This is a genomic window from Streptomyces luteogriseus (assembly GCF_014205055.1).
Taxonomy (GTDB): Bacteria; Actinomycetota; Actinomycetes; order Streptomycetales; family Streptomycetaceae; genus Streptomyces; species Streptomyces luteogriseus.
The window spans coordinates 2,223,301-2,338,643 of the sequence record NZ_JACHMS010000001.1 but is presented as its reverse complement, the minus strand read 5'-3'; the positions used below and the strand labels follow the sequence as shown (position 1 = coordinate 2,338,643).

Below are 115,343 nucleotides of genomic sequence, written 5' to 3'. Positions count from 1 at the left end.
CTCCTCGGCGGTGAGATCTTCGCTCAGAGCGAGCCCAGCCGTGGTTCGACGTTCACGCTGTACCTGCCGCTGCACCCGAGCGAACTGCCGCCGCAGGGCTACCAGCAGCAGCTGCCCAGCCTGGAGGCCGGTGACCTGGTGGCGTCGACGTCCGACCCGTCCGAGCTGTCGGACGTGGAGGTCGAGACGCCGGCCGAGGTGACGTCGTACCGCGAGACGCAGAACGGGCCCGCCGCCCTGTTCCGGCGGCGTCGCAGGATGCCCGAGCTGCCGCCGCGCCCCGCGCAGCTGGAGCAGTGGACGCCGCCCGAGCAGCAGCCGGCGCCCCGGCCGACGCGCGGCATCCGCTTCGGCGGCGAGAAGGTCCTGATCGTCGACGACGACATCCGCAACGTCTTCGCCCTGACCAGCGTCCTCGAGCAGCACGGCCTGTCCGTGCTGTACGCCGAGAACGGCCGTGAGGGCATCGAGGTCCTGGAGCAGCACGACGACGTGGCGGTCGTGCTGATGGACATCATGATGCCCGAGATGGACGGGTACGCGACGACCACGGCGATTCGCAGGATGCCCCAGTTCGCCGGACTGCCGATCATCGCGCTGACCGCGAAGGCGATGAAGGGCGACCGCGAGAAGGCGATCGAGTCGGGTGCTTCCGACTACGTGACCAAGCCGGTCGACCCCGATCATCTGCTGACGGTGATGGATCAGTGGATGCGAGGGGAATGAGGGGAACGTTGGGCAGTTGCGCGACCATGACGGGAAGGTTCGGTGTTCACGCGGAGTTGCCGACGCGATGTGCGCATAGTCGTGTAGAAGTACAAGATCCGGGGAACCTTCTGGTCTCCTGCTGCGTTTCCGCTACGTGCACAGTGACATCCTGGTGACAGGGTGTGGCGACGGGCGGGGTGCGGCTACGATGACCGGCACAAGGACGGGCGGCGCAAGGGAGTCGTCCGCTGGGGCGGCACCCACCGGTGCTTCCACAGGTCCTGCGGACAGGGGAGGCCCCACGCCGGGGCGAGGAGGGCGGGCCATGGTGCAGAAGGCCAAGATCCTCCTGGTCGATGACCGGCCGGAGAATCTGCTGGCGCTGGAGGCGATCCTCTCTGCGCTCGATCAGACGCTGGTGCGGGCATCGTCCGGGGAGGAAGCGCTCAAAGCGCTGCTCACGGACGACTTCGCGGTCATCCTGCTGGATGTCCAGATGCCGGGCATGGACGGCTTCGAGACCGCCGCGCACATCAAGCGCCGCGAGCGGACCCGGGACATCCCGATCATCTTCCTCACGGCGATCAATCACGGCCCGCACCACACCTTCCGGGGGTACGCGGCGGGCGCGGTGGACTACATCTCCAAGCCGTTCGACCCGTGGGTGCTGCGCGCGAAGGTCTCCGTCTTCGTCGAGCTGTACATGAAGAACTGCCAGCTCCGGGAACAGGCGTCGCTGCTGCGGCTCCAGTTGGAGGGCAATGGCAAGGACGCGGGCGGTGAGGCCAAGGAGTCGGCCGGGCTGCTCGCCGAGCTCTCCGCACGGCTCGCGGCCGTCGAGGAGCAGGCCGAAGCGCTGACCAAGCAGCTCAACGACGAGTCGACGGACGCCGCCGCGGTGGCCACGGCGGCTCATCTGGAGCGCAAGCTCACGGGTTTGCGGCGGGCGCTGGACGCGCTGGAGCCGGGCACCGGGAGCACGTCCTCGGTGTCCTCGCAGAACTGACCCACCCACAGCCGGGATTGCCCGTCCGTGAGCGCGCGTCAGTTTCGTGCCTCTCCCGACGCGACACGAACGGGTGAAGCCGTAGACACGCGTGTCCCCTGTCGTCTCCACCGGTAACCTCACACCCATGGCCTCACGTCCCTCCGCAGCCAAGAAGCCGCCGCCCGCGAAGAAGGCGGCCGCGAAGGCTCCGGCGAAGAAGGCCGCCGCCAAGAAGGCTCCCGCGAAGAAGGCGCCCGCCCGGAAGGCCGCGGCCAAGAAGGTCGCGCCCAAACCGGCGCCCAGCCCCACCGGCGGTATCTACCGGCTGGTGCGTGCCGTTTGGCTCGGTGTGGCGCACGCGGTCGGCGCCGTGTTCCGCGGCATAGGGCAGGGCGCCAAGAACCTCGACCCGGCCCACCGCAAGGACGGTGTCGCCCTGCTGCTGCTCGCCATCGCGCTGATCGTCGCCGCGGGCACCTGGGCCGACCTCAAGGGCCCCGTGGGAGACCTCGTCGAGATCCTGGTGACCGGCGCCTTCGGCCGGCTCGACCTGCTCGTGCCGATACTGCTCGCCGTCATCGCCGTGCGGTTCATCCGCCACCCGGAGAAGCCCGAGGCCAACGGACGCATCGTCATCGGTCTGTCCGCGCTCGTCATCGGCGTGCTCGGCCAGGTCCACATCGCGTGCGGCTCACCCGCGCGCGGCGACGGCATGCAGGCCATACGGGACGCCGGCGGCCTCATCGGCTGGTCCATGGCGACCCCGCTGTCGTACGCCATGGGCGACATGCTCGCCGTGCCGCTGCTGGTGCTGCTGACGGTCTTCGGGCTGCTCGTCGTCACGGCCACGCCGGTCAACGCCATTCCGCAGCGGCTGCGGCTGCTCGGGGTGCGTCTCGGGATCCTCCGCGACCCGGCCGGGGACGAGTTCGGTTTCGACGAGGACGACGAGCGCTACGAGGAGCAGTGGCGCGAGGCGCTTCCCGCACGCCCGCGCGGCAGGCGTGCGCCGGCGCCCGAGGCGTACGACCCGGACAGTGCGGAGGAGGAGGCGCTCACCCGGCGCCGTGGCCGCCCCCGCCGCTCGGCGGTGCCGCAGCCCGACATGGACCGGCGCAGGGACGCCGTGGACGTCGCGGCGGCGGCAGCGGCGGCCCTCGACGGTGCCGTGCTGCACGGCATGCCGCCCTCCCCGATCGTCGCCGACCTCACCCAGGGCGTACGGGTGGGGGACCAGGAGGCGACCACCCCGACGCCGGTTCCGTCCGCCCGGCCCCAGCAGGAGAAGCTCAAGCAGGACAGGCCCGAGCAGGACAAGCCCGAACAACCGAAGCCGAGGCCCGGTGTCCGGGACCTCACCAAGTCCCCGCCCGCCGAACCCCGTGACCTGCCCCCGCGCGCGGAGCAGCTCCAGCTCTCCGGCGACATCACGTACTCCCTGCCGCCCCTCGACCTGCTGGAGCGCGGCGGCCCGGGCAAGTCCCGCAGCGCCGCCAACGACCTCATCGTCGAGTCGCTGACCACGGTCTTCACCGAGTTCAAGGTGGACGCCAGTGTCACCGGCTTCACCCGCGGGCCGACGGTCACGCGCTACGAGGTCGAGCTCGGCCCCGCTGTGAAGGTCGAGCGGATCACCGCGCTGACCAAGAACATCGCCTACGCCGTCGCCAGCCCGGACGTGCGGATCATCAGCCCGATCCCCGGCAAGTCCGCGGTCGGCATCGAGATCCCCAACACCGACCGGGAGATGGTCAACCTCGGCGACGTCCTGCGTCTCGCGGAGTCGGCCGAGGACGACGACCCGATGCTGGTCGCCTTCGGCAAGGACGTCGAGGGCGGCTACGTCATGCACTCGCTGGCGAAGATGCCGCACATGCTGGTCGCCGGCGCCACCGGCTCCGGCAAGTCGTCCTGCATCAACTGTCTGATCACCTCGGTCATGATGCGGGCGACCCCCGAGGACGTGCGGATGATCCTGGTCGACCCCAAGCGGGTCGAGCTGACCGCGTACGAGGGCATCCCGCACCTGATCACGCCGATCATCACCAACCCCAAGCGGGCCGCCGAGGCGCTCCAGTGGGTCGTGCGCGAGATGGACCTGCGTTATGACGACCTGGCTGCCTACGGCTACCGGCACATCGACGACTTCAACCGGGCCGTGCGCGAGGGCAAGGTCAAGCCGCCCGAGGGCAGCGAGCGCGAGCTCCAGCCGTACCCCTACCTGCTGGTCATCGTCGACGAGCTCGCCGACCTGATGATGGTCGCGCCGCGGGACGTCGAGGACGCGATCGTGCGCATCACGCAGCTCGCGCGCGCGGCCGGCATCCACCTGGTGCTTGCCACACAGCGGCCGTCGGTGGACGTCGTCACCGGTCTGATCAAGGCGAACGTCCCGTCGCGGCTGGCGTTCGCCACGTCCTCGCTGGCCGACTCGCGGGTCATCCTCGACCAGCCCGGCGCCGAGAAGCTCATCGGCAAGGGCGACGGGCTGTTCCTGCCCATGGGGGCCAACAAGCCCACCCGTATGCAGGGCGCCTTCGTCACCGAGGAGGAGATCGCTGGCGTCGTCCGGCACTGCAAGGACCAGATGACGCCGGTCTTCCGGGACGACGTCGTCGTGGGCACCAAGCAGAAGAAGGAGATCGACGAGGATATCGGCGACGACCTCGACCTGCTGTGCCAGGCGGCCGAGCTGGTCGTCTCCACGCAGTTCGGGTCGACGTCCATGCTCCAGCGCAAGCTGCGGGTCGGCTTCGCCAAGGCCGGCCGGCTCATGGACCTGATGGAGTCGCGGAACATCGTCGGACCGAGCGAGGGTTCGAAGGCTCGTGACGTTCTTGTGAAGCCTGACGAGCTGGATGGCGTGCTCGCCCTGATCCGGGGGGAGTCTGAAGAGTAGGGAAGCGGGACACGGCGATCGCTCGTCGGACGTTACGGCAACCGGGTGTCCGGATCGTGACGTTCCCGTGAGGGATCATCGGGCAACCGTTTCCCTTCGGCGTACGTCAAGTTGAGGGAAGCGACAACCAGCGACCCCACCATCGGAATGTCGGGCCATTCCGATGGCGTACAAAGTGACACCGCCCGGTTGCCCCACCCTTTTGGTACCCCCCTAGACTGAACCTCCAGCACAGGCGGCCACACGCTCGAAAGGCGCCCCCGTGTCCATCGGCAACTCCCCTGAAGACGAGCGTCCGTTCGAAAACGAGCACGTCGAAGCAGACCACGAGGAAGCCCGCCCCTCCATCGGCCATGTCCTGCGGCAGGCTCGTATCGCCGCCGGGCTGACCGTCGACGACGTCAGTAGCGCCACCCGGGTCCGCATGAACATCGTGCACGCCATCGAGGCGGACGACTTCTCCGCCTGCGGCGGGGACGTCTACGCCCGTGGGCACATCCGGACCCTGGCCAAGGCCGTCCATCTCGATCCCGAGCCGCTGCTCGCCCAGTACGGCGACGAGCACGGCGGGCGCCCGGCACCGACCCCGGCGGCTCCCCTCTTCGAGGCGGAGCGCATCCGTCCGGAGCGGCGGGGACCCAACTGGACCGCGGCCATGGTCGCCGCGATCGTCGCCGTGATCGGTTTCGTCGGGTTCACGATGTTCCAGGGCGACGACAGCGGCAACGAGGCGAACGTGGCCGAGGGCTCCACGCCCAGCGACTCCGCCTCCCCGACCACCAAGACCAAGAAGCCCGCCGACCCCAAGCCCGAAGCGTCCGACAGCGCCATCGCGGCCGCGCCGCAGGACAAGGTGACGGTCCGGGTGGCCGCCGCCGACGGCCGCAGCTGGATCGCCGCCAAGGACCACAACGGCCGGATGATCTTCGACGGCGTCCTCAAGCAGGGTGACACCAAGACCTTCCAGGACAGTTCGAAGGTCCACCTCGTTCTCGGAGACGCCGGCGCGATCGACCTCTTCGTCAACGGCAAGAAGATCGAGGAGAACTTCCAGCCGGGGGCCGTCGAACGCCTGACGTACACGAAGGGCGACCCCGAGGCCGGGTGACCGGACCGAAAAGTCCGGTTGATGCGGGGTTGGCCGGGAAATGGCCAACCCCGTCGACATGGGGTGTCAGCGGGACGAAGTAGTCTTGAGCCCATGCCTGAACGCCGTACCGTCGCACTCGTCACCCTTGGCTGCGCCCGTAACGAGGTGGACTCGGAGGAGCTCGCAGGCCGTTTGGAGGCGGACGGCTGGCAGCTCGTGGAGGACGCCGAGGAAGCGGATGTCGCCGTCGTGAACACCTGCGGCTTCGTCGAAGCCGCCAAGAAGGACTCCGTCGACGCCCTCCTGGAAGCCAACGACCTCAAGGGTCACGGCAGAACCCAGGCCGTCGTGGCGGTGGGCTGCATGGCCGAGCGGTACGGCAAGGAACTCGCCGAAGCCCTCCCCGAGGCCGACGGCGTGCTCGGCTTCGACGACTACTCGGACATCTCGGACCGGCTCCAGACCATCCTCAACGGCGGCATCCACGCCTCCCACACCCCGCGCGACCGGCGCAAGCTGCTGCCGATCAGCCCGGCGGAGCGCCAGGAGTCGGCGGCCGACGTCGCGCTGCCCGGGCACGGCCCGGCCGAGCCGGCCGTCGCGCCCGCGGATCTCCCGGAGGGCCTCGCTCCGGCCTCCGGGCCCCGCGCACCCCTGCGCCGGCGCCTCGACGGCTCCCCGGTCGCCTCCGTGAAGCTCGCCTCCGGCTGCGACCGCCGCTGCTCCTTCTGCGCCATCCCGTCCTTCCGCGGCTCTTTCATCTCCCGCCGCCCGAGCGACGTGCTGAACGAGACGCGCTGGCTGGCCGAGCAGGGCGTGAAGGAGATCATGCTGGTCTCCGAGAACAACACCTCCTACGGCAAGGACCTCGGCGACATCCGCCTGCTGGAGTCCCTGCTGCCCGAGCTCGCCGAGGTCGACGGCATCGAACGCGTGCGCGTCAGCTACCTCCAGCCCGCCGAGATGCGGCCCGGCCTCATCGACGTGCTCACCTCGACCCCGAAGATCGCGCCCTACTTCGACCTGTCCTTCCAGCACTCCGCGCCCGGCGTGCTGCGCGCGATGCGCCGCTTCGGCGACACCGACCGGTTCCTGGAGCTGCTCGACACCATCCGCAGCAAGGCGCCCGAGGCCGGTGTGCGGTCCAACTTCATCGTCGGCTTCCCCGGCGAGAGCGAGGCCGACCTCGCCGAGCTGGAGCGGTTCCTGAATGGCGCGCGGCTGGACGCCATCGGCGTCTTCGGCTACTCCGACGAGGAGGGCACCGAGGCGGCGACCTACGACGACAAGCTCGACGAGGACGTCGTCGCCGAGCGGCTGGCCCACATCTCGCGACTGGCCGAGGAACTCGTCTCGCAGCGGGCCGAGGACCGCGTCGGCCAGAGTGTGCGGGTCCTCGTCGAGTCCGTCGACGAGGAGGGCGTGTACGGCCGTGCGGAGCACCAGGCGCCCGAGACGGACGGCCAGGTGCTGCTCACGAGCGGCGCGGGCCTGCGGGTCGGCCGTATGGTCGAGGCGAAGGTGGTCGGCACGGAAGGTGTCGACCTCGTGGCCGAGCCGCTGCAGGGCTCGCTCGCGTCGCCTGCGTGGAGTGAGGAGGCGGGCAGATGACCGGTGTCCCGGCATCCGCGGCGGGAGGCTCCTCCGGCGCGAGGAGGGCGGCGGCGTCCGCGTCCACCGCGGTCCCAGGGAAGGTTGCGGGGGCGGCGGCCGCGCGGTCGGCCGATGGGGCAGCGCCCGGTACGGGGCCCGGCGCATCGTCCGGCGTGCGGCACGGCGGGACCGCCGGGGCGGCTGCCGCCGGTGAGACTGTCCCCGGCGAGGACGCCGGACTGGACGCCCAGGACGACGGGAAGGCCCCGCGGGGCGCGAAGATCGCTGCCGCCGCCGTCAATCAGGCCAGCGTCTGGAACATCGCCAACCTCCTGACCATGCTCCGGCTGCTCCTCGTGCCGGCCTTCGTCGCACTGATGCTCGCCGACGGCGGCTACGACCCGGCCTGGCGCTCACTGGCCTGGGCGGCCTTCGCCATCGCCATGATCACCGACCTGTTCGACGGTCACCTGGCGCGCACGTACAACCTGGTCACGGACTTCGGGAAGATCGCCGACCCCATCGCCGACAAGGCGATCATGGGGGCGGCGCTGATCTGTCTGTCCGCGCTCGGCGACCTGCCCTGGTGGGTGACCGGCATCATCCTCGGCCGGGAACTCGGCATCACCCTGCTGCGTTTTCTGGTCATCCGGTACGGCGTCATCCCCGCCAGCCGCGGAGGCAAGCTGAAGACCCTCACCCAGGGCGTGGCCGTGGGCATGTACGTGCTGGCGCTGACGGGGTGGCTGGCCACCCTGAGGTGGTGGGTGATGGCCGCGGCGGTCGTGCTGACCGTGGTGACCGGTCTCGACTATGTGAAACAGGCCATTGTGCTGCGCCGGCAGGGAATCGCCGAGCGCAAGGCCGCGTTGGAGGAGAAGGAAGCGTGAGTTCCACGGCCACCGACGTGGTGCGACTACTCACGGTGAAGGGCGAGACGCTCGCCGTCGCGGAGTCGCTGACCGGTGGCCTCGTGGCGGCGGAGGTCACATCCGTCCCCGGGGCGTCCAAGGTCTTCCGGGGCTCGGTGACCGCCTACGCCACCGACCTGAAGCACGACCTGCTCGGTGTCGACGCCACCCTGCTGGCGGCGCGGGGAGCCGTGGATCCGCAGGTCGCGGCCGAGATGGCCGTCGGCGTGCGCAAGGCGCTCGGCACCGACTGGGGCATCGCCACCACCGGTGTCGCCGGCCCCGATCCGCAGGACGGGCAGGCGGTCGGCACGGTCTTCGTCGCCGTGGACGGCCCCGTGGGAGCCGATTCCGGTTCTGCCGGCGGCGGAAAAGTGGCGGCTCTGCGGTTGAACGGCGACCGCGCGGAAATTCGTAGAGAGAGTGTACGGAGCGTACTCGCACTGCTCCTGAAGGAGCTTGCGGGCGAACAGACTGGGAATGAGCGGGCACAGGATACGGAACGGAACGGGGGGTTTTGATGTTTGCAGCCCTGAGTGAACACGACATCGCTCCCCGCACGGCCGCGGCGCAAGGCGGTACGGTGGGGCGTAATGGATGCGGCTACGCGGTCCGAGGAGGGAGCCACCGATGATTCTGCTCCGTCGCCTGCTGGGTGACGTGCTGCGTCGGCAGCGCCAGCGCCAGGGCCGTACTCTGCGCGAAGTCTCCTCGTCCGCCCGAGTCTCACTCGGCTATCTCTCCGAGGTGGAGCGGGGGCAGAAGGAGGCTTCCTCCGAGCTGCTCTCCGCCATCTGCGACGCGCTGGACGTACGGATGTCCGAGCTCATGCGGGAAGTGAGCGACGAGCTCGCCCTCGCCGAGCTGGCCCAGTCTGCTGCGGCCACCCCCAGCGAGCCTGTACCCACGGCGGTTCGCCCGATGCTGGGCTCCGTCTCGGTGACCGGTGTGCCACCGGAACGGGTGACCATCAAGGCGCCTGCCGAAGCAGTGGACGTCGTCGCCGCGTGAGGCTCTGCCCTCACACGGCATGACAGAGGCCCCGGCCGGGCCTCTCCGGGAGATCCGGAGGGGTGCCGCCCGGGGTTTTCGCTTGCCCGGGGGGGGCGGCTGACGTCGTCGTGCCGCCTCACGTAGGTCGTGTCCCATGTGTGTGCGTTTGCCGGTGCGGCGTGCGGCGGTCATCGTTGAGGGGATGGGGGGCAGTCCTCGGAGGTGCGGATGTACGTCGTGAAGAGCCCGTTGTCGGACGCGAACCTGAAGACCGTGTCCGAAGCGCTGCAAGGTGCCCTTGTCGATCTGGTGGATCTCGCCCTCGTGGCGAAGCAGATCCACTGGAACGTGGTGGGGCCGCGCTTCCGTTCCGTGCATCTCCAGCTCGACGAGGTCGTCGACACCGCGCGGACGTACTCCGACACCGTGGCCGAGCGCGCCGCGGCTCTCGGGATCTCCCCTGACGGGCGGGCCGCCACCGTGGCCGTCGGCAGCGGGATCGGGGTGACCCCCGAAGGGTGGGTCGACGACACCACCGCCGTGGGCGCGCTCGTCGAAGCACTCGGTGCGGTGATCGCACGGATGCGGGAGCGGGTCGAGTCGACCGGTGAGCCGGACCCGGTGAGCCAGGACATCTTCATCGGGATCACGGCGGACCTGGAGAAGCACCACTGGATGTTCCAGGCCGAGAACGGGTGACGGAAGAGGGCGCTGGCCGTTTCCCGATCCAGGACCCCGGCGCGTGTGACTGGCCGGGCGGGGGTTTACCCACCGCTCGGCGCGCACGGCTGCGCTGCGTGGGCGTCGGCTGGAGGAGGCGGTCATGGCGGGGATAGCGCGCTGGGGGGTGCGTGGGGCCGTGCTCGGGATGGGAGCGCTGTGGTGGTGGGCCGTGCTGCGGCTCCTGACCGTACCCGGGGCGGGGGCCCTGGAGGCCGCGGTCGCGGCCGGGGGCTGGGGATTGAGCGTGCTGCCCGTGCACTGCGTGCCCAAGGGGCAGGCGCGGGGTGTTGTGGGAGCGGGGCGGTGGTGGAGGGTCTGGGGGGCCGGGGTGCGGCGGGGCGGTGTCACCACGGCATCGCCACGCCCCCGTTCGGGCGGAGGATCTGGCCCGTGGTGAAGGCCGAGGCGTCGCACGCCAGGTGAAGAACGGCGTGGGCGACGTCCTCGGGCTCGCCCACACGGCCCAGCGGTGACATGCGGGCCATGACGGACTCCGTGCGCTCCTGCGCCTCGCTGTCGTGGCGGTCGGTCATGGGCGTGCGGATCCAGCCCGGGGCGATCGCGTTGACGCGGATGCCGTACCGTCCGACCTCCGTCGCGAGGGTCTTCGTCAGCTGGACCACCGCCGCCTTGGCCGCGCCGTAGCAGAGCAGTCCGGGGGCGCCCGTGTCGACGGCGCCCGAGGCCATCGTGACGATGCTGCCCCGGGTGCCGCGGGCGATCATCAGGCGGGCTGCCTCCTGGCAGGCGTACAGGACTCCCTTGAAGTTGATGTTCAGTACCCGGTCGAGGTCCTCGTCCCGGGTCTCCAGCACCGGGCTGCTGTGCATGATCCCGGCGACCGCGGCCAGGGCGTCCAGGTGCGCGCAGGAGCTGAGAGCCTTCCTCAGCCCGGCCCGGTCGGTGACGTCGAGGGTGTGGGTGCGGGCGGTGCCGCCGCTGTCCTTGATCAGGTTCGCCGTCTCATGCAGGCCCTCGGCGTCACGGTCCGCGCAGTGCACGGTCGCGCCCGCCTCGGCGAGCAGAAGCGCCGAGGCGCGCCCGATGCCGCTCGCGGCGCCGGTGACGAACACGGTGCGGCCACTGAGGTCGTACGCCGTGACGGGCATACAGGGACCGTACGAGCGTTTCTGATGGGTCGTCAATTGGTGCGGCTGCGCCGGGTCGGGGCGGGGGCGGGGCCGGGCTGGCAGGTGGGGCACCAGTAGGTGGGGCGTTCGCGGGATCCGTCGCCCTGGTCGGCGACGCGGATCGAGGTGCGGCAGCGCAGACAGGGGCGAGGGGCGCGGCCGTAGACGAAGAGGTCCTGGCCGCGGCGGCCCGTGGTGCTGCGGATGGGGCGGTCGCGGTTGGCTTCCAGCAGCTTCTTGGCGAGCGTCGGCAGCTTCGCGGCCCGGTCGGGGGGCAGGGCGCCGGCCGGGAGCCAGGGGGTGACACCGAGGAGGAAGCAGAGCTCGCTCTTGTAGACATTGCCGATGCCGGCGAGGTTGCGCTGGTCGAGCAGGGCCTCGCCGAGTTCGCGGGCGGGGTCCTGGAGGACGTTGGCGACGGCACGCTCGGGGTCCCAGTCCGGGCCGAGGAGGTCGGGGCCGAGGTGGCCGACCGCGCGGTGCTCGTCGGTGGTGCGCAGCAGCTCCAGGACGGGCAGGCGGTAGCCGACGGCCGTGCGGTCCGGGTTGCCGAGGATCGCGCGGATCTGGTGGCCGGGACCGCCGCTCCAGCGCTGGCCGTTGCCGTACACCTTCCAGGACCCGTCCATCCGCAGGTGGGAATGGAGTGTCAGGCCGCCCTCGACGCGGGTGAGGAGGTGTTTGCCGCGCGGGGTGACGTCCAGGACCGTACGCCCCGTGAGGTCGGCCGTGGCGAAGCGGGGCACCCTGAGGTCGCTGCGGGTCAGCACCTTGCCCGCGAGTGCGTCGTGCAACCGCCTCGCGGCCTGCCAGACCGTGTCACCTTCGGGCATGCGTCAAGGGTGGCACGGTGGACGCGTGCTCGGTCGGAGTGGCCGCGGGCGGGGACGTCATGCGCGCAGGCGGAGTCCGCGGGGCGTCGCGATGAAGCCCGCTCCTTCCAGGAGGGTGCCGATGGGGGACGTCAGGGCTTGTGCGCCGTTGACGCGCTCCACCGTGACCGTGCCGAGCGAGCCCGCGCGGGCGGCCGCGGCGAGGGCTTCGGCGGCGCTGCCCAGGCGGGGGTCGGCGGTGGGGTCGCCGTCCGGGTCGGCGGGCCAGGCCAGCAGGGTCTTGCCGCCCCGCTCCATGTAGAGCGTCAGCTCACCGTCGACGAGCACCACGAGCGAGCCGGCCTTGCGGCCCGGCTTGTGCCCGGCGCCGGTCGGGGGCTCGGGCCAGGCCAGGGCGGCGCCGTACGCGTTCGCAGGGTCGGCGGCGGCGAGGACCACGGCCTTGGATGCGCCGTCGGGGCGGGTGCTACGGCCCGCGAAGCCCTGGTCGTACGCCGCGCGCCCGCCGTTCTGCCAGGGCGGGGCGGCCCGAGGGCGATCGCGGGGCGAGGCCCACTCGCCCGGGGACGGATCGGGGGTGACAAAGGAGGCGTCCAGGCCGGGGAAGCCATCGGGGCCGGGGTCGTCGGTGTGGTCGTGGGAGGGGGCGGAGTCGTCCGGTCCGGCGAAGTCATGGGCCGGGAACGGGTCGGGCTCGGAACCGGGCGGCGGGCCGGGCAGGGCCTCGCCGCGGTCGCGGGCGTTGGACACCGCGCGCAGGCGGTCCACCGCGCCGTCCATCGCGAACTGCGCGGCGCCGAGACCCTCCACCACATAGCCACGGCGGGCCTGGCCGCTCTCCTCGAAGACCGACAGGACGCGATACGTCGCCGAGAAGCCGCCCTCGACGCCCTCCGCCGAGACCGCGCCCCTGGTGACGACGCCGTGCCGGTCGAGGAGGGTGCGGGCGAGGGCGTGGGCCCGCACGGTGGCGTCCGGTTCGTGGGCCGGGAGCAGGGACCAGCGGCCCGCGACCGTCGGAGGGCCGGAGCGGGACGCGGTGCGGGCCGCGGCCGTCAGGGAGCCGTAGCGGCCGCGCGGCATCGAGCGCTTGGCGCGGTGGGCCGTGGAGCCCGCGGTGCGGCCCGAGCCGAGCAGGGAGCGCAGGGGGGTGAGCGTGTCGTTCGTCAGGCGCCCGGACCAGGCCAGGTCCCAGAGGGCGTCGGCCAGTTGGGGGTCGGTGGCCTCGGGATGGGTGGTGGCGCGGACCTGGTCGGCGATCTGGCGGAAGAACAGGCCGTAGCCGCCGGAGAGGGTGTCCAGGACGGACTGGTGCAGGGCGGTCAGCTCCAGGGGGTGTGGGGGCGGCAGGAGCAAGGGGGCCGCGTCCGCCAGGTAGAGCGAGATCCAGCCGTCCTTGCCGGGGAGTGAGCCCGCCCCGGCCCAGACCACCTCACCGGCGGCGGTGAGCTCGTCCAGCATCGCCGGGGTGTAGTTCGCGACCCGGGAGGGCAGCACCAGCTTCTCCAGGGCGGAGGCCGGCACGGACGCGCCCTGTACCTGCTCGATGGCGCGGACCAGACCGTCGATGCCGCGCAGGGAGTGCCCCTTGCCGATGTGCTGCCACTGGGGGAGGAACTGGGCGAGCGCGGCCGGGGGCACCGGCTCCAGTTCGTGTCGCAGAGCGGCCAGGGAGCGGCGGCGCAACCGGCGCAGTACGGCGGCGTCGCACCACTCCTGGCCGATCCCGGCCGGGTGGAACTCGCCCTGGACGACCCGGCCCGCCGCCGAGAGCCGCTGGAGGGCGCCCTCGGTGACGGCCACGCCCAGACCGAAACGGGCCGCTGCCGTGGCCGAGGTGAACGGCCCGTGGGTGCGCGCGTAGCGCGCGAGGAGATCGCCGAGCGGGTCCTTGACGGGCTCCGTGAAGGCCTCCGGGACGCCGACCGGCAGCGCGGTGCCCAGGGCGTCACGCAGACGGCCCGCGTCCTCGATCGCCGCCCAGTGGTCCCTGCCCGCGATCCGGACCCGGATGGCCCGGCGGGTGCCCGCCAGCTCCTGGGCCCACTGCGGTTCGGCGCCCCGCTCGGCCAGTTCCGCGTCGGTGAGCGGGCCGAGGAGACGGAGGAGGTCCGCGACCCCCTCGGCATCCTTGACGCGGCGGTCCTCGGTGCGCCACTGGAGCTCCTGCTCCAGCTCGGTCAGCACCTCCGCGTCGAGCAGCTCACGCAGCTCGGCCTGGCCCAGCAGCTCGGCCAGCAGCCGCGAGTCCAGCGACAGGGCGGCGGCACGGCGCTCGGCCAGCGGGGAGTCACCCTCGTACAGGAACTGGGCGACGTAGCCGAAGAGGAGGGAGCGCGCGAAGGGGGAGGGCTCGGGCGTGGTGACCTCGACCAGGCGGACCCTGCGGGACTCCAGGTCGCCCATCAGCTCGACGAGCCCGGGGACGTCGAAGACGTCCTGGAGGCACTCGCGGACCGCCTCCAGGACGATCGGGAACGAGCCGAACTCACTGGCCACCTGCAGCAGCTGCGAGGCACGCTGACGCTGCTGCCACAGCGGAGTGCGCTTGCCCGGGTTGCGGCGCGGCAGCAGCAGCGCGCGGGCGGCGCACTCGCGGAACCGGGAGGCGAACAGGGCGGAACTGCCCACCTGGTCGGTGACGACCTGATCGACCTCGCCCTTGTCGAAGACGACGTCCGCCGCGCCCACGGGGGCCTGCTCGGCGTCGTACTCCCGGCCCGTCTTCACCGGCTCCTGGTCCAGCAGGTCCAGACCCATGAGATCGGCGTCCGGCAGGCGCAGCACGATGCCGTCGTCGGCGTGCATGACCTGGGCGTCCATGCCGTACCGCTCGGAGAGCTTGGCGCCGAGCGCGAGCGCCCAGGGGGCGTGCACCTGGGCGCCGAAGGGGGAGTGCACCACCACGCGCCAGTCGCCGAGCTCGTCGCGGAAGCGCTCCACGACGATCGTCCGGTCGTCCGGGATGTGGCCGCAGGCCTCGCGCTGCTCGTCCAGGTAGGAGAGCACGTTGTCCGCGGCCCACGCGTCCAGGCCGGCGGCGAGGAGCCGGAGACGGGCGTCGTCCTTGGGCAGCGATCCGACCTCGCGCAGGAACGCGCCCACCGCCCGGCCCAGTTCCAGCGGCCGGCCCAGCTGGTCGCCCTTCCAGAAGGGCAGCCGGCCCGGCACGCCCGGGGCCGGGGAGACCAGGACGCGGTCGCGGGTGATGTCCTCGATGCGCCAAGAGCTGGTGCCGAGCGTGAAGACGTCGCCGACGCGGGACTCGTAGACCATCTCCTCGTCGAGCTCGCCGACCCGGCCACCGCCCTTCTTGGGGTCGGCGCCCGCCAGGAAGACGCCGAAGAGGCCGCGGTCGGGGATCGTGCCACCGGAGGTGACGGCGAGGCGCTGCGCGCCGGGGCGGCCGGTGATCTCGCCGGTGACCCGGTCCCACACCACGCGCGGGCGCAGCTCCGCGAACGCGTCGGACGGGTAGCGGCCGGCCAGCATGTCGAGGACCGCGGTGAAGGCCGACTCGGGGAGCGAGGCGAAGGGGGCGGCCCGGCGGACGGCGGCGAGGAGGTCGTCGAACTGCCACGAGTCCAGGGCGGTCATGGCGACCACCTGCTGGGCCAGGACGTCCAGCGGGTTCGCGGGAACCCTGAGGGACTCGATGGAGCCGGTGCGCATGCGCTCGGTGACCACCGCCGCCTGCACCAGGTCGCCGCGGTACTTCGGGAAGACCACGCCGGTGGAGACCGCGCCCACCTGGTGCCCCGCCCGGCCCACCCGCTGCAGGCCGGAGGCGACGGAGGGCGGCGACTCGACCTGGACCACCAGGTCCACGGCGCCCATGTCGATGCCCAGCTCGAGGCTGGACGTGGCCACGACCGCGGGCAGGCGCCCCGCCTTGAGGTCCTCCTCGACCAGGGCCCGCTGCTCCTTGGACACCGAGCCGTGGTGGGCGCGGGCGATGACCTGGGGGGCGCCCTGGGCCGCTCCCGAACCGCCCATGAGCTCGGCGGGGGAGTGGTGCTCGTCGAGGGGCTCGCCCGTGGCCCGCTCGTACGCGATCTCGTTCAGGCGGTTGCAGAGGCGCTCCGCGAGGCGGCGGGAGTTCGCGAAGACGATCGTGGAGCGGTGGGACTGGACGAGGTCGGCGATCCGCTCCTCCACGTGCGGCCAGATGGACGGACGCTCCGCGCCCTCCTGACCGTCCGCCACCGGGGAGCCACCCAGCTCGCCCAGGTCCTCGACCGGGACGACCACGGACAGATCGAACTCCTTGCCCGACTCCGGCTGGACGATCTCCACCTTGCGGCGTGGCGAGAGGAACCGGGCGACCTCGTCGACCGGGCGGACCGTCGCGGAGAGGCCGATGCGGCGGGCCGGCTTCGGCAGGAGGTCGTCCAGCCGCTCCAGGGAGAGTGCGAGATGGGCGCCGCGCTTGGTGCCGGCAACCGCGTGCACCTCGTCGAGGATCACCGTGTCGATGCCGGTCAGGGCGTCGCGGGTGGCCGAGGTCAGCATCAGGAACAGCGACTCGGGGGTCGTGATCAGGATGTCCGGCGGGCGGGTGGACAGCGCGCGGCGCTCGGCGGCGGGGGTGTCGCCCGAGCGGATGCCCACCTTGATCTCGGGCTCGGGCAGGCCGAGGCGCACGGACTCCTGGCGGATGCCCGTCAGCGGGCTGCGCAGGTTGCGCTCGACGTCCACCGCCAGGGCCTTCAGCGGGGAGACGTACAGGACGCGGCAGCGCTTCCTGGGGTCGGCCGGGGGAGGCGTCGAGGCCAGCTGGTCGAGAGCGGCCAGGAAGGCGGCCAGGGTCTTGCCGGAGCCCGTGGGGGCGACGACCAGCACGTCCGAACCCTCGTGGATGGCCTGCCACGCACCGGCCTGGGCCGAGGTGGGCGCGGAGAAGGCACCCGTGAACCAGGCGCGGGTCGCGGGTGAGAAGCCGTCCAGGGCTCGGTGCGCATTGCTGGGCATGCGTCCATCGTGCACCTCGGCACTGACAACGGGGTTTCGCCGCCGCGCGGACAATGGTCGTATGAACGAGCACGCACGGCACTGGCAGTACGACGAGCTGCCAGGGGTGGATCTGCTGCGGGCCCGGTACGTCCGCAAGGCCTTCGTGCGGCATACGCACGAGAACTTCGTGATCGCCGCCATCGCCGACGGGGTGGAGGTCTTCCACCACAAAGGGGGCGACCAGTACGCGGGGCCCGGGGCCCTCGCTCTGGTGAATCCCGATACGCCGCACACCGGGCGGGCCGGCGTGCCCGAAGGGTGGCGGTACGGGGCCGTGTACCCGCCGGTCGACGTGGTGGCGGAGATCGCGGCCGAGACGACGACGCTGCGCGGGACGCCGGGGTTCGTCAGCCCGGTGATGGACGATCCCTATGCCGGGGGTCTGATCCACCAGGTGCTGCGGGCCGCCGACGAGGGCAACGCCCTGGCCGCGGACACACTGCTGCGGGTGGCGGTGACCAGACTGCTGCGCTTGAACGGCGGACCCGTGCCGCGGCGGGAGGTACGCCCCGCCGGAGCCCGGATCGCGGCACGCGCGCGTGGCGTACTGGAGGAGCGGATGACACGGCCGCCGACCCTGGAGCAGCTGGCGGCCGACCTCGGGACCAGCCCGTTCGCCTTGCTGCGGGCCTTCCGGAACGCCTACGGCATGCCGCCGCACGCCTGGCTCACGGACGCGCGCGTACGCAGGGCGCGACAGCTGCTGGACACCGGGACGACTCCCTCCGAGGCCGCCGTGACCGTCGGATTCACCGACCAGTCCCATCTCCACCGGCACTTCAGCCGGATGGTCGGCGTACCCCCGGGGGCGTACCAACGCGAGCGCAAGAACGTACAAGACCGGCGGTAGCCGGGGCTCGTAGCGTGCGGGGCGTGACAGATCGGACAGCTCTCGAGGACGCAGACACAGGTGAGAAGGCGGACCGGGCCGTCGTACGCGACGCCCTGGGTGTCGGGGTGGCCGTCGGGCTGTCCGGGTTCGCTTTCGGAGTGACATCGGCCGGCAGCGGACTCACGCTGCCGCAGACGTGCGCGCTCAGTCTTCTGGTGTTCACCGGCGCGTCCCAGTTCGCGCTGGTGGGGGCCCTCGCCGTCGGAGGCGGTCCGTTCACCGCCGCTGCCGGGGCCTTCTTCCTGGGCGCGCGGAACGCCTTCTACGGCCTGCGCTTGTCGCAGCTGCTGGTCCTCCCGCGCGCGGTGCGGCCGTTCGCCGCCCAGTGGGTGATCGACGAGACGGCCGTCGTCGCGCTCGCCCAGCCCACGCGCCGCGCCGCACGGCTCGGGTTCTTCGTGACCGGACTGACCCTGTACCTGCTGTGGAACCTCACCACGCTGCTCGGCGCCATGGGCGCCGAGGCCATCGGGGACACGGGCGCCTGGGGCCTGGACGCCGCCGGGCCCGCCGTCTTTCTGGCGCTGCTCGCGCCGATGCTCAAGACCGGCACCGAGCGGGCCGTCGCCGGACTCGCCGTGCTGCTGGGGCTCGGGCTGCTGCCCGTGCTGCCCGCCGGGGTGCCGGTGCTGCTGGCCGCCCTGGCGGCGCCGGCCGTGCTGTGGGCGGACGGCCGGCGCCGCCGCGGGGAACAGGAGGACGCGTGATGAACGCCTGGATCGCGATCGGGGCGACGGCCCTCGGCTGCTACGCCGTCAAACTGGCCGGACTCCTGGTGCCCGCGGGGGCCCTTGAGCGGCCCGTCATCAGGCGTCTCGCCGCCCTGCTGCCCGTCGCGCTGCTCGCGGCCCTCACGGCTCAGCAGACCTTCGCCGACGGCCGGACGCTGGTGCTGGACGCGCGGGCCGCCGGGCTTGCCGCCGCGGCCGTGGTGCTGCTGCTGCGCGCCCCGTTCCTGCTCGTCGTCGCCGCGGCCGTGGTGGTGACCGCGGGGGTGCGTGCCATGGGGGCGGGATGATCAGTCGATGGCCCTGCCGTGCGCACTGAGCACGCGCAAGGCCTCGATCGTCACGAGCGGGCGTGCCTCCAGGGCGGGGGCCGGGGCCCAGTGGCGCCACCGGACGGGCCAGCCGCCGTCCTCCTGCTGCTGGGCCGTGAGGTGGTCCAGGGAGCGGGACATCTCGTCATCCGTGAACCACGCGCGCGCGAGCGAGCGCGGTGTCCGCGCGTAGTCGTACGGGAAGTGGTGCTCCCCCGGGGCGTAGCCGGGAGACACCGGATACGCGTCCAGACGGTCGGGATCCAGGGCCGCGAGGCGGTGTTCGCGGACCAGGCGGCCGAGACGGCCGGCGGCCGCCTCCGCGCGCGGGCGGTCGGGGGCGGAGTCCAGGAAGGCGACGGCGGCCTCGATCTCGTACGGATGCGACTTCTCCAGGGACTCCACCGCCAGCCAGCAGAAGTCCGTGGCCCGGAAGAGCCAGGCGTGCCACACCTCGTTGCGGTGCAGCAGCCCCACCACCGGCCCGGTGGCCAGGAGGTCGCTGGGCGGGTCGTCCACCACCGTCACGAAGGGGGCCGTGGGGTAGTCGCGCTGGCTGGGGTGGATCGCAGGGAGGGCGCCGTCCGCGGTGGAGACGGACGTCAGGTAGCGGCACATGCGTTCCACGCGCTGGCCGGCACAGCGTCCGACCGCGTCCAGGACACGCAGCGCGTGCGCGGTGTGCAGTGGCTGGCTGACCGGGCCGCGCAGATCCGGCTCCAGCGCGTGGCCGTACCCGCCGTCCTCGTTGCGGTAGGCGTCCAGGGCGGTCTCCACCGGGTCGGCGGCGGCGCCCCGGAAGTGGTGGGCGAAGCGGCGCTGCTCGAGCACGCGCGCGTTGAGCCAGACGAAACGCTCCGCGCGCGTGACCAGACTGTGCGGCGGGGGCGTCGGGGGGAATTCGGTAGCTCCTGTTTCGGCCATGGGTCAGACCGTAGGGCGCGGAGCGGCGCCGGCAGGCGGTCCCGGCCCAGGCCCACCCCCAGGGGCGGGATACTGGGGTCATGCGGTTGACGGTCTTCTGGCAGCGGATGGCGGAGCACTTCGGTCCTGGCTACGCCGAGATGTTCGCGCGCGACCATGTGATGTCCGAGCTCGGCGGACGCACGGTGCACGAGGCCCTGGCGGCCGGCTGGGACGCCAAGGAGGTCTGGCAGGTGGTCTGCTCGGTGATGGACGTGCCCCGGGAGAGGCGCTGACCGTGCGGTTGAGTGGTTGAGCGGTTGAGACCGCCGGGCGACTGGGCCGGACGGCCTTGGCGACCACCTGCCTGATCAGCAGGCCGGTCTCCGATGTCGCTGCCCCGTCACGAAGATCGCAGCCGGGCAGACGGCTGTCGGTGGCGTGGGCGAGACTTGGACCGTGGCACTCACTGACGAGACCGGGCAGGCAGCCCGGCAGTCCTCCGCATCCGGTACGACGCCGCCCGTCCGACCCCCGGTCGGCGGGGCCGGTGACGGCCGCATGCCGCGCTGGCTGCCGCGCGCCCTGGTGCTCGCGCTCGCTCTCGTCGCCGCGTTCCAGCTGGGCAGCTGGGCCTTCCACCAGCTCACCGGCCTGCTGATCAACATCCTCATCGCGTTCTTCCTGGCGCTCGCCATAGAACCCGCGGTGAGCTGGATGGCCTCCCGCGGCATGCGCAGAGGGCTGGCCACGTTCATCGTCTTCATCGGCGTGATGATCGTGTCGGCCGGCTTCGTCACCCTGCTCGGTTCCGTCCTCGCGGACCAGATCATCAAGCTGATCGAGGGCTTCCCCGCATACCTCGACTCCGTCATCAACTGGATCAACACGCACTTCAAGACCGACCTGAAGCGCGTCGACATCCAGGAGGGCCTGCTCCGCTCCGACTGGCTGCGCAACTACGTCCAGAACAGCGCCACGGGCGTCCTGGACGTGTCCGCCCAGGTCATCGGAGGCCTCTTCCAGCTGCTCACGATCGCCCTGTTCTCGTTCTACTTCGCCGCGGACGGCCCGCGGCTGCGCCGCGCGATCTGCTCCGTCCTGCCGCCCGCCCGCCAGGCCGAGGTGCTGCGCGCGTGGGAGATCGCCGTGAACAAGACCGGCGGCTACATCTACTCCCGCGGCCTGATGGCACTGATCTCCGGCGTGGCGCACTTCGTCCTGCTGCAGGCCTTGGACGTGCCCTACGCGCCCGTGCTCGCTGTGTGGGTGGGCCTGGTGTCGCAGTTCATCCCCACCATCGGCACGTACCTCGCGGGCGCCCTGCCCATGCTGATCGCGTTCACGGTCGATCCCTGGTACGCGCTGTGGGTGCTGGTCTTCGTGGTGATCTACCAGCAGTTTGAGAACTACGTGCTGCAGCCCAAGCTGACCTCCAAGACCGTCGACATCCACCCCGCCGTCGCCTTCGGCGCGGTCATCGCCGGTACCGCCCTCCTCGGCGCCGTCGGCGCGCTGATCGCCATCCCCGCCATCGCCACGCTCCAGGCCTTCCTGGGGGCGTACGTGAAGCGCTACGACGTCACGGACGACCCTCGGGTGCACGGCCACCGCCGACGGGGAGAGGGATCGGGCCTGCTCACGCGTGCGAGGGCGTTGTGGGCGCGGAGGCCGGGGGCGGAGCGGCCCGGAGGCGGGAGTTCCGGGGCCGGGGAGAGCTCCTCTTGAGAGGCCGGAGCTGAGAGGCCCGGCCGCGGGGTCCGGCTGAGAGGCCCGCGCTGAGGAGCCCGGGCTGAGGAAGCCCGGGCTGAGGAGCCCGCGCTGAGAGGTCCGAGCCGTCGGGCTCTTACGGCGTCGCCACCTTCAGAAGGCTCGCCCGCTCTTCGGGTGGGATGAACCCGTCCGGCAGCGTCCGGTCCTCCAGCAGACCGCGCACGAGGTCGGCGTGCTCGGCGAAGACGGCCCGGCAGAGTGCTCGTTCCGGTCGGTCGCGGTCGCTGCCCAGGACCCGGATCGCCTGCTCACCGCCTCCGTCGACGGGATGCGAGAGCTCCGCGACGACCAGCAGGACCTCGACCAGCTCGGTCCGCACCGGCACCGCTGGATCGGCGGCGAGACGGAGCAGGAACGGCAGGGCCGCCGGCATGGCCGGTCCCAACCGGAAGACACCGTCCATCAGGACGTTGCAGAGCACCCGCTCGGCTTCGGAGGCCGCGGCCGGATCGAGCAGACCGCGCAAGAGGGCCGCGACGCCGGCGGGGCACCCGGGGAAGTCCGCCCAGGCGATGTCGTCGCAGCCACGGAGCGCCGGGTGATCCCGGCCGGACCGCGGCGGGTGCGGGAACTCCTGGAGGAACCGTGGGACGGCGGCTTCCTTGTCCGCCGCGGTGATCCGACACATCCGTCTCTCCCCCTGGGTGCGCGCAGCCGGGATCAGGGTAGGCGGGGACCGGGATCAGGGGAGGCGGGGCCCGCGTGGTGCGCTTGACACAAAAATCGAACATCCATTCTCATGGAGGCGCCGGCGAAGCTCAACGAAGGGCATTTCGACGTACTTTGGGTAGAGAAATGCCCGAGTTATCCACAGGCCGGACGTGCGTCGGGGCGCATTGTCAGTGGCAGGCGTTAGCGTCTTTGACGTGAAGCGATCGACTCAAGCAAATCGGGTGGAACCCATGGCAGGAACCGACCGCGAGAAGGCCCTGGATGCCGCTCTCGCACAGATTGAACGGCAATTCGGCAAGGGCGCGGTCATGCGCATGGGCGACCGGGTCAACGAGCCCATCGAGGTCATCCCGACCGGGTCCACCGCCCTCGACGTGGCCCTCGGAGTGGGCGGCCTGCCGCGCGGCCGCGTCGTCGAGGTCTACGGACCGGAGTCCTCCGGTAAGACCACCCTGACCCTGCACGCGGTGGCGAACGCGCAGAAGGCCGGCGGCCAGGTCGCCTTCGTCGACGCGGAGCACGCACTCGACCCCGAGTACGCGAAGAAGCTCGGCGTCGACATCGACAACCTCATCCTCTCCCAGCCGGACAACGGCGAGCAGGCTCTGGAGATCGTGGACATGCTGGTCCGCTCCGGCGCCCTCGACCTCATCGTCATCGACTCCGTCGCCGCGCTCGTCCCGCGTGCGGAGATCGAGGGCGAGATGGGCGACAGCCACGTCGGTCTGCAGGCCCGCCTGATGAGCCAGGCGCTGCGGAAGATCACCAGCGCGCTCAACCAGTCCAAGACCACCGCGATCTTCATCAACCAGCTCCGCGAGAAGATCGGCGTGATGTTCGGCTCCCCGGAGACCACGACCGGTGGCCGGGCGCTGAAGTTCTACGCCTCGGTGCGCATCGACATCCGCCGCATCGAGACCCTGAAGGACGGCACGGAGGCGGTCGGTAACCGCACCCGCTGCAAGGTCGTCAAGAACAAGGTCGCGCCGCCCTTCAAGCAGGCCGAGTTCGACATCCTCTACGGCCAGGGCATCAGTCGCGAGGGCGGCCTGATCGACATGGGCGTGGAGCACGGCTTCGTTCGCAAGGCCGGCGCCTGGTACACGTACGAGGGCGACCAGCTCGGCCAGGGCAAGGAGAACGCGCGCAACTTCCTGAAGGACAACCCCGACCTGGCCAACGAGATCGAGAAGAAGATCAAGGAGAAGCTCGGCGTCGGTGTGCGCCCCGAGGAGCCGGTCGCCGAGCCGGGCACGGACGCCGCGGTCTCCGCGCCGGCCGACGCCGCCCCGGCTGTCCCCGTCCCGGCACCGGCCAAGACCGCCAAGTCCAAGGCCGCCGCAGCCAAGAGCTGATCCGTGACACGGCGAACCGACTGGGCGGAGTATGAGTACGCCGCCTCCGGTGCCCCACGGGGGAGGGGCACCGGAGGCGACACGGGCTCAGCCGTGGACGGGGTGGAAGGCCCCGGGGACATGCCATACGAGAGCGACGGGCTCTACGAGCACGGCGACGACCCCGGGCCGCACGGGGGTGGCTCACCCAGAGGCGGCTCGCGTGACGGCGGGCCGCATGACGGAGGGCCGCGTGGCAGGCGCGGTCGTCGTCGGCGTGGCTTCGGCGAGGCGGCGGCTGATACCGAGGACGGAGGTGCCCTCTCCTCGTCGAGGGCCGAGCAGGAGGCACCTCCAGGGGACCCGGTCGAGCGGGCTCGGGCGATCTGCCTGCGCCTGCTCACCGGGACCCCGCGGACCCGCAAGCAACTCGCCGACGCCCTGCGCAAGCGGCAGATCCCGGACGACGCCGCCGAGGAGGTGCTGTCGCGGTTCGAAGAGGTCGGCCTCATCAACGACGGTGCCTTCGCGGACGCCTGGGTGGAGTCCCGCCACCACGGCAGAGGACTGGCCCGGCGCGCGCTCGCCCGGGAGCTGCGGACCAAGGGCGTCGACTCGACGCTGATCGACGAAGCCGTCTCCCAGCTCGACTCCGAGCAGGAAGAGGAGACCGCGCGTGAGCTTGTCGCGCGCAAGCTCCGTTCCACCCGCGGACTCGACCGCGACAAACGCCTCCGCCGCCTCGCCGGCATGCTCGCCCGCAAGGGCTACCCCGAGGGCATGGCCCTGAGGGTGGTCCGGCAAGCGCTGGAGGAGGAAGGGGAGGACACGGAGTTCCTCGGGGACGAGGGGTTCTGAAGGATGCGCAGGGCGTGGGGGTGAGAGCTCACTCCACCGGCAACCCCGCCCCGCGCCACGCTTGGAACCCCCCGACCAGATCCGTGGCCCGGTGCAGGCCCAGCTGGTGCAAGGACTGGGCCGCCAGGCTGGACGCGTAGCCCTCGTTGCAGATCACGATGATGCGCAGGGCGTGGCTCGTGGCCTCGGGGATGCGGTGGCTGCCCCGGGGGTCGAGGCGCCATTCCAGTTCGTTGCGCTCGACGACGTGGGCGCCGGGGATGAGGCCGTCCCGTTCGCGCAGGGCGGCGTAGCGGATGTCGACCAGGAGCGCGTCGCCGGCCCGGGCAGCCTCGTAGGCCTCCTGCGCTTCGATCCGCTCATAGCCCGCCCGGACGCGCTCCAGCAACTCGTCTATTCCGGTCGGGGGATGAGAGGCACTGCTCGGTGACTCGGGTGAGGTGCTCACTGCCAGTCCTCCGGTCGTTCGACCTGCTCGAGCCGCAGGACCGGACCGCTGCGGCTGTAGCGGCGGATCTGCGGCAGAGGCGGGTAGTAGGCGTGGACGGAGATCGCGTGCCGGTCGGACGACTCGTTGAGCACCTCGTGGACGTGGTGCCGGCCGAAGGCGCGGCCCTGGCCGGCCCGCAGCCGACGCTCCCGGTCCACGTCCCCGGCCAGCTCCAGGGTCTTCCAGCCGTCGGTGGGAAGCCGCGCGGCGAGGGAGTTCTCCTTGAGCTCACCCGACGCGGTCAGGAAGGCGCCGACCGAGTCGGCGTGGTCGTGCCAGCCCGTGCCCGTGCCGGGCGGCCAGCCGATCAGCCAGGCTTCGCTGCCGCCGGGCCCGTCCAGCCGCACCCAGGTGCGGCCCTCAGGGTCGAGTGGCAGGGAGTCGATCAGCTCGGTGTCGGCGGCGGTGCGCCGGACGAAGTCGTAGAGGTCGGCCTGGGTGGGAGCCGGACCGGCCGAGACCGAAGAGGTCACAGAAGGGGATACAGACACGGGTGCCGTCCTGAAGGTCCTGATGAGGGTTCGCGAGCAAGGCGCGGCAGCCGGCAGACAGAGCGCGGCGCGCGCAGAGGGAACGGGAATGCGAAGTCAGCAGGACGGGCGACACACGCAGCCCGCATAACGGAGGAGGTCCATATGGACCCTCCGCCACAGGCGCACACAGGTGTCGGTCACGCACCGGAGTACACCATGGCCGCCCGGGTGGGTCAACTCACTGTCACCATGCGGACGCACCGTGACAGTGAGCACATGGCTCCGGTGCCGACCTCAGCGCGAACCGGCCGAAGCACCGGCCTCCGCCTGCGCTTTCACCGGACCGCCGACCGTGGCTTCCGCCGCCGCGTACAGATCGGCGGGGCGCACCCCGCCCAGCGCGGTCACCAGGTGCCCGTCGGGGCGCACCAGCAGCACCGTGTGCGCGGCCGCGCCCGGATACCTCTCGGCGACGAGCAACTCGGCCGGGTGCGGGAGCGCCGTGACCGCAGCCGCGAGCTGCGGCATGATGCCCGCGCCGACCCAGTGCTTGCGCTCCCAGACACCCGTGCCCGGCGCGATCAGCACGACGAGCAGCGCGCCGCGGCCGAGCCGGTCCCGCAGCCGTACGAAGGTGCCGTCCTCCGCGGTGACCCGTACGTCGGTGACCGGGGTACCGAGCGGCGTGTCGACCGGCACCTCCCCCTCGAGGTGTTGGGGTGCGAGAGGCGAGTCGGCGTACGCCCCCGGCGCGCCGAGCTGACCCTGCCCCAAGTGACCCTCCGTGAGGAGAGCGTCGTGGCCCCGGGACGAGCCGGGGACGACGGCGCGCAGTCCTCCACCGCCGCGCAGCAGCGGCAGTGCCTGGTCGGCCGCGCGGAGCCGGGCGGCGACGACCGCCCGCCGTTCCGTCTGATAACTGTCGAGAAGAGCCTCGTGCGGCCCGTGGTGCCAGGCCAGGGCCAGTTTCCAGGCGAGGTTGTCGGCGTCTCGCAAGCCCTCGTCCAGGCCGTGCGTGCCCAGGGCGCCGAGCAGGTGGGCCGCGTCCCCGGCCAGAAACACCCGGTCGGCACGCCAGCGGCGCGCCAGCCGGTGGTGGACGGTGTGGACACCGGTGTCCAGCAGCTCGTAGGGCGGGGCCGTGCCGCCCGCCCAGCCGGCCAGGGTCTCCCGGATGCGGGTGAGCAGGAGCTCGGGGGTGACCAGGTCCTTGCCGGGCGGCAGGAGCCAGTCGAGGCGCCAGACGCCGTCCGGCAGCGGGCGTGCCGTGACCTCGCCGGCCGAGGGCCCGGACATGCGCCAGGGCGGCAGACGGTGCAGCAACGCCTCGTCGTGCCAGGGCAGTTCCGTACGGAGCGCGGCGACGGCGTGACGTTCCACTGCCGTACGGCCCGGGAATCGGATGTCCTGGATCTTGCGCACGGTCGAGCGGGGGCCGTCGCAGCCGACCAGGTAACTGCCTCGCCACCACGTGCCCTTGGGGCCGCGGGTGTGGGCCGTGACGCCCGCGGCCTCCTGTTCGAGGCCGTCGAGACGGCTTTCGACCGCGACCTTGACGAGCCGTTCGTCCGCGAGGGCCGCACGCAGGGCGCCGGTCAGCACGTGCTGGGCGATGTGCAGAGGGGCGGGTTCGGTGCCGTCGAAAACGATCTCGCGCATCACCTGCTTGCGCCGCATCGACCGCCATCCGGCCCAGCGGGCACCGGCCCGGGAAAGGGGCATTCCGGTCAGCCGTTCCACCAGGGCGGCGGTGTCCTCGCGCAGGACGACGGTGCGCGCCGCGCGAGGTTCGTCCTTGCCCGGGCCCTCGTCGAGGACGACGCAGGGGACTTCCTGACGTGCCAGCGCAAGGGCGAGCGTGAGCCCGACGGGCCCCGCTCCGACGATGATCACCGGGTCCACGGCGTGGCGCCCCCTGCCCGCGGTGGTGTCCTGAGAGACGTAGGTGAACAGGAAGTTGGAGCAGGGTGCACGATCACAGAACGTATGCAACCCATTGCCGGTGCTTGCGTCAAGTGACCAGGGGCTGGTGGCGATCATGGCACCGCAACAAGGGTAGCGGGGCGACACGCTCGTCACTTGAGGGCGTGTCAGCGTGGGGCGCCACCGGTCGGCTTCCGGCTCGGCACAACTGTGGCCCGCCGGATACCCGGCGGGCCACAGTAGGAGAGGTTGTCGGAGCGTCAGATGGAGCCGCCGGCACCGGTGCCGTAGGAGCCGCCCACCTCGGCCGCGTTCACGTCGTCGACCTTGTCGGCACCGAGAACAGCGCCCGTGCTCCGCTTGCTGCGGCGCAGCCTGCGTTCCAACCAGGAAGCGAAGGACGTGAGGATGAAGTTCAGCACGATGAAGATGACCGCCACCACGATGAAGCTGGGGACGACGTTCGCATAGTTGGCCGCGAGGGTGCTGCGCGTGTTGAGCAACTCGGTGAACCCGAGCATCACGCCGCCCAGCGCGGTGTCCTTCACGATGACGACCAGCTGGCTGACGATGGCGGGCAGCATCGCGGTGACGGCCTGCGGCAGCAGGATGCTCGACATCGTCTGGCTCTTACGCAGCCCGATCGCCATGGCGGCTTCCGACTGTCCCTTGGGCAGGGACAAGATGCCGGCTCGTACGATCTCGGCGAGGACCGAGGCGTTGTAGAGCACCAGGCCGGTGACCACCGCGTACAGGGGCCGTTCGTCGCTGGGGATGCCCGTGGAGCGGACGTAGAACTCGTTGGCGAACAGCATCAGGAGCAGCACCGGGATCGCCCGGAAGAACTCGACCACCGCGCCGGCCGGGATGCGCACCCAGCGATGGTCGGACATGCGTGCGATGCCGAGGACGGCGCCCAGCGGAAGGGCGATGACCATCGAGAGGGCGGCGGCCTTCAGGGTGTCGGCCAGGCCTGGCAGCAGGTACGTCGTCCAGGCCTCGGAGGTGGTGAAGGGCTTCCACAGAGCCCACTCCAGTTGGCCCTTGTCGTCAAGCGTTTGCCAGATCCACCACAGCAGGAGGGCGAGCAGGACGAAGAAGAGTACCGAGAAGAGCACGTTGCGCCGCTTGGCCCGGGGGCCGGGGGCGTCATAGAGGACGGACGTCATCGCTTCACCGCCAGTCGCTTGCTCAGCCAGCCGAGGAACAGGCCGGTGGGCAGGGTCAGTACCACGAAACCGAAGGCGAAGATCGCGCCGATGAGCACCGTCTGTGCCTCGTTCTCGATCATTTCCTTCATCAGGAGGGCAGCCTCCGCCACGCCGATCGCGGCCGCCACGGTGGTGTTCTTGGTCAGTGCGATGAGCACGTTGGCCAACGGCCCGATGACCGAGCGGAACGCCTGCGGCAAAACGATGAGCCGCAGGATCTGGCTGAAGCTCAGCCCGATGGCACGGGCTGCCTCCGCCTGGCCGACAGGCACTGTGTTGATGCCGGAGCGGATGGCCTCGCAGACGAAGGCGGCGGTGTAGGCGACGAGGCCGAGGACCGCCAGGCGGAACGCCTTGGCCTCGAAGTCGTCGGGTGCACCCATCGTCACGCCGAAGATGTTGGCGAGGCCGAGCGAGGTGAAGACGATGATGACGGTGAGGGGGATGTTCCGGACGATGTTCACATAGGCGGTGCCGAACCCGCGCATCAGCGGAACCGGGCTGACCCGCATGGCCGCCAGCAGGGTGCCCCAGATCAGGGATCCGATGGCCGAGAGGACGGTGAGCTGCACCGTGACCCAGAAGGCACCCAACAGGGTCGGGTCGTCATAGTCAGATAGAAAGTCGAACACGATCTCCCGCGCTTCCGGGTGTGTGGCTTGGGCAGCGGACGTGCCGCGCCGCCGCCGGAGAAGCTGGGGGCGGCGGCGCGCCTGCGGATCCCCGCTGTGATCGCGGGGATCCTGCGTCGGCGGAGTCCCGCGTTACTGGACGATCTGGCCGATCTTCGGGGCGGGCTCGTTCTTGTAGTTCGCCGGTCCGAAGTTGTCCTTGACGGCCTTCTCCCAGGCGCCGTCGCTGACCATCTTCTTCAGTGCATCGTTGATCTTGTTCACGGTCGCGGTGTCGCCCTTCTTCACACCGATGCCGTAGTTCTCGTTGCTCAGCTTGAGGCCGGTGAGCTTGAACTGCCCCTTGTACTGCTCCTGCGCCGCGAAGCCGGCGAGGATCGCGTCGTCCGTGGTCAGGGCGTCGAGCTGATCGCTCTGCAGACCCGCGATGCACTCCGAGTAGCCACCGAGCTGCTGGAGCTGGGCCTTCGGCGCGATCTCGTCCTTGACGTTCTGCGCCGAGGTGGAGCCGGTCACCGAGCACAGCTTCTTGCCGTTGAGGTCGGTGCCCTCCTTGATGTCCGAGTCCGCCTTCACCAGCAGGTCCTGGTGGGCCAGCAGGTACGGACCGGCGAAGTCGACCTTCTGCTTGCGCTCGTCGGTGATCGAGTACGTGGCCGCGATCATCTTCACGTCGCCGCGGGACAGCGCGTTCTCACGGTCGGCGCTCTTGGTCTCGACCCACTCGATCTGGTCGGGCTTGTAGCCCAGTTCCTTGGCAACGTACGTCGCCACGTCCACGTCGAAGCCGGAGAAGGAACCATCGGGCTCCTTCAGGCCCAGACCGGGCTGGTCGTACTTGATGCCGATCTTGATCGTCTTACCGCCGCCAGAACCGGAGCCGTTCGAGTCGCCGTCACCGTCACCACCGCAGGCGGTAGCGGTCAGAGCGAGGACGAGAGCGGTGGCGGCCGCGGCGGAGACCTTGCGGAGCTTCATTGGGAACATCCTTTGCCGTGAAGAGAAAACCGTCGTTGCGGGTGACGCGGATCGTCGCGGGCGCGACGCGCGCCTCAGTGGTGCAGGATCTTCGACAGGAAGTCCTTGGCACGGTCGCTGCGCGGATTGCTGAAGAACTGGTCGGGCGCAGCCTCCTCGACGATTCGGCCGTCCGCCATGAACACCACGCGGTTTGCGGCCGATCGTGCGAAACCCATCTCATGGGTGACGACGATCATGGTCATGCCGTCGCGGGCGAGCTGCTGCATGACCTCCAGCACCTCGTTGATCATCTCGGGGTCGAGCGCGGAGGTCGGCTCGTCGAAGAGCATCACCTTCGGCTCCATGGCCAGCGCCCGGGCGATCGCGACACGCTGCTGCTGGCCGCCGGAGAGCTGCGCCGGATACTTCTCGGCCTGCGCGCCCACACCGACCCGGTCGAGCAGGGCGCGGGCCCGCTCCTCGGCCGCCTTCTTGTCCTTCTTGCGGACCTTGATCTGGCCGAGCATCACGTTCTCGAGCACGGTCTTGTGCGCGAAGAGGTTGAAGGACTGGAAGACCATCCCGACGTCGGCGCGCAGCTTGGCCAGCGCCTTGCCCTCGGCGGGCAGCGGCTTGCCGTCGATGGTGATCGTGCCGGAGTCGGTCGTCTCCAGGCGGTTGATGGTGCGGCACAGGGTGGACTTGCCGGACCCGGAGGGCCCGATGACCACCACGACTTCACCGCGGGCGATCGTCAGGTCGATGTCCTGGAGTACGTGCAACGCGCCGAAGTGCTTGTTGACGCTCTTCAGGACGACCAGTTCTCCGGTCGCGGCCACATCTTCCTTGGCCACCGATACTTCGGTCATCGCTCTCAGGCTCCGTCCTCCTCGGTTTCGGAGGACAGTAGTAACCCTCTACGACCTGCGTCATTACATCTGAGGGGAATCTGAGCATCACGATCCGATAGCAATCGGACACGTGTCGTAGCACTTATGAGCAGGGCTCATATCGGCCGGGTAACGGAAGCGCTCCGCAACCGGAACCCTCTTGACGCCGTCCTCATCCATCAGCGTGACTGCACACGGTGCACGCGCGCGTGCACACTTCTCGTACACACCTAGATCGTACGGCCAGTGAACCGAAGGGGGACCGGATGAGACTGCTGCTCGTCGAGGACGACAACCACGTCGCCGCCGCCCTGTCGGCGGTTCTGGCGCGGCACGGGTTCGATGTCACGCACGCGCGCAGCGGTGAGGAGGCCCTCCAGGCCCTCGTTCCCGAGAGCGACTGCTTCGGCGTCGTCCTCCTCGACCTCGGCCTGCCCGACCAGGACGGATACGAGGTCTGCGGCAAGATCCGCAAACGCACCAGCACTCCGGTGATCATGGTGACCGCCCGCTCCGACGTGCGCTCCCGCATCCACGGCCTCAACCTCGGCGCCGACGACTACGTGGTGAAGCCCTACGACACCGGGGAACTGCTCGCCCGTATCCACGCCGTGAGCCGGCGCACCTCCCACGAGGACACCTCCAGCGGCATCGAGACCGAGCTGCGGCTCGGCCCGGTGCACATCGAGCTGCCCAACCGCCGGGTCAGCGTGGACGGCTCGGTGATCCAGCTGACCCGCAAGGAGTTCGACCTGCTGGCGCTGCTCGCGCAGCGGCCCGGAGTGGTCTTCCGCCGGGAGCAGATCATCAGTGAGGTGTGGCAGACGAGCTGGGAGGGGACAGGGCGGACCCTTGAGGTGCATGTGGCGTCCCTGCGCGCCAAGCTGCGCATGCCGGCCCTCATCGAGACCGTACGCGGAGTCGGTTACCGGCTCGTCGCGCCTGCCGCGTAGCGGGGTCGGGTGCGCACTCGTCTGCTCCCGCTGCTCATCATCCTGATGGCGGCCGTACTGCTCGCGCTCGGCGTTCCGCTCGCCGTGAGCCTCGCCGGCGCCCAGCAGCAGAAGGTCGTCGTCGACCGGATCGACGACACGGCGCGCTTCGCCGCCCTCGCCCAGTTCGTCACCGACTCGCCCGACGGAACCGAGGGCGCGTTCGAGAACGAACGCCTGGCCACCCTCAGCAGCGAGCTGACCAGCTACTACGACGTCTACGGCATCCGGTCCGGGGTCTTCTACCGTAGCGGCAGTGCCATGGCTCATGCCCCGGCCACATGGTCGCTGCCGAAGGAGGGCGAGGTCCGGGACGCGTTCGACGAGGCGCTGCTCAGCCGCCGCAGCCACGACCCGCAGCAGGTGTGGCCCTGGCAGCGACGCAACCTCGTGGTCGCCTCGCCGGTCATCCGGGACGGTGACGTCGTCGCGGTCGTCGTCACCGACTCGCCCACCGGGCAGCTGCGCTCCCGCACGCTGCACGGCTGGCTGGTCATCGGCGCGGGCGAGTTCGCCGCGATGCTGCTGGCCGTCGGTGCCGCCCTGCGGCTGACCGGCTGGGTGCTCAAGCCCGTACGGGTGCTGGACGCCACCACCCACGACATCGCCACCGGGCGGCTCAAGTCCCGGGTGGCCGCCGCCGGCGGGCCGCCGGAACTCCAGCGTCTGGCCCGGTCGTTCAACGAGATGGCGGACAACGTGGAGGACGTGCTGGAGCAGCAGCGCGCCTTCGTCGCCGACGCCTCGCACCAATTGCGCAACCCCCTCGCGGCGCTGCTGCTGCGCATCGAGCTGCTCTCCTTCGAGCTGCCCGAGGGCAACAAGGAGATCGCCTCGGTCCAGGCCGAGGGCAAGCGCCTCGCGCAGGTCCTGGACGACCTGCTCGACCTGGCGCTGGCCGAGCACACCGAGGCGGATCTGAAGATCACGGACATCGGCGAGCTCGCCGCGGAGCGCGTCGCCGCTTGGGCCCCGACCGCCGAGGCCAAGGGCGTGCGCCTGGTGGGGGACTGCCCGCCGACCACCGCGTGGGCCGACCCGATCGCACTGTCCAGCGCGCTGGACGCGGTCATCGACAACGCCGTGAAGTTCACGCCCGGGGACCAGACCGTCGAGGTGACCGTCGCCTCCCACGGCGACACCTCCACCGTCGTCGTCACGGACCACGGCCCGGGCCTCACCGACGAGGAGCTGGCCCGCGTCGGCGACCGTTTCTGGCGCAGCGGCCGGCATCAGAACATCAAGGGCTCGGGCCTCGGGCTGTCCATCTCGCGGGTGCTGCTCGCGGCGGGCGGCGGTTCGATCGCCTACGACCGTCACGAGCCGCACGGGCTGAAGGTCACGGTGGCGGTGCCGAGGTCGGCACCGGCGGCTTGACGCCGGCCGACCACGAGAAGGCCTGGGCGCTAAGGCTTGACCGACTGGTAGTAGCGCTGGGCGCCGGCGTGCAGCTGCAGCGGGTCGGTGTAGATCGCCGTGCGGACGTCGACCAGCTGGGCGGAGTGGACGGTCGCGCCGATGAGGTCCCGGCTGTCGAGCACCGTGCGGGTCAGCCACTCGGTGAGCCGCGGGTCCATGTCGCTGCGTGTGAGCAGCACGTTGGACACCGCCAGGGTCGGCACCGCGTGACCGCGCTGGATCGTGGGGTAGGCCGACTCCGGCATCTTGGTGGCGCGGTAGTAGCGCGTGGCGCCGCCCTGGTCGTGCAGCTCGGCCACGAGCGAGGCGTCGATCGGCACGAACCGGAAGGCCGAGGCCGACTTCTTGGCCGGCCGGCTGAGCCCGTCCGTGGGCAGCCCGCCCGACCAGAAGAACGCGTCGAGGCCGTGCCCCAGCCGCTTGGGCCCGGTGTCGATGCCGTCCGAGGACGGCTGGATGTCCGTCTCCGGGTCGATGCCGGCCGCCCGCAGCACCCCGTTGGCTATCAGCCGCACACCGGAGTTGGGCAGCCCTATGGCCACGCGCTTGCCCCGCAGGTCGGCGACGGAGCGGATGTCCGAGTCCGGCGGCACGACGAGCTGGACGTAGTCGTCGTACAGGCGGGCGAGGCCGCGCAGCCGGTCGGCGCCCGGGGCGTTGTCCAGCTTGTACGTGGCGATCGCGTCGGCCGCGGCGATGGCGAAGTCGGCCTTGCCGGTCGCCACATCGGCGACGTTCTCCTGTGAGCCGGCGCTGGTCAGCAGCCGCACCTTCAGATCGGGCATGTCCTTGTCGATCTCGGTGCGCAGGAGTTCGCCGTACTCGTGGTAGACCCCGGCGCGGGTGCCCGTGCTGAACGTGATGGTCCCGCTCGGCGGCTCATCGGCCCAGGGGCGCAGCCACCACAGCAGCAGGCCGAGGACCACGAGGGCGGCGGTGCCGCCCTGCAGGGCCCCGCGCCTGCCGATACGGGGGAGCGTTCTGGACATGCGGGCGATCCTGCCAGCCGGGGTGCCCCTCTGACCAGGGCAGGGGTCACAGGGTGCGGGCGGGGGAGTTTCAGTGGCCGCCACTACAGTCGCCCCATGAGCTCTTCGCCCGCCGACCTGGTCCGTGAATTCCACCGTGCTTTCGGCCTGGACGCCCGCAGCACGCCGACGGAGGTCTCCCCGGAACTCGCCGCTCACCGGGGCGAGCTCCTCGCGGAGGAGGCCGCCGAGGTGGCCGAGGTGTCGGTGCGGGGCCCGCTCGACCGGCTCGCCCACGAGCTGGCGGACGTGGTCTACGTCGCCTACGGCACCGCCCTGGTGCACGGCATCGACCTGGACGCGGTCCTCGCCGAGGTCCACCGCTCCAACATGACGAAGATCGGCCCCGACGGCTCGGTCTCCCGCCGCGGGGACGGCAAGGTCCTCAAGGGGGAGCACTACGAGGCGCCGGACGTGCCCGGAGTGCTGCGCAGACAGGGGTGGGCACCGGGCGGGGGTGCCTGACCCGGGTCGTCCCGGCGATCACGCTCGGGGTCATGAGGACCCCCGGCCGCCCGGCTCACCCCTCCTCAGTCGGCGACCGGGGCCTCGGTCTCGGTCGCCCGGGGCGCCGGCTCCGGGCGGCTGGGCTCGCGCCGCCGCCCCCACCAGGTCGCCACCGGCTCGGTGTAGCGCGCGGTGAGCGGGCCCAGCACCACCAGGATCAGGACGTAGGCCGTGGCCAGGGGGCCGAGGGACGGTTCGATACCGGCCGAGACCGCCAGGCCTGCGATGACGATCGAGAACTCGCCGCGGGCCACCAGCGCGCCACCCGCACGCCAGCGTCCCTTGACGGAGATCCCGGCCCGCCGGGCCGCCCAGTACCCGGTGGCGATCTTCGTCAGCGCGGTGACGACGGCCAGCCCGAGAGCGGGCAGCAGGACGGGCGGGATGCTCGACGGGTCGGTGTGCAGCCCGAAGAAGACGAAGAACACCGCCGCGAACAGGTCACGCAGGGGACTCAGCAGGGTGTGCGCACCCTCCGCCACCTCCCCCGACAGTGCGATGCCCACCAGGAAGGCCCCGACCGCCGCCGACACCTGGAGCTGCTGGGCGACGCCTGCGACCAGGATCGTCAGACCCAGCACGACCAGCAGCAGCTTCTCCGGGTCGTCGCTGGAGACGAACCGCGAGATGACCCTGCCGTAGCGCACGGCAAGGAAGAGCACGAGCCCGGCCGCGCCCAGCGCGATCGCCAGGGTCACGCTCCCGGCCATCAGGCCGACGCCGGCCACCAGCGCCGTGACGATGGGCAGGTACACCGCCATCGCCAGGTCCTCCAGCACCAGCACGCTGAGGATCACCGGGGTCTCCCGGTTGCCGACCCGGCCCAGGTCGCCCAGCACCTTCGCGATCACACCGGAGGACGAGATCCAGGTGACACCGGCCAGCACGACGGCGGCCACCGGACCCCAGCCGAGCAGCAACGCCACGGCCGCCCCGGGCAGCGCGTTGAGGGCGCAGTCGACCAGACCGGACGGGTAGTGGGTCTTGAGGTTGGAGACCAGATCGCTCGCCGTGTACTCCAGGCCGAGCATCAGCAGCAGCAGGATGACGCCGATCTCCGCGCCCGTGGCGACGAACTCCTCGCTCGCGCCGAACGGCAGCAGACCGCCCTCACCGAAGGCCAGACCGGCCAGGAGGTACAGGGGTATCGGGGAGAGCCGGAAGCGGCCGGCGAACCGGCCGAGCAGGCCGAGGCCGAGAATGATGGAACCGAACTCGATGAGCAGAACCGCGGAGTGCAACGGCTCACTCCCGCCCGAGTATGGTCGCCGCCGCGTCGACGCCCTCACGGGTGCCCACGACGATCAGCGTGTCACCGCCCGCCAGCCGGAAGTCAGGGGCGGGCGACGGGATGGCCTCGGCCCGGCGCAGCACGGCCACCACCGAGGCGCCCGTCTCCGTCCGCATCCGCATGTCGCCCAGCACCCGCCCGTTCCAGCGCGACGTCGCGGCCACCTCGATCCGCTCGGCGACCAGCCCCAGGTCCGTGGTGTAGAGCAGGCTCGGGCTGTGGTGGGACGGCTTCAGCGCGTCGATCAGCGACCCGGCTTCCGAGCTGGTCAGCTTCAGGGACTGGGCGCAGGAGTCGGGGTCGTCGGAGCGGTAGACGTTCACCGTGCGCGTGCCGTCGCGGTGCGCCACCACCGACAAATGGCGGTGCTCCCGGGTCTCCAGGTCGTACTGGACCCCGATACCCGGGAGTGGCGTCGCCTTCAGGCGCGGAGCTGACACGTTGCTTCCCCTTGTTCCATCAGTTCGTCTGGTCGGTCTTGTTTGTTCTGCTGTGGTGGTCTGATGAGCGGCGTCGATCACCGGACGGGTCAAGTCCGCATGGTCCCATCCGGCCGTACGGTGACGACATGGGTGTCGTGACGGATATACGCAGCGGCCGGTCGCCGGAGAGGGTGGACGGGGCGGTGCACTGCGCGAAGGCCGGAAGGAGCGGATCCAGGAGCGTGTCGTTGTTCTGGCGGATCTTCTCGCTCAACGCCGTCGGCCTGGTCGTGGCCACGGCGCTGCTGCTCGGCCCGGTCACGGTGTCCACCCCCGTCCTCGTGGGCGAGGCCCTCGTCCTGCTCGGCGGCCTGGTGCTGCTGCTCGCCGGCAACGCGCTCGTGCTGCGGTTCGGCCTGGTGCCCCTGCAACGCCTGGACCGGGCCATGGCCACCGCGGACCTGCTGCGTCCTGGCTCCCGGCCGGTGGTCGCGGGGCCGGCGGAGACGGCCGGGCTGATCACGACGTACAACATGATGCTCGACCGGCTGGAGGCCGAGCGGGCCTCGGGCGCCGCCCGGGCGCTGTCCGCGCAGGAGAGCGAGCGGCACCGGATCGCCCGGGAGCTCCACGACGAGGTCGGGCAGACCCTGACCGCCGTTCTCCTCCAGCTCAAGCGCGTCGCGGATCTGGCACCGGAGGACCTTCGCGAGGAGGTGGGCCAGGCGCAGGAGGCCACGCGCGCCGGCCTGGACGAGATCCGCCGGATCGCCCGTCGGCTGCGCCCCGGTGTGCTGGAGGAACTCGGGCTGGCCAGCGCCCTGCGCTCGCTCGCCGGTGAGTTCACGACCCACGGGCTGACCGTGGGCCACCACGTCACCGGCGAGCTCCCCGCCCTGACCCCCGAAGCGGAACTCGTCGTCTACCGGGTCGCCCAGGAGGGCCTGACCAACACCGCCCGGCACGCCGCCGCCGACCGCGCCGAACTCCGCCTCCAGCCGGTCCCCGGCGGCGTCGAACTCCTCGTACGCGACAACGGCACGGGCCTCGGCGACGCCCCCGAAGGCGCAGGCCTCACCGGCATGCGCGAACGCGCGCTGCTCGTCGGTGCCGCCCTCACTCTCGGGAACGCGCCCGGCGGGGGCACCGACGTACGGCTGCGCGTACCGGTGGCCGTGCGCGTACCAGTGACCGAAGGACCCCGCTGATGCCCGCACCGATCCGCGTGCTGCTCGCCGACGACCACACCCTCGTGCGCCGGGGCGTGCGCCTCATCCTGGACGGGGAGCCCGACCTCACGGTCGTGGCCGAGGCCGGGGACGGCGCCGAGGCCGTCGCACGCGCGCGTGAGACCCCCGTCGACCTCGCCGTCCTGGACGTGGCCATGCCCCGCATGACCGGTCTCCAGGCCGCCCGGGAACTCTCCCGCCGGCTGCCCGACCTGCACATCCTGATCCTGACCATGTACGACAACGAGGAGTACTTCTTCGAGGCGCTCCGGGCCGGGGCCAGCGGCTACGTCCTGAAGTCCGTCGCCGACCGCGACCTGGTCGAGGCCTGCCGGGCGGCCGTCCGCGACGAGCCGTTCATCTACCCGGGTGCCGAACGGGCCCTCGTCCGCTCCTATCTGGAGCGGCTGCACCGCGGGGACGGCCTGCCGGAGAGGGCCATCACCGAACGCGAGGAGGAGATCCTCAAGCTGGTCGCCGAAGGCCACACCTCGAAGGAGATCGGCGAACTCCTCTTCATCAGCGCCAAGACCGTCGAACGCCACCGCGCCAACCTCCTCCAGAAGCTCGGCATGCGCGACCGCCTGGAGCTGACCCGGTACGCGATCAGGGCCGGACTCATCGAACCCTGAGCCCCGGGCGGTGGTTGTCCACAGGCGGCCGAGCCACGTTCGCCGACCGCCTACCCTTGTCCCCATGAGCAGCATCGACCGGAGCCAGTCAGTGGGCGGCACGCGCACATACGAGGTACGCACCTACGGGTGCCAGATGAACGTCCACGACTCCGAGCGATTGTCCGGACTGCTGGAGGACGCGGGCTACGTCCGCGCCCCCGAGGGCGCCGACGAGGCGGATGTCGTCGTCTTCAACACCTGCGCGGTGCGGGAGAACGCCGACAACAAGCTGTACGGCAACCTGGGACACCTGGCGCCGAAGAAGGCGAGCCGCCCCGGCATGCAGATCGCGGTCGGCGGCTGCCTCGCGCAGAAGGACCGCGACACCATCGTGAAGCGGGCGCCCTGGGTGGACGTCGTCTTCGGCACGCACAACATCGGCAAGCTGCCGGTCCTGCTGGAGCGCGCCCGCGTGCAGGAGGAGGCGCAGGTCGAGATCGCCGAGTCGCTGGAGGCGTTCCCCTCGACGCTGCCCACCCGCCGCGAGAGCGCCTACGCGGCCTGGGTCTCCATTTCCGTCGGCTGCAACAACACCTGCACCTTCTGCATCGTCCCGGCCCTGCGCGGCAAGGAGAAGGACCGCCGCCCCGGCGACATCCTCGCCGAGATCGAGGCCCTGGTCGCCGAGGGCGTCTCCGAGATCACGCTGCTGGGGCAGAACGTCAACGCCTACGGCTCCGACATCGGCGACCGCGAGGCCTTCAGCAAGCTGCTGCGCGCCTGCGGGAAGATCGACGGCCTGGAGCGCGTCCGCTTCACCTCCCCGCACCCGCGGGACTTCACCGACGACGTCATCGCCGCCATGGCCGAGACGCCGAACGTGATGCCGCAGCTGCACATGCCGCTCCAGTCCGGTTCGGACCCGGTCCTGAAGGCGATGCGCCGCTCCTACCGTCAGGAGCGCTTCCTCGGCATCATCGAGAAGGTCCGCGCCGCCATCCCGCACGCCGCGATCAGCACGGACATCATCGTGGGCTTCCCCGGCGAGACCGAGGAGGACTTCGAGCAGACGCTGCACGTGGTGCGTGAGGCCCGCTTCGCCCAGGCCTTCACCTTCCAGTACTCAAAGCGCCCCGGCACCCCGGCCGCCGAGATGGACGGCCAGATCCCCAAGAAGGTCGTCCAGGAGCGCTACGAGCGGCTCGTCGCCCTCCAGGAGGAGATCTCCTGGGAGGAGAACAAGAAGCAGGTCGGCCGCACGCTGGAGCTGATGGTCGCCGAGGGCGAGGGCCGCAAGGACGGCACCACCCACCGCCTCTCCGGCCGCGCCCCCGACAGCCGCCTCGTCCACTTCACCAAGCCGGACAAGGAGGTCCGCCCCGGCGACGTGGTCACGGTCGAGATCACCTACGCCGCCCCGCACCACCTCCTCGCCGAGGGCCCCGTGCTGGACGTGCGCCGCACGCGCGCGGGGGACGCCTGGGAGAAGCGCAACGCGGCCGAGAAGGCCAAGCCCGTCGGCGTGATGCTGGGCCTGCCGAAGATCGGCGCCCCCGAGCCCCTGCCGGCCGTGGCGAGCGGGTGCGGCTGCGACTGAGCCGGGCGGCTGCCGCCCTGTGCGGTGGCAGCGGCTCCTGCTCCTGAGAGTTACCCTGCCGATCATGCTTGTCGCCGCCGCTGTCTGCCCCTGCCCGCCCCTGCTGGTCCCCGAGGTCGCCGCGGGCGCCGCCCCGGAACTGGACGCGGCACGGGCCGCCTGCGCGGACGCGCTGGGGGTGCTCGCCGCCGCTCGGCCCGGCCGGCTCGTGGTCGCCGGACCGGTGGACGGTGCCGGGGTCGAGACGCACCCACAGGGGACATCGGGGTCCTTCCGGGGCTTCGGCGTCGACCTCGACGTACGGCTGGGAGCGGCCGAGGGCGCGGACACGGAACGGCGGCTGCCGTATTCGCTGGCGGTGGCGGCCTGGCTGCTGGAGCGGACCGGGTGGTCCGACGCCCCGCTCGAGGGCCTCGGCGTGGGGGTGTCGTACCCGCCCGTGCTGTGCGCGCGGACGGGGAAGGAGATCGCCGCCCGGGACGAGCGGGTGGCCCTGCTGGTGATGGGTGACGCCAGCGCGTGCCGGACGCTCAAGGCCCCGGGCTATCTGGACGAACGGGCGGCACCCTTCGACGCGGAGGTCGCACGCGCGCTCGGCGCGGCGGACGTGGCGGCCCTCAGCACGCTGGACACAGGGCTGGCGCACGAGCTGAAGGTGTCCGGCCGGGCCCCCTGGCAGGTCCTGGCGGGCGCGGCCGACGGTGCGGCCCTCGGAGGCTCGCTGCTGTACGAGGACGCGCCGTACGGCGTGGGGTACGTCGTCGCCGCCTGGTCGTAGACCGGCGGCGCGGCGCGGCGCGGGACAAGGGCACGGAAACGGCGGACGGCCGGGAGCCACCGTGCTCCGCGGCCGTCCGCCGATGTGCCCTTCACCGTGCCGATGCGCGCTCGCAATTTGATGCGCCGCTGTGCGGTCAGGAGGTGGGCGGTGGTGCCTCCTCCGGAGGCGGAGTGCCGCCCGCGTCCCGCGGTGGAGCCGTCCGGCCGGTGCCGGGCGTCTTCGTGCCGTGTGCGCCGGGCGTCGTCGTGCCGCCCGTGTCCGATGCGGTGTCGCCATGGTGCGTGAGACGGCCCATGGCGCCCTTGGCCCGGCCCGTGCCCGACTGGATCCTGTCGCTGTACTTGCCCTTGGTCGTCTTGTCGACGGCCTGCGCGGCCTTGTCGAGGCCGTGATGGATCTTGCCCTCGTGCCGCTGTGCGAGGTCCGAGACCTTGCCCTTGGCCGGGCCCAGCTTGGCTTTCACGTTGTCCATGAAACCCATGGCTCACCTTCCCTGGCGCAGGGGGCGGTCAGGTACGGGCGCCCTCGCCGGCCTCGTTGTCTGCCGCCTTCTCGGTGGACTGCTGCTTGGGGATGTCGACACCCTCCGGCTCGGTGGACTTGGGGGCCTCGGTGGCGGCCTCGGCAGCCGTCTCGGCGGCTTCCTCCGCTCCCTCGGTGCCCTTCGCCTCCGCGGCCTCGGCCGTCTCCGTCTCGGGGTCGGCCTTCGCCGTGTCGGTCCGAGCCTCGGCCGCAGGCGTCTCCGCCGTGGCCTTCGACCGCCGGAGAAGTCGTGCAAAAACGCCCATATCCACTCCATACGTTACTCGTGCGGGCGAAATCCCGCGTTGCCCGGTGCGTCAATTTGCGCGGCCCGGGTCACCGCCTCTGTGATCCGGCGGCAGGAACCTCGCAACGGGCAACGACCCCGCGGTCGTCGCGTCACGTAACTCGTTCGAGACCCGGCGTCGAGGTTTGCGAGACTGGGGCGGTGAGCAGTGCACCCCCCGCCCCCCGCGTCATCGCCGTCGTCGGACCGACTGCGGCCGGAAAGTCCGATCTGGGCGTATTTCTGGCCCAGCGTCTCGGTGGTGAAGTCGTCAACGCCGACTCCATGCAGCTCTACCGAGGGATGGACATCGGCACCGCCAAGCTGACGCCCGAGGAGCGCGACGGCGTCCCCCACCACCTGCTGGACATCTGGGACGTGACCGTCACGGCCTCCGTCGCCGAGTACCAGCGCCTGGCCCGGGAGCGGATCGAGGCGCTGCTCGCCGAGGGCCGCTGGCCGATCCTGGTCGGCGGCTCCGGCCTGTATGTGCGCGGGGCCGTCGACAACCTGGAGTTCCCCGGCACCGACCCGGAGGTCCGCGCCCGCCTGGAGGAGGAACTCGCGCTGCGCGGTTCCGGCGCGCTGCACGCCCGCCTGGCCGCCGCCGACCCCGAGGCCGCCCGCGCGATCCTGCCGAGCAACGGCCGCCGGGTCGTCCGCGCGCTGGAGGTGATCGAGATCACCGGCAGGCCCTTCACGGCCAACCTCCCCGGCCACGACTCGGTGTACGACACCGTGCAGATCGGCGTCGACGTGGCCCGTCCCGAACTGGACGAGCGCATCGCGCGCCGGGTCGACCGGATGTGGGACGCCGGCCTCGTGGACGAGGTGCGCGCACTCCAGGCGCAGGGGTTGCGCGAAGGGCGTACGGCCTCGCGCGCGCTCGGCTACCAGCAGGTGCTCGCGGCGCTCGCCGGGGAGTGCACCCTCGAAGAAGCGCGGACCGAGACCGTGCGTGCCACCAAGCGCTTCGCGCGCCGCCAGGATTCATGGTTCAGGCGCGATCCGCGGGTGCACTGGTTGAGTGGAGCGGCGGCCGATCTGGCGGAACTTCCGCAGCTCGCGCTGTCCTTGGTCGAACGACCGGTTACAGCCTGATCACGTCATGGCATCGGGACGCCCAGGCCGTCATCCGGTTCTTCGGCGGCGTGCCATCATCGAGCTTCGATCGACCGAGTTGAGTCCTAGTTGGGAGGGCGCGTGGCGATGGAGGCCGGCCCTCGCGACACCGCACGAAGCACCGATCACATCACCGCCGAGCGGGATGAACCGGGGCGCGGGGACGACGGCGCGGCGGAGCAGGAGGCGGACCACCTCAGCTCCGACGGGCCCGACGAGACGCAGGGCGTGACGGACGACGGTCCCGAGCCCGGCGAGATGTTCGCCGACGAGGTCGAGGTCGAGCTGCGCCCGCAGCGCCGGCTCCGCATCTGGCAGCTGGCCCCCATCGTGAGCCTCGCAGCCCTCGGCTCCCTGATGTTCGCCTTCCCGCTCGCCTTCGACTTCGGCGACAGCGGGGCCGTCATCGCCATGCTGGGCCTGCTGATCTGCTCCTGCGCGGCCGGCTGGGGCATGATGGCCGCCCGCCGGGTCGGTTACACCTGGCCCGGCCTGCCGGCCCGCGGCTCCGGCCGCAGACCCGACTGGCGGGTCGTCCTCGCGTACGCCCTGGTCGTGGCCGTCGTGGTGGTCCTCGCCGTGTGGCGGGTGGCACGACTGCGGTAGGGGACGCGTGCCCCGTTACGATCGGGGCATGAGCACGCGGATCGCCTTCCTCAAGGGTCACGGCACCGAGAACGACTTCGTGATCGTCCCGGACCCCGAGAACGCCATCGACCTGCCCCCGGCCGCCGTCGCCGCCCTGTGCGACCGCCGCGCGGGCATCGGCGGTGACGGGCTGCTGCATGTCGTGCGATCCGCCGCGCATCCGGAGGCCGAGGGCATGGCGGCCGAGGCGGAGTGGTTCATGGACTACCGCAACGGCGACGGCTCGGTCGCGGAGATGTGCGGCAACGGCGTGCGGGTGTTCGCGCGCTACCTCCAGCGCGCCGGTCACGTGACCGAGGGAGACCTCGCGGTCGCCACGCGCGGGGGCGTGAAGACCGTGCACGTCGCCAAGGACGGTGACGTGACCGTGGGCATGGGCCGGGCGGTGCTCCCCGAGGGCGACGTCACGGTGCGTGTCGGCGAACGCAGCTGGACCGCGCGGAACGTCAACATGGGCAACCCGCACGCGGTCGCCTTCGTGGACGACCTCTCGCACGCCGGTGATCTGCTCTCCCCGCCGCCCATCAGCCCGGCCGCCGCGTACCCGGACGGTGTGAACGTGGAGTTCGTGGTGGACCGCGGCGCCGGGCACGTCGCGCTGCGGGTGCACGAACGCGGCTCCGGCGAGACCCGCTCGTGCGGCACGGGCGCGTGCGCGGTCGCCGTGGCCGCCGCCCGCCGCGACGGCGCCGACCCGACTGTCACGGGCGCCCCCGCGACCTACACCGTGGACGTCCCCGGCGGCACCCTGGTGATCACCGAGCGGCCCGACGGCGAGATCGAGATGACCGGTCCGGCCGTGATCGTGGCCGAGGGGGAGATCGACGCGGACTGGCTGGAAACCGCCACGTCCGCGTGAGCGGGGACCGATCGTCCTGAAACATCCGCGCCGCTTCGGCCACCCGACCCGAAACCACCGTTGATATCCGGCCACTTGGCGGGAATCGCATCGTGAGAGTGGTGGCGTAGGGGGGTACAAACCTCACATTCGTCCCTCGAATGGGTGATCAGTTTCACGCTGGGCGAGAGGCGGTCAGTCGGGCGTGGTGGGCTCGGTAGCATCAAGCACCGGCCCGGACGGGGGACCGAAGCCGCCCCCTGAGCCGTGTCCGCTCTGGGGCACCCCGTCCGCCGGTTGACGCAGCCGGAGGTGCCCATGAGTGCGGAGGCCACGAATTCCGTGACCCCAGGCCCGATGCCGGGCGCGGTGTCAGGACCGGTGACACCGACAGCCCCCCGCAGAAAGGCCCGCCCCCGGATCGACCTGCGCCGCCTCGGACGCGCGGCGCTGCTGGGCCCGGCCGCCCGCGGCCGGCTGCCCGACGCCATCAGCCATGTCGTCGAGGCCCACCGCGCCCACCACCCCGAGGCGGACCTCGAACCCCTGCGTCACGCCTACGTCCTGGCGGAGTCCTCGCACCGCGGCCAGATGCGCAAGAGCGGCGAGCCGTACATCACGCACCCGCTCGCGGTGACCCTGATCCTCGCCGAACTCGGCGCCGAGACCACGACGTTGACCGCGTCCCTGCTGCACGACACCGTCGAGGACACGGACGTGACGCTCGACCAGGTCCGCGACCAGTTCGGTGAGGAGGTCCGCTACCTCGTCGACGGCGTCACCAAACTGGAGAAGGTCGACTACGGCGCAGCCGCCGAGCCCGAGACCTTCCGCAAGATGCTCGTCGCCACCGGCAACGACGTGCGCGTCATGTCGATCAAGCTCGCCGACCGGCTGCACAACATGCGCACCCTCGGCGTCATGCGCCCCGAGAAGCAGGAGCGCATCGCCAAGGTGACACGTGACGTGCTCATCCCGCTCGCCGAACGGCTCGGCGTCCAGGCGCTCAAGACCGAACTGGAAGACCTGGTCTTCGCGATCCTGCACCCCGAGGAGTACGCCCACACCAGGGAGCTGATCGTCCGCAACGCGGCCCGCGCGGACGACCCGCTCGCCGAGGTCGCCGACGAGGTGCGCGGTGTGCTGCGCGAGGCGGACATCGCGTCCGAAGTCCTCATCCGGCCCCGCCACTTCGTCTCGGTGCACCGCGTCTCCCGCAAGCGCGGCCGGCTCCGCGGCTCCGATTTCGGCCGCGTCCTGGTCCTGGTGAACGAGGACGCCGACTGCTACGGCGTCCTGGGTGAACTGCACACCTGTATGAAGCCGGTGGTCTCGGAGTTCAAGGACTTCATCGCCGTACCGAAGTTCAACCTGTACCAGTCGCTGCACACCGCCGTGGCGCGCGAGGACGGCCAGGTCGTCGAGGTCCTGATCCGCACGCACCAGATGCACAAGGTCGCCGAGGCCGGTGTCGTCGCCCTCGGCAACCCGTACGCACCGGCCCCCGAGGACCCGGTCGACGGCGAGCGCGTCGACCCCACCCGCCCCGGCTGGCTCTCCCGGCTCCTCGACTGGCAGGAGGCGGCACCCGACCCCGACCACTTCTGGTCGGTGCTGCGCGAGGACCTCGCCCAGGACCGCGAGATCACCGTCTTCCGGCCCGACGGCAGGACGCTCGGCCTGCCCGAGGGAGCGACCTGCGTGGACGCCGCGTACGCGCAGTACGGCGAGGACGCGCACGCCTGTATCGGGGCCCGGGTGAACGGCCGCCTGGCGACGCTGAGCACCGTCCTGAGGGACGGCGACACCGTCCAGCTCCTCATGGGCCAGGACCCGGCCTCGGAACCCTCCCGCGAGTGGCTGGAGCATGCCCATACGCCCGCGGCCCGGATCGCCATCCAGCGGTGGCTGGCCGCCCATCCGGCGCAGGCGGAGTCCCAGCAGAGCGAGACGCGGATCGCCGAGGACCGGACGGCCCCGCGGCCCGTCGGCGCACCCGGCCCGGACACTGCCCCGGAGCAGCCCGCCGACCGCCCCGGTACCGGCCATGTCCTCACCGACCTGCCCGGCGCGACCGGCCGGCTCGCCCGCTGCTGCACGCCCGTACCGCCCGATGAGATCACCGGCTTCGCGGTACGCGGAGGAGCGGTCACCGTGCACCGCGTGGAGTGCGCCGCGGTGGCGCGCATGAAGGCCGGGGGGCGTGCGGAGGTCGGCGTGCGCTGGGGGGAGACCGCCGAGTGCCGGGTCACGCTGGTCGCCGAATCGTTCGTCCGTCCCCATCTGCTGGCCGACCTCACCGAGGCCATGGCCTCCGAGGGTGCCGAGATCGTGTCGGCGACCGTCGAGCCTCCGACCCAGCAGCAGGTGCGGCACACCTACACCGTGCAGCTCCCGGACGCCGGCCACCTGCCCGCCCTGATGCGCGCGATGCGCAATGTGGCAGGGGTGTACGACGTCAGCCGGGCCCAGCCGCAGCCGCAGGGGGGCTGACCGGACCCGGGCCCGCGCACGGCTTGCTGGTTCACCGGGTTCACCGGGTTCACCGGTCACCGGTCACCGGTCACCGGTCTCACCGGTCTCACCGGTCTCACCGGGACCCCGGTCACCGGGCTTACCGGGCGTGCCTGCGGGGATGCCGTCCGGAGCGGGCCCCGGTCCTGGCAGGGCCTCCCGGGTGGCCTGGACGGCACCCGGCGCAGGCCCCGGTCCCCGGTTCGGGTGGGACGAGAGCGCGCCGTCCCCGCTGCTCACTCCCGCGCTGATAGCCGTGAGGCATGCTCCTGACCCCCCACAGCCAGGCCACCACCCCCACCCGGCGGCGCCGGACCGCCGCCGCCCTGCTCACCTCGGCGATCTCCGTCTGCCTCGTCGCCGCGAGCGCCCCCGCCGTCCCGCTCGGCGTCGGCGACCGGCTCTTCCCGTACCTCGGCAACCCGGGCTACGACGTGGCGTCGTACGACCTCTCCTTCACCTATCCGGGCAACAACAGCGAACCACTGCGGGCCGTCACCACCATCGACGCCTGGACCACCGCCGACCTGGACCGCGTCAACCTGGACTTCGCCCACGGGACGGTCGAGTCGGTCGAGGTCGACGGCGACCCCGCCGAGTTCCGCACCGCGGGCGAAGACCTGGTGATCACACCCGAGGACTCCGTCTCGGACGGCAACTGGATGCGGATCACCGTGCGGCACACCAGTGATCCCGTGCCCGTCAAGGACCGCGAGGGCGGCTGGGTGCGCACCGCGGACGGCCTCGCCATGGCCAACCAGGCCGACGCCGCGCACCTGGTCTTCCCCTGCAACGACCACCCCTCCGACAAGGCGATGTTCACCATCCGGGTCACCGCACCCGACGGTCACACGGCCGTCGCCAACGGCCTGCCCGCCGGAGTGGAGAAGTCCGGCGGGTCCACGACCTGGACGTACCGCAGCCAGCACCCCATGGCCACCGAACTCACCCAGGTCTCCATCGGCCGCTCCACGGTGCTGCACCGCACCGGCCCGCACGGGCTGCCCGTACGGGACGTCGTCCCGACCGAGCACCGCAAGGCGCTGGAACCCTGGCTGGAGAAGACCCCCGGCCAGATCGCCTGGATGGAGGACAAGGTCGGCCGCTATCCGTTCGAGACGTACGGCCTGCTCATGGCCGACGCGTCCACCGGCTTCGAACTGGAGACCCAGACCCTCTCCCTCTTCGAACGGGAACTCTTCACCGATCCCGTCTACCCCCGGTGGTACGTCGAGGCGATCATGGTCCACGAGCTGGCCCACCAGTGGTTCGGCAACAGCGTCGGCCCTCGCACCTGGTCCGACCTGTGGCTCAACGAAGGGCACGCCACCTGGTACGAGGCGCTGTACGCCGAGGAGCAGGCCGACAAGCCGATGCGGGACCGGATGAAGGCCGCCTACGGAGCCTCCGACCGCTGGCGAGCCGCCGGCGGACCGCCCGCCGCCCCCAAGGCACCCGACCCCGGCCGCAAGACCAGCATCTTCCGCCCCAACGTCTACGACGGCGCCGCGCTCGTCCTGTACGCCCTGCGCCAGGAGATCGGCCACCCGGCCTTCGAACGCCTGGAACGCGCCTGGGTCGGCCGCCACCAGGACGACACCGCCACGACGGAGGACTTCGTCCGGCTAGCAGCCGAGATCTCCGGGCGCGACCTGGACGGGTTCTTCCAGGGCTGGCTGTACGGCGAGAAGACCCCGCCGATGCCGGGGCACCCGGACTGGAAGCCTGAGGCGGCCGCGAAGCCGAAGGCTCCCGGGGAGAAACCGAAGGCCCGTGAGGAGATGCGGGTGGCCCCCGAGGAGAAGCCGGTGGCCCCCGAGGGCAAGCCGGTGGCCGGTGAGGAGCGGGGCCGGCCGATGGTGACGGCCGCCCGGTAAACACGGTGACGAGACGCCCCGTGCCGTGCGACCATCTTCAGGTCGGCGCGGCACGGAACGCCGGGAATCTCCCGGACCGCCCGTGCGTTGCAGACAGTGAACGGTTTCCGACCTACGTAAGGATCCAATGACCTCCTCTTCTTCCTTTTCCCAGGACTCCAAGCGCTTCGCGCACAGCCACCCCGAGGGTCTTCGGGCCGATGCCCTGATGGAAGAGGACGTCGCCTGGAGCCACGAGATCGACGGAGAGCGGGACGGCGACCAGTTCGACCGCTCCGACCGCGCGGCCCTGCGCCGTGTGGTGGGCCTCTCCACCGAACTCGAGGACGTCACCGAGGTCGAGTACCGCCAGCTTCGCCTGGAGCGGGTCGTGCTCGTCGGCGTCTGGACCTCGGGAACCGTGAAGGACGCGGAGAACTCCCTCGCGGAGCTCGCCGCCCTCGCCGAGACGGCCGGCGCGCTGGTGCTCGACGGAGTCACCCAGCGCCGCGACAAGCCCGACGCGGCCACGTACATCGGCTCCGGCAAGGCCGAGGAGCTGCGCGACATCGTCGTCGAGACGGGCGCGGACACCGTCATCTGTGACGGTGAGCTCAGCCCCGGCCAGCTGATCCACCTCGAGGACGTCGTCAAGGTCAAGGTCATCGACCGGACGGCCCTGATCCTGGACATCTTCGCCCAGCACGCCAAGTCCCGGGAGGGCAAGGCGCAGGTCGCTCTCGCGCAGATGCAGTACATGCTGCCGCGACTGCGCGGCTGGGGTCAGTCGCTGTCCCGGCAGATGGGCGGCGGCAAGGGCGGCGGCCTCGCCACTCGTGGTCCCGGTGAGACCAAGATCGAGACGGACCGGCGCCGGATCCGCGAGAAGATGGCGAAGATGCGCCGGGAGATCGCGGAGATGAAGACCGGCCGCGAGATCAAGCGCCAGGAGCGCAAGCGCCACAAGGTGCCGTCCGTGGCCATCGCGGGCTACACCAACGCCGGCAAGTCCTCGCTGCTCAACCGCCTCACGGGCGCGGGCGTGCTGGTGGAGAACGCCCTGTTCGCGACCCTCGACCCGACCGTGCGCCGGGCCGAGACCCCGAGCGGACGGCTGTACACCCTGGCCGACACGGTCGGGTTCGTGCGCCATCTGCCCCACCACCTGGTCGAGGCGTTCCGCTCCACGATGGAGGAGGTCGGCGAGTCCGACCTGATCCTGCACGTGGTCGACGGTTCGCACCCGTTCCCGGAGGAGCAGCTGGCCGCCGTGCGCGAGGTCGTCCGGGATGTCGGCGCCAACGACGTGCCCGAGATCGTCGTGATCAACAAGGCGGACGCGGCCGACCCGCTGACGCTCCAGCGGCTGCTGCGCGTCGAGAAGCGGTCCATCGCCGTCTCGGCCCGCACCGGCCTGGGCATCGAGGAACTGCTCGCGCTCATCGACAACGAGCTGCCGCGTCCGTCGGTCGAGATCGAGGCGCTCGTGCCGTACACGCACGGCAAGCTGGTCGCCCGTGCCCACGACGAGGGCGAGGTGATCTCCGAGGAGCACACCCCGGAGGGCACCCTGCTCAAGGTGCGGGTACACGAGGAGCTGGCGGCGGAGCTCACGCCGTACGTTCCGGCTCCGGCGCTCTGAGCCCGGCCTGAGCGCGCGTCCCGTGCGACGCGACAAGGCCCGCCCCCCGTCACGGGGAGCGGGCCTTCATCATGTGCGGGTCACTGACCGCCGTACGTCTTGCTCATGTTCTGGTAGAGCGCCTCGGCGTCCCGGCCCAGCTGCGGACCGGCCAGCCAGGTGTTGTCGGCCGGGCCGATCGAGGTGTTGGAGACCAGCACCGACTTGCCGTTCAGGACCCGGAACCAGCCGCCACCGGACGAACCGCCCGTCATGTCGCAGCCGATGCGGTACATCGTCGGCAGAGACGCGCTGAGCGCGAACCGTCCGGGCACGTCGACGCACTTGAACATCTTCGAGCCGTTGTAGGGCGGGGCGGCCGGGTAGCCCCAGGCGCCCATCTTGCGGGCCTCGGCCGCGGACGGGGCGGAGAAGTCCACGTCCAGCGCGGCGCCGACCGTCTCCTCCAGGGACTTGGCGCCCTGCTCCGGCTTCACGTGCAGGACGGCGTAGTCGTACGCCGCTCCGTCGCCGCCGGTCTCCGAACCGCCCTGGATCCACTGGTTCGAGGTCGAGGCCCAGTTCGCCCACCAGTTGCCGTACGGGGCGATCTCGCTCTGGTTCGCGTTGCCCAGCTCCGCCGCGGACTTGCCGAGGTCGTTGTAGGCCGGGACGAAGACGATGTTGCGGTACCAGCCGCCGTCGCCGCCGGCGTGCACACAGTGGCCCGCCGTCCACACGAGGTTGGACTTGCCCGGGTGGTTCACGTCCTTGACGACCGTGCCGGAGCAGACGGCCGGGCCGTCGGGGGAGTCGAAGAAGACCTTGCCGACGGGGGCCGCGTTGCGGTGGTACGGCGTCTTCTCGGCCTGCGCCCGGACAGGAGCCGGGTCCGGGTCGCTGACACCCTGGCCGGCCGACGCGTCCTTCGTCGTGACCCTCTTGTCGGCCTCCTCGGCGGACTGCATCCGCTCCGGCTTCCAGAGTCCTTCGATCACCGGGTTGACGAAGTCCCTGGCGTCACTGAGCCACTTGTCCTTGTCCCAGTCCTTCCAGCCGCCTTCCTTCCAGCGGTCGACGTCGACCCCGTGCTCCTTGAGCTTGCCCGCGAGATCGGCCGGGATCTCGCCCTTGCCGGCGCCGTCCGCGGCGGCCTGGGAACCGGTGGTGTCGGGTTTGTCGCTCGCCGAGTCCTCGGAGCCGTTGCAGGCGGTCGCGGTGAGCGCCAGGGCGGCGACGATCCCGGTGGCGGCGAGGACGGTGCGCCGCCCGCGCCTCGATGCAGGCGTACGTGTGGAACGCATGGTGCTATGACCCCCGTTGGTGCCTATGAATGTGGTGCTGGTGCTGGTGCTGGTGCTGGTGCTGGTGCGTCGGTGCGGCGCCGCATGTGCATGTCATGGGTGCGGCGCCGGTGCTCCCGCGCGATTCCCCACTATGCCCGTGGAGTTGAGGGCGTACCGGGGTGGGGCGGTGAAGGTTCCGAGAGCCCCCGGGCCGGACCTCGTGAGGGTGCCCGAGGTGCGCCGCCCCACCGGCAGCGCGGTTCAGCAGGCCGTCACCGGCCGGCGAACTTCTTGCTGACCGAGTCGTACACGCCCTTGGCCACGCCTCCCAGACGCGGTCCGGCCAGCCAGCCCGACGTCACCGGGCCGATCGAAGTGTTGGACACCAGCGCCGGCTTGCCGTCGGCACCGGTCGCGACCCAGCCACCGCCGCTCGAACCGCCGGTCATGGTGCAGCCGATGCGGTACATCGTCGGATCCGACGTGGTGACCGACAGCCGCCCGGGCCGGTCCTGGCACCGGAACAGCTTCTGCCCGTCGTAGGGCGGCGCGGCCGGGTAGCCGATCGCCGTGACGCTCTTCACCTGCGGCACCGCGGGCGCCTTGAAGTCGACCGGCAGCGCCGAACCGACCATCTCCTCCAGCGACTTGCCGCCGCTGCCCTTCTCCGGCGTCACATGGATGACCGCGAAGTCGTACGGCGCGCCGTCACCGCCCGTCGAACCGCCCTGCTCGATCCACTGGTCCGAGGTCTGCGCCCAGTCGCCCCACCAGACGCCGTAGGGAGCGACGTCCTCGCGGGTGGCGTTCTCCAGTTCCGCCACCGGCTTGCCGTCGTCGTTGTACGACGGGACGAACGCGATGTTGCGGTACCAGCCGCCCTTCTTGCCCGCGTGCACGCAGTGCCCCGCCGTCCACACCAGGTTGGACTTGCCCGGGTGCGCCGGGTCCTTCACCACCGTCGCCGAGCAGACGGCCGAGCCCTCGGGGGAGTCGAAGAACACCTTCCCGGCCGTGGGAGCGTTGGCGTGGTAGGACGGCGGTACGGCCTGCGCCTCGACCGGTTCGGGCGTCGGGTCCGTCACGCCCTGGTCACCGGAGAGGTCGCTGTCGTCGACGCCCTGGTCGGGCTCCTCGGCCTCCCGCATGCGGTCCGGGTCCCAGAGCCCCTCGATGATCGGGTTGATGTACTCGTTGGCCTCACGCAGCCAGTCGTCCCGGTCCCAGTTCTTCCAGGCGCCGTTCTTCCACTTGTCGACGTCGATCCCGTGCTCGCGGAGCCGGTCCCTGATGTCGTCCGGGATCCTGAGCTTGCCGTCGTCGGAGGCGGTGGCCGATGCGGAGGCCTCCCCGTCCGCCGTGGCGTCGCCCGATTCGCAGGCGGTGGCGGTCAGCGCGAGCGCCGAGGCGAGGGCCACCGCGGCCAGCACGGGGGAGTTCCCGCGGCGCGCCCTCCCTCCCCGGCCGGTATGGGACGACGGTCGTGTGGGTCGCATGATCTGACTCCCCCTGGTACGGAACGAACGTGGACGAACCGGCACTTCGCCCCCGAATTCCCGCTGTCTCGCGGGAACTTCGGGGCGACTTCACGGCGTCCGGGAACGGCACCACACACTATGCGGTGGCTGTGGGGGCGATCCGACGGATCCGCAACAGTTCCGTCACGGAAAGGATCTTGAGGCAACCCGTAACCCCGTGAGTGATCCGGGGTTGGTAGCGGATGGGGGGCCTGCTGTCTGCCTGCGGTCCTCTGTGCCCGTGCCCAGTGGGAGGTCTTGGAAGCCGTGGCGGAATCCACCTATCGGGGTCGTGCGTCAGAGGAGGCCGCTGTGGGGTGTACGCAGGTGAAACCCGTCCCCGATGGGGCCGCCGACAACACCGCACCCGCCCCGCGCTCCGCACCCGCCCCGCGCTCCGCGCCCGAAGGAGTCCCGCGCCGCCAAGCCGCACGCGAATCCGCCGCCCGGACCTACGCCCGTGCCCTGCCGATCGTTCCGGTGCGGGCCCGGGGACTCACCATCGAGGGCGCGGACGGCCGCCGCTACCTGGACTGCCTCTCCGGCGCCGGCACACTCGCCCTCGGCCACAACCACCCGGTCGTCCTGGAGGCCATCCGCAGAGTCCTCGACTCCGGAGCGCCCCTGAACACCCTCGACCTGGCCACACCCGTCAAGGACGCCTTCCTCGACGAGCTGTTCCGAACCCTGCCGCCAGGTCTCGCCGAGCGGGCACGGGTGCGGTTCTGCGGACCGACCGGTAGCGAAGCCGTCGAGACCGCCTGGGCGCTGGCACGCGCGGCGACCGGACGGCGAGGTCTCCTGGCATTCACCGGCGTCGGCCGCGGAAGCCCCGCCGGAGTCCTCGACGACCCGTCCGCGAACAGCCACGACACACGGGTGGCCCGCCTGCCCTACCCGCAGGACTACCGCTGCCCCTTCGGCGTCGGGGGCGAGCACGGGGCCGACCTCGCCGCCCGCTGGACTGAATCCCTCCTCGACGACCCCGGGTCCGGGGCACCGCTGCCCGCCGCGATGCTCGTCGAGCCGGTCCAGGGCGAGGGCGGAGTGATCCCCGCGCCGGACACCTGGCTGCGGCGCATGCGACAGCTCACCGCCGACCGGTCCGTCCCGCTGATCGCCGACGAGATCCAGACCGGCGTCGGCCGTACCGGCGCCTTCTGGGCCGTGGAGCACAGCGGTGTGACCCCCGACGTGATGGTCCTCTCCAACGCCATCGGCGGCAGCCTGCCGCTGGCCCTCGTGGTCTACCGCGACGAACTCGGCACCTGGGAACCCGGCACCCCCGCCGACGCCTTCCCCGGCAACCAGCTGGCCATGGCCGCCGGCACCGCGACCCTCGCCCACGTCCGCGAGAACGCCCTCGCCGAGCGCGCGGCGACCCTGGGCACGCGTCTGCTGGGTCAACTCCAGCAGCTGGCCTCCGATTTCCCCTGTGTAGGGGATGTGCGGGGGAGGGGACTGATGATCGGGGTCGAGCTGGTGGATCCTGACAGGGAGGGAGAGTCCGGCTTCACGGGTACTCCCGGGGCCGCGGAGGGTGGTGTGGCGGCGTCGGTGATGCCGGGCAGCGGACGCCGGCCGCTCCCCGCCGCCCCCGAACTGGCTGCTGCGGTCCGGCAGGAGTGCCTGCGGCGCGGCCTCATCGTCGGACTCGGCGGCCGTCACGCGAGCGTCGTGCAACTGCTCCCTCCTCTGACCATCACCGACGAACAAGCGGCGGCCGTACTGGACCGCTTGGCCGACGCGGTCCGGGCAGCGGCCCGGAGCCGAGGGGGTGGCACGGCAGCCACACCATGAACGCGGCGAGCGCCTGCGGCGTGGGACTCCACGCCGTGCCTGGTCGTGGCCAGGTCTGCCTGCCCTGGCGCCTGCGCGCCAGCTGGCCGGGAGCCCCAAGCCCGGCGCGCCCGCCCGCTGCGCGACTCGCGTCCCTCTGGGCCGCACCGAGCCGAGCGGATCTCCACGGTCGGCCGCCCCCCCCGCCTGCATGATCCGGAACCACCCCATGAGGTACCTGTCGTGAACGCCATGCCCCACCCCGACGACCACTCACCGACGCCTGGACAGGGCACCGTCGACGCCTTGCCGTCGGGAACGTCGCCGAACCCGCGGGTCCCTCATCAGCGTCCGGTCGGGAAACCCGAACAGGGGCTGAGCGAACGCCTCGGCAGCGACCCCTTGGAGCATCCCGACCCGCCCACCGTCGCCCAGACCGCCGCCGTCGAGAACCTGCTCCGCTGCTGGGCCCGCGAGACCGACCAGCCCGCCCCGGCGGACGGTGTTCTGCGTATCCCCCTTCCCGTCAGCGGCACGGCTCTCCTCGCGCCGGTCCGCTACTGGTCCCCGACGGGCTGGCACCGCTTCGGCCCTCCGCGTCTCGCCGGGGCGCCCGACTACGCCCCACCGGCCGACGCCGTCACTATCGCCGCCCTTCTCACGAGGGAGACGTCCACAGCCGACTCCGGCACCAGGCCCGCCCACAACACCTCACCCACGAGCACCCCCAGCCCCGCCACCGCCGGCTTCAGCGACGGCGTCCGGCTGGTCTCGGAGGTTGCCGACTCCCTCCGACGGGTCACCGGCTTTGTCGCCGTCCGCCGGGAAGCGCCGGCCGACGGCCCCGACCTCTTCCTGTCCGCGGAACAGGCCCTCATCTTCGGGCACCCCCTGCACCCGAGCCCCAAAAGCCGCGATGGCCTCTCCGACGCCGAAACGCTGCAGTTCTCACCCGAGACGCACGGCTCCTTCCCTCTGCACTGGATGGCTGTCGCCCCCTCCGTCCTCGCCACCGACTCCTCCTGGACCGAACGCGGGCGCCCTGTCGCCGCGCCCCGGCTCACCGCCCGCCTCGCCGGGACCGCACCGGCGCTGCCGGACGGATACGCCCTGCTGCCGCTGCACCCCTGGCAGGCGCACGAGGTCCGCCATCGTGCGGAGGCCGCTGCCCTGCTGGACGCCGGGCTGCTCCGTGACCTCGGCACCCACGGCCCTCCCTGGCACCCCACCTCCTCCGTACGAACCGTCTACCGAACCCATGCCCCCGCGATGCTCAAGCTGTCGCTGGGTCTGCGCATCACCAACTCCCGTCGCGAGAACCTCCGCAAGGAACTCCACCGCGGCGTCGAGGTCCACCGGCTGCTCCGCAGCGGTCTCGCTCAGCAGTGGCGGGCCGCGCACCCGGGCTTCGACATCGTCCGGGACCCGGCCTGGCTCGCCGTCGACACCCCCGACGGCGTCCCGGTGCCCGGACTGGACGTGGTGATCCGCCACAACCCGTTCAGCCCCTCCGACGACGTCTCCTGCGTCGCAGGCCTCCTCGCGCCACGCCCGTGCTGCCACGCCTCGCCGGAGGGTGCCCCAGGGCGTACGGAGAAGCACGGCCCGGCCCTGCGGTCCCGGCTGGCCGACGTCGTCACCCGCCTCGCCCGCCGTACCGGCCGGCCCCGCGGTGCCGTCGCAGCCGAGTGGTTCCTTCGCTACCTCGCCCACGTGGTCCGTCCCGTCCTCTGGCTGGACGGTGAGGCCGGCATCGCCCTGGAAGCGCACCAGCAGAACACCCTGCTCCTGCTGGACCCCGAAGGCTGGCCCACGGGCGGTCGCTACCGCGACAACCAGGGCTACTACTTCCGCGAGTCCCGGCGCGCGGACCTCGACGCCCGGTTGCCCGGCATCGGAGAGCGGAGCGACACGTTCGTCCGTGACGAGGTCACCGACGAGCGGCTCGCGTACTACCTGGTGGTCAACAACGTGCTCGGCCTCATCGGCGCGTTCGGCTCCCAGGGGCTGGCCGACGAGAGGCTGCTGCTCGCCGCCTTCCGCCGCTTCCTGGGAGATGCCGCTTCCGGCCCGGCCCCGCTGCGCACCTCGTTGCCGGCCCGGGTGCTCGACTCACCCGTCCTGCGCTGCAAAGCCAACCTGCTGACGCGCCTGTACGGCCTCGACGAACTCGTCGGCCCGGTCGACACCCAGTCCGTCTACGTCACCATCGCCAACCCCCTGCACTCCTGAGCATTCAGATCGTCCCTGACCACGGCTGAACTGCCTCCTTCATCCCCTGAGGACATGACCCACCCCCCTGTCTGAGAGGAGCGTCCGGTGCCTCCCGCCGACCCGATCACCGAGACCCGTTTCGCCGTCCCTGCCATGGCCGGCCCGGCCTGCGGTGCCGGGTCCCGATCCGACTCCCCGGATCCAGGCGGGGTCTCCGGCGAGCGCGTCCGAGCGGACGGGCACAGCGAGGACACCATGAACCTCCGGCTCCCGGACGATCTCGTCGCCGTCGACGTGCTCGGTCCACCCGACGGACACGGATCCAGGGGGCGGCACCAGGAGATGGACCGACCTGCCGTCTCCAGCACCAGGACCGGTGAGCCGTCGCGCCCCGTCTCCGACCCCCGCCATGGCGACCTCCTCGACCGCGTCGCCGAATGGGGCCCGGCCGACACACCCGCAGGCGCGTTCCGCCTCGTGCCCGTGCGCCTCGAACGCGACCTTCCGCTCATCAGCCGCTGGATGAACGACCCCGCCGCCGCGGCGTTCTGGGAGCTCGCAGGACCACAGGAGGTGACGCAGGACCACCTGCGGGCCCAGCTCGCCGGCGACGGGCGCAGCGTGCCGTGCATCGGTGTACTGGGCGGAGTGCCGATGAGTTACTGGGAGATCTACCGGGCGGATCTGGACCCATTGGCCCGTCACTACCCCGCCCGGCCTCATGACACGGGGATCCACCTCCTGGTCGGCGGGATCGCCGACCGGGGGCGTGGCCTCGGGGGCATGCTGCTCCGGGCCGTGACCGATCTCGTTCTCGTGCAGCGGCCCTCTTGCACACGCGTCATCGCCGAACCCGACATTCGCAACACCCCCTCCGTAGCCGCATTCCTAACCGCCGGCTTCCGGTTCTCCGCCGAGGTCGACCTGCCCGCCAAGCGGGCCGCCCTCTTGGTCCGAGACCGGCCTCTCCGGCACCTCTTGTAGCGCTGTGTCACTGCCCCATCACTCATTGAACGCGGCTCGTCCTGGCGCAGTTCCCGCCCGTCGCGCGAAATTTCCGAGCAGTTCTGCCACGACCTCGTCCGAGCCGCCCCCGCCCCCCCCCATGCATTTACGTAGCCGGTCCTGCCTGCCCACCGCTCACCCCTCCACCTCGCCGAGGAGCCCACGGTCTTGATCCCGTCCCCCGCCCCCGCCTTGATCGCCCGTTTGTCAGTGCAGGGTCGTAGGGTGGTCGCGCTATGACGAAGCCCTCACTCCCCGAACTCCTGCATGCTGCCGTCACTGCCGTCGGCGGTACGGAGCGCCCCGGTCAGGTGGCCATGGCCGAAGCCGTCGAGGCAGCGATCGACGACGGTTCCCACCTGCTGGTCCAGGCCGGCACCGGTACCGGCAAGTCGCTCGGCTACCTGGTGCCCGCGCTCGCCCACGGGGAGCGGGTGGTCGTCGCGACCGCCACCCTGGCCCTGCAGCGCCAGCTGGTGGAGCGTGACCTGCCCAGAACCGTCGACTCGCTGCACCCCCTGCTGCGCCGTCGCCCGGAGTTCGCGATGCTCAAGGGCCGGTCGAACTACCTGTGCATGCACCGACTGCACGAGGGCGTCCCGCAGGACGAGGAAGAGGGCCTCTTCGACCAGTTCGAGGTCGCCGCGCCCACCAGCAAGCTGGGCCAGGACCTGCTCCGGGTGCGCGACTGGGCCGACGAGACCGAGACGGGCGACCGTGACGATCTCACGCCCGGCATCTCGGACCGCGCCTGGGCCCAGGTGTCGGTGTCGTCGAGGGAATGCCTGGGCGCCTCGAAGTGCGCGTACGGCGCCGAGTGCTTCGCCGAGATGGCTCGCGAGCGGGCCAAGCTGGCCGAGGTCGTCGTCACCAACCACGCGCTGCTCGCGATCGACGCCATCGAGGGCGCCCCGGTCCTCCCGCAGCACGAGGTGCTGATCGTCGACGAGGCGCACGAGCTGGTCTCACGGGTCACCGGAGTCGCCACCGGCGAGCTCACCCCCGGCCAGGTCAACCGCGCGGTGCGCCGTGCCGCGAAACTCGTCAACGAGAAGGCCGCGGACCAGCTCCAGACCGCAGCCGAGGGTTTCGAACGGCTGATGGAGCTGGCGCTGCCGGGCCGTCTGGAGGAGATTCCCGAGGACCTCGGATACGCCCTCATGGCGCTGCGCGACGCGTGCCGCACGGTCATCTCCGCGATCGGAGCGACCCGCGACAAGTCCGTCCAGGACGAGGACGCCGTCCGGAAGCAGGCCCTGGCCTCCGTGGAGAACGTGCACGACGTGGCGGAACGGATCACGAACGGCTCCGAGTGGGACGTGGTCTGGTACGAGCGCCACGACCGCTTCGGTGCCTCCCTGCGCGTCGCCCCCATGTCCGTGTCGGGTCTGCTGCGGGAGAAGCTCTTCGCGGACCGTTCCGTCGTCCTGACGTCCGCGACGCTGAAGCTGGGCGGCGACTTCAACGGCGTAGGCGCCTCTCTGGGTCTGTCTCCCGAGGGCACCGAGGGCGATGACATTCCGCAGTGGAAGGGCATCGACGTCGGATCGCCCTTCGACTACCGCAAGCAGGGCATCCTCTACGTCGCCACACACCTGGCCCGTCCCGCGCGGGACGGGGACCGTGCGGACATGCTCGACGAACTCACGGAGCTGATCCAGGCGGCGGGCGGCCGCACCCTCGGCCTGTTCTCCTCGATGCGGGGGGCCCAGCTGGCCGCCGAGGAGCTGCGGTCCCGGATCCCCGAGTACCCGATCCTCCTCCAGGGCGAGGAGACGCTCGGCGAGCTCATCAAGAACTTCGCGGCCGATCCGAAGACCTGTCTCTTCGGCACGCTGTCGCTCTGGCAGGGCGTGGACGTCCCCGGACCCAGCTGCCAGTTGGTCGTCATGGACAAGATCCCGTTCCCGCGCCCGGACGACCCCCTCATGAGCGCCCGGCAGAAGGCTGTCGAGGACGCGGGTGGCAACGGCTTCATGGCCGTCGCCGCCACCCATGCCGCGCTCCTCATGGCCCAGGGCGCCGGCCGTCTCGTGCGGGCGTCGGGGGACCGCGGTGTCGTCGCCGTCCTCGATCAGCGTCTGGCGACGGCCCGCTACGGGAGCTATCTGAAGGCGTCCCTGCCCGACTTCTGGTTCACGACGGACCGTAACCAGGTGCGGAAGTCGCTGGCGGCGATCGACGCGACAGCCAAGGAAGCAGCAGCCAAGCAGGCCACGGCGGAACAGACCGCAGACGAGCAGCCGGAAGACGAATAGCCGGAAGGCGGATGAACTGCGGGGTTGGCTTGCGACGGCTGCGCCACCGGCCAACCCCACTGCCTGAGCACTGCGGGACTCCCGTCGGTCCGCCCCCGGACAGCGGACAGCGCAGGGCCCCGGAACCGGCGCAGAGGTCCCGGGGCCCGGTCAGAGGGCGGGCCGTTGGACCCACCCGACGCGGTGCGCGCTGTCAGACGCGCCGCAGTACGGCCACCACCTTGCCGAGGATGGTCGCGTCGTCGCCGGGGATCGGCTCGTAGGCCGCGTTGTGCGGGAGGAGCCAGACATGGCCGTCCTCGCGCTTGAAGCGCTTGACGGTGGCTTCGCCGTCAAGCATCGCGGCCACGATGTCGCCGTTCTCCGCGACCGGCTGACGTCGCACCGTGACCCAGTCGCCGTCGCAGATCGCGGCCTCGATCATCGAGTCACCGACGACCTTCAGGACGAACAGCTCACCGTCGCCGACGAGCTGGCGGGGGAGGGGGAAGACGTCCTCGACGGACTCCTCGGCGAGGATCGGGCCACCGGCGGCGATCCGGCCGACCAACGGCACGTACGACGCGGCCGGCTTGCCCGCGGTGTCCGTCGGCTGCACCGAGGCGGCCTGGTCGGAACCACGCACCTCGTACGCGCGCGGGCGGTGCGGGTCGCGGCGCAGGAAGCCCTTGCGCTCCAGAGCCATCAGCTGATGTGCGACGGAAGAGGTGCTGGAGAGGCCGACGGCCTGACCGATCTCCCGCATGGACGGCGGGTAGCCCCGTCGCTGCACGGAGTCCCTGATGACCTCGATCACGCGGCGCTGGCGATCGGTGAGTCCCGAGCTGTCCGCCCGGATGCCGGGAGGTCGGCCCGGCAGGGAGCGCTTGTGCCCCTCAGGGTTCGTGGCTTCGTTCATCGCATGCACCGGCTCCAGTCGGCCCTGGGAGCGGTCCTGGGCAGTAATGGCGGCACTGTCTGCGGTGGTGGTCACGTCGGCCCCTCTCGATGGTCTCCCTGCTGGACAACGGTAGTTGCTTTCGAAAGGTTGCGCCAAACACACGTTCGAGTGAAAAATCGCGAATCACCGGACGCGATCATGTGTCCGGGTGTATTGGCGGCCGCGCCACCTGGCGGGCAAAAGGGTCCATTGCTGTACTCTTCACCGCCGGGGTGATCACCTCGTGGACTGGTGCCCCAGTCTGCCATCCGGCATTCCCCTGCCCCGGGACCAGCCCTCATCTGTGCGGGAGTCCCACGTCCCCTCCTCGCGGCGCCCACGGTATCTCCGCATGTGCCGCGGCGATACGGCTGTGCGGGAACGGATGCGGCCGTGCCCCCGGGAAGGCCGTTCGCGGTGGTGCCTTCACTGGCGTGCGAGAGCGGCGGGGCTCGGTTCGTCGCACGTCACCTGCGCCTACGCGCGCGACACGCGGGAACGGCGTCGATGTATGAGCCAATCCCCACATCTAGTGGTTGGATTGCTACAGCAGCCCAGAAGTTGTGGTCCCCCCGGTCTCGAGGCTCATGGTCATCGCCTATGCTTGGGGCTGCTTCGTGGGGCGCAAGAGACCCGGCGAGGCTATTGAGTCTGCTGTGAGGAGGGTTGGGAGTTCATGCACTGCCCCTTCTGCAGGCACCCCGACAGTCGCGTCGTCGACAGTCGTACGACCGACGACGGCACTTCGATCCGCAGGCGCCGCCAGTGCCCTGACTGCTCCCGTCGTTTCACGACCGTGGAGACGTGCTCGCTCATGGTGGTGAAGCGGTCCGGAGTCACCGAGCCCTTCAGCCGTACGAAGGTCATCAATGGAGTGCGCAAGGCGTGCCAGGGGCGGCCCGTCACCGAGGACGCGCTCGCCCAGCTCGGCCAACGGGTCGAGGAGGCGGTGCGGGCCACCGGAAGCGCCGAGCTGACCACCCACGACGTGGGGCTGGCCATACTCGGCCCGCTGCAGGAACTCGACCTCGTCGCCTACCTGCGCTTCGCCTCCGTCTACCGGGCGTTCGACTCGCTCGACGACTTCGAGGCGGCCATCGAGGAGCTCAGGACACAGACGGGACAGCCCGGCGCGGACGACGGAGACCGTGAGGAAGCGGCCGCGGGGAGCCAGGAAGACGACCGCGGGTCCGGAGGGGCGGAACAGGTCCCCCAGCCCGCCGGCGCCGCCGACTGACCGGCGGGCCGGACCCGGAAGGCAGCTCCGGGCCCGGCCGGGCGGCGGCGATGTGAAGACCTGTTGCGGGCGACGTGACTGGGTGCCCGCAACACCAGACAGAACAACGTGCCACGGGAACAACGGGGCACTTCAGGGCGTTTTCGCCCGTACAGGGAGGCGGCATGACAGAGACGGCGAGCGGTCCGGCACGGAGTTCCCGCGCCAAGAGCGCCAAGGCGACCAAGGGCCTGCGTGTCGAGCGCATCCACACCACCCCTGGGGTCCACCCCTATGACGAGGTGGCCTGGGAGCGCCGTGACGTCGTCATGACCAACTGGCGCGACGGCTCGGTCAACTTCGAGCAGCGCGGCGTCGAGTTCCCCGACTTCTGGTCGGTGAACGCGGTCAACATCGTCACCAGCAAGTACTTCCGCGGTGCCGTGGGCACCCCGCAGCGCGAGACCAGCCTGAAGCAGCTGATCGACCGCATCGTGAAGACGTACCGGAAGGCCGGGGAGGACTACAAGTACTTCTCCTCGCCCGCCGACGCCGAGATCTTCGAGCACGAGCTGGCGTACGCGCTCCTGCACCAGATCTTCAGCTTCAACAGCCCTGTCTGGTTCAACGTCGGCACCAAGCAGCCCCAGCAGGTCTCGGCCTGCTTCATCCTGTCCGTCGACGACTCCATGGAGTCGATCCTCGACTGGTACAAGGAAGAGGGCATGATCTTCAAGGGCGGCTCCGGCGCCGGCCTGAACCTCTCCAGGATCCGCTCCTCCAAGGAGCTGCTGTCCTCCGGCGGCAATGCCTCCGGCCCGGTCTCCTTCATGCGCGGCGCCGACGCCTCCGCAGGAACGATCAAGTCCGGTGGCGCCACCCGTCGCGCCGCCAAGATGGTCGTCCTCGATGTGGACCACCCGGACATCGAGGACTTCATCGAGACCAAGGTCAAGGAAGAAGAGAAGATCCGCGTCCTGCGCGACGCCGGCTACGACATGGACCTGGGCGGCGACGACATCACGTCCGTCCAGTACCAGAACGCCAACAACTCGGTCCGTGTCAACGACGAGTTCATGAAGGCGGTCGAGCAGGGCGGCCAGTTCGGGCTGCGCGGCCGGATGACCGGTGAGGTCATCGAAGAGGTCGACGCCAAGTCGCTCTTCCGCAAGATCGCCGAGGCCGCCTGGGCCTGTGCCGACCCCGGCATCCAGTACGACGACACCATCAACACCTGGCACACCTGCCCCGAGTCCGGCCGGATCACCGCGTCGAACCCGTGCAGCGAGTACATGCACCTGGACAACACGTCCTGCAACCTTGCCTCGCTGAACCTGATGAAGTTCCTCAAGGACGACGGCAAGGGCAACCAGTCCTTCGAGGCCGAGCGCTTCCAGAAGGTCGTCGAGCTGGTCATCACCGCGATGGACATCTCGATCTGCTTCGCGGACTTCCCCACCCAGAAGATCGGCGAGAACACGCGCGCGTTCCGCCAGCTCGGCATCGGCTACGCCAACCTCGGCGCCCTGCTGATGGCCACCGGTCACGCCTACGACTCGGACGGCGGCCGTTCCCTCGCCGGTGCCATCACCTCCCTGATGACGGGCACGGCGTACCGGCGATCCGCCGAACTCGCCTCGGTCGTCGGCCCGTACGACGGCTACGCCCGCAACGCCGACGCCCACAAGCGCGTCATGAAGCAGCACTCGGACGCCAACGACAAGGCCGTCCGCATGGACGACCTGGACACCCCGGTGTGGGCCGCCGCCAGCGAGTCGTGGCAGGACGTGCTGCGCCTCGGCGAGAAGAACGGTTTCCGTAACTCCCAGGCGTCCGTGCTCGCCCCGACCGGCACCATCGGCCTGGCGATGTCCTGCGACACCACCGGTGTCGAGCCCGACCTCGCGCTGGTCAAGTTCAAGAAGCTGGTCGGCGGTGGCTCGATGCAGATCGTCAACGGCACCGTGCCGCAGGCCCTGCGCCGCCTCGGCTACCTCGAGGAGCAGATCGAGGCGGTCGTCGCCCACATCGCCGAGAACGGCAACGTGATCGACGCCCCCGGTCTCAAGCCCGAGCACTACGAGGTGTTCGACTGCGCCATGGGCGAGCGGGCCATCTCCCCGATGGGCCACGTCCGCATGATGGCCGCGATCCAGCCCTGGATCTCCGGCGCCATCTCCAAGACGGTCAACATGCCGGAGACGGCGACCGTCGAGGAGGTCGAGGAGATCTACTTCGAGGCCTGGAAGCTGGGCGTCAAGGCGCTCGCGATCTACCGCGACAACTGCAAGGTCGGCCAGCCGCTCTCCGCGAAGACCAAGGAGAAGGAGAAGGCGGAGATCACCGAGAAGGTCGAAGAGACCATCCGTACCGCGGTCGAGAAGGTCGTCGAGTACCGCCCGGTCCGCAAGCGCCTGCCGAAGGGACGTCCCGGCATCACCACGTCCTTCACCGTCGGCGGTGCCGAGGGCTACATGACGGCCAACTCCTACCCGGACGACGGTCTCGGTGAGGTCTTCCTGAAGATGTCCAAGCAGGGCTCGACCCTCGCGGGCATGATGGACGCCTTCTCGATCGCGGTGTCCGTCGGCCTCCAGTACGGCGTGCCGCTGGAGACGTACGTCTCGAAGTTCACCAACATGCGCTTCGAGCCGGCCGGCATGACGGACGACCCGGACGTGCGGATGGCGCAGTCGATCGTCGACTACATCTTCCGCCGCCTGGCGCTGGACTTCCTGCCCTTCGAGACGCGCTCCGCGCTCGGCATCCACTCCGCCGAGGAGCGCCAGCGTCACCTCGAGACCGGTTCGTACGAGCCGTCCGAGGACGAGGTCGACGTCGAGGGGCTGGCACAGTCCGCGCCGCGCGCCCAGGAGCTGAAGGCCGTTTCCGCTCCGAAGGCCGAAGAGGCGGTCAAGCCCGCCCCGCAGCAGGCCCACACCAGTGCCGAACTGGTGGAGATGCAGCTGGGCATCCAGGCCGACGCCCCGCTGTGCTTCTCCTGCGGTACGAAGATGCAGCGTGCCGGTTCCTGCTACATCTGCGAGGGCTGCGGCTCGACCAGCGGCTGCAGCTGACGCCGAGCGCCTGAGCCGATGACGAGAGGGGCACCGCCCGCAGGCGGTGCCCCTCTCGTCGTACGTGCCTGGTCGTTCGCGCCTCGCCGGCAGTGCGGTCAGGGCCGGTGCGCCGCGCCCATCGTCCTGGTGAAGTCCACGGGGTCGCCCTCGAAACCACGGAGTCCGGAGCGCAGTTCCCACGGGCCGGAGCCGTCCCGGGCGAACTCCGCGACCGTCGCCGCCGTCGCTCCCAGGACACCTCCGAAGTCGTCCTCCGCCAGGACGGTGTACCCCTCACGGATACGCAGGCCGGGGTTGCGCACACTGACGAAGGTGCGCTCCGCCGGGCGCTGCTGAATGACGACACCGACCACCACGCGCGCGTAGCGGACGTCGAGCCGGCCGAGCTCCAGCGTCATGACTTCGTCGTAGCCGAAGCCCTGACCGTCCTTGCTGTCCCGGTTGAGGGTGATGGTGCCGTCGGGGGAGCGGCTGTCGAAGTGCACCATGTACGCGGCATCTCCGTGCGGGTCGTCCGCCGTGTAGGTCGCCGCGACCAGGTCCAGGTCGGTGGACGGCTGCCCCGCCGGGCTGGGATCCCACCGCACCGCGATCTCGACCTTGCCAAGCCCCTTGTTGAGCCCGTCCACCAGAGTCCCCTTCCCCGTACGACCTGTCCGTCGGCCCCAACTGCCGGGCGCACATGACTGTTTGTCCATCCTGCCACGCGAGGGGGTGCGCGCGTGGAGGAGCGGTCCAGCCGAGAGTGACCGACGCCACGCTTCGTGGCCTTACCATGGCGCGGTGCTGGTCAAGTGGATTCGCTGCACCGTGGTGGACCGCCGCGGTTTCGAGCGGGGGCAGCGGAAGTGGGCGGGGCTTCTGGGGGAGCCGGGGTTTCGCGGGCAGGGGGGTGGCTGGAGCCGGGGGCGGCCGGATGTGGCGCACGTCTTCGCGTTCTGGGAGAGCCGGGCCTTCTACGACTCCTTCATGGCACGGTCCCACGACCGGCTCGCGTCGGCCCAGGCGGGCACGTTCAAGGACGCCCAGGTCAGACTCTTCGACTACCGCTTCGACGTGAAGACCGGTTTCGAACCGCGCTTCACGGACGCCGACCTGCTGCGGGTGGCGCTCTGCCGCATCCACGAGGAGCGGGCCGAGCACTTCGTGCTGATGCAGGAAAAGGTCTGGAACCCGGCGATGGCCGGCTCACCAGGCATGGTGCGCGGGCTCTTCGGCGAGGCACCCGGGAACGAGTTCATGGTGCTCTCGATGTGGCGCTCGGCCGCAGAACACGGCAAGTACCGCACCGAACGCGTGGAGCGGCTCGCCCTGAGGGCCCAGACGGAGGCGGACGTGGCGGCGCTCACGGGTGACGTCGTGGACATGGAACCAAGCTGGACGGTCTGATTCCGACCGGTCTCGACGACTTCACCGGATGCTGCGACGCGAGGCCCTCTGACTCCGGTCGGGCATCGACGGAGCCATTCCGTTCGGACAAACGTGCGATGGGTGTGACCTGTGGTGCAGGAATCGTGTGACCTACGCCGTATGGGTGCGGGGGGAGTGCTCCACCGGACCTCACCCGATCTAGGGTCTTGGCATGGCACGACCACGGCGCATCGTCCTTGTCCGGCACGGCGAGTCGACGGGCAATGTTGATGACTCCGTCTACGAGCGGGAACCCGACCACGCCCTGGCGCTGACCCAGCGAGGCCGGCGGCAGGCGGAGGCGACGGGAGAGCGGCTGCGCGAGCTGTTCGGCGACGAGCAGGTCAGCGTGTACGTCTCCCCGTACCGCCGTACACACGAGACCCTGCGCGCGTTCCACCTCGACTCCGGTCTCATACGGGTGCGTGAGGAACCCCGGCTGCGCGAGCAGGACTGGGGCAACTGGCAGGACCGGGACGAGGTCCGCCTCCAGAAGGCCTACCGGGATGCGTACGGCCACTTCTTCTACCGATTCGTCCAGGGCGAGTCCGGTGCCGACGTCTACGACCGGGTCGGTGGCTTCCTGGAGAGCCTGTTCCGCAGCTTCGAGGACCCCGACCACCCGCCGAACGTTCTCATCGTCACCCATGGTCTGGCGATGCGGCTGTTCTGCATGCGGTGGTTCCACTGGACGGTCGCGGAGTTCGAGTCGCTGTCGAATCCGGGGAACGGCGAGGTGCGGATGCTCGTTCTGGGGGACGACGGCAAGTACACGCTCGACCGGCCGTTCGACCGTTGGCGAGATCCCGAGCCGTACGGGGTCACCGGATAGAGTGGCAGGGCGATGACCGTTGATTCCTCCCCCGACGTGCGCCTGGAGCGCGCCCTGGCCTGCCTGCGCGGACTGTCCGTCGGAGACGCCCTCGGCTCCCAGTACTTCGTGCCGGTCAACTATCCGCTGCTGAAGCGCGGCGAGGTGCCCTCCGGGCCGTGGCAGTGGACGGACGACACGGAGATGGCCGGCTCGGTCGTCGCCGTCCTGGCCGCCCATCACCGCATCGACCAGGACGCCCTGGCGCACTCCTTCGCCGAGCACCATGACTTCGACCGGGGCTACGGTCCTGCCGTCAACCGACTGCTGCGGCTCGTCCGGGAGGGTGGCGACTGGCGGGAACTCGCCGCCGCGCTCTTCAAGGGGCAGGGGTCCTGGGGCAACGGCGCGGCGATGCGGATCGCTCCGCTGGGGGCCTGGTACGCGGACGATCCGGAGCAGGCGACCCACCAGGCGGAGATCTCCGCCTACCCCACCCACCAGCATCGCGAGGCCGTCGTCGGAGCCATGGCCGTCGCCGCTGCAGCCGCTTTCGCCGCCGCCCCCGACGGGCCGCCCGGCGCCGAAGCCCTCCTCGACGGGGTCATCGACCTGGTACCGAAGAGCGCCGTGGGCGCGGGACTCCGCAGGGCGCGGGACATGCTCGACTACGGCGACCCGGGCACGGTCGCGGCGGTACTGGGGTGCGGGCGCCGGACGACCGCCCACGACACCGTGCCCTTCGCCCTCTGGTCGGCGGCGAGGAGCCTCGGCGACTACGAGCGGGCGTTCTGGACGACTGCCCAGGTCGGCGGGGACGTCGACACCACGTGCGCCATCGTCGGGGGCGTCATCGCCTCGGGGAAGGCGGGGGCGCCGCCCGCCGAATGGGTCGAGCGGACGGAGCCGCTCCCGGACTGGGTGCCCACGTCGGCCTGACGCCGGACTCGCTCCCTCTTCGGAAACTCTCCGTACGTATTGGGAACTCTCCGTGACCGGCCGTCCGTTGTTCCGGCATCCGCGGTGTCAGCCGTCGGGTCACACACGCACCGTCGGGTCGTGCACACGCCGGACGTCCGTGTGAGTGGAGAGGGGGTGGTCATGGAGGCTCTGCTCGTTGTTCTGATCCGCTGGTGGGGCGCTGTCGCGCGTCGTGCGGGCCGTATGAGGGCGGCCGTGCTGTCGACCTGTCCGTCCGTCCCCCGCGTGCGACCTGGCAGTCCGCGGCCGAGTGCGAACCGGCCCGGCAGCCGTCGGCGGGCCTGTGAAGTATCCGCCGACGAGGTGCCGGAGCCGGGTCGCGGTGCCCTGGCGTCAGCCGAGCCCCGGTCCGGCCGAGCCGGAGAGCGCCTCCAGGTCGCTCTTGCGGACCCGGATCACCAGCCAGGCCGTGGCCAGGGCGAGGACGGCCATCGCGGCGGCCGGGATGAAGGCCGTCGAGATGCCCTGGGCCAGCACCTCGTGTCCCCACGGCGCGGGGAGTTGCTGGGTCCTGGCGAACTCCGCCTTCTGTTCCGGGGTCGCCTCGGCCATGAACCGCGGAAGCTGCTTCTCGGCCTCGTCCCTGGTCGCCGTGCCGAAGACCGTCGTCAGGATGGCCAGACCCAGCGAGCCGCCCACCTGCTGTGTCGTATTGAGCAGCCCCGATGCCGCACCCGCCTCGTGCGGGGCGACGCCCGAGACGGCGGTGAGCGTCAGCGTCACGAAGTTCAGCCCCATGCCGAAGCCGAACACCAGCATCGGGCCGAGGACCCCGCCGACGTACGAGCTGTCGGAGCTGATGAGTGCCTGCCAGGCCAGTCCCGTCATCGCGAGCGCGGAGCCCACGAGCATGAAGGGCTTGGGGCCCAGCACCGGCAGGAACCGCTGCGACAGACCGGCGCCGAGCGCGATCACGACCGTCACGGGCAGGAAGGCGAGCCCCGCCTGGATCGGGCTGTACCCGAGCACGTTCTGTACGAACAGCACGATGTAGAAGAACATGCCGAACATCGCCGCGGCCAGGCTCAGCATGATCACGTACGTGCCCGAGCGGTTGCGGTCGGCGAACATCCGCAGCGGGGTGATCGGCTCCTTGGCCCGGGACTCGATGATCCCGAAGGCCAGCAGCAGCACCACGGCGGCAGCGAAGGAGCCGATGGTGAGGCTGTCCCGCCATCCCTCGTCCGCGGCGCGGATGAAGCCGTAGACGAGAGACGCCATGCCGACGGTCGAGGTCACGGCGCCCGCGATGTCGAAGCGGGCGGAGTGCCGTTCGGATTCGCTGATGTAGAGCGGGGTGAGCACGGCTATCAGCACACCGATCGGCACGTTCACGAAGAGCACCCAGCGCCAGTCGAGCCACTCGGTGAGCATGCCGCCCGCGAGCAGACCGATGGCACCACCACCCGCGGAGACCGCGGCGAAGACACCGAAGGCCCGGTTGCGTTCCGGCCCCTCGGGGAACGTGGTGGTGATGAGCGCCAGCGAGGTGGGCGAGGCGATAGCGCCTCCCACGCCCTGCAAGACCCGGGCGGCCAGCAACTGCCAGGGTTCCTGGGCCAGCCCGCCGAGCAGCGAGGCCAGGGTGAACAGGAGGATGCCGGTCATGAAGACCCGGCGGCGTCCGAGGATGTCACCGGCGCGGCCGCCGAGGAGCAACAGGCCGCCGAAGGTGAGGGTGTAGGAGCTGACGACCCAGGTGAGGTCGGTGGTGCTGAACGCGAGCGCGTCTTGAATGTGCGGGAGCGCGATGTTCACAATCGTGGCATCGAGTACCACCATGAGCTGGCAGGCCGCGATGACGGTGAGCGCGATGCCGGGGCGTCCCTCCCGGCGTGCCGCACCTGGCTTCTGATCTTGGAGCAATGGAGAGGTTGTCACTATGGGTCCCCCACGAGTGCGTTAGTGAACGCTGGCGTTCACTGCCGCGCCAACGGTAGTGAGTCCTCAACAGTGAACGCAAGCGTTCACTTATGACGGCGTCGTTCGGTACGTCCCCCCTGTGGCCGTCCAGCGCCTCCCCGATCCCCGGAACACCCGCTTCCTCTGCTCGTTGGAGAGAGTCAGATGGTTACCCCCAGCTGGGCGGATGCCCCCGCTCAGACAGCCGCCCGCCGTCGCGGTGCGGTACTCGAACGCGCGATCCTCGATGCCGCCCTCGACCAACTCAGCACCGTCGGCTGGAACGGCCTGACGATGGAGGGCGTCGCCGCCGGTGCCCAGACCGGCAAGGCCGCGGTCTACCGGCGATGGCCGTCCAAGGAGGATCTTGTCGCCGACGCCCTGCGTGCCGGCCTGCCGCAGTTCGATGCGGTCCCGGACGAAGGAGACGTCCGTGAGGACCTCTTGGTGCTGTGCCTGCGAGCCCGCGACGCGATGTTCTCCCGGCCGGGTTTCGCGCTTCGCTCGGTGATTCACGAGTGCGACACGGCGCAGGCCGAGCGCTTTCATGGCGTGATCTTCGAGGGGGTCGTGCAGCCCACCATGAAGATGTTGCGGGAGGTCATCGACCGTGGGATCAAGCGTGGCGAGGTGCGCCCCGAGGCTGCCAACGGCTATGTCTTCGACGCCATGCCGGCGATGATGATGTATCGCTCGAAGATGTGCGGATGTGAATGGCGGAACAGTGAAGTCGAGGAGATGATCGACCAGTTGATGGTTCCGCTGCTGCGGCCGCACGGCGCCTGACGCTGCCGGCGAGGGGCTCGTACGCGATTCGAGCGGTGGCCCCCGTCGCAGCCCGACGATCGCCGACGGAGGTTCGCGAGGGCGGCGAGGCAGCCGCGGCGGACCGGGGTGTCGCGAGCGGTTCCGGGCGGCGTAATCTAGGGGCGCCATGCCGTACGAACCGCCTACTCACACCGTCGAGCGCTCCCTTCGAGCCACGACCGGAGCGAAGATCGTTGCAGGTGTCGACGAGGTGGGCCGCGGCGCGTGGGCCGGTCCCGTCACCGTCTGTGCGGCGATCACCGGACTGCGCCGTCCGCCCGAGGGGCTCACGGACTCGAAGCTGCTCACCATCAAACGACGCACCACCCTCGCCGAGGAACTACGGACCTGGGTGACGTCGTACGCACTGGGACACGCCTCCCCGGAGGAGATAGACGCTCTGGGCATGACGGCCGCGCTGCGGCTCGCGGCAGGGCGTGCGCTGGACGCACTGCCCGTGCGTCCCGACGCGGTCATCCTCGACGGCAAGCACGACTACCTCGGGGCGCCCTGGCGGGTCCGCACGGTGATCAAGGGTGACCAGTCGTGCGTGGCGGTCGCCGCGGCCTCGGTGATCGCCAAGGTGCAGCGCGACAAAATGATGGCCGAACTGGGTATCGACCATGCAGACTTCGGTTTTGCGGACAACGCCGGGTATCCATCCCCCGTGCACAAGGCCGCACTGGCGGAGCGGGGCCCCACCCCCTACCACCGGTTGTCGTGGGCGTATCTTGATGCGCTGCCCCAGTGGCGGCACCTCAAGAAGGTCCGCAGCTGGGCGGACGGAAGTGTTCCGGAGATCGAGGGGCAGCTCGGCTTCGACTTCTGACGGTTTCGTTCGCAGACATGCGCCACCCGCCGATGCGGGTCGTACCAACGTTTGATAAATATCAACTCATGCCTCTCATTCCCGAGGAGCCTCAGATTCACGAGAGTGCCCAGGGTCCCCGCGCCACTCCGGCCAGCGGCCGCACCGCGCCGACCCCCCGTCCCGTACCCGGTCCCCGTCCCGCGGTTCCGTCGCGTCCCGGTCGCCCCGGCCCTCTGCGGCCGGCGCCGCCTGTGCAACGGACTCCGCGAGAGGTGGCCATCAAGCCCGCCCCGTCGGGTCACACCGCCGGAGCCGCCGCTCCGGTCACCCCGCAGATCCAGCTGATCCCGGCTTCCGCGGAGGGGGCGCTCGACGCCGCCGAAGAGGCCGTGGACCTGCTGCTGGACTCCGGTCGTGCCCCCGGCGACATCCTGGTGATCACAACCGGAGAGCAGCACCCGTGGGCCGCCCACGAGCTGTCCTTCGGTGAAACCTCCTACTGGGCCCAGCACGACGCGGGCGACGACGTCTTCTACACGGACGCCACCCTCGCGGCCCGCGCCGCGTCGCGTCCGGTGGTCGTGGTCGCCGTCAACGGCGGTCCCGAGGCCGCAGCCGTGAGCGCCCTGCCCCTGGCCCACTCCCGGGCCGGTGCCCTGCTGATCGTCTGCGGTGACCCGCAGCGGATCAACTCGGTGCTGGGCGCGGGTGTTTGAGCCGGTGTCGTAGCACCCGGCGGGACGCTGGGGGTGACTTCAGGCGCCGCTGCCGCTGCGCCGCCCGGCCGGGGGGACCCTGCCCCGAAGCACGGGAGTCCATGCCTGTGTGGTGACCCTGCGCGGCCCGAGGAGCGTCTCTCTGGCTGTGGCGGAACGCTGCGCTTGTGGCTCGCCGGGGCAGGTTTCGGGATGTCTCTTCCGGGCCGTCCGTCGGTGGAATCGTGAGGGGTCGTGCGACGAGGACTGGTCCCGGACCGTGTTGACGATCCGTCCGGGACTCAGCGTGCCGCCGCTGCGCGGCGCAGTACCTCGGAAGCACCGCCGGTGCGCGGTATGGGGGGCGGTGCCTCCGATGTGGCGAACGGCTCCGGCGAGGACGCCGAATGAGGGCGGCGTCCGCCGCGGCCCTCGCCGAGCACCTGCCAGCCGTCCCGGGTCAGCGTGATGTACGCCCCACAGCGCAGTCCATGCAGGGTGCACGCGTCGCGCAGCCCCCACATCCACGCGCCGTCCTCCTCCGTCCAACGCGCGTCGCCCTCACGGCAGTAGAGGAGCACCGCGGTGCGGACCGGCGTGCGGCGGCGCAGATCGTGAGGGATGACCCGGCGCAACTGCGCGAGCAGCGCGTTGCGGAACATCCAGCCGTCGGCAGGGGCGGAACGGCGCACGAACGAGGCGCTCGCCCGCAGCCGCTCGTCAGGGTCGAGCACGGCGACGACAGCCGTCGTCGGCTGCGGGTGGTGCCGGGCGTGCAGTCCGCTGACGATCTCACGGGGATTGCGCAGGAGTGGGATCCCGGCGGCGGCCCATTCCGCGGGTTCGAGCAAGCGGTTGGCGGAAGCGGCGGACATCGACGCCGCTGCCGAGGCCGGAGCGAATCCGAAGGTCACGGTCCTCCCTTCGGCTACGCGCCCACACTGCGGGCGGGGTCGGATTCCTGGGAGCGCGCACCGCAGCAAAGCCCTACCGGAGCGGCCGGCGAGCCGTGTGGGAGCGGACTTCAATTCTTCCTGTCGAACTTGAATGCGGCAACGAGCAATTGAGGCAGCCGACCGTTATCAGATGATGCGCGGCTAATATCCCCACCGTGTGTGTCGCCGTACCGCCCATGGGGCGTTCGAGCACGACACGTTCGTACGTCATGGAGGCGTGCGGCGTCCAGAGGTGTGCCGGGGCGGCCGCACACCGGCCTTGAGCGCGCCGTCAGCCTTGCACGGCCAGCACCAGCGGCAACACCCCCTGTGCGCCGGAGCGTCGGAGCATGCGGGCAGCGACCGCGAGAGTCCAGCCGGTCTCCGTGTAGTCGTCCACCAGGAGGACCGGACCCTGGGCCTCGGAGAGAGCGGACGCGAGGGCGGGCGGCACGGCCAGAGCCCCGTCGAGTGCCTTCAGCCGCTGGGCGCTGTTGCTCCGAGAGCCCGGGTAGGCGTCGCCGGCGTACTCGACGGCGCCCAGCAACGGCAGTCGGCCGATCTCGGCGATGCGTGCCCCCAGGGAGTTGATCAGCTGCGGTCGTGTGCGTGAGGCGACGGTGACGACGCCCGCCGGACGCGGCCCGCTCTCCGGAGCGCCCGGGACCCAGCCGCCGGGACCCTTGGCCCAGTCGGCCAGTACGTCCACCACGGCCTTCGCCACGTCGTCGGGCACGGGACCGTCAGGGGCCGCGGGTGCGAGCATCGGGCGCAGCCGGTTGCCCCACCCGATGTCCGACAGGCGTCCAAGCGCGCGTCCCGACGCGGCCTGTTCACCGGCCGGGATGCGTCCCTTGAGGTCCACTCCGATCGCCGGCAGGCCGGTGGGCCACATCCGTCGGGGCTCCACCTCGACACCGGCCCGGCCCAGGTCCACGCGCGCGGCGTCGAGCGCCTCGTCGGACATGTCGGCGGTGAAGCGCGGACCGGCGCAGTTGTCACAGCGTCCGCATGGCTTGGCAGCCTCGTCGTCCAGCTGGCGCTGCAGGAACTCCATACGGCAGTCGGTCGTCGACGCGTACGCGCGCATGGCCTGCTGCTCCGCCTCGCGCTGACGTGCCACCCATGCGTACCGCTCGGCGTCGTACGTCCACGGCTGTCCGGTCGCGATCCAGCCGCCCTTCACCCGCTTGACCGCCCCGTCCACGTCGAGGACCTTGAGCATGGTCTCCAGGCGCGAGCGGCGCAGCTCCACCAGAGGCTCCAGGGCGGGCAGCGACAGGGGCTTCTCCGCGTGCCCGAGAATGTCGAGGGTGCGACGCACCAGCTCTTCCGAGGGGAAGGCCAGCGACGCGAAGTACTTCCAGATCGCTTCGTCCTCCCTGCCCGGGAGCAGGAGCACCTCGGCATGCTCCACACCGCGTCCGGCGCGGCCCACCTGCTGGTAGTAGGCGATGGGGGAGGAGGGCGAGCCCAGGTGCACCACGAAGCCCAGGTCGGGCTTGTCGAAGCCCATGCCGAGCGCGGAGGTGGCGACCAGTGCCTTGACCTTGTTGCCCAGCAGATCCTCCTCGGCCTGCTGGCGATCGGCGTTCTCCGTCTTGCCCGTGTACGACGCGACCGTGTGCCCCCGCTGCCGCAGGAAGGCGGTGACCTCTTCGGCGGCTGCCACGGTGAGGGTGTAGATGATTCCGGACCCCGGCAGTTCGTCGAGGTGTTCCGCGAGCCAGGCCATCCGGTGCGCGGCGTCCGACAGGCGCAGCACGCTCAGGCTCAGGCTGTCCCGGTCCAGCGGACCCCGCAGCACGAGGGCGTCGGAGCTGCCGCCGGTACCGAGTTGTTCAGCGACGTCGGCCGTCACGCGCGCGTTGGCCGTGGCGGTGGTCGCGAGCACCGGCACACCGGGTGGGAGATCCGCGAGCATCGTGCGCAGCCGGCGGTAGTCCGGCCGGAAGTCGTGTCCCCAGTCGGAGATGCAATGGGCTTCGTCCACCACGAGGAGCCCCGTGGCGGCCGCGAGACGGGGGAGCACCTGGTCCCGGAAGTCCGGGTTGTTGAGCCGTTCAGGACTCACCAGGAGGACGTCCACCTCACCCGCGGCGATCTCGTCCTGAACGGCGTCCCACTCCTCGGTGTTGGAGGAGTTGATGGTCCGGGCGTGGATGCCGGCTCTGGCAGCCGCTTCGACCTGGTTCCGCATGAGCGCGAGGAGAGGCGACACGATCACCGTCGGACCACTGCCCCGCGCCCGCAACAGCGAGGTCGCCACGAAGTACACCGCGGACTTGCCCCAGCCCGTGCGCTGGACGACCAGGGCACGGCGTCTGTCGGCGACCAGCGCCTCGATCGCCCGCCACTGGTCCTCGCGCAGCCTGGCCTCTCCCGAGACGTCCCCGACGAGACGGGTGAGGACGGCGTCGGCCGCCGCCCGGAGTTCCGCGTTACTCGTGTGCTCCATGCGCTCCATACAACAGGACGGCACCGACATCCGGAGCCGCGCACCGGAACCTGTGGACGCAGCGGCGTTGAGGTGACGTGTCCCTGATCGGACTTATCCACAGGCTCAAGCGGAGGTTTGCGTTCCGCGAGATCGTCTTCGCATGACGAACCACAGCGAAACGACCGGATCCCCCGAGAACGGTGACATCACCGGGCCTGAGGCGCGGGGCGGGCACAGGAACGGTGAAGAGGACAAGAAGCGGAGCGAGCCGTCGGGGTCGCACGCCGCCGGTCCCGCGTACGGCAGTCACGGCAACGAGCACCAGGTCACCCTGCGCACCCCGGCCGAACTGGCAGATGCCCTGCCGTACCTGCTCGGATACCGCCCCGAGGACAGCATCGTCCTGGTCGCGCTGCACGACAGGGACGGACGCGGGCGGTTCGGAGGCCGGGCCCGGCTCGGTATCCCCGGGAACGCGGACGACTGGCCGTCCGCAGCCCGGCAACTGTCCCACGGCCTCGTGACGGGCAGTGAGCGCCGAGGGGTCCGGCCCGAGTCGATGGTCGCCTTCCTGTGCCAGGAACCGGAGAAGGGACAGACCGGCCGGCAGGTGATGGAGCGGCTGAGGCCTCTGGCCCAGAGGCTGCGCGTCGAGTGCGGATCCCTGGATGTGGTGGTGGTCGAGGCGCTGTGCATCTCGGAGGGCCGTTACTGGTCCTACTGCTGCGACAACGCGGCATGCTGCTCTCCTGACGGAGCGCCCATGGGCCTGCCCGGCACCTCCGTGCTGGCCGCGGCGGCCACCTACGCCGGTATCCAGGTGCGCGGCACGCTGCGGGAGCTCCGGGCCCGGCTGCTGCCCTGGGAGAGCGCCGTGGCACTCGAGCAGGAGGCCGCCCTGGACGCCGCCAGCATGGCGCTGGTGCCGAAAATCCTGGACGACACGGGCCGCGCCGCCGTGGCCGACGAGACGCTGGACCTGGCCGGGAGGATCCTGGACCGCTTCGCCGAGGCGCAGCCCGCCTCCGGCATGCTCCTGGCGGATCTCCGCGACGACGAACTGCTCGGGCACGACGAGGCCGCCCGGCTGATCCTCGGCCTCCAGGACCGAGCGACCCGCGACCGCGCTGCCGAGTGGATGGAGGGCGACCAAGCCGGACGTGCCCTTCGCCTCTGGCGGACACTGGCTCGCCGCTGCGTCGGGCCCTACGGTGAGCATGCCGCCGCGCCGCTCACCCTGGCGGGCTGGGTCGCCTGGTCCACCGGCGACGAGCTGGAGGCCCGCGAGGCCCTGGCCATGGCCCTGGGCGCCGATCCCGACTACCTCTTCGCCCGCCTTCTGCACCAGGCCTGCAATGAAGGTCTCGACCCGGAGTCGATCCGAAGCTGCCTGCGATCCGAGCGCGAAGGCCGTGGGCGCGTGGTGCCCGACCTCGTGGAGCCTCGGGCGGCCGGGGACGAGCCCGCGGCACGCGAGACAACCCCGGCGTCCGAGACCGAGCCACACGACAGGCATTCGCCGGCAGTGGCGCCGTCCGACTCCGGGCCGCTCGACAAGCCCTCACGCACCGTGGCGCCGCCGCCCGGGTCCGGGGCCTTCAGCCCGCCCCCGCCGGCCGCGGCGACGCCCGATTGCGGGGCCTTCGGTAAGCCCGCGCCGGCAGCGGTGAGGCCAGAGGCCGGGTCATCCGAAGTGCTCCCGCCGACAACGGTGCCGTCACGCCGTCGTCGGCGCTTCCGCCCCGCTGGTACCACCGGAGCAGCCTCCGGACGTATCAGCGTGGAAGACCGTGACAGGGCGGCTCGGACCCCCCGTCGGCGCAGGCCTGCGGACAGCACGCGCCCTGCCGGCGACAACGAGAAGAGTTCCTGCCCGAGCCGTGACACACCGGCAAGCACCACGCGGTCCGGCAGCATGCGAAGGGCCGGTACGCGTGTGCGTCCGGCGAAGAAGGCGGCCATGCCCTGCAGGGACACGGGTCAGGAAGCCGTACAGCCCGGTCACGACGGGGGCGAACAGGAGTGAGCCTTTGCCGGGCGGCCTCGAGGTGCAAGGGGACGGGCGATGGGCGTGACTCGGAGGACGCCCCCACCGTTCACCTGAGTGGCGGAGCGGCTGGACGGGCCGTGACGCCGCACTGCCCGGCTCCGTCGGAGCTCTCCGGCCCCGGCGCCGAATCCGATCGAGGCGCACTGAGCGCAGAGGAAGCCTCCCCATGCAACAGCCGACTCCGCCCGCCGCCGACGACCGCCGCCCCCGGGGCGGGCCCCCACGACGCCCCGGGCCGGGTCTGGTCCCGCCCGGGGCCGGGGTGCCGGGGGCGGAGGAGCAGGTTGTCTCTCCGCGACCGGCGGCACGTCTCGACGGCTACGGACCGAGGTTCCCCGGAAGCACGTCGAGCGCCTCTGCGCCCACCGGCCCCGACTCGCGCCAGCCGTGGTCCCCCGGCCCGGGCCGGTCGCCTCTGCGATGGGCTTCCCAGAATCGTCGCCCTGGTCTGGTTCCGGGGTCCGGCGCAGTCTCACCGCCCTGTGCTCAGGGACCGGCTCCGGCGCCCCCGGGGCACTCGCCGTCGCCCCCGCCCCGGGGTGCCACGATCCCCGGACTGCGATGGTCCGCAGACTTGCCGCCCGCCCACACCGCGATGATCTGCGTCGCCCTTCCCGGCCTGGCCATCTCGACCGCCGAAGGGCAGCTGACCGGTCGCGGGCTGGAGGGCTTCTACCGTGCCGGCCGGCGCGTGCTCTCCCGGTGCGAGATCCGCGTCGCCGGACGAGAACCCCTCGCGGTGCAGGCCCGGATGGCCTCGGCCGACCGCGCCAGGTTCGTGGGCACGCTCCGCACGTCACCGCAGGCGGGCCCGGACCCGGACGTGATCGTGGAACGCAACCGCTTCGCGGACGGCACGGAGCGGATCACCCTGCACAGCGCAGCTCCCCGCCCGCTACGGCTGCCGGTCGAGATCACCCTGGGCACGGACCTGTCCGACCTGGGGGCGATCGCGTCCGGCAGGGCAGGCCCCGAACTCTCCGCCAGCGTCCACGGCTCGGGCCTGCGCTGGTCCTGCGCCACCCGCAACGCGTCCGTGACGGCCGAACCGCCTCCCGCGGATGCCCTCGCGTCGGCCGGCCTGCTGCGCTGGGAGCTCGACCTGCCACCCGGCGGCAGCAGGACCGTGGAACTGCGGGTACGGCCGGACGGCGCGGGGCCTCTCCGAGCCGCGGGACGGGCGGCGACCAGCCCTCTGGCCGCGGCGTGTGCGGAGGGTGACGACCCGAGAGCCCCCGCCCTGCTGCGGACGAGCATCGAGGACCTCCAGGCCCTCCTCCTGCGCGACTCCGCGCACCCCACCGACACCCACCTCGCGGCCGGGGCACCCTGGCGCTGCGGTCTGGCCCCCGCCGACGCGCTGGTCGCCGCCCGGATGGCGCTGCCGCTCGGCACCGGCCTCGCCGCGGGAACGCTCCGGATCCTCGCCCGGACCCAACTCACGGGACCCGGAGCGCAGTCCGGAATGATTCCGGGCCCCAGACGGGACGCCGGGCCGCACCTGCCGCCGCAGTGCACCGGTACAGAGGCCACGCTCCTGTTCCCCACCCTGCTCGCCGAGGCCCGCCGCTGGGGCCTCCCCGACCAGGAGACGGAGGCACTGCTGCCCGCTGCCGAACGCTGTCTGGCATGGCTGCGCACCACCGTGGGTGACGGTACCTACCTGCGCGACCCGAACCCGGGCGGGCCCGTCCGCTGTGAGACGCAGGCTCACGCCCACCGTGCCGCGCTGCTCGGCGCCGACCTGCTCGATTCCTGTGGCCGGGCGGGGGGAGCGGCGCTCCGGGAGTGGGCACAGGCCTTGCGGACCGCGTTCGCACGGGACTTCTGGGTGGAGGACCGCGGGGGCGGCCGTCCCGCGGCAGCCCGTGCACCGGACGGCAGCCTGGTTCCTCACCTGGGTGCGGCTGCCGTGCACCTCCTCGACACGGGCCTGCTGGGCGGGGGTGAACTGGCACCCGGTCTGCTCGACAAGGTCCGGACCGAGAAGCTCGCCCGGCTGCTCGGCGGCCCGGTCATGGACTCGGGGTGGGGCCTTCGCGGCCTGGGCGCGAAGGAACCCGGATTCAATCCGTTCGGCCACCGAACAGGAGCCGTACGGCTCCAGGAGACGGCACTCGCCGTCGCGGGACTGGCCGCCGCCGGCTACGAGAGGGAAGCAAGCTCACTGCTGCGCGGCGTACTCGCTGCCGCCGAGATCTTCGCCCACCGGCTGCCCGAGATGTACGCGGGGGAGCAGCGCACGGAAGGAAGTGCTCCGCTCCCGCACCCGGCAGCCTGCCGCCCGGCGGCCACTGCGGCGGCCGCAGGAGTGCTGTTGCTGACCACCCTCGTCGGCATCCGCCCCGACGCCCCGGCCGGGACGGTCACCCTTCGCCCCGTGCGCGGTGCGCCCCTCGGGGAGATCGGTTTCACGGGACTGCGCGTGGCGGGTGCTCCGTTCTCCGTGCGAGTGAGTCGGCTGGGCCTCGCCATGGTCGAGGAGGCGGCCGACGGACTGCAGTTAGGGGTTTGACGTGCGGCGACGTGCGCATTCCGGATCAGTCACCAGGCAGTGGAGTTCGAACCCGACCGAAGTGGATCAGTAAGCGAAGGGGACCGAGGAAGGGACTGTTTATCGTCAGGCAGACGACTATGATCGCCGCATGCCCTACGACCCGTCAGCGTTCCCGCCCTTCGCCGTCACCGTGGACCTGGTCGTGCTGACCGTGCGCCGCCATGCTCTGTGTGCGCTGGCGGTACGCAGGGGCGAACCGCCGTTCCAGGGACGTTGGGCGCTGCCGGGCGGTTTCGTACGGGCCGACGAGGACCTGGCGCAGGCCGCCGCTCGGGAGCTGGCCGAGGAGACCGGACTGAGCGTCCACGACCCGTCCGCCCCGGCTCAGGACAACGGCGCACATCTGGAGCAGCTCGCCACCTACGGGGACCCCGAGCGGGACCCCAGGATGCGGGTCGTCAGCGTCGCCCACCTCGCTCTCGCCCCCGACCTGCCCGCGCCCCGGGCCGGCGGAGACGCCAGCAACGCGCGCTGGGCTCCGGTCGAGGAGCTGTTGCGGCAGGGCGGTTACGGGCGGGACGCCGAGCCGGTCGCCCCGCTCGCCTTCGATCACGCGCAGATCCTCGCGGACGGAGTGGAGCGCGCCAGATCCAAGATCGAGTACTCGTCGCTGGCCACCGCCTTCTGCCCGCCCGAGTTCACCGTCGGAGAACTGCGGCGTGTGTACGAGGCGGTGTGGGGCGTGGCGCTCGACCCGCGCAACTTCCATCGCAAGGTCACGGGCACTCCCGGCTTCCTCGTTCCCACCGGCGGGACGACGACCCGCCAGGGCGGACGTCCCGCCCAGCTCTTCCGTGCCGGTGGCGCGACGCTCCTCAACCCACCGATGCTGCGCCCCGAGGTGTGACCGGCCGACCGGGCGCGGGCCTCGCCGGGCCCGGGAACTCGATCCGTCCCCAGTGCGGACGCGGGTGACGGTCCGGCCCGAGATGGACTTTGGGATGCCCGAAAAACCGGACATAGCGCGCTATCTTGCTGTAAGTGATCCAGGCCTTCGGATTGACCAGCAACCCCCGCAAAGAGCGTCCGCCCGCAGTCGACGACGTCTCCTTCGAGGCGCGCGCGGGCCGCATCACCGCGCTGCTTGGAGCATCGGGCGCCGGCAAGACGACGGTTCTCAGACTGATGCTCGAACTGCAACAGGGGCGCGGCATCACCCACTTCCGGGGCCGACCCCTGCACCGCATCGGCCATCCCTCGCGCGAGGTCGGTGTGCTGCTGGGCGATGTGCCCGGGCACCCCGCCCGCACGGTTCGCGGTCATCTGCGCATGCTGTGCGCCGCCGCGGGCGTCCCGGTCCGCCGTGCCGATGAAGTCCTGGAGGCGGTCGGGCTCGTGAGCCTGCGCGAGGAGCGCCTCGGCACCCTCTCCCGCGGCATGGACCGCCGCCTCGGCCTGGCCTGCGTCCTGCTGGCCGACCCGCACACCCTCGTCCTCGACGACCCGGCCGACGGGCTCTCCACCCGTGAGGGCGCCTGGCTGTACGGCATGTTGCGCGCCCATGCCGATCAGGGTGGCACGGTTCTCTTCACCATCTCCGACCCCAAGGGGGCCGCGCGCACCGCCGACCGAGTCGTCACCCTTGAGCAGGGCAAGCTCGTGGCAGACCAGGAGGCCGCGGAGTTCTCCCGCACCCGCCTCCGTCCCCGAGTCGCCGTACGCAGCCCCCATGCAGCCCGGCTGGCGGCTCTCCTGGCCCAGCAGGCCCGCACCTCGCAGCTCTCGGTCGAGGTCGTCCGTGAGGGCGGCAACCGCCTTTCGGTGTACGGAGGCAGATGCGCGGACATCGGCGAGATCGCGTTCCGTCACGGCATCGTCGTTCATCAACTCGCCGACGAAGTCGGGGACATGGGGCCGGGTGCGGGCCGCGTCCGGGCAGGCGGAGCGGACGATCTGAAGCGTGCCGATGGAGGCCGCATCCCGGTCACACGCGAGCCGTCGCCTTCCTCGGGAGCCCCGACAGACCCCACGGCCGAGCCGCGCCCCCCGCTCGACCCGGAAGCCCACCCGGACGCACCCACGCCGGTCACGGACACGCCGTCGCTTTCCTTCGGGCAACCGCAGCTGCCCGACGCCGAGCCGGACGAGCTTTTGGATGCCTCCTCGACCGGCCGCTCACGCGACGGTTCCCCGGCGGTGGCCGCCCCCTCCCGGCCCTCGTCGCCGCGCCCCGGCCGTGCCCGCACGGTTCGCACGCTCGACGCACTGCCTCCTCTGCCGCCCCCCATCTCCGTCCGTCCCGCCCCCAGTCCTCTCCGTCCTCTCCGCTACGAGATCCGCCGCGCCGCCGGGATCGGCACAGGGTTCCTGACCGGGACCATCACGCTCGCCGTGTCCGTCGTGATCGCCGTCGTGCTCGCACGCATCGGGCACACCCCGCAGCCGCGCCTGCTGGCCGCGTGGCCGCAGGAGCTTCCCTTGCCTCCCGCGGCGCTCGGCGCGGGACTGCTCGGCGCGCTGGCCTTCGGCGACGAGTTCCGCCACCCCGCCCTGGCGGCGGACCGCGGCACCGTGCCCCGCCGGCTGGGGTTGCTGGCCGCCAAACTGCTCGTCTCATCGGCCACCGCGCTGGTGCTGGCCGTCCTCACTGTCGGCTGCGATGCCGAAGCGCTCTACCTCGTCTACGGGCGGGAACTCGCACAGGTTCCCGCCGACTGGCTCCCCCTGGGTACCAGTTGGATCGGGCTCGTGGTCGGCTGCGCCTGGGCCGGCGTACTCGCCGCAGGCGTCTTCCGGTCCACCACGGCCGGACTCGCCGCCGTGGGCGCCGTCCCCCTCCTCGTCGTACCCGTCGTGCACAAGCTCGTGAACGGACCGTCCGTGCGAACGGCGGCCGGACTCCCCGCGCGGCTGCGGGAGACCCTTGTGCCGCGATGGCCCTTCGGGGGCGAGCGTTACCTGGAGGCCGCGATCAAGGTGATCTCCCAACCCGTGGGCGGAGCACTGACGTTGTCGCTGACCGCGCTGCTCTGCGCGTATCTGCTCACCACCCTGCGCGGCAGGCTCCGCTGACACTGTCCGTAACTCATAGTCCGGCCATGCGCACAACCCCCCGCAGCGCGCCCATTTCTTTCCGATAAGGCGTCAATTGCGACGGGGTGAGCGATCACCCTTTCGTGTGCTTTTCACCAAAGACCTCAAGGGAGTTGGAGACGACGCCGACAAAGGATGCGTGAGTACCCTTGCGCACACCATGATGACCGCCGCCCGCTCCGCTGACTCCGGCCTCGCGAGCCCGGGCGAACTCGACCGCTACCCGTACGCCGAGGCGCCCGCCGTCGACCGCGTCGGGTTCCCTGCCTGGGACGGCGGGGACCCCGAGCTGGGCCGTGTGGGGCGCCGCGCCGCGGGCAGCCGCGGGCGCGGGCTGCACGGCCAACTCGTCCAACAGCTGGGTCAGATGATCGTGTCCGGCGATCTGGGCGCCGACCGCCCGTTGGTGCCCGAGGAGATCGGCCAGCGCTTCGAGGTCTCGCGCACCGTCGTCCGCGAGTCGCTCCGCGTTCTGGAAGCCAAGGGTCTGGTGAGCGCCCGTCCGAACGTCGGCACGCGTGTTCGCCCCGTCAGTGACTGGAACCTCCTCGACCCGGACATCATCGAGTGGCGGGCCTTCGGGCCCCAGCGCGACGACCAGCGCCGCGAGCTGAGCGAGCTGCGGTGGACGATCGAGCCGCTCGCCGCCCGCCTCGCCGCCGGGCACGGGCGCGAGGACGTCCAGCAGCGCCTCGCGGACATGGTCGAGATCATGGGGCACGCGCTGGCCCAGGGTGATGCGCTCACCTTCTCCCGCGCCGACTCCGAGTTCCACTCCCTGCTCATCCAGGTCGCGGGCAACCGCATGCTCGAGCACCTCTCCGGGATCGTGTCAGCGGCCCTTCAGGTCTCCGGCAACCCGGTCACGGGCTGTGACCGGCCGAACGAGACGTCCCTGGCGCACCACGGCCGCATCTGCGACGCCCTCGCCGCCGGCGACGGAACGGCGGCCGAGGTGGCCATGCGCCAACTCCTCACGGTCCATCCCGAGGTGGAACGGGTCGTGCCCGCCCCGCGCGAGCACTGACCGAGTTCCGCGGGCGGCGCGGCCGGGTGTGCCACCCCCCTCCTGTGGCAGTGCCTGATCGGTGATCCGCCTCGCGTCGGACCCCGTGGGATCCTTGTGATCCTGCGGGGTCCGACGGCGCGAAAGGGGTCGGGGCCCGGCAAGGCGGTCGGGTCGACACTGAATCTGACCCCCTCTGTGTGCGTCTGACCGTTTTTGTTCGCTTACGGGGTGTGACTCGGGCCACGCGGATTGGGCGTAACGCTCGCGGGAAGAACACGATGACCTAAGAGGTGACAGCCGCGGAGGGAATACGGACGCCGTTCACGGCGCTGTGCATCTTCCCGGCCCCCGCCCGCGCCGTCGGCCCATCCCCAAGCCGGTGGTCGGCTCCTGTCCACTGTGGACGGGGCCGGAAGCCGTTTTCCAACGTTCCGAGAGGTTGTTCGTGTCGGCCAGCACATCCCGTACGCTCCCGCCGGAGATCGCCGAGTCCGTCTCTGTCATGGCGCTCATTGAGCGGGGAAAGGCTGAGGGGCAGATCGCCGGCGATGACGTGCGTCGGGCCTTCGAAGCTGACCAGATCCCGGCCACTCAGTGGAAGAACGTACTGCGCAGCCTCAACCAGATCCTCGAGGAAGAGGGTGTGACGCTGATGGTCAGTGCCGCAGAGCCCAAGCGCACCCGAAAGAGCGTCGCAGCGAAGAGTCCCGCCAAGCGCACCGCCACCAAGACGGTCGCGGCCAAGGCGGTGACCACCCGGAAGGCCACTGCCACCGCCACACCGGCGGCGCCCGCCACCGAGCCCGCCGCCGAGGAGGAGGCACCCGCCAAGAAGGCGGCTGCCAAGAAGACGACCGCCAAGAAGGCGGCAGCCAAGAAGACCGTCGCCAAGAAGACGGCGGCCAAGAAGACCGGTGCCAAGAAGGACGACGCCGAGATCATCGAGGAGGAGGTGCTCGAGGAGGCAGCTCCCGGCAAGGCCGGTGAGGAGCCCGAGGGCACCACCGAGAACGCGGGCTTCGTGCTCTCCGACGAGGACGAGGACGACGCGCCTGCCCAGCAGGTCGCCGCTGCCGGCGCCACCGCCGACCCGGTCAAGGACTACCTCAAGCAGATCGGCAAGGTCCCGCTGCTCAACGCCGAGCAGGAGGTCGAGCTCGCCAAGCGCATCGAGGCGGGTCTGTTCGCCGAGGACAAGCTCGCGAACGCCGACAAGCTGGCCCCGAAGCTCAAGCGCGAGCTGGAGATCATCGCCGAGGACGGACGCCGTGCCAAGAACCACCTCCTGGAGGCCAACCTCCGTCTGGTGGTCTCCCTGGCCAAGCGTTACACGGGCCGCGGCATGTTGTTCCTGGACCTCATCCAGGAGGGCAACCTCGGTCTGATCCGCGCGGTCGAGAAGTTCGACTACACCAAGGGCTACAAGTTCTCCACGTACGCCACCTGGTGGATCCGTCAGGCGATCACCCGCGCCATGGCCGACCAGGCCCGCACCATCCGTATCCCGGTGCACATGGTCGAGGTCATCAACAAGCTCGCGCGCGTGCAGCGCCAGATGCTCCAGGACCTGGGCCGCGAGCCCACTCCGGAGGAGCTGGCCAAGGAACTCGACATGACCCCCGAGAAGGTCATCGAGGTCCAGAAGTACGGCCGGGAGCCCATCTCGCTGCACACCCCGCTGGGCGAGGACGGCGACAGCGAGTTCGGTGACCTCATCGAGGACTCCGAGGCTGTCGTCCCGGCCGACGCGGTCAGCTTCACGCTCCTGCAGGAGCAGCTGCACTCCGTCCTGGACACCCTGTCCGAGCGCGAGGCGGGCGTCGTCTCGATGCGCTTCGGCCTCACCGACGGTCAGCCGAAGACCCTCGACGAGATCGGCAAGGTCTACGGCGTCACGCGCGAGCGGATCCGCCAGATCGAGTCCAAGACCATGTCGAAGCTGCGTCACCCGTCGCGTTCGCAGGTGCTGCGCGACTACCTCGACTGATCGAGGGCGTACGGCACGGAAGGCCCGGTTCCCCCAGGGGGCCGGGCCTTCCGTGATGCTGCCTTGCCGCGGGTGCGGGGTTCCGCGGGGTGGATCACTCTGGGTGTCCCACGGACACCACGGAGTGAGGAGTGTGTATGCGACGTCGTCCGGCACGAGTTTTGGTCCTGCCGCTGGTCCTGGCAGCCGCGATACCGGCCCTGTCCATGGGCTCCAGTGCCCCTGTGGCCGCCGACAGTGTCGTCATAGGCGGGTTTCCCGTCGAGGCGTCCCAGAGCCCTTGGACGGTGGCCCTGTCCAGCCGTGACCGGTTCGGCGGTACGCGCGCGGGTCAGTTCTGCGGAGGTGTGGCGGTCGGCCGCGCGACGGTTCTCACCGCGGCCCACTGCCTGGACGAGGACGTCCTGGGCGGGCCGCCGGAGCGCGTACGCGATCTCAAGGTCATAGCCGGACGTACAGACCTGCTCTCGGGGCGCGGGGGTCAGGAGGTCAGAGTGAGCCAAGCCTGGGTGAACCCGGCCTACGACGGTGTCAGCAATGCCGGGGACTTCGGCGTGCTCACTCTGGCCGAACCGCTTCAGGGCGACCCGGTCATCGGCATGGCGGCCGACGGTGATCCCGCGTACGCGGCGGGCGAGACCGCGACGGTGTACGGCTGGGGCGACATCTCGGGTGCCGGTGAGTACCCGGACAGTCTGCGGGCGGCGCGCGTGCGGGTGCTCCCCGACGCGCTGTGCGAGGAGGCGTATCCGGGCGGCTCGGACGGCACCTACGACGCCACGAGCATGCTGTGTGCCGGGGAGCCCGAGGGGGGCCGGGACGCCTGCCAGGGGGACAGTGGGGGCCCGCTGGTGGCCCAGGGGCGCCTGATCGGGCTCGTGTCCTGGGGGATCGGCTGCGGCAGGGCCGGCAATCCCGGGGTGTACATGCGGGTGTCCGACATCATGCGGACGCTCGGCTGGGCGCGGGCCTCGGGCGATGCGTGAGGCGTCCGCAGGAGCCTGAACCGGCTGAGCGGACGAGGACGGGCGGCTGCTCCTGGTGACCAGAGGCAGCCGCCCGTCCACCGGCCTGTGCCGGGCTGGCTCGTCGTCGGACGCGAGGTCTCAGCGCTCTTCTTCGGAGGCGTTCGCGGGAGCGGACGTGAGTCGCTCCGTCTCGTCCTGTATCTCAGCGGCGATCTTCTTGAGTTCCGGCTCGAACTTGCGGCCATGGTGGGCGCAGAAGAGCAGTTCTCCGCCGCTGAGCAGGACGACGCGCAGGTACGCCTGGGCGCCGCAGCGGTCGCAGCGATCAGCGGCCGTCAGCTGGCTCGCAGGGGTCAGAACAGTAGTCACGTCGCCTCTTCTCTAGCTCGACGAGCTGTCGTACCAGGGTCAACATCCAACCAGCCCCAAAACGTTCCCGCTCGTGGCTTTTCCTCGAAAGAATCTTTGCGAGGCGGCTGTCTGCTGCCGGTTGGCGGCGAATGTGCCGTATTGCGTGTCTATGTGTCTTACGGGGCTTCGCGTTGTATCGGTGGTCGGTCCTCCCGGCTGGGTTGCCGGTTGTTCATGAGGACGTGCCCGGAGCCTAAATGGTTCATGCCTGGAAGGGAACGTGATGTGTACTTCACTCCATCGAGGGATCGAACACGCATGCGACTGTGGACTAGTGTGAGTTTTCGACGAGGGTGGCGTTACAACGGCTCTACCAGGCCTCGGTACCCTCTCACCGGTGACTGAAGCCGCGCCCTTACCCATGAGGGCCCCATCTGAAATTCAGCGAGGAGCGAACCGCGTGACCGCCGAGACGTCCGTGCCGTCCACAGCTCTGCTGGCAGGAGCAGACCGGGACGGTTCCAACTACACCGCGCGGCACCTGCTCGTCCTCGAGGGGCTCGAGGCCGTACGCAAGCGCCCGGGTATGTACATCGGGTCGACCGACAGCCGTGGCTTGATGCACTGCGTCTGGGAGATCATCGACAACTCCGTCGACGAGGCCCTGGGCGGGTACTGCGACCACATCGAGGTGATCCTCCAGGACGACGGCTCGGTCGAGGTCCGGGACAACGGCCGGGGTATCCCGATCGACGTCGAGCCCAAGACCGGCCTCTCCGGTGTCGAGGTCGTCATGACCAAGCTGCACGCCGGCGGCAAGTTCGGAGGTGGCTCCTACGCCGCTTCCGGCGGTCTGCACGGCGTGGGCGCCTCCGTGGTGAACGCACTGTCCGCCCGGCTGGACGTCGAGGTGGACCGCAATGGCCACACCCACGCGATCAGCTTCCGGCGCGGCGTCCCCGGCGCCTTCGCGGGGAACGGCGCGGAGGCCAAGTTCGAGGCCAAGAGCGGTCTGCGCAAGGCCAAGAAGATCCCGAAGACCCGCACCGGCACGCGCGTGCGGTACTGGGCCGACCGCCAGATCTTCCTCAAGGACGCCAAGCTCAACCTGGAGACGCTGCACCAGCGCGCGCGGCAGACCGCGTTCCTGGTCCCCGGCCTGACCATCGTCGTGCGCGACGAGTACGGGCTCGGCGAAGGCGGCAGCAAGGGCGAGGAATCCTTCCGCTTCGACGGCGGAATCAGCGAGTTCTGCGAGTACCTGGCCAACGACAAGCCGGTCTGCGATGTCCTCCGCTTCTCCGGGCAGGGCACCTTCAAGGAGACCGTCCCGGTTCTGGACGAGCACGGTCAGATGACCCCCACCCAGGTCACCCGTGAGCTCGATGTCGACGTGGCGATGCGCTGGGGCACGGGATACGACACGACCCTCAAGTCGTTCGTGAACATCATCGCCACGCCCAAGGGCGGTACCCATGTCGCCGGCTTCGAGCAGGCCGTGGCCGCCACGATGAACGAGGTGCTCCGCGCCAAGAAGCTGCTGCGTGTCGCCGAGGACGACATCGTCAAGGACGACGCGCTGGAGGGGCTGACGGCGGTCGTGACCGTGCGTCTGGCCGAGCCGCAGTTCGAGGGGCAGACCAAGGAGGTCCTCGGGACCTCGGCGGCACGCCGCATCGTGAACACGGTGATCTCCAAGGAACTCAAGGCGTTCCTGACGTCCACGAAGCGGGACGCCGCCCAGCAGGCCCGTGTCGTGATGGAGAAGGCCGTCGCCGCGGCCCGTACGCGCATCGCCGCGCGGCAGCACAAGGACGCGCAGCGGCGCAAGACGGCCCTGGAGTCCTCCTCGCTGCCCGCCAAGCTGGCCGACTGCCGCAGCGACGACGTCGACCGCAGCGAGCTCTTCATCGTCGAGGGTGACTCCGCGCTCGGTACGGCCAAGCTCGCCCGGAACTCCGAGTTCCAGGCGCTGCTGCCGATCCGCGGCAAGATCCTCAACGTCCAGAAGTCGTCCGTGACGGACATGCTGAAGAACGCCGAGTGCGGCGCGATCATCCAGGTCATAGGAGCCGGCTCGGGCCGGACCTTCGACATCGACACCGCCCGCTACGGCAAGATCATCATGATGACCGACGCCGATGTCGACGGCTCACACATCCGCACCCTGCTGCTGACGCTGTTCCACCGCTACATGCGGCCCATGGTCGAGGCCGGCCGGGTCTTCGCGGCGGTGCCGCCGCTGCACCGCATCGAGATCGTCCAGCCGAAGAAGGGCCAGGACAAGTACGTCTACACGTACTCGGACCGCGAACTGCGCGACAAGCTCATGGAGTTCCAGAGCAAGGGCATCCGCTACAAGGACTCGATCCAGCGCTACAAGGGCCTCGGCGAGATGGACGCCGACCAGCTGGCCGAGACGACGATGGACCCGCGTCACCGCACCCTGCGCCGGATCAACCTCTCTGACCTGGAGTCCGCCGAGCAGGTTTTCGACCTGCTGATGGGCAACGACGTGGCGCCGCGCAAGGAGTTCATCTCCAACTCGGCGGCGACGCTGGACCGGTCGCGGATCGACGCGTAGCCGCGGCACCCGGCTGCCGTCGGGTGAGGCCGGGTGGTTCGGGGACCCGGCCGGTGCCGCAGCGCGGTCCGGCATGCCGGAGGCGCCTGTGTACCGTCTCACGCCGAGGCGTCTCTCCACCCCCGGGTGGAGAGACGCACAGCCGAGGATCCACCCGTGATCCACCTACACTCCGATCCCCTGACCTGGCGATTTCCGTAGTGTCGAAGGCGTCGGCAGCACCCGCTGCCGGTACCCCCCTTCTCGCTCACGGAGGCTGTGATGTCCGGGCTCATCGACGCGTCGCTGATCGTGCTCGTCGCCGTCGTGGTGATAGCCCGGCAGTTCCGTGCAGGCCGGCTCGACAGCGAACGCCGCTGGTGGCTCCTGCCCGTGATCCTGGTCGTCCTCGCGCTGCGCGAGCCCGGCCTGCTCGACGCCCAACACCACACCGCCTCGGTGTTTCTGCTGGGTGCCGAGCTGCTCGTGGGCCTGGCCACCGGTGCCGGCTGGGCCTGGACGACCCGCATCTGGGCGGAGCCGGACGGCATTGTCTGGAGCAGGAGCAGTCCGGCGAGCGTCGCCGTCTGCGCCGTCGGAGTCGGCCTGCGCGCCGGGCTCTTCGCGCTCGGTGCAGCGGTGGGCGTGCACCAGGACAGCTCCGCCCTGTTGCTGGGGCTCGCCGGCACCCTGCTCATCCGGGCCGGAATCCTTGCCTGGCGTGGGCAGTCCCTGTGCCCCGGCGCGACGCCGAGCAGGGCGTACGGTGACGGCACGGCCTGGTCCGTGGGGAGGGAGCGCGGGTGAAGGGGAACGTCTGGGCGCGCTGGCCTTCCCGGGAAGCGCTCAGCCGGGAAGGACTCTCACGCTCCCGCTGCCTGCTGGCCTGGACGGTGCGGACGCTGGTCCTCGGGCTGCTGCTGTGGGGTGCCTTCGCCGACAGCCACGCGGGCGGCTGGGCGGCGGCTGTCGGCGCCGCGGGAGTCCTGCTGTCGGCGCTGCTCACCTGGGCTTTCTTCCGGACCACGCTACGGCACCGGCTGTGGGCGTCGCTGGCCTCGCTCGCCCTGCTGCAGGTCATCGCCCTCGCAGCCCAGCTGTCCGGATTCGCCGTCGCCGCCCTGGTCATGTGGTGCGGCTGCGCCGTCTCGGCACTGGAGCGGCTGCCGCCGGTGGCAGCACTGAGCGCCGCGGCCGTGGCACTCGGCGCGTACGGGTTCGTCAACAACGACGACGTGCTGACGACCGTGGTCACCGGCATCGGTATCGCCCTGGCCGGCTACACGCTGCGCCTCGACGCCGAGGCCCGCGGCAGCGCCCAACGGCTCCTCGCTCAGGAGCGGGCAGCGCGCGTGGCAGAGGCGGAGACGGCCGCGCTCGCGGAGCGGGCCCGCATAGCGCGGGAGATCCACGACGTGCTGGCGCACAGCCTCTCGGCCCAGCTCGTGCACCTGGAGGCGGCCCGGCTGCTGATCGAGCGGGGAGGAGAACGGGAGCAGATCCACGAACGTGTGGTCGCGGCGCGGGAGATGGCGCGGGGCGGCCTCGCCGAGACCCGTCAGGCGCTCTCCGCCCTGCGCGGGGATCTCACCCCGCTGGAAGACTTCCTGAACGAGCTCGTGGGCAGGGCCGGAGGCGCGGAGATCACTGTCACGGGTGAACGAAGGGCCTTGTCGACCGAGGCTTCCCAGGCCGTACGCAGAGCGGCACAGGAGGCGCTGACGAACGTCCGCAAGCACGCCCCGGGCGCCAAGGTCCGGCTCAGGCTCGACTACCGTCCGCACGAAGTGACCCTGGACGTACGGGACTCGGGGGGCTCGCCGGGTGAACTGACCGGGACGGGCGCCGGGTACGGTCTGCTGGGCATGCGGGAGCGAGCCGAGTTGCTGGGCGGCTCCCTCGAGGCCGGGCCGGGCGAGAAGGGGTTCGTGGTGACGTTGAAGGTGCCGGTATGACGCAGGAGGCCGAGCCGAAGTCCGCTCGGGTGGTGGTCGCCGACGACCAGACCGTGGTGCGGGAGGGCATCGTGATGCTGCTCGGTCTGCTGCCCGGGATCGAGGTCGTCGGCGCCGCGGGGGACGGGGAGGAGGCGGTGGCGCTCGTCGCGGGACTCGCCCCGGACGTGGTGCTGATGGACCTGCGGATGCCGCGCTGCGACGGAGTGGAGGCGACCCGCAGGATCCGCGCGGAGCACCCCGGGACGCAGGTCGTCGTGCTCACCACGTTCGCGGACGACGAGTCGCTGTTCCCGGCGCTGGCGGCGGGCGCGCGCGGCTATCTCACCAAGGACGCGGGCGGGGACGAGATCGTGCGAACCGTGCACAGCGTGCTGTCCGGAGACGCGGGCCTCTCCCCGGGCATCCAAAGACGCCTGCTGGAGCGCCTGTCGGAGGCCGAGCGCGGACCGGCCGCGCCGTCTGAGCCACCGGACGGGCTCACGGCCCGGGAGATGGAGGTGCTGCTCCTCATCGCGGAGGGGCTCAGCAACCCGGAGATCGCCCGGAGACTGAATGTCTCCACGGCGACCGTGAAGACCCATATCAACAACCTCTTCACCAAGACCAGGCTCAAGGACCGTGCGCAGGCCGTGCGTTACGCCTACGCGAAAGGACTCGTGCGGCCACCAGCGGGTTAGTCACCTGAAGGGGTGAAGACCGAGGGGAAGAAGAGTCGGGGATCTTCCCGTTCTGTCCATCCTTGGGCATGCAGCTAAGCAAGGGCCGTCCCCCTGGCGGGGACGGCCAGGAGAGTTGGGTCGAGCCTCTCGACGGTCATGACCCGGCCCAGGCCGAGAACGGACAGCTCAGGTACGACGATCCCTGGTACGACGCCCTCGCCTCCGGCTGGGGCGAGTCGGCCGGTGACGGGGCGCAAGGCCCTGGGCTGGTCCCGTCGGCACGGACGGAGGACGGGACGGGGGCCGCGGCGGCCGATGTGTACCTGGAAGTGCAGCACAGCGCGGCCTTTCAGGAGGTGCGGCGGCGGTACCGGCGGTTCGTGGTGCCGGCGTTCACGGCCTTCTTCGCCTGGTACGTGGGCTACGTCGTGGCCGCGACAACCGCGCCGGAGCTGATGGCGCGGCCCGTGGCGGGAGCGGTGAACGTGGCGATGGTGGCGGGGCTCGGGCAGTTCCTGTCCACGTTCCTGCTCACCTGGGCGTACGCGCGGCACGCGCGGTTGCGCAGGGACCGGGCCGCGCTCGAACTGCGGTGGGACACACAGGAACTGACACGTGGCGTGAACGGTGGTACGTCGTGACGGAGGAACATCAGACGCTGGCGCTGCTGCTCTTCAGCGCGTTCGTCGCGGTCACGCTGGGGATCACCACGTATGTCAGCCGCAACCGACGGGGGTCGGCGGAGGAGTTCTACGCGGGCGGGCGGCTGTTCTCACCCATGGAGAATGGTTTTGCCATCGCCGGCGACTACATGTCAGCCGCTTCCTTCCTCGGAGTCACCGGGCTCATCGCGCTGTTCGGTTACGACGGGCTGTTGTACGTCGTCGGTTTCCTCGTGGCGTGGCTGGTGGTGCTGTTCCTGGTCGCGGAACTGGTACGCAACTGCGGCCGGTTCACGCTCGCCGACGTCGTGGCGGCGCGGATGAGGGCGCGGCCGGTACGCATCGCGGCGGGAACCTCCTCGGTCACGGTGTCCGTTCTGTACCTGGTGGCGCAGATGGTCGGCGCGGGCAGCCTGGTGGCGCTGCTGCTCGGGGGTACCAGCGACGCGGCGCGGGATTGGACCGTCATCGGTGTCGGCGCGCTGATGGTGATCTATGTGTCACTGGGAGGGATGCGGGCGACCACATGGATCCAGATCGTCAAGGCCGTTCTCCTGCTCGGCGGCACCATCGCGCTGACGGTGCTCGTCCTGGTGCGCTTCCACGGCGACGTGGACCGGCTGCTGCTCACGGCGGCCGAACGCAGTGGGCACGGCGAGGCGTTCCTGGCGCCGGGGCTGAAGTACGGCGGGGACTGGACGGCCCGCTTCGACTTCATCAGTCTGGGGCTGGCGCTGGTGCTGGGTACGGCGGGGTTGCCGCACATCCTGTCCCGCTTCTACACGGTGCCCACCGCGCGGGCCGCCCGCCGCTCGGTCGTCTGGGCCGTCGGGCTCATCGGCGGCTTCTACCTCATGACGATCGTGCTCGGTTTCGGCGCGGCCGCCATCCTGGGGCCCGACGCGGTACGAGGGTCGAACGCGGCAGGGAATACGGCGGTTCCGCTGCTGGCCCTCGACCTGGGCGGCGGGGCGGGTTCCACCGGGGGGACGGTTCTCTTCGCGATCGTCGCCGCGGTCGCCTTCGCCACGATCCTCGCCGTGGTCGCCGGGATCACGCTCGCGTCCTCGGCGTCCGTGGCCCACGACCTGTACGCCTCCCTGCGGCGCAGGGGCGGGAAGCCGCGCAGCGAGGTGGCCGTGGCCCGTGCCGCCGCCGTCGGCGTCGGCGTGCTGGCGATCGCGCTCAGCCTGCTGGCGCGGGACCTGAACGTGGCGTTCCTGGTCGGCCTGGCCTTCGCCGTCGCCGCGTCGGCGAACCTGCCGGTGCTGCTCTACTCCCTGTTCTGGCGCGGCTTCACCACACGGGGCGCCGTGTGGGCCGTCTACGGTGGTCTCGTCCCCGCCGTGGTGCTCGTGGTGATGTCCCCGGTGGTCTCGGGAAGCCCTGACTCGCTCTTCCCGGGCGTCGACCTCCAGTACTTCCCGCTGCAGAACCCGGGGCTGGTGTCGATCCCCCTCGGCTTCCTCGCGGGCTGGCTGGGCACGGTCACCTCGAGGGAGGTCGCGGACGAGGCCAAGCACGCGGAGACCGAGGTGCGCTCGCTGACGGGTGCAGGAGCGGCGTAGGGGTGGTGCCGTCGGCTTCGGCAGGAGGGTTGACCGGCACCAGTTCGTGGAGGAACGGGCAGGGTGTCGCCTAGCCGCGGGTCGCCCACACGTATCGGTGTTCCGGGCGGCCCGCGTCGCCGTACTTGAGGGTGAGTCTGGCCCGTCCCGTGCGTTCCAGGAGCTTCAGATAGCGCTGGGCGGTCTGCCGGCTCACCCCGGTCCGCTCGGCGATCTCCTGGGCGGACAGGGGCCCGTCCGCGTTCATGAGGGACTGTCGGACCAGCTCGGCGGTGGTGGGGGAGTGCCCCTTGGGCAGGGCGGGTTCCGACGGCGCCGAGAGCGCCCCGAAGATGCGGTCCACCTCGGCCTGCTCGGCCTCTCCACCGCCGTCGAGGGTGCGGCGCAGCTCGGCGTACGCCTCGAGCTTGGACCGCAGGCCGGCGAAGGCGAACGGCTTGACCAGATACTGCAGTGCGCCGTGCCGCATCGCGGCCTGCACGGTGGAGACGTCCCGCGCGGCCGTGACCATGATCACGTCGGTCTGGTCGCCGCGCCGTCGCATCTCCTGGACGACCGCCAGCCCTGTCGCGTCCGGCAGATAGTGGTCCAGGAGTACCAGGTCCAGCCGCGGCAGTGTCTCCAGCTGGTGCAGCGCTTCCGCGGCGCTGTGGGCCACGCCGGCGACATGGAAGCCCGGCACCTTCTCGACGTAGGCGGCGTTGACCCGTGCGACTCTCATGTCGTCGTCCACGACCAGGACCTCGATCATCACGACTTCTCCTCGGTGCTCTGCGGAGCCGACGGCACGGTCAGGACGGCCCGCTGCGTGCTCGGCTCGGCCAGCGCCTCGGGCAGGACGACGGTGAACTCCGCGCCCCCGCCGTGCGCCTCGCCGACGGTCGCGCTGCCGCCCTGCCGCTCCGCGAGCCTGCGCACCAGGGAGAGTCCGATACCCCGCTCGCGGTGAGCCGGCGGCTTCTTCGTAGACCATCCCGTGGTGAAGATCAACTCGCGGTGCTCCGGCGGGATCCCCGGCCCTGTGTCGCGCACCCTGAGGATCGCCGTACGTCCCTCCGCGCGCAGTTCGACCTCCACGCGCGCGTGCGGCGTGCCGGCGACGGCGTCAAGGGCGTTGTCCACCAGGTTCCCGACGACGGTGACGAGCCCCTGCGGGTCGATCAGCAGGTCGGGCAGCCGGGTCCGGTCCGACACCCCCAGGGCGACGCCCCGTTCGGCCGCGACCGTCGCCTTGCCGACCAGCAGGGCGGCGAGGAGCGGGTCCTCGATCCGCTCCGTGACCTGTTCCGCGGTGGCCCGGTGGTCACCGACCACCTCGCCGACGAACTCGACGGCGTCGTCGTACATCTCCAGTTCGAGCAGTCCCAGAAGCGTGTGCATGCGGTTGGCGTGCTCGTGGTCCTGGGCGCGCAGGGCGTCGATCAGACCGTGAGTGGAGTCCAGTTCGCGGCCCAGCTGCTCCAGTTCGGTGCGGTCACGCAGGGTGGCCACGGCGCCGCCGTCGTCGGTGGGCATGCGGTTGGCGACCAGCACCCGCTGCCCCCGAACGGTGAGCAGATCCGTCCCCGTCACGCGTCCGGCCAGTACATCGGCCGTACGGCCCGCGCCGAGCGCCTCGTCGGGGGAGCGGCCCACCACCGTCTCCCCGATCCCCAGCAGGCGCTGTGCCTCGTCGTTCACGAGGCGGATGCGGCCGGTGCGGTCCAGGGCGACGACGCCCTCCCGGATGCCGTGCAGCATCGCCTCGCGTTCGGACAGCAGCGCCGCGATGTCCGAGAAGGCCAGGTCCCTGGTCTGCCGCTGAACCCGCCGGGAGATGAGCCACGCGGCCAGCGCTCCCACGGCCAGGGCGCCGCCGGCATACGCGAGCAGCCCCGGGATCGCGTGGATCAGGCGGGCCCGGACGCTGTCGTAGGCGATGCCGACGGAGACCGCGCCGACGACCGTGCCGGCGCTGTCGCGCAGCGGCACCTTGCCCCGGGCGGAGCGGCCCAGGGTCCCGCTGTCGATCTCCATGACCTCCTTGCCGGCCAGTGCCTGGCCGGGGTCGGTGGAGACGATGCCGCCGATCTGTTTCGGGTCGGTGTGGGACCAGCGCACGCCCCGCCAGTCCATCACCACGATGTACTCGGCCTTGGTGGCTTTCCGGATCCGCTCCGCCTCCTGCTGCACCGGACCGTTCGGTGACGGCGGCGTCCGACTCACCTGCCGTGCGAGCTCCGGCTGCTGCGCGGTCGTCTGCGCGATCGCGAGCGCGCGGCGCATCGCCTGGTCGTCCAGCTGGTTGCTGAGGGGAGCGAGGAACAACCCGGTCGCGAGCACCGCGACTCCCGCGGCGATCGCCACCTGCATCAGCAGCACCTGCGAGAACACCCGCCGCGGCAGGCCGAGGCGCAGGCGGCGTGCGGGGGGAGTGGGGCTCATACCCAAGACGGTACGTGCGGCCGGCTGCCTGCCCTAGACGGGTGTGGCGTGGATCTCCAGATCAATGTGTGCAGAGCCGGCTCCATCAAGGCACGAGAGTCAGCAGCATCAACGTATGAACACGAGAGTCGGCAGCATCAATGCGTGGAGGGGCAGAGTCCATGCTTGACGGCCGGCATCAAAACCCGACGCGAGGCAGCCGTACCGGAGGGCCGCCGTCGGCCGTGTCAGCGCTCGGTCAGCGGGCCGCGCTCGGTCAGCCGGCCAGTGCCGTCGCCATCCTCACCTCGCGCACGGCCACCACGTCCATCCGCGCCGGTGAACCGAGGACGGACGCCCCGCAGCTCTCCGGGCGGGCCGGCAGCGCCGCGCCCTGGGCCACCTCGACCTGCCAGCGGCGCCCGTCGGCGTGGGCGACGGTCACCTCCCAGCGCGGGGCCGCCCCGGCCGTCCGGACGACGCTCAGCGCTTCCGCGGTGTATTCGCCCATCGTGGTCCGCACGGCGAGCTCGGCCGCCTGACCGGGCCGTTCCCAGGCGGAACTGCCCCGGCACCCCTCCACGACGATCCGCCCCTCCCGGGCGCCGTGCAGGACCTCCTTGAGGGAGTGGGCCTCGGCCCGGCCGTACGCGTACCCGTACGGCAGGACGAGCACTGTGGGGGAGAAGCGGTGACCACCCAGATGGGTGACCTCCCAGACGCCGTCGACCCCGGACGTCGCCAGCTCGGCCGCGAGGGGCCTGCCGAGGAGGGCGCAGCAGCGGTCGCGCTTGCCGTTGGTGCAGACGAGGGCGAGCGGGTCACCGTCGTGGGGCCGGCCGCCGAGCAGCGTGTCGAACGAGCGGTGGTCGCCGCGGCCGAGTGCGGCGAAGTCGAGACCGAGCAGCTGTCCGGGGTCCGAGGTCGAGGCGCTGCGCAGCCACACGTTTCCCGGGACGACGTGCGCGACGTACACCTGGCGTGCGGTGGGCATGCGGCGGTCCGCGTGGCGCCCGGGGCGGCGGATGAGCGCGATCCGTACGCCGGTGTCCTTGGCGGCGGCCTCCAGGGCACGTCCCAGGGCGGGGTCCAGGTGGCTCGAGGTGAGCGCCTTGGCACCCCACGGACCGGGCTGTTCGATCAACAGCCAGGTCCTCGCGATGGCCGCGGTTCCCGAAACGGGCTCGGCGAAGTCCCGGGAGACGCTTGAGCACGTACTCACAGAGGTGAGCCTAACCTGACTTCGGTCGCGGCGAACCTCGGCCCTGCCCTGCGCTACTCCGGCAGAGGCTGCGGAGGCTTCGGACCTGCGTAGAGACCGCTCGGCCGCATGCGCAGCGGGCGTTCGCCGTACTCCTCCAGGGCATGCGCGATCCAGCCCGCCGTCCGGGCCACGGCGAAGATCGTCTCGCCCGCGGTCGGGGCCATGCCGGAGGAGACCGTGAGCACGGCGAGCGCCAGGTCCACGTTGGCGTGCAGGGGGGCGTGCCGGGCGGTGGTCTCGACGATGTCGCGGGCGGCGAGGAGAGCGGGCTCCGCGCGCGGGATCCGCTCCAGGAGGGAGAAGAGGGCACGTGCGCGTGGGTCCTCGCCGGGGTAGAGCCGGTGGCCGAGACCCGGGACGCGGCGGCCGGCGCGCAGTTCGTCCGCGATCACGGGCGCCGCGTCGCCCTGCTCGAGCACGTCCTGCAGCAGCCGGTGGGCGAGCCCGCTGGCCGCGCCGTGCAGTGGGCCTTCGATGACGCCGAGCCCGGCGGAGACCGCCGCGTAGGGGTGGGCACGGGCCGAGGCGGCGACGCGGACCGCGAGGGTGGAGGCGGCCAGGTCGTGGTCGACGAGGAGGGCGAGGGCCACGTCCAGGGCGCGCAGGGACGCCTCGTCGGGGTCCTTGCGCACCGAGAGCCTGGTCCACAGGCGGTGGGCCATGGGGCCCTCGTCGCGGCGGTGGTGTCCCGCCGGCGGCAGCGCGGCGACGAGAGTCGGGATGAGAGTGCGCGCGGTGCCGAGGACGGCGTCCTCGGACAGGTCGAACCGCAGCGGGTCGGCGGTCGCGGCGGCAACCGTCGCGACCCGCAGCAAGTCGGCGGGCGCGGCGTGTTCGGGCAGTGCCTCGACGGCGCGGCGGGCGACGGACACGAAGGCGGCGGGCGCGGTGAACGTGCTGCCCGGGAGCATCCGGCCCGTCCAGAGCCATTCGGCGACCTCCTCGTAGGTGTGCCGTGTGGCCAGCTCGACCGCATCGACACCGCGGAAGAAGTAGCGGTCGCTCTCGATGAGCGTGAGGCGGGTGCGGACGGACAGTTCGCCACCGGGATTGCCCCCGCCGGAGCTCCCCGAGCCGGAACCGCCCGAGCTGTCCCGCCTGTTGCGCCGGGCGAGCGCCTCGACCTCCCCGGCGTCGAAGGTGCTGCCCCGGCCGCCGCTCACCCGTCGGCTGCTGAGCTGGCCGCGGCTCACGTACGCGTACACGGTCTCCGGCTTCACACCGAGCAGCTCGGCGGCCTCCTTGGTGCTCAACCGCCGTTCCGCGTCCATGGGGGCGGGCTCTTGATCGCGCATGGGGTTCACCGTATCCGTCCACCGGTCCATTGACTGATGTATTGATCCAATCAATATTGACAGTCTTAGAGTCAATCATGGACAGTCAAATCAAGTCCAGGGAGGAAGTCATGTCCGTCAACAGGTCAGCAGTCACTCTTCTCGAAGCGCCCCGGGGGCTCGCCGGAGTCGTCGTCACCGACACCCGGATCGGCGACGTCCGCGGGCAGGAGGGCTTCTACCACTACCGGCAGTACTCGGCCGTCGACCTCGCGCGGACCCGCGGCTTCGAGGACGTCTGGCATCTCCTCGTCCACGGCGAACTGCCGGACGCCGCGCAGAGCGCGGCCTTCGCGGCCGAGACCGCCGCGCTGCGACGGCTGCCCGACGGGGTGCGGGCGGCACTGCCGGCCATCGCCGCGGCCGGCGCCCGCTCCGGACCTCTCGCCGGGATGAGGACGGCCCTCTCGCTGCTCGGGGCGGCGAAAGGGTTCCGGCCGGTGTACGACATCGACGCCGACCGGCGCCGGCACGACACGATCGAGGCGGCCGCGGCCGTGCCCACCCTGCTCGCCGCACTGCATCGGCTGGGTGAGGGGCTGGAGCCGGTGGAGCCGCGAGAGGACCTGTCCTACGCGGCGAACTACCTCTACATGCTGACCGGTTCGGTGCCCACCGAGCCGCACGCGCGGGCGATCGAGCAGTACCTGATCTCAACCATTGATCACGGATTCAATGCATCAACCTTCACGGCTCGCGTCATCGCGTCGACGGGCGCGGACGTGGCGGCCTGCCTCGCCGGGGCGGTGGCGGCACTGTCGGGGCCGTTGCACGGGGGTGCGCCCAGCCGCGCGCTGGACACCCTGGACGCGATCGGCACCCCGGACCGCATCGACTCCTGGGTGCGTCAGCGGGTGCTCGCCGGTGAGCGCATCATGGGCTTCGGGCACGCGATCTACCGCACGGAGGACCCGCGCTCCCGGATGCTGCGCGAGGTCGCCCTGGGGTTCGGCGGCCCGCGGGTGGACTTCGCCGTCGAGGTCGAGCGTCACATCGAGGCGATCCTGGCGGAGCTGAAGCCCGGCCGGGAACTCCACACCAACGTCGAGTACTACGCGGGTGTGGTCATGGAGCTCTGCGGCCTGCCACGTGAGATGTTCACCCCGACCTTCGCCGCCGGGCGCGCGGTGGGCTGGAGCGCCAACATCCTGGAGCAGGCGGAGGACACGAAGATCATCAGGCCGGTGGCGCGGTACGTGGGGCCGGAGGCGCCGGCGCCGTTGCCCGTCTGAGCGAAGGCGCCGCGGAGTGCGAAAGCCCGGCACCGGAAGGTGCCGGGCCTTCGCCTCGGGCTGGTGGTCTAAGGACGGGATCAGGCGTCGGGAATGTCGCCCTTGGCGTCGATGAGGGTTCTGCGCGAGACCACGACGATGCGCTCGTAGTCAGCCCTGGACGCGTCGGCGGGGAGCTTCCCGTCCAGTTCTTCGGTGAGGTCCGTGCCGATCACAGCGAACCTGCCGTCGGACAGCTCGAAGATATCGGGGCAATTGGCACCAGTCGTACTGCCCCGGGCGCTGGGAGGGGTGCCAATCCGACGGATGATGTGGCTCACTGTTCTTGCGTTCCTTTTGATCTCGAGGCGTGGTGCGCACTGCGCCTGCGGTGCGATGCGGCCCTGTGGGGCCGCGGCCTCGACAACCGGGCGGCGTGGAGCGGCGGTTCGGCGGTGGTCGACCCGGTTCGCGGGATGCGCAGTAGTCAACCTTGTTGGCACCTGGGGAAACGCGCCGGTTTATGGGTTCGTTACCGCCCAGCCGTGTGATCCGTTCCGGAGAGTGATCCGCGAGGTGCGGTGCTTACGGCCGGGGCGTGGAACTACTCGCCCGGCGGATCCCCGACGACCCACCACTCGTCGATGTCCGCCTCCTCCAGCTGCACGAGCAGATCGTCGACCATGCGGCCCAGCCCGGCCTCGTCGGAGGTGTCGACGAGGGTCGCCCGATGTGGGCGGGTGGCGTACCAGTACTCCCTGAAGAGGGGGTTCTGCAGCATGCTCCGGGCGAAACCGAAGAACTCCTCTCTGGTCACGTTGCCCATGCGGTAGTAGCACAGGGCGTTGGTGTAGAGGGCGTTGGCGAAGAGGAACTGGCGCTGCTTCCTCGGGGAGACGGTTCCGTCGTAGGCGTCGAGCACCTCGGCCAGTTCCGGATCGTCCATCGCCTTGCTCAGCAGCTCCCAGTGGAGACGCTGCTGGTGCGCGAAGTTGGTCCGGCGCTGCGACTGCGCGGCCTCCTCCAGGTGCTCGATCCGGGCGCGCAACGCGTGGAACGCGGGCCACTGCAGGGCCAAGGCGACGGCGGCACCCGCCGCCAGCCCCATCCCGGCCGAGGCGGTGGCCCTCAGTCCTCGAAACCCAAACTTCTGTGTGGTCATGTCAACCCCCGGTTCAGGCGGCCGTCCGCCGGTCGTCGGGGTGCGGGTCGACTGGAGGGGACCGGCGAGCGGTGGGCGGCGCTTGCCGTCTCCCAGAGTGCCGAGCGGCTCTGATCGGCGGGGAGGCGGAGAGGAGGCGCACGGAGGGAAGCGAGGGTCGCACAAACCGGCGCCATGCCCAACGTCTGCCCCGCCGGTGCTGCTAACAATCGTTCACTTCGGCGTGGATCTCACGGCTCGTATCCTGGGGCGGCATCCCCATTTCCCATGTGTGCCGGGAACGCGAGCCGGTGCACGCGTCGGCGCGAGAGAGGTCGCACGGTGAGCCAGCCGAGTCCGAAACCGCAGCAGATCCCGGTCGTCGTCCTGGCCGGATTCCTCGGCTCGGGGAAGACGACCCTGCTCAATCACCTCCTGCACCGCAGCGGCGGCAGCCGTATCGGCGCCCTCGTCAACGACTTCGGGGCGATCGAGATCGACGCGATGGCCGTGGCGGGAGCGCTCGGCGACTCGACAGTCTCCCTCGGCAACGGCTGCCTGTGCTGTGCGGTCGACGCGAGTGAACTGGACCAGTACCTGGAGCGGCTCGCGGAACCCGCTCTCGGCATCGACGTCATCGTCATCGAGGCCAGCGGTCTCGCCGAGCCGCAGGAACTCGTGCGGATGCTGCTGGCCAGCGAGCATCCCGGGGTGGTGTACGGCGGGCTCGTCGAGGTCGTCGACGCCGCCGAGTTCGACGACACCCGGGCCAGACACCCCGAGATCGACCGGCATCTCGCGCTGGCCGATCTCGTCGTGGTCAACAAGCTCGACCGGGCTGCGGACGGCGAACGCGTCCTCGGACTGGTCCGGACCCTCGTCGACCGTGCCGCCGTCGTCCCGGCCACCTATGGCCGGATCGACCCCGAGTTCCTCTTCGACTGCCGTCCGAGCGAGGAGCGCATCGGGCAGCTGTCCTTCGACGACCTGCACGAAGACGACCTGCACGGAGACGACCTGCACGGAGACGACCTGCACGGAGACGACCCGCACGGAGACGACCCGCACGGAGACGACCCGTACGAAGGCGCCCCCGACGAACAGATCCTCAACGAGGGCGGTCTCAACGGAGAGAGCCTCGCAGGAGGCGGCCCCCGCCACAGCCCCCACGACCACACCGGTCACCTGCACGCCGCCTACGACAGCCTGTCGTTCGTCTCCCCGGGCCCCCTCGACCCGCGCCGGCTGATGACGTTCCTGGACAGCCGCCCCGAGGGGCTGTACCGGATCAAGGGCTACGTCGACTTCGGGCCGTACGACGTCCGCAACCGCTACGCCGTCCATGCCGTCGGACGGTTCCTGCGCTTCTACCCGGAGCCCTGGCCGGCCGGAGGCGAACGCCTCACCCAGCTGGTCCTCATCGGCTCGGGCATCGACACCGCCGCACTGGCAAAGGAGCTGGAGGCGTGCAGGAGCGACGCCCCACACGCCGACGAGCACGGCATGTGGGGCGTCCTGCGCTACGTGCGCGACCCCGAGGAGCAGGGCGCGGACCCGGCCTAGACCGGCCCGGCCACCACCGCCACCGTCTTGGCCAGGGACACCCCCGAGCCGTCGCGGCGCGGGTCGATGTCCGGGAGGTCGGCCGGGGTGCCGTTCTTCTGCGCGGCGAGTGCGGGGACGGGGCCCGCCCACGCCAGGGACAGGCAGTCCTCGCCCTTCAGGAACCGCTGGCAGCGGACACCGCCGGTGGCGCGGCCCTTGCGCGGATACTGGTCGAACGGGGTCAGCTTGGCCGTCGTCTGTACGGAGTCGTCCAGCGTGCCCCGTGAGCCCGCGACGGTGAAGACGACGGCGTCCACGGCCGGGTCCACCGCGGTGAAGGAGATGACCTTCGCGCCCTCGGTGAGCTTGATGCCGGCCACACCGCCGGCCGGGCGGCCCTGCGGTCGGACCTGGGACGCCTGGAAACGCAGCAGCTGTGCGTCGTCGGTGACGAAGACCAGGTCCTCCTCGCCGGTGCGCAGCTCGACCGCGCCGACGATCCGGTCGCCCTCCTTGAGGGTGATCACCCCGAGCTCGTCCTTGTTGGCCGGATAGTCCGGCACCACCCGCTTCACGATGCCCTGGGCCGTGCCGAGCGCCAGGCCCGGCGACGACTCGTCGAGCGTGGTCAGGCAGACCACCGTCTCCTCGTCCTCCAGGGACACGAACTCCGCCAGCGGCGCGCCCCCCGCGAGGTTCGGCGTCGACAGCGACTCCGGCAGCTGGGGCAGGTCGACCACGTTCAGCCGCAGCAGCCGGCCCGCCGAGGTGACCGCGCCCACCTCACCGCGGGCGGTGGCCGGCACCGCCGAGACGATCACGTCGTGCTTCACGCGCTTGGCGCCGGCCTCCTCCGTGAAGGGCTCGCCGTTCGCCGTACGGGCCAGCAGCCCCGTGGAGGACAGCAGCACCCGGCACGGGTCGTCGGCCACCTGGAGCGGCACGGTCGCGACCGGGGCGCCACCCGACTCCAGCAGCACCGTTCGCCGGTCGGTGCCGAACTTCTTGGCGACGTTGGCCAGTTCGGAGGAGACCAGCTTGCGCAGCTCGGAGTCCGAGTCGAGGATCCGGGTCAGCTCCTCGATCTCCGCGGTGAGCCGCTCCTTCTCCGACTCCAGCTCGATGCGGTCGTACTTGGTCAGCCGGCGCAGCGGCGTGTCGAGGATGTACTGCGTCTGCACCTCGCTCAGCGAGAACTGCTCCATCAGGCGCTGCTTGGCCTGCGCGGAGTTCTCGCTGGAGCGGATCAGACGGATGACCTCGTCGATGTCCAGCAGGGCCGTGAGCAGACCCTCGACCAGGTGCAGCCGGTCGCGCTTCTTGGAGCGGCGGAACTCCGAGCGCCGCCGTACGACGTTGAAGCGGTGGTCCAGGTAGACCTCCAGGAGCTCCTTCAGGCCCAGCGTGAGCGGCTGGCCGTCCACCAGCGCCACGTTGTTGATGCCGAAGGACTCCTCCATCGGCGTCAGCTTGTAGAGCTGCTCGAGGACCGCCTCCGGCACGAAGCCGTTCTTGATCTCGATGACCAGGCGCAGGCCGTGCTCGCGGTCGGTGAGGTCCTTGACGTCGGCGATGCCCTGGAGCTTCTTGGAACCGACCAGGTCCTTGATCTTGGCGATGACCTTCTCGGGGCCGACCGTGAAGGGCAGCTCCGTGACGACGAGGCCCTTGCGGCGGGCCGTCACGGGCTCCACCGACACCGTCGCCCGGATCTTGAACGTGCCGCGGCCGGACTCGTACGCGTCCCGGATGCCGGACAGGCCGACGATGCGGCCGCCCGTGGGCAGGTCGGGGCCCGGGACGTGCTTCATCAGGGCGTCGAGATCCGCGTTCGGGAACCTGATCAGGTGGCGGGCGGCCGCGATGACCTCGCGCAGGTTGTGCGGCGCCATGTTCGTGGCCATACCGACCGCGATGCCCGAGGCGCCGTTGACCAGGAGGTTCGGGAAGGCGGCGGGCAGAGCCACCGGTTCCTGCTCCTGGCCGTCGTAGTTGGGGTTGAAGTCGACGGTGTCCTCGTCGATCGACTCCGTCATCAGGCTCGTCGCCTCGGCCATACGGCACTCGGTGTACCGCATGGCGGCCGGCGGGTCGTCGTTGCCCAGCGAGCCGAAGTTGCCGTGGCCGTCGACCAGGGGAACCCGCATCGAGAAGGGCTGGGCCATGCGCACCAGGGCGTCGTAGATCGACGCGTCGCCGTGCGGGTGCAGCTTGCCCATCACCTCGCCGACGACCCGGGCGCACTTGACGTACCCGCGCTCGGGGCGCAGGCCCATCTCGTTCATCTGGTAGACGATGCGGCGGTGCACCGGCTTGAGGCCGTCGCGTGCGTCCGGCAGGGCGCGGGAGTAGATGACCGAGTACGCGTACTCGAGGAAGGAGCCCTGCATCTCGTCGACGACGTCGATGTCGAGGATCCGCTCCTCGTACGAGTCGTCGGGCGGCGGGGTCTTCGTGCTGCGGCGGGCCATCGCTGCCGGCTCCTCCTGTTGCTGGTCGCTTGCCTACGGGGGCGTTCATGCCGGTGCGAGACGTCGAGCGTGCTCGGGCCCTTCGGGCCTCCGCGCGCTCGCCACCGACCGCCTTCGCGGCTCGCTCGTGCTGCTGCGATCCGGATCTGACGCCGACCATTGTGGACCGCCGCACTGACAACCGGGACCAGGACCCTGCCCGAGGCGTCTGTCGTGCTGTCGGGACCAGGTCGCCACCGGGAACTTCACCAGGGCTCCGCACGCTTGCATACAGTGGCAGGACCGGCAGGAATCCGCGGTCTGAACAACCGCTCAGCGATCGAAGGGACGTACATGCCCATGGGTCACACGGCCACAGCCCAGGCAGGCTCCGGGGGCCTGACAGCGACCGAGCACCGCCTGGCCAACGGCCTGCGCGTGGTGCTCTCCGAGGACCACCTGACCCCGGTCGCGGCGGTGTGCCTCTGGTACGACGTCGGCTCACGCCACGAAGTCAAGGGGCGTACCGGCCTGGCTCACCTTTTCGAGCACCTCATGTTCCAGGGGTCCGCGCAGGTCAAGGGCAACGGCCACTTCGAGCTCGTGCAGGGCGCGGGTGGCTCGCTGAACGGCACGACCAGCTTCGAGCGGACCAACTACTTCGAGACCATGCCCACCCACCAGCTGGAGCTCGCCCTCTGGCTGGAGGCCGACCGCATGGGCTCGCTGCTGGCCGCGCTCGACGAGGAGTCGATGGAGAACCAGCGGGACGTCGTCAAGAACGAGCGCCGCCAGCGCTACGACAACGTCCCCTACGGCACCGCCTTCGAGAAGCTGACCGCCCTCGCCTACCCGGAGGGCCACCCCTACCACCACACCCCGATCGGCTCGATGGCCGACCTGGACGCGGCGACGCTGGAGGACGCGCGCGCGTTCTTCCGCACCTACTACGCGCCGAACAACGCCGTGCTCTCCGTGGTCGGCGACATCGACCCGGAGCAGACGCTCGCGTGGGTCGAGAAGTACTTCGGCTCCATCCCCGGTCACGACGGCAAGCCCGCCCCGCGCGACGGGTCGCTGCCGGAGACCATCGGCGAGCAGCTGCGCGAGGTCGTCGAGGAGGAGGTACCGGCGCGCGCCCTGATGGCCGCCTACCGGCTGCCGCACGACGGCACGCGCGCGTGCGACGCGGCCGACCTGGCCCTCACCGTCCTCGGCGGCGGCGAGTCCTCCCGCCTGTACAACCGGCTCGTGCGACGCGACCGTACGGCCGTCGCGGCCGGCTTCGGCCTGCTGCGGCTCGCCGGTGCTCCCTCCCTGGGGTGGCTGGACGTGAAGACGTCCGGCGACGTGGAGGTTCCGGTCATCGAGACCGCCATCGACGAGGAGCTCGCCCGGTTCGCCGAGGAGGGCCCCACGCCCGAGGAGATGGAGCGCGCCCAGGCCCAGTTGGAGCGCGAGTGGCTGGACCGGCTCGGCACGGTCGCCGGCCGCGCCGACGAACTGTGCCGGTACGCCGTGCTCTTCGGAGACCCGCAGCTCGCCCTGACCGCCGTCCAGCGCGTGCTGGAGATCACGGCGGAGGAGGTCCAGGAGGTCGCCAAGGCCCGCCTGCGACCCGACAACCGCGCGGTGCTCGTCTACGAGCCCGTCGCCGGCGAGACCGGCGAGGCGGAGACCGCCGAGGACGCCGGCATCACCGACGACACCGCAGCCGCGGCCACCGACGAGAACGAGGAGGCGGACAAGTGACCGAGCTCGCCACGATGGACTTCCACCCCCGGCCGCAGGCGGGCGACGCCCGGCCCTGGGCCTTCCCGGCCCCCGAGCGCGGCATGCTCGACAACGGCCTGACGGTGCTGCGCTGCCATCGCCCCGGCCAGCAGGTCGTCGCCGTGGAGGTGCTGCTGGACGCGCCTCTGGAGGCGGAGCCGGCCGGACTCGACGGTGTGGCCACGATCATGGCCCGGGCCTTCTCCGAGGGCACCGACAAGCACTCCGCCGAGGACTTCGCCGCGGAACTGGAGCGCGCCGGTGCCACTCTCGACGCGCATGCCGACCACCCCGGCGTCCGGCTCAGCCTGGAGGTGCCCGCCTCCCGGCTCACCAAGGGCCTGGGCCTGATCGCCGACGCCCTGAGGGCGCCCGCCTTCGCCGACAGCGAGGTCGAACGGCTGGTCAACAATCGCCTCGACGAGATCCCGCACGAGCTGGCCAACCCCTCCCGCCGCGGCGCCAAGGAGCTCTCCAAGGAGCTGTTCCCGGCGGACTCGCGCATGTCGCGGCCCCGGCAGGGCAGCGAGGAGACCGTCGCCGCCATCGACTCCGCGGCCGTGCGCGCCTTCTACGAGAAGCACGTCCGTCCCGCCACGGCCACCGTCGTGGTCGTCGGCGACCTCACCGGCATCGACCTGGACGCCCTGCTCGGGGACACGCTGGGCGCCTGGACGGGCTCCTCGGCCGAGCCGCGTCCCGTGCCGCCGGTGACCGCCGACGACACCGGCCGGGTCGTCATCGTGGACCGCCCGGGCGCCGTCCAGACGCAGCTGCTGATCGGCCGGATCGGGCCGGACCGGCACGACCGCGTGTGGCCCGCGCAGGTGCTCGGCACGTACTGCCTCGGCGGCACCCTCACCTCCCGCCTTGACCGCGTCCTGCGCGAGGAGAAGGGCTACACCTACGGCGTACGGGCGTTCGGCCAGGTCCTCAGGTCCGCCCCGGACGGCACGGGTGCCGCGATGCTCGCCATCAGCGGTTCCGTCGACACGCCCAACACCGGTCCCGCCCTCCAGGACCTCTGGACGGTGCTGCGCACCCTCGCCGCCGAGGGACTGACCGACGCCGAGCGGGACGTCGCCGTGCAGAACCTGGTGGGCGTGGCGCCGCTGAAGTACGAGACGGCGGCGGCCGTCGCGAGCACGCTGGCCGACCAGGTCGAGCAGCACCTGCCCGACGACTACCAGGCCACGCTGTACCGGCAGCTCGCCGCGACCGGCACCGTGGAGGCCACCGCGGCGGCCGTGAGCGCCTTCCCGGTGGACCGTCTGGTGACCGTTCTCGTCGGTGACGCGGCGCAGATCAAGGCACCCGTCGAGGCCCTCGGCATCGGCGAAGTCACCGTCGTCGCCGCCGAGTAGCGGCACGCGCGTGCAGGGGCCCTGGTTGTCTTCAAAGGCACCAGGGCCCCTTTATGCCCGAATTGGGATGGGAGTTGCCTGTCTGCCCTGTGGGATGCGCTACAAAAGCCTGGATTCGTTTGGGAATTGAAAGTGGCGCCGCTTAGCGTCATCCAGGCTGTTCGTCAGGCAGTGCGCCGCACCCGCGGCACCGGACAGTCATCGCCGAGTCCCCGTACGGCGCGAGCCAGGGGAGCCGGGGACCCATCGCAGTCCCTGGGGTGAATCGGGCGCCCGCGCGAGTCGCGAGGGAGTCCGTAGGAGACCTTCCTGCTCCGAACCCGTCAGCTAACCCGGTAGGCGAGAGGGAAGGAAAGGACCAGCCACCACATGGCGTTCACTCGCGCCACCGGGAAGCACCGTCGTCCCAGCAGGATGCAGCGCTCCACCGCCCGCGCGGCAGGCGTCGCGGCTCTCGCCACCACCGGCGTGATCGGCACCGTGGCGGCCCCCGCGGCCTTCGCCGCCGAACCCAGCGCCGAGCAGACCGGCCTCACCCCGGTCGTCACCATGGGTGACACCGCGGCCCAGCAGATCGACGCCCAGGCCCTCGCGCAGCAGCACGCAGCCGACGAGGCCGCCGCCAAGCAGAAGGCCGAGGAGGCCGCCCGCAAGCGGGCCGCCGAGCTGGCCGAGAGGGCCAAGGAGGCGGCCGAGAAGGCCCGCGAGGCCAAGGAGCGCGCCGCCCGCGAGGCCGAGCGCAAGCGCCTCAACACCTTCGTGTCCCCGATCTCCGGCTCGTACGTCTCCACCGGCTACCAGGCCAGCAGCGGCCTGTGGTCCTCCGGCAGCCACACCGGTGTCGACTTCCACGCCGCCAGCGGCACCTCCGTCCACGCGGTCGGCGCGGGCACCGTCGTCGAGGCCGGCTGGGGCGGCTCCTACGGCAACCAGATCGTGATCAAGATGAACGACGGGACGTACACCCAGTACGGCCACCTGTCCTCCGTCGGCGTCTCGGTGGGCCAGCAGGTCACCCCCGGCCAGCAGATCGGCCTGTCCGGCGCGACCGGCAACGTCACCGGCCCCCACCTGCACTTCGAGGCCCGCACCAGCCCCGAGTACGGCTCGGACATCGACCCGGTCGCCTACCTCCGCTCGCACGGCGTGGGTGTCTGACCGGAACCTCCCCGCTCTCCCCGAAAGCCCCGGCTCCCCGAGCCGGGGCTTTCGGCGTTTACGGCCGCCCGCTGTCCAAAAAATATCCATGGATTGTCGTCTGCCGTCGGAAATTCCGGCTCATTGCAATAGAGTCACGGAACGCACGCCGCTCGTCGGCGTTTCACGGGGATTAAGCGGAGGTCGGTCATGCGTATTCCCGCGCACTCGGTGTGCACGGCCATCCGGGACGACATCGTCGCGGGTGTCCACGCACGCGGCAGCCGGCTCACCGAGGAACTCCTCGCGCGCCGCTACGGCGTCTCGAGGGTGCCCGTCCGGGAGGCGCTGCGCACGCTCGAGGCCGAGGGATTCGTGGTGACCCGCCGGCACGCGGGCGCGTGCGTGGCGGAACCCACCGAGCAGGAGGCCGCTGACCTGCTGGAGATGCGCATGCTGCTGGAGCCGCTCGGTGCGGCCCGCGCCGCCCAGCGTCGCACCGAGGCGCATCTGAAGGTCCTGCGCGGTCTGGTCCGGCTGGGTCAGGAGCGGGCCCGCCGGGGCAACAGCGACGACCTGCGCTCTCTGGGCGGTTGGTTCCACGAGACGCTCGCCCAGGCCTCCGGCAGCCCTGCGCTGACCTCGATGCTCACCCAGCTCCGCCACAAGATCGCCTGGATGTACGCCGTGGAGGCGCCGGCCAGTCCGGTGGAGTCCTGGACCGAGCACGGCGCGATCGTGGACGCGGTGGCGCGTGGGGACGGCGAGCGCGCGCGGGCGGTCACGGCGCTGCACACCGAGCGCGCGAAGGGCGCGCACCGCCTGCGGTTCGGCTCCCCCCAGGAGCGCACCGACCGTGTGAGGAACTCGCAACATCCCGTAAACACGGCGAGCCCGCAGCATTAACACGGCAGCCGTATACAAAGAGAGCGGACAATTTGCGGGGGTCTATTTTCGCTGCCCGGATTCATCGGAATTCCCGTCCCGCATCCACCGGGAATGGCGAAGGGCCCGCCCGGTGAATTCGGACGAGCCCTTCGCTGCACGCCGGACGGATCGGGCGCTCGGTGAATCAGACGGTCTCGGGAAGTTCCTCGAGACCCTCGGAGACCAGCTTGGCGAGCCGGTCCAGTGCGGCGTCCGCACCCTCGGCGTCGGAGGCGAGGACGATCTCCTCGCCCCCCTGGGCGCCGAGGCCCAGGACGGCCAGCATGGAGGCCGCGTTGACGGGGTTGCCGTCAGCCTTGGCGATCGTCACCGGGACGCCTGCGGCCGTGGCGGCTCGGACGAAGATGGAGGCGGGGCGGGCGTGGAGACCCTCGGCCCAGCCGACGTTGACGCGGCGCTCAGCCATGTGTTGCTGCCCTTCGCTTTTCAGGGTTGTCTAGACCAGTTTCCCATACCGTGAAGCCGTACCGGGAGCGGTCCTCGCGGACCGCCCCGGGGTGCCGTCGGATCGCGGCCTCGACCCGACTGACGCCCTCCACAGACTGCCTCGCGCCCTTGTCAGGCGCTAGCCGTACTCTGGGGCCCATGCAGACCTCGCCGGACCGGCACGAGTATCCCGCCCACTGGGAAGCCGACGTGGTGCTGCGCGACGGGGGTACCGCGCGCATCCGGCCCATCACCGTTGATGACGCCGATCGCCTGGTCAGCTTCTACGAGCAGGTCTCCGACGAGTCGAAGTACTACCGCTTCTTCGCGCCGTACCCTCGCCTGTCCGCCAAGGACGTCCACCGCTTCACGCACCACGACTTTGTGGACCGGGTGGGACTCGCGGCCACGGTCGGCGGCGAGTTCATCGCCACCGTACGCTACGACCGGATCGGTGCCGACGGAACGCCCGCGTCGGCACCCGCCGACGAGGCCGAGGTCGCCTTCCTCGTGCAGGACGCCCACCAGGGCCGCGGGGTCGCCTCCGCCCTGCTCGAGCACATCGGCGCCGTCGCCCGTGAGCGCGGCATCCGCCGCTTCGCCGCCGAGGTGCTGCCCGCGAACACCAAGATGATCAAGGTGTTCACGGACGCCGGCTACACCCAGAAGCGCAGCTTCGAGGACGGCGTCGTCCGGCTGGAGTTCGACCTCGAACCCACCGACCGCTCCCTCGCCGTGCAGTACGCGCGCGAACACCGTGCCGAGGCGCGCTCGGTGCAGCGGCTGCTCGCCCCCGGCTCGGTCGCGGTCATCGGCGCCGGACGCACGCCGGGTGGCGTGGGCCGCAGCGTCCTCGGCAACATCCGGGACGCCGGCTACAGCGGCCGCCTCTACGCCGTGAACAAGGCCCTCCCGGAGGGGCAGAAGGAGCTCGACGGGGTGCCCGCCCACCGCTCGGTGCGGGACATCGACGGCCCGGTCGACCTCGCGGTCGTCGCCGTACCGGCCGAGCACGTCACCGAGGTCGTCACCGAGTGCGGCGAACACGGCGTCCAAGGCCTGGTCGTGGTCTCCGCCGGCTACGCCGAGAGCGGCCCCGAGGGACGCGAACGCCAGCGCGCCCTCGTACGGCACGCGCGCACGTACGGCATGCGGATCATCGGCCCGAACGCCTTCGGCATCATCAACACCTCACCCCGGGTACGGCTCAACGCCTCCCTCGCCCCGGAGGTGCCGCGCCCGGGCCGCATCGGCCTGTTCGCCCAGTCCGGCGCCATCGGCATCGCCCTGCTGTCCCGGCTGCACCGGCGCGGCGGCGGTGTCACGGGCGTGACCGGTGTCTCCACCTTCGTCTCCTCCGGCAACCGCGCCGACGTCTCCGGCAACGATGTCCTCCAGTACTGGTACGAGGACCCTGACACCGACGTCGTCCTCATGTACCTGGAGTCCATCGGCAACCCCCGCAAGTTCACCCGCCTCGCCCGCCGCACCGCCGCGGCCAAGCCCCTGGTCGTCGTCCAGGGCGCACGGCACGGCGCCGCCGCACCCCAGGGGCACGCCGTCCGGGCGACCCGGCTGCCGCACGCGACCGTGTCGGCGCTGCTGCGGCAGGCCGGGGTCATCCGCGTCGACACGATCACCGAGCTGGTCGACGCGGGCCTGCTGCTCGCCCGCCAGCCCCTGCCGGCCGGCCCCAGGGTGGCGATCCTGGGCAACTCGGAGTCGCTCGGCCTGCTCACCTACGACGCGTGCCTCGCCGAGGGGCTGCGACCGCACCCCCCGCAGGACCTGACCACCGCGGCCTCGGCGGCCGACTTCCACACCGCCCTGTCCCGTGCCCTGGCCGACGACCGGTGCGACGCCGTCGTCGTCACCGCCATACCGGCCGTGGGGGAGGGCCCGGTCGGCGACGCGGCCCTCGCGGAAGCCCTGCGCTCGGCATCGGCCGCGGCCCCGTCGAAGCCGGTCCTCGTGGTCCACGTGGAGCTCGGCGGCCTGGCGGAGGCCCTGTCGGCGGCGGCGAGCACCGCACCGCAGGCCGGGTCGGACAACCCGCCGCGCAACGCCCCCGGTCCGGCGCCCGCCGCGGAACGCCTCCCCACCACCGAGGCCCCCGAAGGCACCCACCTCATCCCCGCCTACCCCGCCGCCGAGCGCGCCGTCCGCGCCCTCGGCCAGGCCGTGGCCTACGCGCAGTGGCGGCGCGACGCCGCCGAGCCCGGCAGGGTGCCCGAGTACGAGGACATCAACGAAAGGGGCGCCGCCGCGCTGATCGACGGCCTCCTCGCGCGCGGGCAGGGACTCACGCTCGGCACGGACGAGACCTGTGACCTCCTCGGTCACTACGGCGTCCAGGTCCATCGCGCCCTGCCCGCCCCGACCCCAGACGCCGCCGCGGAGGCCGCCCGCGACCTCGGCTACCCCGTCGCCCTCAAGGCCACCGCCCCGCACCTCAGGCACCGCGCCGACCTGGGCGGCGTCCGCCTCGACCTCGCGGACGAGGAGCAACTGCGCCGGTCGTACGCCGAGTTGACCGAACTGTTCGGCACGCCGGAGGAGCTGCGGCCGGTGGTGCAGCGGATGGCGCCGCGCGGCGTGGACGTCGTCGTACGCGCCGTCATCGACCCCGCGGCCGGGGCCGTGCTCTCCTTCGGGCTCGCCGGGGCCGCCTCGCAGCTGCTCGGGGACACCGCGCACC

95 protein-coding genes, 1 pseudogene and 1 riboswitch (2 of these 97 only partly in view) are annotated in these 115,343 nt (G+C 71.0%); of the genes and pseudogenes, 62 read left to right on the top strand and 34 right to left on the bottom strand.

Annotated elements, in window-relative coordinates:
* From BJ965_RS10170 to BJ965_RS39260, 10 genes are all read left to right on the top strand, one after another.
* Positions 1-726: the final stretch of a HAMP domain-containing protein gene (locus BJ965_RS10170; RefSeq protein WP_184908373.1), read on the top strand. 4,746 nt of this gene lie to the left of the window's left edge; only the last 726 of its 5,472 coding nucleotides appear in the window; the start codon falls outside the window, past its left edge; the stop codon is at positions 724-726.
* A gap of 307 nt (positions 727-1,033) precedes the next feature.
* Positions 1,034-1,714 carry a response regulator gene (locus BJ965_RS10165; RefSeq protein ID WP_030853408.1) on the top strand — a complete coding sequence of 227 codons (681 nt, stop codon included), beginning with the start codon at positions 1,034-1,036 and terminating at the stop codon, positions 1,712-1,714.
* Between the two features lie 127 nt (positions 1,715-1,841).
* Positions 1,842-4,595 carry an FtsK/SpoIIIE family DNA translocase gene (locus BJ965_RS10160; RefSeq protein WP_184908372.1) on the top strand — a complete coding sequence of 918 codons (2,754 nt, stop codon included), beginning with the start codon at positions 1,842-1,844 and terminating at the stop codon, positions 4,593-4,595.
* Positions 4,596-4,857: 262 nt separating this feature from the next.
* Positions 4,858-5,703, top strand: coding sequence for a helix-turn-helix domain-containing protein (locus BJ965_RS10155; RefSeq protein ID WP_030853403.1), 846 nt, complete (start codon positions 4,858-4,860; stop codon positions 5,701-5,703).
* Between the two features lie 93 nt (positions 5,704-5,796).
* Positions 5,797-7,296 (top strand): 30S ribosomal protein S12 methylthiotransferase RimO, encoded by a 1,500-nt coding sequence (gene rimO / locus BJ965_RS10150; RefSeq protein ID WP_184908371.1) that lies wholly within the window; start codon positions 5,797-5,799, stop codon positions 7,294-7,296.
* Complete coding sequence (gene pgsA, locus BJ965_RS10145) at positions 7,293-8,168, top strand: CDP-diacylglycerol--glycerol-3-phosphate 3-phosphatidyltransferase (protein ID WP_184908370.1); 876 nt, start codon at positions 7,293-7,295, stop codon at positions 8,166-8,168. The genes rimO and pgsA overlap by 4 nt, the downstream gene beginning before the upstream one ends.
* Positions 8,165-8,710 (top strand): CinA family protein, encoded by a 546-nt coding sequence (locus tag BJ965_RS10140; RefSeq protein ID WP_184908369.1) that lies wholly within the window; start codon positions 8,165-8,167, stop codon positions 8,708-8,710. The genes pgsA and BJ965_RS10140 overlap by 4 nt, the downstream gene beginning before the upstream one ends.
* Before the next feature lie 109 nt (positions 8,711-8,819).
* Positions 8,820-9,200: a helix-turn-helix domain-containing protein gene (locus tag BJ965_RS10135; RefSeq protein ID WP_030853394.1), complete on the top strand. Its 381-nt coding sequence runs from the start codon at positions 8,820-8,822 to the stop codon at positions 9,198-9,200.
* A 210-nt stretch (positions 9,201-9,410) separates the two neighbouring features.
* The gene (locus tag BJ965_RS10130; protein ID WP_184908368.1) at positions 9,411-9,881 is read left to right on the top strand and encodes a Dps family protein; all 471 of its coding nucleotides are present in this window, start codon (positions 9,411-9,413) and stop codon (positions 9,879-9,881) included.
* Between the two features lie 124 nt (positions 9,882-10,005).
* Entirely contained in the window at positions 10,006-10,302 is a 297-nt protein-coding gene (locus BJ965_RS39260) for a hypothetical protein (protein WP_246545878.1), read from the top strand.
* Here BJ965_RS39260 and BJ965_RS10125 read toward each other — a convergent pair.
* The 3 genes from BJ965_RS10125 to BJ965_RS10115 are packed head-to-tail and all read right to left on the bottom strand — an operon-like array spanning position 10,250 to position 16,839.
* The gene (locus tag BJ965_RS10125) at positions 10,250-11,014 is read right to left on the bottom strand and encodes an SDR family NAD(P)-dependent oxidoreductase (protein WP_184908367.1); all 765 of its coding nucleotides are present in this window, start codon (positions 11,012-11,014) and stop codon (positions 10,250-10,252) included. The genes BJ965_RS39260 and BJ965_RS10125 overlap by 53 nt on opposite strands.
* A gap of 32 nt (positions 11,015-11,046) precedes the next feature.
* A complete protein-coding gene (locus tag BJ965_RS10120) occupies positions 11,047-11,868 on the bottom strand; it encodes an Fpg/Nei family DNA glycosylase (protein WP_184908366.1) in 822 nt (273 codons plus the stop codon).
* Between the two features lie 57 nt (positions 11,869-11,925).
* Complete coding sequence (locus tag BJ965_RS10115; protein ID WP_184908365.1) at positions 11,926-16,839, bottom strand: ATP-dependent helicase; 4,914 nt, start codon at positions 16,837-16,839, stop codon at positions 11,926-11,928.
* 61 nt (positions 16,840-16,900) lie between these two features.
* On the opposite strand from BJ965_RS10115, the pseudogene BJ965_RS10110 reads away from it, so the two are divergent.
* From BJ965_RS10110 to BJ965_RS10100, 3 genes and pseudogenes are all read left to right on the top strand, one after another.
* A pseudogene (locus BJ965_RS10110) lies at positions 16,901-17,728 on the top strand (AraC family transcriptional regulator); the annotation flags it as partial.
* A gap of 26 nt (positions 17,729-17,754) precedes the next feature.
* On the top strand, positions 17,755-18,480 hold the full coding sequence (locus tag BJ965_RS10105; protein WP_184908363.1) for an AzlC family ABC transporter permease: 726 nt from the start codon (positions 17,755-17,757) through the stop codon (positions 18,478-18,480).
* The gene (locus BJ965_RS10100; protein ID WP_184908362.1) at positions 18,480-18,791 is read left to right on the top strand and encodes an AzlD domain-containing protein; all 312 of its coding nucleotides are present in this window, start codon (positions 18,480-18,482) and stop codon (positions 18,789-18,791) included. The genes BJ965_RS10105 and BJ965_RS10100 overlap by 1 nt, the downstream gene beginning before the upstream one ends.
* On the opposite strand, the gene BJ965_RS10095 is transcribed toward BJ965_RS10100, so the two are convergent.
* The gene (locus BJ965_RS10095; RefSeq protein WP_184908361.1) at positions 18,792-19,736 is read right to left on the bottom strand and encodes a hypothetical protein; all 945 of its coding nucleotides are present in this window, start codon (positions 19,734-19,736) and stop codon (positions 18,792-18,794) included.
* Positions 19,737-19,816: 80 nt separating this feature from the next.
* Here BJ965_RS10095 and BJ965_RS10090 point away from each other — a divergent pair, with 80 nt between their 5' ends.
* Complete coding sequence (locus tag BJ965_RS10090; RefSeq protein ID WP_030853368.1) at positions 19,817-20,011, top strand: DUF3046 domain-containing protein; 195 nt, start codon at positions 19,817-19,819, stop codon at positions 20,009-20,011.
* A 163-nt stretch (positions 20,012-20,174) separates the two neighbouring features.
* Positions 20,175-21,443, top strand: a complete 1,269-nt coding sequence (locus BJ965_RS10085) for an AI-2E family transporter (protein WP_184908360.1) — start codon at positions 20,175-20,177, stop codon at positions 21,441-21,443.
* A gap of 118 nt (positions 21,444-21,561) precedes the next feature.
* On the opposite strand, the gene BJ965_RS10080 is transcribed toward BJ965_RS10085, so the two are convergent.
* Positions 21,562-22,116, bottom strand: coding sequence for a hypothetical protein (locus BJ965_RS10080; RefSeq protein ID WP_184908359.1), 555 nt, complete (start codon positions 22,114-22,116; stop codon positions 21,562-21,564).
* 274 nt (positions 22,117-22,390) lie between these two features.
* Here BJ965_RS10080 and recA point away from each other — a divergent pair, with 274 nt between their 5' ends.
* A complete protein-coding gene (gene recA, locus BJ965_RS10075) occupies positions 22,391-23,515 on the top strand; it encodes a recombinase RecA (protein ID WP_184908358.1) in 1,125 nt (374 codons plus the stop codon).
* Positions 23,516-23,518: 3 nt separating this feature from the next.
* Positions 23,519-24,352 (top strand): recombination regulator RecX, encoded by an 834-nt coding sequence (gene recX, locus BJ965_RS10070; RefSeq protein ID WP_184908357.1) that lies wholly within the window; start codon positions 23,519-23,521, stop codon positions 24,350-24,352.
* A gap of 28 nt (positions 24,353-24,380) precedes the next feature.
* On the opposite strand, the gene BJ965_RS10065 is transcribed toward recX, so the two are convergent.
* From BJ965_RS10065 to BJ965_RS10035, 8 genes are all read right to left on the bottom strand, one after another.
* The gene (locus tag BJ965_RS10065; protein ID WP_306688295.1) at positions 24,381-24,800 is read right to left on the bottom strand and encodes a rhodanese-like domain-containing protein; all 420 of its coding nucleotides are present in this window, start codon (positions 24,798-24,800) and stop codon (positions 24,381-24,383) included.
* The gene (locus BJ965_RS10060) at positions 24,797-25,333 is read right to left on the bottom strand and encodes a cysteine dioxygenase (RefSeq protein ID WP_184908356.1); all 537 of its coding nucleotides are present in this window, start codon (positions 25,331-25,333) and stop codon (positions 24,797-24,799) included. The genes BJ965_RS10065 and BJ965_RS10060 overlap by 4 nt, the downstream gene beginning before the upstream one ends.
* 96 nt (positions 25,334-25,429) lie before the next feature.
* Positions 25,430-25,501, bottom strand: coding sequence for a putative leader peptide (locus BJ965_RS40115; RefSeq protein ID WP_310851512.1), 72 nt, complete (start codon positions 25,499-25,501; stop codon positions 25,430-25,432).
* Between the two features lie 108 nt (positions 25,502-25,609).
* Positions 25,610-27,217 carry an FAD-dependent monooxygenase gene (locus tag BJ965_RS10055; RefSeq protein WP_184908355.1) on the bottom strand — a complete coding sequence of 536 codons (1,608 nt, stop codon included), beginning with the start codon at positions 27,215-27,217 and terminating at the stop codon, positions 25,610-25,612.
* Positions 27,218-27,498: 281 nt separating this feature from the next.
* A complete protein-coding gene (locus BJ965_RS10050; RefSeq protein ID WP_184908354.1) occupies positions 27,499-28,407 on the bottom strand; it encodes an amino acid ABC transporter permease in 909 nt (302 codons plus the stop codon).
* Positions 28,404-29,081 (bottom strand): amino acid ABC transporter permease, encoded by a 678-nt coding sequence (locus BJ965_RS10045; RefSeq protein WP_184908353.1) that lies wholly within the window; start codon positions 29,079-29,081, stop codon positions 28,404-28,406. Before BJ965_RS10045 ends, BJ965_RS10050 begins: the two co-directional genes overlap by 4 nt.
* Before the next feature lie 132 nt (positions 29,082-29,213).
* Positions 29,214-30,059: a glutamate ABC transporter substrate-binding protein gene (locus tag BJ965_RS10040; protein ID WP_184908352.1), complete on the bottom strand. Its 846-nt coding sequence runs from the start codon at positions 30,057-30,059 to the stop codon at positions 29,214-29,216.
* 74 nt (positions 30,060-30,133) lie between these two features.
* Complete coding sequence (locus BJ965_RS10035) at positions 30,134-30,910, bottom strand: amino acid ABC transporter ATP-binding protein (protein WP_030853335.1); 777 nt, start codon at positions 30,908-30,910, stop codon at positions 30,134-30,136.
* Between the two features lie 287 nt (positions 30,911-31,197).
* On the opposite strand from BJ965_RS10035, the gene BJ965_RS10030 reads away from it, so the two are divergent.
* Both BJ965_RS10030 and BJ965_RS10025 read left to right on the top strand, forming a co-directional pair.
* The gene (locus tag BJ965_RS10030; protein ID WP_184908351.1) at positions 31,198-31,884 is read left to right on the top strand and encodes a response regulator transcription factor; all 687 of its coding nucleotides are present in this window, start codon (positions 31,198-31,200) and stop codon (positions 31,882-31,884) included.
* 9 nt (positions 31,885-31,893) lie between these two features.
* A complete protein-coding gene (locus BJ965_RS10025; RefSeq protein WP_184908350.1) occupies positions 31,894-33,300 on the top strand; it encodes a sensor histidine kinase in 1,407 nt (468 codons plus the stop codon).
* Positions 33,301-33,329: 29 nt separating this feature from the next.
* Here the strand turns inward: BJ965_RS10025 and BJ965_RS10020 are convergent, their stop codons facing one another.
* The gene (locus BJ965_RS10020; RefSeq protein WP_184908349.1) at positions 33,330-34,331 is read right to left on the bottom strand and encodes a TAXI family TRAP transporter solute-binding subunit; all 1,002 of its coding nucleotides are present in this window, start codon (positions 34,329-34,331) and stop codon (positions 33,330-33,332) included.
* A 96-nt stretch (positions 34,332-34,427) separates the two neighbouring features.
* Here BJ965_RS10020 and BJ965_RS10015 point away from each other — a divergent pair, with 96 nt between their 5' ends.
* A complete protein-coding gene (locus BJ965_RS10015; RefSeq protein WP_184908348.1) occupies positions 34,428-34,835 on the top strand; it encodes a pyrophosphohydrolase domain-containing protein in 408 nt (135 codons plus the stop codon).
* 65 nt (positions 34,836-34,900) lie between these two features.
* Here the strand turns inward: BJ965_RS10015 and BJ965_RS10010 are convergent, their stop codons facing one another.
* Positions 34,901-36,118: a cation:proton antiporter gene (locus BJ965_RS10010; RefSeq protein ID WP_184908347.1), complete on the bottom strand. Its 1,218-nt coding sequence runs from the start codon at positions 36,116-36,118 to the stop codon at positions 34,901-34,903.
* A gap of 4 nt (positions 36,119-36,122) precedes the next feature.
* Positions 36,123-36,608: a cation:proton antiporter regulatory subunit gene (locus BJ965_RS10005; RefSeq protein ID WP_184908346.1), complete on the bottom strand. Its 486-nt coding sequence runs from the start codon at positions 36,606-36,608 to the stop codon at positions 36,123-36,125.
* A gap of 128 nt (positions 36,609-36,736) precedes the next feature.
* Between BJ965_RS10005 and BJ965_RS10000 the strand changes: the two genes are divergently transcribed.
* The 4 genes from BJ965_RS10000 (at position 36,737) to BJ965_RS09985 (ending at position 40,808) form a co-directional block, all read left to right on the top strand.
* Entirely contained in the window at positions 36,737-37,798 is a 1,062-nt protein-coding gene (locus tag BJ965_RS10000) for a sensor histidine kinase (protein WP_221513084.1), read from the top strand.
* Positions 37,798-38,451: a response regulator gene (locus BJ965_RS09995; protein ID WP_184908345.1), complete on the top strand. Its 654-nt coding sequence runs from the start codon at positions 37,798-37,800 to the stop codon at positions 38,449-38,451. The genes BJ965_RS10000 and BJ965_RS09995 overlap by 1 nt, the downstream gene beginning before the upstream one ends.
* Before the next feature lie 64 nt (positions 38,452-38,515).
* Positions 38,516-40,030, top strand: a complete 1,515-nt coding sequence (miaB, locus tag BJ965_RS09990; protein WP_184908344.1) for a tRNA (N6-isopentenyl adenosine(37)-C2)-methylthiotransferase MiaB — start codon at positions 38,516-38,518, stop codon at positions 40,028-40,030.
* A gap of 64 nt (positions 40,031-40,094) precedes the next feature.
* On the top strand, positions 40,095-40,808 hold the full coding sequence (locus BJ965_RS09985; RefSeq protein ID WP_184908343.1) for a class III extradiol dioxygenase subunit B-like domain-containing protein: 714 nt from the start codon (positions 40,095-40,097) through the stop codon (positions 40,806-40,808).
* Between the two features lie 136 nt (positions 40,809-40,944).
* On the opposite strand, the gene BJ965_RS09980 is transcribed toward BJ965_RS09985, so the two are convergent.
* Entirely contained in the window at positions 40,945-41,292 is a 348-nt protein-coding gene (locus BJ965_RS09980) for an antitoxin (RefSeq protein ID WP_184908342.1), read from the bottom strand.
* A gap of 28 nt (positions 41,293-41,320) precedes the next feature.
* Complete coding sequence (locus BJ965_RS09975; RefSeq protein ID WP_184908341.1) at positions 41,321-41,599, bottom strand: hypothetical protein; 279 nt, start codon at positions 41,597-41,599, stop codon at positions 41,321-41,323.
* 182 nt (positions 41,600-41,781) lie between these two features.
* Here BJ965_RS09975 and miaA point away from each other — a divergent pair, with 182 nt between their 5' ends.
* From miaA to hflX, 6 genes are all read left to right on the top strand, one after another.
* Positions 41,782-42,720 (top strand): tRNA (adenosine(37)-N6)-dimethylallyltransferase MiaA, encoded by a 939-nt coding sequence (gene miaA, locus BJ965_RS09970; RefSeq protein WP_184908340.1) that lies wholly within the window; start codon positions 41,782-41,784, stop codon positions 42,718-42,720.
* Between the two features lie 108 nt (positions 42,721-42,828).
* Complete coding sequence (locus BJ965_RS09965; protein ID WP_184917018.1) at positions 42,829-43,347, top strand: hypothetical protein; 519 nt, start codon at positions 42,829-42,831, stop codon at positions 43,345-43,347.
* Positions 43,348-43,375: 28 nt separating this feature from the next.
* Entirely contained in the window at positions 43,376-44,248 is an 873-nt protein-coding gene (dapF, locus tag BJ965_RS09960; RefSeq protein ID WP_184908339.1) for a diaminopimelate epimerase, read from the top strand.
* Positions 44,249-44,545: 297 nt separating this feature from the next.
* Positions 44,546-46,720: a RelA/SpoT family protein gene (locus tag BJ965_RS09955; RefSeq protein WP_184908338.1), complete on the top strand. Its 2,175-nt coding sequence runs from the start codon at positions 44,546-44,548 to the stop codon at positions 46,718-46,720.
* Between the two features lie 284 nt (positions 46,721-47,004).
* Positions 47,005-48,618 carry a M1 family metallopeptidase gene (locus tag BJ965_RS09950; protein ID WP_246545877.1) on the top strand — a complete coding sequence of 538 codons (1,614 nt, stop codon included), beginning with the start codon at positions 47,005-47,007 and terminating at the stop codon, positions 48,616-48,618.
* Positions 48,619-48,745: 127 nt separating this feature from the next.
* Positions 48,746-50,239, top strand: coding sequence for a GTPase HflX (gene hflX / locus BJ965_RS09945; protein WP_030853286.1), 1,494 nt, complete (start codon positions 48,746-48,748; stop codon positions 50,237-50,239).
* 80 nt (positions 50,240-50,319) lie between these two features.
* On the opposite strand, the gene BJ965_RS09940 is transcribed toward hflX, so the two are convergent.
* Both BJ965_RS09940 and BJ965_RS09935 read right to left on the bottom strand, forming a co-directional pair.
* Entirely contained in the window at positions 50,320-51,522 is a 1,203-nt protein-coding gene (locus tag BJ965_RS09940; RefSeq protein WP_184908337.1) for a trypsin-like serine peptidase, read from the bottom strand.
* Positions 51,523-51,776: 254 nt separating this feature from the next.
* The gene (locus BJ965_RS09935; protein WP_184908336.1) at positions 51,777-53,000 is read right to left on the bottom strand and encodes a trypsin-like serine peptidase; all 1,224 of its coding nucleotides are present in this window, start codon (positions 52,998-53,000) and stop codon (positions 51,777-51,779) included.
* Between the two features lie 333 nt (positions 53,001-53,333).
* Between BJ965_RS09935 and BJ965_RS09930 the strand changes: the two genes are divergently transcribed.
* The 4 genes from BJ965_RS09930 to BJ965_RS09915 all read left to right on the top strand — a co-directional run bounded on the left by BJ965_RS09930 (position 53,334) and on the right by BJ965_RS09915 (position 60,277).
* Positions 53,334-54,821, top strand: coding sequence for a diaminobutyrate--2-oxoglutarate transaminase family protein (locus tag BJ965_RS09930; protein ID WP_376777912.1), 1,488 nt, complete (start codon positions 53,334-53,336; stop codon positions 54,819-54,821).
* A 231-nt stretch (positions 54,822-55,052) separates the two neighbouring features.
* Complete coding sequence (locus tag BJ965_RS09925) at positions 55,053-57,032, top strand: IucA/IucC family protein (protein WP_184917012.1); 1,980 nt, start codon at positions 55,053-55,055, stop codon at positions 57,030-57,032.
* An 87-nt stretch (positions 57,033-57,119) separates the two neighbouring features.
* On the top strand, positions 57,120-57,998 hold the full coding sequence (locus BJ965_RS09920; RefSeq protein ID WP_313666777.1) for a GNAT family N-acetyltransferase: 879 nt from the start codon (positions 57,120-57,122) through the stop codon (positions 57,996-57,998).
* Between the two features lie 257 nt (positions 57,999-58,255).
* Complete coding sequence (locus tag BJ965_RS09915) at positions 58,256-60,277, top strand: ATP-dependent DNA helicase (RefSeq protein WP_184908335.1); 2,022 nt, start codon at positions 58,256-58,258, stop codon at positions 60,275-60,277.
* Between the two features lie 193 nt (positions 60,278-60,470).
* Here the strand turns inward: BJ965_RS09915 and lexA are convergent, their stop codons facing one another.
* Positions 60,471-61,250 carry a transcriptional repressor LexA gene (gene lexA, locus BJ965_RS09910; protein ID WP_030845416.1) on the bottom strand — a complete coding sequence of 260 codons (780 nt, stop codon included), beginning with the start codon at positions 61,248-61,250 and terminating at the stop codon, positions 60,471-60,473.
* Between the two features lie 622 nt (positions 61,251-61,872).
* On the opposite strand from lexA, the gene nrdR reads away from it, so the two are divergent.
* Together nrdR and BJ965_RS09900 are read left to right on the top strand one after the other, a co-directional pair.
* Positions 61,873-62,433, top strand: a complete 561-nt coding sequence (nrdR, locus tag BJ965_RS09905; RefSeq protein WP_184908334.1) for a transcriptional regulator NrdR — start codon at positions 61,873-61,875, stop codon at positions 62,431-62,433.
* Between the two features lie 164 nt (positions 62,434-62,597).
* Complete coding sequence (locus BJ965_RS09900; protein WP_184908333.1) at positions 62,598-65,489, top strand: vitamin B12-dependent ribonucleotide reductase; 2,892 nt, start codon at positions 62,598-62,600, stop codon at positions 65,487-65,489.
* A 98-nt stretch (positions 65,490-65,587) separates the two neighbouring features.
* On the opposite strand, the gene BJ965_RS09895 is transcribed toward BJ965_RS09900, so the two are convergent.
* Entirely contained in the window at positions 65,588-66,121 is a 534-nt protein-coding gene (locus BJ965_RS09895) for a TerD family protein (RefSeq protein ID WP_184908332.1), read from the bottom strand.
* Positions 66,122-66,275: 154 nt separating this feature from the next.
* Between BJ965_RS09895 and BJ965_RS09890 the strand changes: the two genes are divergently transcribed.
* From BJ965_RS09890 to BJ965_RS09880, 3 genes are all read left to right on the top strand, one after another.
* Complete coding sequence (locus BJ965_RS09890) at positions 66,276-66,881, top strand: YdbC family protein (RefSeq protein ID WP_184908331.1); 606 nt, start codon at positions 66,276-66,278, stop codon at positions 66,879-66,881.
* Between the two features lie 193 nt (positions 66,882-67,074).
* Positions 67,075-67,734, top strand: a complete 660-nt coding sequence (locus tag BJ965_RS09885) for a histidine phosphatase family protein (RefSeq protein WP_184908330.1) — start codon at positions 67,075-67,077, stop codon at positions 67,732-67,734.
* A gap of 12 nt (positions 67,735-67,746) precedes the next feature.
* Positions 67,747-68,652 (top strand): ADP-ribosylglycohydrolase family protein, encoded by a 906-nt coding sequence (locus tag BJ965_RS09880; protein WP_184908329.1) that lies wholly within the window; start codon positions 67,747-67,749, stop codon positions 68,650-68,652.
* 375 nt (positions 68,653-69,027) lie between these two features.
* Here the strand turns inward: BJ965_RS09880 and BJ965_RS09875 are convergent, their stop codons facing one another.
* The gene (locus BJ965_RS09875; RefSeq protein ID WP_184908328.1) at positions 69,028-70,575 is read right to left on the bottom strand and encodes an MFS transporter; all 1,548 of its coding nucleotides are present in this window, start codon (positions 70,573-70,575) and stop codon (positions 69,028-69,030) included.
* Between the two features lie 186 nt (positions 70,576-70,761).
* Between BJ965_RS09875 and BJ965_RS09870 the strand changes: the two genes are divergently transcribed.
* The 3 genes from BJ965_RS09870 to BJ965_RS09860 all read left to right on the top strand — a co-directional run bounded on the left by BJ965_RS09870 (position 70,762) and on the right by BJ965_RS09860 (position 72,930).
* Positions 70,762-71,382, top strand: coding sequence for a TetR/AcrR family transcriptional regulator (locus BJ965_RS09870; protein WP_184908327.1), 621 nt, complete (start codon positions 70,762-70,764; stop codon positions 71,380-71,382).
* Between the two features lie 148 nt (positions 71,383-71,530).
* Entirely contained in the window at positions 71,531-72,232 is a 702-nt protein-coding gene (locus BJ965_RS09865) for a ribonuclease HII (RefSeq protein ID WP_030845438.1), read from the top strand.
* 68 nt (positions 72,233-72,300) lie between these two features.
* On the top strand, positions 72,301-72,930 hold the full coding sequence (locus BJ965_RS09860) for a hypothetical protein (protein ID WP_184908326.1): 630 nt from the start codon (positions 72,301-72,303) through the stop codon (positions 72,928-72,930).
* Between the two features lie 281 nt (positions 72,931-73,211).
* Here BJ965_RS09860 and BJ965_RS09855 read toward each other — a convergent pair whose 3' ends face one another.
* Both BJ965_RS09855 and BJ965_RS09850 read right to left on the bottom strand, forming a co-directional pair.
* Entirely contained in the window at positions 73,212-73,823 is a 612-nt protein-coding gene (locus BJ965_RS09855) for a hypothetical protein (protein ID WP_030845443.1), read from the bottom strand.
* Positions 73,824-74,136: 313 nt separating this feature from the next.
* On the bottom strand, positions 74,137-76,302 hold the full coding sequence (locus BJ965_RS09850; RefSeq protein ID WP_184908325.1) for a RecQ family ATP-dependent DNA helicase: 2,166 nt from the start codon (positions 76,300-76,302) through the stop codon (positions 74,137-74,139).
* 142 nt (positions 76,303-76,444) lie between these two features.
* Here BJ965_RS09850 and BJ965_RS09845 point away from each other — a divergent pair, with 142 nt between their 5' ends.
* The 7 genes from BJ965_RS09845 to BJ965_RS09815 all read left to right on the top strand — a co-directional run bounded on the left by BJ965_RS09845 (position 76,445) and on the right by BJ965_RS09815 (position 87,906).
* Positions 76,445-78,310: a DUF4192 domain-containing protein gene (locus tag BJ965_RS09845; RefSeq protein ID WP_184908324.1), complete on the top strand. Its 1,866-nt coding sequence runs from the start codon at positions 76,445-76,447 to the stop codon at positions 78,308-78,310.
* A gap of 619 nt (positions 78,311-78,929) precedes the next feature.
* Positions 78,930-80,849 (top strand): glycogen debranching N-terminal domain-containing protein, encoded by a 1,920-nt coding sequence (locus BJ965_RS09840; RefSeq protein ID WP_184917006.1) that lies wholly within the window; start codon positions 78,930-78,932, stop codon positions 80,847-80,849.
* Positions 80,850-80,979: 130 nt separating this feature from the next.
* A complete protein-coding gene (locus BJ965_RS09835; RefSeq protein ID WP_184908323.1) occupies positions 80,980-81,738 on the top strand; it encodes an NUDIX hydrolase in 759 nt (252 codons plus the stop codon).
* A gap of 134 nt (positions 81,739-81,872) precedes the next feature.
* On the top strand, positions 81,873-83,903 hold the full coding sequence (locus BJ965_RS09830; RefSeq protein WP_184908322.1) for an ABC transporter ATP-binding protein: 2,031 nt from the start codon (positions 81,873-81,875) through the stop codon (positions 83,901-83,903).
* A gap of 160 nt (positions 83,904-84,063) precedes the next feature.
* Positions 84,064-84,951 carry a FadR/GntR family transcriptional regulator gene (locus tag BJ965_RS09825; RefSeq protein WP_184908321.1) on the top strand — a complete coding sequence of 296 codons (888 nt, stop codon included), beginning with the start codon at positions 84,064-84,066 and terminating at the stop codon, positions 84,949-84,951.
* Positions 84,952-85,378: 427 nt separating this feature from the next.
* Complete coding sequence (locus BJ965_RS09820) at positions 85,379-86,920, top strand: RNA polymerase sigma factor (protein ID WP_184908320.1); 1,542 nt, start codon at positions 85,379-85,381, stop codon at positions 86,918-86,920.
* A gap of 137 nt (positions 86,921-87,057) precedes the next feature.
* Positions 87,058-87,906 carry a S1 family peptidase gene (locus BJ965_RS09815; protein ID WP_184908319.1) on the top strand — a complete coding sequence of 283 codons (849 nt, stop codon included), beginning with the start codon at positions 87,058-87,060 and terminating at the stop codon, positions 87,904-87,906.
* Positions 87,907-88,026: 120 nt separating this feature from the next.
* Here the strand turns inward: BJ965_RS09815 and BJ965_RS09810 are convergent, their stop codons facing one another.
* Positions 88,027-88,257, bottom strand: a complete 231-nt coding sequence (locus tag BJ965_RS09810) for a DUF7455 domain-containing protein (protein WP_030845472.1) — start codon at positions 88,255-88,257, stop codon at positions 88,027-88,029.
* Between the two features lie 442 nt (positions 88,258-88,699).
* Here BJ965_RS09810 and BJ965_RS09805 point away from each other — a divergent pair, with 442 nt between their 5' ends.
* From BJ965_RS09805 to BJ965_RS09780, 6 genes are all read left to right on the top strand, one after another.
* Positions 88,700-90,823, top strand: a complete 2,124-nt coding sequence (locus tag BJ965_RS09805; protein WP_184908318.1) for a DNA gyrase/topoisomerase IV subunit B — start codon at positions 88,700-88,702, stop codon at positions 90,821-90,823.
* A 261-nt stretch (positions 90,824-91,084) separates the two neighbouring features.
* Positions 91,085-91,609, top strand: a complete 525-nt coding sequence (locus BJ965_RS09800; protein ID WP_184908317.1) for a DUF1453 domain-containing protein — start codon at positions 91,085-91,087, stop codon at positions 91,607-91,609.
* Positions 91,606-92,757: a sensor histidine kinase gene (locus BJ965_RS09795; RefSeq protein ID WP_184908316.1), complete on the top strand. Its 1,152-nt coding sequence runs from the start codon at positions 91,606-91,608 to the stop codon at positions 92,755-92,757. The genes BJ965_RS09800 and BJ965_RS09795 overlap by 4 nt, the downstream gene beginning before the upstream one ends.
* The gene (locus tag BJ965_RS09790) at positions 92,754-93,437 is read left to right on the top strand and encodes a response regulator transcription factor (protein WP_184908315.1); all 684 of its coding nucleotides are present in this window, start codon (positions 92,754-92,756) and stop codon (positions 93,435-93,437) included. Before BJ965_RS09795 ends, BJ965_RS09790 begins: the two co-directional genes overlap by 4 nt.
* A gap of 68 nt (positions 93,438-93,505) precedes the next feature.
* Positions 93,506-94,060 carry a DUF485 domain-containing protein gene (locus BJ965_RS09785; RefSeq protein WP_184908314.1) on the top strand — a complete coding sequence of 185 codons (555 nt, stop codon included), beginning with the start codon at positions 93,506-93,508 and terminating at the stop codon, positions 94,058-94,060.
* Positions 94,057-95,649, top strand: a complete 1,593-nt coding sequence (locus tag BJ965_RS09780) for a solute symporter family protein (RefSeq protein ID WP_184908313.1) — start codon at positions 94,057-94,059, stop codon at positions 95,647-95,649. The genes BJ965_RS09785 and BJ965_RS09780 overlap by 4 nt, the downstream gene beginning before the upstream one ends.
* Before the next feature lie 70 nt (positions 95,650-95,719).
* On the opposite strand, the gene BJ965_RS09775 is transcribed toward BJ965_RS09780, so the two are convergent.
* The 4 genes from BJ965_RS09775 to BJ965_RS09760 form a co-directional block, all read right to left on the bottom strand.
* A complete protein-coding gene (locus BJ965_RS09775) occupies positions 95,720-96,400 on the bottom strand; it encodes a response regulator (protein ID WP_184917004.1) in 681 nt (226 codons plus the stop codon).
* Positions 96,400-98,073, bottom strand: a complete 1,674-nt coding sequence (locus tag BJ965_RS09770) for a sensor histidine kinase (protein ID WP_184908312.1) — start codon at positions 98,071-98,073, stop codon at positions 96,400-96,402. The genes BJ965_RS09775 and BJ965_RS09770 overlap by 1 nt, the downstream gene beginning before the upstream one ends.
* Before the next feature lie 256 nt (positions 98,074-98,329).
* A complete protein-coding gene (locus BJ965_RS09765) occupies positions 98,330-99,274 on the bottom strand; it encodes a sucrase ferredoxin (protein ID WP_184908311.1) in 945 nt (314 codons plus the stop codon).
* Positions 99,275-99,327: 53 nt separating this feature from the next.
* Positions 99,328-100,611, bottom strand: coding sequence for a citrate synthase (locus BJ965_RS09760; RefSeq protein ID WP_184908310.1), 1,284 nt, complete (start codon positions 100,609-100,611; stop codon positions 99,328-99,330).
* A 110-nt stretch (positions 100,612-100,721) separates the two neighbouring features.
* Between BJ965_RS09760 and BJ965_RS09755 the strand changes: the two genes are divergently transcribed.
* Positions 100,722-101,882 (top strand): citrate synthase, encoded by a 1,161-nt coding sequence (locus BJ965_RS09755; RefSeq protein ID WP_184908309.1) that lies wholly within the window; start codon positions 100,722-100,724, stop codon positions 101,880-101,882.
* An 80-nt stretch (positions 101,883-101,962) separates the two neighbouring features.
* Here the strand turns inward: BJ965_RS09755 and BJ965_RS09750 are convergent, their stop codons facing one another.
* Together BJ965_RS09750 and BJ965_RS09745 are read right to left on the bottom strand one after the other, a co-directional pair.
* Positions 101,963-102,202 carry a hypothetical protein gene (locus BJ965_RS09750; protein ID WP_030845498.1) on the bottom strand — a complete coding sequence of 80 codons (240 nt, stop codon included), beginning with the start codon at positions 102,200-102,202 and terminating at the stop codon, positions 101,963-101,965.
* A 263-nt stretch (positions 102,203-102,465) separates the two neighbouring features.
* On the bottom strand, positions 102,466-103,023 hold the full coding sequence (locus BJ965_RS09745; RefSeq protein ID WP_184908308.1) for a DUF6082 family protein: 558 nt from the start codon (positions 103,021-103,023) through the stop codon (positions 102,466-102,468).
* Positions 103,024-103,344: 321 nt separating this feature from the next.
* Here BJ965_RS09745 and BJ965_RS09740 point away from each other — a divergent pair, with 321 nt between their 5' ends.
* Positions 103,345-104,565, top strand: a complete 1,221-nt coding sequence (locus tag BJ965_RS09740) for a CobW family GTP-binding protein (RefSeq protein WP_184908307.1) — start codon at positions 103,345-103,347, stop codon at positions 104,563-104,565.
* On the opposite strand, the gene BJ965_RS09735 is transcribed toward BJ965_RS09740, so the two are convergent.
* Positions 104,562-107,018, bottom strand: a complete 2,457-nt coding sequence (locus BJ965_RS09735) for a DNA gyrase/topoisomerase IV subunit A (protein ID WP_184908306.1) — start codon at positions 107,016-107,018, stop codon at positions 104,562-104,564. The two genes, BJ965_RS09740 and BJ965_RS09735, sit on opposite strands and share 4 nt — an antisense overlap.
* A gap of 333 nt (positions 107,019-107,351) precedes the next feature.
* Here BJ965_RS09735 and BJ965_RS09730 point away from each other — a divergent pair, with 333 nt between their 5' ends.
* The 4 genes from BJ965_RS09730 (at position 107,352) to BJ965_RS09715 (ending at position 112,177) form a co-directional block, all read left to right on the top strand.
* Entirely contained in the window at positions 107,352-108,749 is a 1,398-nt protein-coding gene (locus tag BJ965_RS09730; RefSeq protein WP_184908305.1) for a M16 family metallopeptidase, read from the top strand.
* Positions 108,746-110,134: a M16 family metallopeptidase gene (locus BJ965_RS09725; protein WP_184908304.1), complete on the top strand. Its 1,389-nt coding sequence runs from the start codon at positions 108,746-108,748 to the stop codon at positions 110,132-110,134. The genes BJ965_RS09730 and BJ965_RS09725 overlap by 4 nt, the downstream gene beginning before the upstream one ends.
* A gap of 192 nt (positions 110,135-110,326) precedes the next feature.
* A riboswitch (cyclic di-AMP (ydaO/yuaA leader) is annotated at positions 110,327-110,491 on the top strand.
* Between the two features lie 12 nt (positions 110,492-110,503).
* The gene (locus tag BJ965_RS09720; RefSeq protein ID WP_184908303.1) at positions 110,504-111,292 is read left to right on the top strand and encodes a M23 family metallopeptidase; all 789 of its coding nucleotides are present in this window, start codon (positions 110,504-110,506) and stop codon (positions 111,290-111,292) included.
* A gap of 189 nt (positions 111,293-111,481) precedes the next feature.
* Positions 111,482-112,177: a GntR family transcriptional regulator gene (locus BJ965_RS09715; protein WP_184908302.1), complete on the top strand. Its 696-nt coding sequence runs from the start codon at positions 111,482-111,484 to the stop codon at positions 112,175-112,177.
* Positions 112,178-112,343: 166 nt separating this feature from the next.
* On the opposite strand, the gene BJ965_RS09710 is transcribed toward BJ965_RS09715, so the two are convergent.
* Complete coding sequence (locus BJ965_RS09710) at positions 112,344-112,625, bottom strand: HPr family phosphocarrier protein (protein WP_003993478.1); 282 nt, start codon at positions 112,623-112,625, stop codon at positions 112,344-112,346.
* A gap of 179 nt (positions 112,626-112,804) precedes the next feature.
* Between BJ965_RS09710 and BJ965_RS09705 the strand changes: the two genes are divergently transcribed.
* Positions 112,805-115,343 carry the 5' portion of a bifunctional acetate--CoA ligase family protein/GNAT family N-acetyltransferase gene (locus BJ965_RS09705; RefSeq protein WP_184908301.1) on the top strand. Its footprint extends 287 nt past the window's final position, so 2,539 of the gene's 2,826 nt are visible here — the first part of the coding sequence; the start codon lies at positions 112,805-112,807; its stop codon lies beyond the right edge, outside the window.

What these genes read in the sequence shown, in the direction of transcription:
- BJ965_RS10165 (WP_030853408.1), top strand. Translation starts at nt 1,034, where the DNA reads ATGGTGCAGAAGGCCAAGATCCTCCTGGTCGATGACCGGCCGGAGAAT.
- BJ965_RS10160 (WP_184908372.1), top strand. Translation starts at nt 1,842, where the DNA reads ATGGCCTCACGTCCCTCCGCAGCCAAGAAGCCGCCGCCCGCGAAGAAG.
- rimO (WP_184908371.1), top strand. Translation starts at nt 5,797, where the DNA reads ATGCCTGAACGCCGTACCGTCGCACTCGTCACCCTTGGCTGCGCCCGT.
- pgsA (WP_184908370.1), top strand. Translation starts at nt 7,293, where the DNA reads ATGACCGGTGTCCCGGCATCCGCGGCGGGAGGCTCCTCCGGCGCGAGG.
- BJ965_RS10135 (WP_030853394.1), top strand. Translation starts at nt 8,820, where the DNA reads ATGATTCTGCTCCGTCGCCTGCTGGGTGACGTGCTGCGTCGGCAGCGC.
- BJ965_RS10130 (WP_184908368.1), top strand. Translation starts at nt 9,411, where the DNA reads ATGTACGTCGTGAAGAGCCCGTTGTCGGACGCGAACCTGAAGACCGTG.
- BJ965_RS39260 (WP_246545878.1), top strand. Translation starts at nt 10,006, where the DNA reads ATGGCGGGGATAGCGCGCTGGGGGGTGCGTGGGGCCGTGCTCGGGATG.
- BJ965_RS10125 (WP_184908367.1), bottom strand. Translation starts at nt 11,014, where the DNA reads ATGCCCGTCACGGCGTACGACCTCAGTGGCCGCACCGTGTTCGTCACC.
- BJ965_RS10120 (WP_184908366.1), bottom strand. Translation starts at nt 11,868, where the DNA reads ATGCCCGAAGGTGACACGGTCTGGCAGGCCGCGAGGCGGTTGCACGAC.
- BJ965_RS10115 (WP_184908365.1), bottom strand. Translation starts at nt 16,839, where the DNA reads ATGCCCAGCAATGCGCACCGAGCCCTGGACGGCTTCTCACCCGCGACC.
- BJ965_RS10100 (WP_184908362.1), top strand. Translation starts at nt 18,480, where the DNA reads ATGAACGCCTGGATCGCGATCGGGGCGACGGCCCTCGGCTGCTACGCC.
- BJ965_RS10095 (WP_184908361.1), bottom strand. Translation starts at nt 19,736, where the DNA reads ATGGCCGAAACAGGAGCTACCGAATTCCCCCCGACGCCCCCGCCGCAC.
- BJ965_RS10090 (WP_030853368.1), top strand. Translation starts at nt 19,817, where the DNA reads ATGCGGTTGACGGTCTTCTGGCAGCGGATGGCGGAGCACTTCGGTCCT.
- BJ965_RS10080 (WP_184908359.1), bottom strand. Translation starts at nt 22,116, where the DNA reads ATGTGTCGGATCACCGCGGCGGACAAGGAAGCCGCCGTCCCACGGTTC.
- recA (WP_184908358.1), top strand. Translation starts at nt 22,391, where the DNA reads ATGGCAGGAACCGACCGCGAGAAGGCCCTGGATGCCGCTCTCGCACAG.
- BJ965_RS10050 (WP_184908354.1), bottom strand. Translation starts at nt 28,407, where the DNA reads ATGACGTCCGTCCTCTATGACGCCCCCGGCCCCCGGGCCAAGCGGCGC.
- BJ965_RS10040 (WP_184908352.1), bottom strand. Translation starts at nt 30,059, where the DNA reads ATGAAGCTCCGCAAGGTCTCCGCCGCGGCCGCCACCGCTCTCGTCCTC.
- BJ965_RS10035 (WP_030853335.1), bottom strand. Translation starts at nt 30,910, where the DNA reads ATGACCGAAGTATCGGTGGCCAAGGAAGATGTGGCCGCGACCGGAGAA.
- BJ965_RS10030 (WP_184908351.1), top strand. Translation starts at nt 31,198, where the DNA reads ATGAGACTGCTGCTCGTCGAGGACGACAACCACGTCGCCGCCGCCCTG.
- BJ965_RS10020 (WP_184908349.1), bottom strand. Translation starts at nt 34,331, where the DNA reads ATGTCCAGAACGCTCCCCCGTATCGGCAGGCGCGGGGCCCTGCAGGGC.
- BJ965_RS10015 (WP_184908348.1), top strand. Translation starts at nt 34,428, where the DNA reads ATGAGCTCTTCGCCCGCCGACCTGGTCCGTGAATTCCACCGTGCTTTC.
- BJ965_RS10000 (WP_221513084.1), top strand. Translation starts at nt 36,737, where the DNA reads ATGGGTGTCGTGACGGATATACGCAGCGGCCGGTCGCCGGAGAGGGTG.
- BJ965_RS09995 (WP_184908345.1), top strand. Translation starts at nt 37,798, where the DNA reads ATGCCCGCACCGATCCGCGTGCTGCTCGCCGACGACCACACCCTCGTG.
- miaB (WP_184908344.1), top strand. Translation starts at nt 38,516, where the DNA reads ATGAGCAGCATCGACCGGAGCCAGTCAGTGGGCGGCACGCGCACATAC.
- BJ965_RS09985 (WP_184908343.1), top strand. Translation starts at nt 40,095, where the DNA reads ATGCTTGTCGCCGCCGCTGTCTGCCCCTGCCCGCCCCTGCTGGTCCCC.
- BJ965_RS09980 (WP_184908342.1), bottom strand. Translation starts at nt 41,292, where the DNA reads ATGGGTTTCATGGACAACGTGAAAGCCAAGCTGGGCCCGGCCAAGGGC.
- BJ965_RS09975 (WP_184908341.1), bottom strand. Translation starts at nt 41,599, where the DNA reads ATGGGCGTTTTTGCACGACTTCTCCGGCGGTCGAAGGCCACGGCGGAG.
- BJ965_RS09965 (WP_184917018.1), top strand. Translation starts at nt 42,829, where the DNA reads ATGGAGGCCGGCCCTCGCGACACCGCACGAAGCACCGATCACATCACC.
- dapF (WP_184908339.1), top strand. Translation starts at nt 43,376, where the DNA reads ATGAGCACGCGGATCGCCTTCCTCAAGGGTCACGGCACCGAGAACGAC.
- BJ965_RS09955 (WP_184908338.1), top strand. Translation starts at nt 44,546, where the DNA reads ATGAGTGCGGAGGCCACGAATTCCGTGACCCCAGGCCCGATGCCGGGC.
- BJ965_RS09950 (WP_246545877.1), top strand. Translation starts at nt 47,005, where the DNA reads ATGCTCCTGACCCCCCACAGCCAGGCCACCACCCCCACCCGGCGGCGC.
- hflX (WP_030853286.1), top strand. Translation starts at nt 48,746, where the DNA reads ATGACCTCCTCTTCTTCCTTTTCCCAGGACTCCAAGCGCTTCGCGCAC.
- BJ965_RS09940 (WP_184908337.1), bottom strand. Translation starts at nt 51,522, where the DNA reads ATGCGTTCCACACGTACGCCTGCATCGAGGCGCGGGCGGCGCACCGTC.
- BJ965_RS09935 (WP_184908336.1), bottom strand. Translation starts at nt 53,000, where the DNA reads ATGCGACCCACACGACCGTCGTCCCATACCGGCCGGGGAGGGAGGGCG.
- BJ965_RS09925 (WP_184917012.1), top strand. Translation starts at nt 55,053, where the DNA reads ATGCCCCACCCCGACGACCACTCACCGACGCCTGGACAGGGCACCGTC.
- BJ965_RS09915 (WP_184908335.1), top strand. Translation starts at nt 58,256, where the DNA reads ATGACGAAGCCCTCACTCCCCGAACTCCTGCATGCTGCCGTCACTGCC.
- nrdR (WP_184908334.1), top strand. Translation starts at nt 61,873, where the DNA reads ATGCACTGCCCCTTCTGCAGGCACCCCGACAGTCGCGTCGTCGACAGT.
- BJ965_RS09900 (WP_184908333.1), top strand. Translation starts at nt 62,598, where the DNA reads ATGACAGAGACGGCGAGCGGTCCGGCACGGAGTTCCCGCGCCAAGAGC.
- BJ965_RS09885 (WP_184908330.1), top strand. Translation starts at nt 67,075, where the DNA reads ATGGCACGACCACGGCGCATCGTCCTTGTCCGGCACGGCGAGTCGACG.
- BJ965_RS09880 (WP_184908329.1), top strand. Translation starts at nt 67,747, where the DNA reads ATGACCGTTGATTCCTCCCCCGACGTGCGCCTGGAGCGCGCCCTGGCC.
- BJ965_RS09870 (WP_184908327.1), top strand. Translation starts at nt 70,762, where the DNA reads ATGGTTACCCCCAGCTGGGCGGATGCCCCCGCTCAGACAGCCGCCCGC.
- BJ965_RS09865 (WP_030845438.1), top strand. Translation starts at nt 71,531, where the DNA reads ATGCCGTACGAACCGCCTACTCACACCGTCGAGCGCTCCCTTCGAGCC.
- BJ965_RS09860 (WP_184908326.1), top strand. Translation starts at nt 72,301, where the DNA reads ATGCCTCTCATTCCCGAGGAGCCTCAGATTCACGAGAGTGCCCAGGGT.
- BJ965_RS09850 (WP_184908325.1), bottom strand. Translation starts at nt 76,302, where the DNA reads ATGGAGCACACGAGTAACGCGGAACTCCGGGCGGCGGCCGACGCCGTC.
- BJ965_RS09845 (WP_184908324.1), top strand. Translation starts at nt 76,445, where the DNA reads ATGACGAACCACAGCGAAACGACCGGATCCCCCGAGAACGGTGACATC.
- BJ965_RS09840 (WP_184917006.1), top strand. Translation starts at nt 78,930, where the DNA reads ATGATCTGCGTCGCCCTTCCCGGCCTGGCCATCTCGACCGCCGAAGGG.
- BJ965_RS09835 (WP_184908323.1), top strand. Translation starts at nt 80,980, where the DNA reads ATGCCCTACGACCCGTCAGCGTTCCCGCCCTTCGCCGTCACCGTGGAC.
- BJ965_RS09815 (WP_184908319.1), top strand. Translation starts at nt 87,058, where the DNA reads ATGCGACGTCGTCCGGCACGAGTTTTGGTCCTGCCGCTGGTCCTGGCA.
- BJ965_RS09800 (WP_184908317.1), top strand. Translation starts at nt 91,085, where the DNA reads ATGTCCGGGCTCATCGACGCGTCGCTGATCGTGCTCGTCGCCGTCGTG.
- BJ965_RS09790 (WP_184908315.1), top strand. Translation starts at nt 92,754, where the DNA reads ATGACGCAGGAGGCCGAGCCGAAGTCCGCTCGGGTGGTGGTCGCCGAC.
- BJ965_RS09785 (WP_184908314.1), top strand. Translation starts at nt 93,506, where the DNA reads ATGCAGCTAAGCAAGGGCCGTCCCCCTGGCGGGGACGGCCAGGAGAGT.
- BJ965_RS09775 (WP_184917004.1), bottom strand. Translation starts at nt 96,400, where the DNA reads ATGATCGAGGTCCTGGTCGTGGACGACGACATGAGAGTCGCACGGGTC.
- BJ965_RS09770 (WP_184908312.1), bottom strand. Translation starts at nt 98,073, where the DNA reads ATGAGCCCCACTCCCCCCGCACGCCGCCTGCGCCTCGGCCTGCCGCGG.
- BJ965_RS09760 (WP_184908310.1), bottom strand. Translation starts at nt 100,611, where the DNA reads ATGCGCGATCAAGAGCCCGCCCCCATGGACGCGGAACGGCGGTTGAGC.
- BJ965_RS09755 (WP_184908309.1), top strand. Translation starts at nt 100,722, where the DNA reads ATGTCCGTCAACAGGTCAGCAGTCACTCTTCTCGAAGCGCCCCGGGGG.
- BJ965_RS09745 (WP_184908308.1), bottom strand. Translation starts at nt 103,023, where the DNA reads ATGACCACACAGAAGTTTGGGTTTCGAGGACTGAGGGCCACCGCCTCG.
- BJ965_RS09735 (WP_184908306.1), bottom strand. Translation starts at nt 107,018, where the DNA reads ATGGCCCGCCGCAGCACGAAGACCCCGCCGCCCGACGACTCGTACGAG.
- BJ965_RS09730 (WP_184908305.1), top strand. Translation starts at nt 107,352, where the DNA reads ATGCCCATGGGTCACACGGCCACAGCCCAGGCAGGCTCCGGGGGCCTG.
- BJ965_RS09720 (WP_184908303.1), top strand. Translation starts at nt 110,504, where the DNA reads ATGGCGTTCACTCGCGCCACCGGGAAGCACCGTCGTCCCAGCAGGATG.
- BJ965_RS09715 (WP_184908302.1), top strand. Translation starts at nt 111,482, where the DNA reads ATGCGTATTCCCGCGCACTCGGTGTGCACGGCCATCCGGGACGACATC.
- BJ965_RS09710 (WP_003993478.1), bottom strand. Translation starts at nt 112,625, where the DNA reads ATGGCTGAGCGCCGCGTCAACGTCGGCTGGGCCGAGGGTCTCCACGCC.